The 115,343-nt window shown below is 66.6% G+C and carries 87 protein-coding genes, 4 pseudogenes and 1 other annotated feature (2 of these 92 only partly in view); of the genes and pseudogenes, 35 read left to right on the top strand and 56 right to left on the bottom strand.

Annotated elements, in window-relative coordinates; all coding sequences use genetic code 11:
- The 5 genes from ABNQ39_RS15640 to ABNQ39_RS15620 form a co-directional block, all read right to left on the bottom strand.
- Positions 1–748 carry the 5' portion of a cysteine desulfurase-like protein gene (locus ABNQ39_RS15640; RefSeq protein ID WP_376961425.1) on the bottom strand. Its footprint begins 503 nt before the window's first position, so only the first 748 of its 1,251 coding nucleotides appear in the window; the start codon lies at positions 746–748; the stop codon falls past the left edge of the window.
- A 17-nt stretch (positions 749–765) separates the two neighbouring features.
- Complete coding sequence (locus ABNQ39_RS15635; protein ID WP_376961423.1) at positions 766–1,293, bottom strand: ureidoglycolate lyase; 528 nt, start codon at positions 1,291–1,293, stop codon at positions 766–768.
- The gene (locus ABNQ39_RS15630; RefSeq protein WP_376961421.1) at positions 1,290–2,075 is read right to left on the bottom strand and encodes an amino acid ABC transporter ATP-binding protein; all 786 of its coding nucleotides are present in this window, start codon (positions 2,073–2,075) and stop codon (positions 1,290–1,292) included. The genes ABNQ39_RS15635 and ABNQ39_RS15630 overlap by 4 nt, the downstream gene beginning before the upstream one ends.
- A 1-nt stretch (position 2,076) precedes the next feature.
- Positions 2,077–2,748, bottom strand: coding sequence for an amino acid ABC transporter permease (locus tag ABNQ39_RS15625; protein WP_376961419.1), 672 nt, complete (start codon positions 2,746–2,748; stop codon positions 2,077–2,079).
- A gap of 104 nt (positions 2,749–2,852) precedes the next feature.
- The gene (locus ABNQ39_RS15620; RefSeq protein WP_376961417.1) at positions 2,853–3,653 is read right to left on the bottom strand and encodes a transporter substrate-binding domain-containing protein; all 801 of its coding nucleotides are present in this window, start codon (positions 3,651–3,653) and stop codon (positions 2,853–2,855) included.
- Positions 3,654–3,845: 192 nt separating this feature from the next.
- Here ABNQ39_RS15620 and ABNQ39_RS15615 point away from each other — a divergent pair, with 192 nt between their 5' ends.
- A complete protein-coding gene (locus tag ABNQ39_RS15615; protein WP_376961415.1) occupies positions 3,846–4,565 on the top strand; it encodes a FadR/GntR family transcriptional regulator in 720 nt (239 codons plus the stop codon).
- 9 nt (positions 4,566–4,574) lie between these two features.
- Here ABNQ39_RS15615 and ABNQ39_RS15610 read toward each other — a convergent pair whose 3' ends face one another.
- From ABNQ39_RS15610 to ABNQ39_RS15590, 5 genes are all read right to left on the bottom strand, one after another.
- Entirely contained in the window at positions 4,575–5,855 is a 1,281-nt protein-coding gene (locus ABNQ39_RS15610) for a TRAP transporter large permease subunit (protein ID WP_376961413.1), read from the bottom strand.
- A 35-nt stretch (positions 5,856–5,890) separates the two neighbouring features.
- Positions 5,891–6,436 (bottom strand): TRAP transporter small permease, encoded by a 546-nt coding sequence (locus tag ABNQ39_RS15605; protein WP_376961411.1) that lies wholly within the window; start codon positions 6,434–6,436, stop codon positions 5,891–5,893.
- Between the two features lie 43 nt (positions 6,437–6,479).
- Positions 6,480–7,418: a dihydrodipicolinate synthase family protein gene (locus tag ABNQ39_RS15600; protein ID WP_376961409.1), complete on the bottom strand. Its 939-nt coding sequence runs from the start codon at positions 7,416–7,418 to the stop codon at positions 6,480–6,482.
- Between the two features lie 70 nt (positions 7,419–7,488).
- Positions 7,489–8,385 (bottom strand): ribokinase, encoded by an 897-nt coding sequence (locus tag ABNQ39_RS15595; protein ID WP_376961407.1) that lies wholly within the window; start codon positions 8,383–8,385, stop codon positions 7,489–7,491.
- A gap of 28 nt (positions 8,386–8,413) precedes the next feature.
- Positions 8,414–9,436 carry a TRAP transporter substrate-binding protein gene (locus ABNQ39_RS15590; RefSeq protein ID WP_098738441.1) on the bottom strand — a complete coding sequence of 341 codons (1,023 nt, stop codon included), beginning with the start codon at positions 9,434–9,436 and terminating at the stop codon, positions 8,414–8,416.
- A gap of 289 nt (positions 9,437–9,725) precedes the next feature.
- Here ABNQ39_RS15590 and ABNQ39_RS15585 point away from each other — a divergent pair, with 289 nt between their 5' ends.
- Positions 9,726–10,718 carry a LacI family DNA-binding transcriptional regulator gene (locus ABNQ39_RS15585; RefSeq protein ID WP_376961405.1) on the top strand — a complete coding sequence of 331 codons (993 nt, stop codon included), beginning with the start codon at positions 9,726–9,728 and terminating at the stop codon, positions 10,716–10,718.
- Here the strand turns inward: ABNQ39_RS15585 and ABNQ39_RS15580 are convergent.
- Positions 10,715–11,608 carry a LysR substrate-binding domain-containing protein gene (locus tag ABNQ39_RS15580; RefSeq protein ID WP_376961403.1) on the bottom strand — a complete coding sequence of 298 codons (894 nt, stop codon included), beginning with the start codon at positions 11,606–11,608 and terminating at the stop codon, positions 10,715–10,717. The two genes, ABNQ39_RS15585 and ABNQ39_RS15580, sit on opposite strands and share 4 nt — an antisense overlap.
- Before the next feature lie 275 nt (positions 11,609–11,883).
- On the opposite strand from ABNQ39_RS15580, the gene ABNQ39_RS15575 reads away from it, so the two are divergent.
- The 11 genes from ABNQ39_RS15575 (at position 11,884) to ABNQ39_RS15525 (ending at position 26,956) form a co-directional block, all read left to right on the top strand.
- Positions 11,884–12,633 (top strand): SDR family NAD(P)-dependent oxidoreductase, encoded by a 750-nt coding sequence (locus ABNQ39_RS15575; RefSeq protein ID WP_098738439.1) that lies wholly within the window; start codon positions 11,884–11,886, stop codon positions 12,631–12,633.
- 25 nt (positions 12,634–12,658) lie between these two features.
- A complete protein-coding gene (locus tag ABNQ39_RS15570; RefSeq protein WP_376961400.1) occupies positions 12,659–13,516 on the top strand; it encodes a transketolase in 858 nt (285 codons plus the stop codon).
- A complete protein-coding gene (locus ABNQ39_RS15565; protein ID WP_376961398.1) occupies positions 13,513–14,529 on the top strand; it encodes a transketolase family protein in 1,017 nt (338 codons plus the stop codon). The genes ABNQ39_RS15570 and ABNQ39_RS15565 overlap by 4 nt, the downstream gene beginning before the upstream one ends.
- A 95-nt stretch (positions 14,530–14,624) precedes the next feature.
- The gene (locus tag ABNQ39_RS15560) at positions 14,625–15,665 is read left to right on the top strand and encodes a TRAP transporter substrate-binding protein (protein WP_376961396.1); all 1,041 of its coding nucleotides are present in this window, start codon (positions 14,625–14,627) and stop codon (positions 15,663–15,665) included.
- Between the two features lie 163 nt (positions 15,666–15,828).
- Positions 15,829–17,721, top strand: a complete 1,893-nt coding sequence (locus ABNQ39_RS15555) for a TRAP transporter large permease (RefSeq protein WP_376961394.1) — start codon at positions 15,829–15,831, stop codon at positions 17,719–17,721.
- 104 nt (positions 17,722–17,825) lie between these two features.
- A complete protein-coding gene (locus tag ABNQ39_RS15550) occupies positions 17,826–18,698 on the top strand; it encodes an NAD(P)-dependent oxidoreductase (protein ID WP_376961392.1) in 873 nt (290 codons plus the stop codon).
- 128 nt (positions 18,699–18,826) lie between these two features.
- A complete protein-coding gene (locus ABNQ39_RS15545) occupies positions 18,827–19,498 on the top strand; it encodes a winged helix-turn-helix domain-containing protein (protein ID WP_376961390.1) in 672 nt (223 codons plus the stop codon).
- A 151-nt stretch (positions 19,499–19,649) separates the two neighbouring features.
- On the top strand, positions 19,650–20,699 hold the full coding sequence (locus ABNQ39_RS15540; protein WP_247872870.1) for an ABC transporter substrate-binding protein: 1,050 nt from the start codon (positions 19,650–19,652) through the stop codon (positions 20,697–20,699).
- A gap of 150 nt (positions 20,700–20,849) precedes the next feature.
- Entirely contained in the window at positions 20,850–23,039 is a 2,190-nt protein-coding gene (locus ABNQ39_RS15535; protein WP_376961388.1) for an ABC transporter permease, read from the top strand.
- The gene (locus ABNQ39_RS15530) at positions 23,036–24,115 is read left to right on the top strand and encodes an ABC transporter ATP-binding protein (protein ID WP_376961386.1); all 1,080 of its coding nucleotides are present in this window, start codon (positions 23,036–23,038) and stop codon (positions 24,113–24,115) included. Before ABNQ39_RS15535 ends, ABNQ39_RS15530 begins: the two co-directional genes overlap by 4 nt.
- A gap of 105 nt (positions 24,116–24,220) precedes the next feature.
- The gene (locus ABNQ39_RS15525; RefSeq protein WP_376961384.1) at positions 24,221–26,956 is read left to right on the top strand and encodes a PAS-domain containing protein; all 2,736 of its coding nucleotides are present in this window, start codon (positions 24,221–24,223) and stop codon (positions 26,954–26,956) included.
- A gap of 81 nt (positions 26,957–27,037) precedes the next feature.
- Here the strand turns inward: ABNQ39_RS15525 and ABNQ39_RS15520 are convergent, their stop codons facing one another.
- Positions 27,038–28,075, bottom strand: a complete 1,038-nt coding sequence (locus tag ABNQ39_RS15520) for an ABC transporter substrate-binding protein (protein WP_376961382.1) — start codon at positions 28,073–28,075, stop codon at positions 27,038–27,040.
- Positions 28,076–28,378: 303 nt separating this feature from the next.
- Between ABNQ39_RS15520 and ABNQ39_RS15515 the strand changes: the two genes are divergently transcribed.
- A complete protein-coding gene (locus tag ABNQ39_RS15515; protein ID WP_376961380.1) occupies positions 28,379–29,008 on the top strand; it encodes a hypothetical protein in 630 nt (209 codons plus the stop codon).
- Positions 29,009–29,054: 46 nt separating this feature from the next.
- Here the strand turns inward: ABNQ39_RS15515 and ABNQ39_RS15510 are convergent, their stop codons facing one another.
- Together ABNQ39_RS15510 and ABNQ39_RS15505 are read right to left on the bottom strand one after the other, a co-directional pair.
- Positions 29,055–30,041: a hypothetical protein gene (locus ABNQ39_RS15510; RefSeq protein WP_376961378.1), complete on the bottom strand. Its 987-nt coding sequence runs from the start codon at positions 30,039–30,041 to the stop codon at positions 29,055–29,057.
- Between the two features lie 66 nt (positions 30,042–30,107).
- Complete coding sequence (locus tag ABNQ39_RS15505; protein ID WP_376961376.1) at positions 30,108–31,031, bottom strand: glycosyltransferase family 10 fucosyltransferase; 924 nt, start codon at positions 31,029–31,031, stop codon at positions 30,108–30,110.
- 344 nt (positions 31,032–31,375) lie between these two features.
- Here ABNQ39_RS15505 and ABNQ39_RS15500 point away from each other — a divergent pair, with 344 nt between their 5' ends.
- The 10 genes and pseudogenes from ABNQ39_RS15500 (at position 31,376) to ABNQ39_RS15455 (ending at position 54,645) form a co-directional block, all read left to right on the top strand.
- Complete coding sequence (locus ABNQ39_RS15500) at positions 31,376–33,778, top strand: glycosyltransferase (protein ID WP_376961374.1); 2,403 nt, start codon at positions 31,376–31,378, stop codon at positions 33,776–33,778.
- 100 nt (positions 33,779–33,878) lie between these two features.
- Positions 33,879–34,853 (top strand): glycosyltransferase family 2 protein, encoded by a 975-nt coding sequence (locus tag ABNQ39_RS15495; RefSeq protein WP_376961372.1) that lies wholly within the window; start codon positions 33,879–33,881, stop codon positions 34,851–34,853.
- 515 nt (positions 34,854–35,368) lie between these two features.
- Entirely contained in the window at positions 35,369–44,974 is a 9,606-nt protein-coding gene (locus ABNQ39_RS15490) for a calcium-binding protein (protein WP_376961370.1), read from the top strand.
- A gap of 393 nt (positions 44,975–45,367) precedes the next feature.
- Positions 45,368–46,984 (top strand): glycosyltransferase 61 family protein, encoded by a 1,617-nt coding sequence (locus ABNQ39_RS15485; protein WP_376961368.1) that lies wholly within the window; start codon positions 45,368–45,370, stop codon positions 46,982–46,984.
- A gap of 70 nt (positions 46,985–47,054) precedes the next feature.
- Positions 47,055–48,908, top strand: a complete 1,854-nt coding sequence (locus ABNQ39_RS15480) for a thiamine pyrophosphate-binding protein (protein ID WP_376961366.1) — start codon at positions 47,055–47,057, stop codon at positions 48,906–48,908.
- Positions 48,908–50,437: a glycosyltransferase family 2 protein gene (locus tag ABNQ39_RS15475; RefSeq protein WP_376961364.1), complete on the top strand. Its 1,530-nt coding sequence runs from the start codon at positions 48,908–48,910 to the stop codon at positions 50,435–50,437. Before ABNQ39_RS15480 ends, ABNQ39_RS15475 begins: the two co-directional genes overlap by 1 nt.
- Positions 50,437–51,132 (top strand): DapH/DapD/GlmU-related protein, encoded by a 696-nt coding sequence (locus ABNQ39_RS15470; protein WP_376961362.1) that lies wholly within the window; start codon positions 50,437–50,439, stop codon positions 51,130–51,132. Before ABNQ39_RS15475 ends, ABNQ39_RS15470 begins: the two co-directional genes overlap by 1 nt.
- 121 nt (positions 51,133–51,253) lie before the next feature.
- A complete protein-coding gene (locus tag ABNQ39_RS15465) occupies positions 51,254–52,276 on the top strand; it encodes a glycosyltransferase family 2 protein (protein WP_376961360.1) in 1,023 nt (340 codons plus the stop codon).
- Positions 52,277–52,279: 3 nt separating this feature from the next.
- Positions 52,280–53,239 carry an NAD-dependent epimerase/dehydratase family protein gene (locus ABNQ39_RS15460; protein ID WP_376961358.1) on the top strand — a complete coding sequence of 320 codons (960 nt, stop codon included), beginning with the start codon at positions 52,280–52,282 and terminating at the stop codon, positions 53,237–53,239.
- Positions 53,240–53,390: 151 nt separating this feature from the next.
- A pseudogene (locus tag ABNQ39_RS15455) lies at positions 53,391–54,645 on the top strand (IS3 family transposase).
- Positions 53,674–53,791 (top strand) — a sequence feature (AL1L pseudoknot). (Overlaps the previous pseudogene by 118 nt.)
- A gap of 102 nt (positions 54,646–54,747) precedes the next feature.
- Here ABNQ39_RS15455 and ABNQ39_RS15450 read toward each other — a convergent pair.
- From ABNQ39_RS15450 to urtA (ABNQ39_RS15410), 8 genes are all read right to left on the bottom strand, one after another.
- Positions 54,748–55,092: an FmdB family zinc ribbon protein gene (locus ABNQ39_RS15450; protein WP_376961356.1), complete on the bottom strand. Its 345-nt coding sequence runs from the start codon at positions 55,090–55,092 to the stop codon at positions 54,748–54,750.
- A gap of 22 nt (positions 55,093–55,114) precedes the next feature.
- Positions 55,115–56,347 (bottom strand): formamidase, encoded by a 1,233-nt coding sequence (gene fmdA, locus ABNQ39_RS15445; protein ID WP_376961354.1) that lies wholly within the window; start codon positions 56,345–56,347, stop codon positions 55,115–55,117.
- Between the two features lie 68 nt (positions 56,348–56,415).
- Positions 56,416–58,833, bottom strand: coding sequence for an urea ABC transporter substrate-binding protein (urtA, locus tag ABNQ39_RS37265; protein WP_428846410.1), 2,418 nt, complete (start codon positions 58,831–58,833; stop codon positions 56,416–56,418).
- Positions 58,834–58,903: 70 nt separating this feature from the next.
- Complete coding sequence (urtE, locus tag ABNQ39_RS15430; protein ID WP_376961352.1) at positions 58,904–59,593, bottom strand: urea ABC transporter ATP-binding subunit UrtE; 690 nt, start codon at positions 59,591–59,593, stop codon at positions 58,904–58,906.
- A 47-nt stretch (positions 59,594–59,640) separates the two neighbouring features.
- A complete protein-coding gene (gene urtD / locus ABNQ39_RS15425; protein WP_376961350.1) occupies positions 59,641–60,387 on the bottom strand; it encodes an urea ABC transporter ATP-binding protein UrtD in 747 nt (248 codons plus the stop codon).
- A gap of 15 nt (positions 60,388–60,402) precedes the next feature.
- Positions 60,403–61,566 (bottom strand): urea ABC transporter permease subunit UrtC, encoded by a 1,164-nt coding sequence (urtC, locus tag ABNQ39_RS15420; RefSeq protein ID WP_376961348.1) that lies wholly within the window; start codon positions 61,564–61,566, stop codon positions 60,403–60,405.
- A 12-nt stretch (positions 61,567–61,578) separates the two neighbouring features.
- Positions 61,579–62,505, bottom strand: a complete 927-nt coding sequence (urtB, locus tag ABNQ39_RS15415) for an urea ABC transporter permease subunit UrtB (protein WP_376961346.1) — start codon at positions 62,503–62,505, stop codon at positions 61,579–61,581.
- A 93-nt stretch (positions 62,506–62,598) separates the two neighbouring features.
- Positions 62,599–63,873, bottom strand: a complete 1,275-nt coding sequence (gene urtA, locus ABNQ39_RS15410) for an urea ABC transporter substrate-binding protein (protein ID WP_376961344.1) — start codon at positions 63,871–63,873, stop codon at positions 62,599–62,601.
- Positions 63,874–64,290: 417 nt separating this feature from the next.
- Here urtA (ABNQ39_RS15410) and ABNQ39_RS15405 point away from each other — a divergent pair, with 417 nt between their 5' ends.
- The 3 genes and pseudogenes from ABNQ39_RS15405 to ABNQ39_RS15395 form a co-directional block, all read left to right on the top strand.
- Positions 64,291–67,752, top strand: coding sequence for a hybrid sensor histidine kinase/response regulator (locus ABNQ39_RS15405; RefSeq protein ID WP_376961342.1), 3,462 nt, complete (start codon positions 64,291–64,293; stop codon positions 67,750–67,752).
- Complete coding sequence (locus ABNQ39_RS15400; protein ID WP_376961340.1) at positions 67,721–68,671, top strand: response regulator transcription factor; 951 nt, start codon at positions 67,721–67,723, stop codon at positions 68,669–68,671. The genes ABNQ39_RS15405 and ABNQ39_RS15400 overlap by 32 nt, the downstream gene beginning before the upstream one ends.
- Positions 68,672–68,817: 146 nt before the next feature.
- Positions 68,818–68,989, top strand: a pseudogene (locus tag ABNQ39_RS15395) (IS6 family transposase); the annotation flags it as partial.
- A 114-nt stretch (positions 68,990–69,103) separates the two neighbouring features.
- Here the strand turns inward: ABNQ39_RS15395 and ABNQ39_RS15390 are convergent.
- Entirely contained in the window at positions 69,104–69,910 is an 807-nt protein-coding gene (locus tag ABNQ39_RS15390; RefSeq protein ID WP_376961338.1) for an SDR family NAD(P)-dependent oxidoreductase, read from the bottom strand.
- 72 nt (positions 69,911–69,982) lie between these two features.
- Positions 69,983–70,543 (bottom strand): carboxymuconolactone decarboxylase family protein, encoded by a 561-nt coding sequence (locus ABNQ39_RS15385; RefSeq protein WP_376961336.1) that lies wholly within the window; start codon positions 70,541–70,543, stop codon positions 69,983–69,985.
- 165 nt (positions 70,544–70,708) lie between these two features.
- Here ABNQ39_RS15385 and ABNQ39_RS15380 point away from each other — a divergent pair, with 165 nt between their 5' ends.
- The 5 genes from ABNQ39_RS15380 to ABNQ39_RS15360 all read left to right on the top strand — a co-directional run bounded on the left by ABNQ39_RS15380 (position 70,709) and on the right by ABNQ39_RS15360 (position 77,117).
- Entirely contained in the window at positions 70,709–71,404 is a 696-nt protein-coding gene (locus tag ABNQ39_RS15380; RefSeq protein ID WP_376961334.1) for an enoyl-CoA hydratase/isomerase family protein, read from the top strand.
- Between the two features lie 104 nt (positions 71,405–71,508).
- Positions 71,509–72,816: an IS701 family transposase gene (locus ABNQ39_RS15375; protein ID WP_376961332.1), complete on the top strand. Its 1,308-nt coding sequence runs from the start codon at positions 71,509–71,511 to the stop codon at positions 72,814–72,816.
- 434 nt (positions 72,817–73,250) lie between these two features.
- Entirely contained in the window at positions 73,251–73,517 is a 267-nt protein-coding gene (locus tag ABNQ39_RS15370; protein ID WP_376961330.1) for a HigA family addiction module antitoxin, read from the top strand.
- Complete coding sequence (locus ABNQ39_RS15365; protein ID WP_376961328.1) at positions 73,501–75,000, top strand: ATPase domain-containing protein; 1,500 nt, start codon at positions 73,501–73,503, stop codon at positions 74,998–75,000. Before ABNQ39_RS15370 ends, ABNQ39_RS15365 begins: the two co-directional genes overlap by 17 nt.
- Positions 74,997–77,117, top strand: coding sequence for a hybrid sensor histidine kinase/response regulator (locus ABNQ39_RS15360; RefSeq protein ID WP_376961326.1), 2,121 nt, complete (start codon positions 74,997–74,999; stop codon positions 77,115–77,117). The genes ABNQ39_RS15365 and ABNQ39_RS15360 overlap by 4 nt, the downstream gene beginning before the upstream one ends.
- A gap of 70 nt (positions 77,118–77,187) precedes the next feature.
- On the opposite strand, the pseudogene ABNQ39_RS15355 reads toward ABNQ39_RS15360, so the two are convergent.
- Positions 77,188–78,084 (bottom strand): annotated as a pseudogene (locus ABNQ39_RS15355) (IS3 family transposase); the annotation flags it as partial.
- Here ABNQ39_RS15355 and ABNQ39_RS15350 point away from each other — a divergent pair.
- Positions 78,082–78,522: a hypothetical protein gene (locus tag ABNQ39_RS15350; RefSeq protein WP_376962667.1), complete on the top strand. Its 441-nt coding sequence runs from the start codon at positions 78,082–78,084 to the stop codon at positions 78,520–78,522. The pseudogene ABNQ39_RS15355 and the gene ABNQ39_RS15350 sit on opposite strands and share 3 nt — an antisense overlap.
- Positions 78,523–78,684: 162 nt before the next feature.
- Here the strand turns inward: ABNQ39_RS15350 and ABNQ39_RS15345 are convergent.
- Positions 78,685–78,950: pseudogene (locus tag ABNQ39_RS15345) on the bottom strand (hypothetical protein); the annotation flags it as partial.
- A 92-nt stretch (positions 78,951–79,042) separates the two neighbouring features.
- Here ABNQ39_RS15345 and ABNQ39_RS15340 point away from each other — a divergent pair.
- Positions 79,043–80,026 (top strand): transposase, encoded by a 984-nt coding sequence (locus ABNQ39_RS15340; protein WP_376961324.1) that lies wholly within the window; start codon positions 79,043–79,045, stop codon positions 80,024–80,026.
- 17 nt (positions 80,027–80,043) lie between these two features.
- On the opposite strand, the gene ABNQ39_RS15335 is transcribed toward ABNQ39_RS15340, so the two are convergent.
- The 15 genes from ABNQ39_RS15335 to ABNQ39_RS15265 form a co-directional block, all read right to left on the bottom strand.
- On the bottom strand, positions 80,044–83,493 hold the full coding sequence (locus tag ABNQ39_RS15335; protein ID WP_376961322.1) for a pyruvate carboxylase: 3,450 nt from the start codon (positions 83,491–83,493) through the stop codon (positions 80,044–80,046).
- Between the two features lie 64 nt (positions 83,494–83,557).
- A complete protein-coding gene (locus tag ABNQ39_RS15330; RefSeq protein WP_376961320.1) occupies positions 83,558–84,484 on the bottom strand; it encodes an electron transfer flavoprotein subunit alpha/FixB family protein in 927 nt (308 codons plus the stop codon).
- Between the two features lies 1 nt (position 84,485).
- Positions 84,486–85,223, bottom strand: a complete 738-nt coding sequence (locus ABNQ39_RS15325; RefSeq protein WP_376961318.1) for an electron transfer flavoprotein subunit beta/FixA family protein — start codon at positions 85,221–85,223, stop codon at positions 84,486–84,488.
- 130 nt (positions 85,224–85,353) lie between these two features.
- A complete protein-coding gene (ripC, locus tag ABNQ39_RS15320) occupies positions 85,354–86,184 on the bottom strand; it encodes an itaconate degradation C-C-lyase RipC (protein ID WP_376961316.1) in 831 nt (276 codons plus the stop codon).
- Positions 86,184–87,029, bottom strand: a complete 846-nt coding sequence (locus ABNQ39_RS15315; RefSeq protein WP_376961314.1) for an FAS1-like dehydratase domain-containing protein — start codon at positions 87,027–87,029, stop codon at positions 86,184–86,186. The genes ripC and ABNQ39_RS15315 overlap by 1 nt, the downstream gene beginning before the upstream one ends.
- A gap of 24 nt (positions 87,030–87,053) precedes the next feature.
- On the bottom strand, positions 87,054–88,208 hold the full coding sequence (locus ABNQ39_RS15310) for an acyl-CoA dehydrogenase family protein (protein ID WP_376961312.1): 1,155 nt from the start codon (positions 88,206–88,208) through the stop codon (positions 87,054–87,056).
- 200 nt (positions 88,209–88,408) lie between these two features.
- Complete coding sequence (locus tag ABNQ39_RS15305) at positions 88,409–90,049, bottom strand: electron transfer flavoprotein-ubiquinone oxidoreductase (RefSeq protein ID WP_376961310.1); 1,641 nt, start codon at positions 90,047–90,049, stop codon at positions 88,409–88,411.
- Between the two features lie 295 nt (positions 90,050–90,344).
- Entirely contained in the window at positions 90,345–91,490 is a 1,146-nt protein-coding gene (locus ABNQ39_RS15300) for an NADH:flavin oxidoreductase/NADH oxidase (protein ID WP_376961308.1), read from the bottom strand.
- 50 nt (positions 91,491–91,540) lie between these two features.
- Entirely contained in the window at positions 91,541–91,909 is a 369-nt protein-coding gene (locus ABNQ39_RS15295; protein ID WP_376961306.1) for a cupin domain-containing protein, read from the bottom strand.
- Between the two features lie 204 nt (positions 91,910–92,113).
- Positions 92,114–92,839 carry an ABC transporter ATP-binding protein gene (locus tag ABNQ39_RS15290; protein WP_376961304.1) on the bottom strand — a complete coding sequence of 242 codons (726 nt, stop codon included), beginning with the start codon at positions 92,837–92,839 and terminating at the stop codon, positions 92,114–92,116.
- A gap of 111 nt (positions 92,840–92,950) precedes the next feature.
- On the bottom strand, positions 92,951–93,700 hold the full coding sequence (locus ABNQ39_RS15285; protein ID WP_376961302.1) for an ABC transporter ATP-binding protein: 750 nt from the start codon (positions 93,698–93,700) through the stop codon (positions 92,951–92,953).
- The gene (locus tag ABNQ39_RS15280; protein WP_376961300.1) at positions 93,693–94,706 is read right to left on the bottom strand and encodes a branched-chain amino acid ABC transporter permease; all 1,014 of its coding nucleotides are present in this window, start codon (positions 94,704–94,706) and stop codon (positions 93,693–93,695) included. The genes ABNQ39_RS15285 and ABNQ39_RS15280 overlap by 8 nt, the downstream gene beginning before the upstream one ends.
- Positions 94,699–95,571: a branched-chain amino acid ABC transporter permease gene (locus ABNQ39_RS15275; protein ID WP_376961298.1), complete on the bottom strand. Its 873-nt coding sequence runs from the start codon at positions 95,569–95,571 to the stop codon at positions 94,699–94,701. Before ABNQ39_RS15275 ends, ABNQ39_RS15280 begins: the two co-directional genes overlap by 8 nt.
- A 419-nt stretch (positions 95,572–95,990) precedes the next feature.
- Positions 95,991–98,351: a methyl-accepting chemotaxis protein gene (locus tag ABNQ39_RS15270; RefSeq protein WP_376961296.1), complete on the bottom strand. Its 2,361-nt coding sequence runs from the start codon at positions 98,349–98,351 to the stop codon at positions 95,991–95,993.
- Positions 98,352–98,397: 46 nt separating this feature from the next.
- Complete coding sequence (locus ABNQ39_RS15265) at positions 98,398–99,594, bottom strand: ABC transporter substrate-binding protein (RefSeq protein ID WP_376961294.1); 1,197 nt, start codon at positions 99,592–99,594, stop codon at positions 98,398–98,400.
- 273 nt (positions 99,595–99,867) lie between these two features.
- Here ABNQ39_RS15265 and ABNQ39_RS15260 point away from each other — a divergent pair, with 273 nt between their 5' ends.
- Positions 99,868–100,236, top strand: a complete 369-nt coding sequence (locus tag ABNQ39_RS15260; protein ID WP_376961292.1) for a cupin domain-containing protein — start codon at positions 99,868–99,870, stop codon at positions 100,234–100,236.
- Positions 100,237–100,297: 61 nt separating this feature from the next.
- On the opposite strand, the gene ABNQ39_RS15255 is transcribed toward ABNQ39_RS15260, so the two are convergent.
- The 15 genes from ABNQ39_RS15255 to ABNQ39_RS15185 all read right to left on the bottom strand — a co-directional run.
- Positions 100,298–101,077 carry an SDR family oxidoreductase gene (locus ABNQ39_RS15255; protein WP_376961290.1) on the bottom strand — a complete coding sequence of 260 codons (780 nt, stop codon included), beginning with the start codon at positions 101,075–101,077 and terminating at the stop codon, positions 100,298–100,300.
- 25 nt (positions 101,078–101,102) lie between these two features.
- On the bottom strand, positions 101,103–102,365 hold the full coding sequence (locus tag ABNQ39_RS15250) for an acetyl-CoA hydrolase/transferase family protein (RefSeq protein WP_376961288.1): 1,263 nt from the start codon (positions 102,363–102,365) through the stop codon (positions 101,103–101,105).
- 4 nt (positions 102,366–102,369) lie between these two features.
- Complete coding sequence (locus tag ABNQ39_RS15245) at positions 102,370–103,569, bottom strand: acetyl-CoA C-acetyltransferase (protein WP_376961286.1); 1,200 nt, start codon at positions 103,567–103,569, stop codon at positions 102,370–102,372.
- A gap of 20 nt (positions 103,570–103,589) precedes the next feature.
- Positions 103,590–104,498 carry an SDR family NAD(P)-dependent oxidoreductase gene (locus tag ABNQ39_RS15240; RefSeq protein WP_376961284.1) on the bottom strand — a complete coding sequence of 303 codons (909 nt, stop codon included), beginning with the start codon at positions 104,496–104,498 and terminating at the stop codon, positions 103,590–103,592.
- 23 nt (positions 104,499–104,521) lie between these two features.
- Positions 104,522–105,685 carry an acyl-CoA dehydrogenase family protein gene (locus ABNQ39_RS15235; RefSeq protein ID WP_376961282.1) on the bottom strand — a complete coding sequence of 388 codons (1,164 nt, stop codon included), beginning with the start codon at positions 105,683–105,685 and terminating at the stop codon, positions 104,522–104,524.
- A gap of 35 nt (positions 105,686–105,720) precedes the next feature.
- Positions 105,721–106,755, bottom strand: a complete 1,035-nt coding sequence (locus ABNQ39_RS15230) for an acyl-CoA dehydrogenase family protein (protein ID WP_376961280.1) — start codon at positions 106,753–106,755, stop codon at positions 105,721–105,723.
- Positions 106,756–106,848: 93 nt separating this feature from the next.
- Complete coding sequence (locus tag ABNQ39_RS15225; protein WP_376961278.1) at positions 106,849–107,643, bottom strand: MaoC/PaaZ C-terminal domain-containing protein; 795 nt, start codon at positions 107,641–107,643, stop codon at positions 106,849–106,851.
- Between the two features lie 401 nt (positions 107,644–108,044).
- A complete protein-coding gene (locus tag ABNQ39_RS15220; protein WP_376961276.1) occupies positions 108,045–108,854 on the bottom strand; it encodes an enoyl-CoA hydratase/isomerase family protein in 810 nt (269 codons plus the stop codon).
- An 11-nt stretch (positions 108,855–108,865) separates the two neighbouring features.
- Positions 108,866–109,648 (bottom strand): SDR family oxidoreductase, encoded by a 783-nt coding sequence (locus ABNQ39_RS15215; RefSeq protein WP_376961274.1) that lies wholly within the window; start codon positions 109,646–109,648, stop codon positions 108,866–108,868.
- A gap of 23 nt (positions 109,649–109,671) precedes the next feature.
- Positions 109,672–111,621: an AMP-binding protein gene (locus ABNQ39_RS15210; protein ID WP_376961272.1), complete on the bottom strand. Its 1,950-nt coding sequence runs from the start codon at positions 111,619–111,621 to the stop codon at positions 109,672–109,674.
- A gap of 94 nt (positions 111,622–111,715) precedes the next feature.
- Complete coding sequence (locus ABNQ39_RS15205; RefSeq protein WP_376961270.1) at positions 111,716–112,438, bottom strand: ABC transporter ATP-binding protein; 723 nt, start codon at positions 112,436–112,438, stop codon at positions 111,716–111,718.
- Positions 112,425–113,171, bottom strand: coding sequence for an ABC transporter ATP-binding protein (locus tag ABNQ39_RS15200; protein ID WP_376961268.1), 747 nt, complete (start codon positions 113,169–113,171; stop codon positions 112,425–112,427). Before ABNQ39_RS15200 ends, ABNQ39_RS15205 begins: the two co-directional genes overlap by 14 nt.
- Positions 113,168–114,124, bottom strand: a complete 957-nt coding sequence (locus ABNQ39_RS15195; protein WP_376961266.1) for a branched-chain amino acid ABC transporter permease — start codon at positions 114,122–114,124, stop codon at positions 113,168–113,170. The genes ABNQ39_RS15200 and ABNQ39_RS15195 overlap by 4 nt, the downstream gene beginning before the upstream one ends.
- Entirely contained in the window at positions 114,117–114,992 is an 876-nt protein-coding gene (locus tag ABNQ39_RS15190) for a branched-chain amino acid ABC transporter permease (RefSeq protein ID WP_376961264.1), read from the bottom strand. The genes ABNQ39_RS15195 and ABNQ39_RS15190 overlap by 8 nt, the downstream gene beginning before the upstream one ends.
- Positions 114,993–115,066: 74 nt before the next feature.
- A protein-coding gene (locus ABNQ39_RS15185; RefSeq protein WP_376961262.1) for a CaiB/BaiF CoA transferase family protein crosses the window boundary here: on the bottom strand, positions 115,067–115,343 show its 3' portion. The gene runs 908 nt beyond the window's last position; only the last 277 of its 1,185 coding nucleotides appear in the window; the start codon falls outside the window, past its right edge; it ends in the stop codon at positions 115,067–115,069.

The following is a 115,343-nucleotide window of genomic DNA, read 5'->3' as shown; positions in this document are numbered from 1 at the left end:
AATGGTTGAGGCTGGGCAGCGCCGCCAGATGCTCGTGCTTGCCGTAGAGAACGGCGAAATGGGGACCGTAGACCTTGTAGAAGCTGAAGACATAATAATCGACATCCCAGCCGGCCACATCCACCGCGCGGTGCGGGGCATAGGCGACGGCATCGACCAGCAGCTTGGCGCCGTGCCGGTGCACCAGCCGGGCGATGTCGGCCACCGGATTGATGGTGCCGAGGATGTTCGAGGCATGGGTGACGCAGACGAGCCGCGTGCGACCGTTCAGCAGCGGTTCCAGATCGTCCAGCGCCAGTTCCAGGCTGTCGGGGCGGACCGCCCAGGTCCGGATCACGGCGCCCTTCTCTTCCAGCTTGCGCCAGGGACCGATGTTGGCCTCGTGGTCGCAGTTGGTGACGACGATCTCGTCGCCGGGCCGGATCTGGTCGGCCATCGCCGCCGACAGGGTGTAGAGCAGGGCCGTGGTGCTCCCGCCCATGACCACCTCGTCCGGCCGGGCGGCGCCGATCAGCTCGGCGATGTCGGCATGGGCGTCGGCGACCCGCGCGCCGGACTTGCGCGACACGGCATAGCTGGCCCCCAGCTGCACGTTGCTGGTCAGCAGATAATCCCGGATGCGGTCGGCGACGCGCGTCAGGGTCTGGGAACCCCCGGCATTGTCCATGAAAATCCAGTCGCCGGCGAGCGCCGGGAACTGCGCGCGGACAAAGGACAGATCGAGCGGGGAGGTCGTCACGTTCGACACGGGTTCGGTTCCTTCGGTCAGATCGCCGCGGCGTGGTCGGCGACCAGCAGCGGCACGGACAGGGAGACGATGCGGCAGTCGGCGTTGGGATCGGGGGCGCGCCACATCATCATGGCGAAGTCGGCGGTCTCGTCGAGAGCCACAAGCGGACAGTGCCAGACCCCTCCCGCATAGGTGATCGCCTGATCGGGACCGGCGACGAAGGCGCGGGCGGTCTCCGGATCCGGCTCGCCCCCATCGTCGGCGAGGGCGGCCACCACCAGGAAACGCCCGCCGGTCATGGGGACGAAGGTCTGGCTGCTAAGCGGATGCTGCTCCATCGCCGTCACGGCGAAGGGCATCTGCGAAGGCGTTATACGGTAGAGCGCCAGCACCGGCGGCAGCGGCTCACCGGCGAATCCAAGGCCATGCTCGGCGTCGTAGCGGATGCCGCGCCCGTCATTGACCAGGGACGACCTGCCCATGCCGGCGGAAAGCACCGTCCCGAACGGGGCGAAGGCGTCGCCGGTCAGCGGCATCGCCGGGATGATCCGGGCGGCGCTCAATGGTTCAGGACCGCTTGCAGGAAGGCGCGGGCGCGCTCCTCCCTGGGTGCGGAGAAGAAGGCTTCCGGCTTCGCCTCCTCGACGATCTGGCCGCGCTCCATGAAGATGACGCGGTCGGCCACGCGGCGGGCGAAGCCCATCTCGTGGGTGACCACCACCATGGTGACACCGGTACGGGCCAGCGACTGCATGACGTCCAGCACCTCGCCGACCATCTCCGGGTCGAGCGCCGAGGTCGGCTCGTCGAACAGCAGGATTTTCGGTTCCATCGCCAGCGCGCGTGCGATGGCGACGCGCTGCTGCTGGCCGCCCGACAGCTGGCCGGGGAACTTGCCGGCCTGTTCGGCGATGCCGACGCGGGTCAGCAGCTCCATCGCCCGCTCCTCGGCGGCATTCGGTGCCAGCTTGCGCACCCGGATCGGCGCCAGCGCGACGTTGCGCAGCACGGTCATGTGGGGGAACAGGTTGAAGCTCTGGAACACCATCCCGACCTCGCTGCGGACGGCCGCCAGATTGGGGCCGGGCCGGACGGCGACATTGTCCACCGTCACGGTTCCGGAATCGTAGGTCTCCAGCAGGTTGATGCAGCGGATCAGGGTCGATTTCCCCGACCCCGACGGGCCGAGCAGAACGACCACCTCGCCCTCCGCGACATCGAGATTGATGCCGGACAGGGCGCAGAAGCTGCCATACATCTTGCGCAGGTCGCGGATGGCGATGATCGGACGGGCGGCGGATGGCGCCCTGCCCGCTTCCCCCGCTTGGATATCGTTGATCTGCATGTCAGCGGCGCTCCCTGGCGAAGTGTCGTTCCAGCGTTCCCACGGCGCGCACCATCGGCAGGAGCAGCAGCACATACAGCGCGGCGGCGCCGATCAGCGGCGTCGGGTTCGCCGCCAGCGCCTGGGCCTGGGTCGCCTGCTTCAGCAGGTCCGGCATCGCGACGACGGAGGCAAGCGCGGTGTCCTTCATCACGTTGATGCAGTTGCTGGTCATCGGCGGAATGACGATGCGGACGGCCTGCGGCAGGACGATGTCACCCATCATGCTCCAGTAGGACAGGCCAAGCGCCTGGCTGGCCTCGAACTGGCCGCGGGGGATCGCCTGGATGCCGGCCCGCAGGATTTCCGCGCTGTAGGCGGCGCTGACCAGCGACAGGGCGGTGGTGGCGGATGCGAAGGGGGAAAGCCGAATGCCGACGAACGGCAGGGCGTAATAGACGATGACCAGAAGCACCAGGATGGGAATGGCGCGGAACAGGTCGATGTAGAACACCCACAGTCCGCTCAGGGCCGGCGGGCCGTAGAGACGCAGAAGAGCGAGGGCCAGGCCGCCGATCAGGCCGAGCACGATGCTGAGGATCCCCAGCGACAGCGTGGTGCCCAGCCCCATCAGCAGGAGCGGCAGCGCATCCCACAGCACCCTTCCGTTGAAGAAGGTGTCGATCAAGTCCATGAGGGAATGTCCAGGCATGGGCCGGGCACGCGCAACTCAGGCGCCGTGTGCCCGGCCATGGGATCCGATGACGGGGTGTCCAATGGCGGGGAGACGGTCCGCGCTCAGGACTTCTTCGGGATGTCGAGAACCTTGACGGTGCTGCCGTCGGCGTCGGGCTTCACGCCGAACCACTTCTCGTGCAGGGCGGCCAGGGTGCCGTCCTTCTTCATCGCGGTGATCTGGTCGTTGACGGCGGGCAGCAGCGGGCTGTCCTTGGCCAACATCACGGAATAGCGCTCGCCGGTCGGAATGCGCTGGACCACTTTGAACTGCGGCTTGTCCTTGGTGTAGTAGAGCAAGGCCGGGATGTCGCTGATGTAGCCGTCCAGGCGCCCGGCCCCGAGGTCGAGCATCGCCGGCTGGAGCCCCTCGTAGCGGCGGATATCGCCGAAACTGTATTTGGCCTGATTCTGGTTGGCCCACATGTCGCCGGTCGAGCCGGTATCGACGCCGAGCGACTTGCCCTTCAGGTCATCGACGCTCTTGAGCGGGGTGTTCGCCCGCACGGTCAGCGACTGGTCGCTGTCATAGTAGGGCTGGGCGAAGGAGACCGACTCCAGCCGCTTGTCGGTGATGGTGATCGACGAGATCGCCATGGCGATCCGGCCCGACTGGACGGCGGAGAACAGGCCGTTGAAGGGGATGTTGACGATCTCCACGGTCTTGTCCAGGCGCTTGGCCGCCTCGTTGACCACATCGATCTCGAAGCCGACGAACTTGCCGGTCGCGTCCTGGAACTCCCACGGGACGTTGCCGATGTTGGCGCCGACGGCGAGGTCGGCTGCATGGGCCGGTGCGAAGCCGCCCCAGACGGTGGCGGAGGCCGCGGCGAAGAGAGCGAATTTAAGAATCTGTCTGCGCATGGCTGTACCTGCGTCTCCCTGCATGGGTGGGTGAATGCCTGACGCGAATCCCTGAAAGCCGGTTTTGTCGTTTTCTTTGGTCTGAGAGGCCATACCGGTCTGACCAGTTGGATTGCACGCCCTTTCTGGGCTATTGTCAAGGCGTCGCGTGGGGCACCCCGGCAAGAGCAACGACAGACAGGGAACGGCAGGATGCGTGGACGGCTGTTGGTGCCACAGGCGGCGGTCGAGAAGATCCGTCGGATCATCGACGAACAGGGACTGCGTCCGGGCGATCAGCTTCCGCCCCAGCGCGAGCTTGCCGAGAGGCTGAGCATCAGCCGGGCATCGTTGCGCGAGGCGCTGTCGGCGCTGGAAACCCTCGGCCTGATCCGGATCGAGGTGGGGCGCGGCGTCTTCCTCACCGATGGAAAGCCGCCGGACCCGGTCGCCGCCTGGCGCTTCGCCGACCTCTATTCGCCCCGCGAGGTCTACGAGGCGCGTCTGGCGTTGGAGCCCCACGCCGCCCAGCTCGCCGCCATCGCCCTGCCCGGCACAGCACTCGACACGCTGGCCAGCACGCTGGTGCGGATGCGCACCGCCTTCGAGGCGCATGACTTCGCCCAGGCCGGGGTGGAGGACAGCAAATTCCATCACCTGATCGTCGAAGGCTGCGGCAACCGCATGGTCTTGGACCTGTTCCGCACGGTCGACGCGGTGGTCACGGAAATCCAGACGCTTCCCTTCGCCCAAGAGGATCGCATCTGGGAAACGCTGGAGGAGCACGAACGGATTTTAAGAGCGTTGCAGACGCGCGACGGCGCCCGCGCGGCGCAGGCGATGTCCGATCACATCACCGGTGCCGCGGGGCGCCTGGGCATTCTGCTGGGTGCAGGAAAAGCTGCCGAACCGGTGGCCGGTAGCTCCCTGTAGGGGATCGGCTCAGCCCGCGAACCAGCGGGCTGGGACCATCACCAGCGACGGGAACAGCACCAGCAGGGCCAGGACCAGCAGCTGCGCCAGCAGGAAGGGCCAGACCCCGCGCATCAGGGCGCCCATGTTCAGTTTCGCCACGCCGGCCACCACGTTCAGCACGGTGCCGACCGGCGGCGTGATCAGGCCGATGGCGTTGTTGATGATGAACAGCACGCCGAAATAGACGGGATCAATGCCGGCCTGCTTGATCACCGGCATCAGGACCGGGGTCAGGATCAGGATGGTCGGCGTCATGTCCATCGCCGTCCCGACGATCACCACCAGCACCATGATGGCGGCCATCAGCAGGGTCGGGCTGCCCATGAAGGGTTCCAGCATGTCGCCGACCTGGGCCGGCAGGTTGGCGATGGTGATCATCCAGGCCGACACCATGGCGGCGGCGACCAGGAACATCACCACCGCGGTGGTGGTGGCCGCCGAAGCGAACAGGTCGAACAGCTGCGACGGCTTCAGCTCGCGATAGACCACCACGGCGACGAACAGCGCGTAGACCGCCGCCACCACCGCCGCCTCGGTGGGCGTGAAGATGCCGAACTTCAGGCCGAAGATGATGATGCCCGGCAGCATCAGCGCCCAGAAGCCGTCCTTGACCGCCACGGCGACCTCGCCCTTCGTCGCGCGCGGCGGCGGGGCCAGATTCTCGTGACGGACCACCAGCCACCAGGCGGCGACCAGCCCCAGGCCCAGCATCAGGCCCGGAAAGATGCCGGCCAGGAACAGCTTGGTGATCGACACGTTGGCGGCGACGCCGAATAGGATGAAGCCGATGCTGGGCGGGATGATCGGCGCGATGATGCCACCGGCGGCGATCAGCCCGCAGGAGCGCGCCTTGTCATGGCCGGCCCGCACCATCATCGGAACCAGCAGGGCCGACAGGGCGGCGGCATCGGCCACCGCCGACCCGGACAGGCTGGCGAGGATGCAGGAGGCGAGAATGGCGACATAGCCGAGCCCGCCGCGGATATGGCCGACCAGCGCCATCGCCACGGCGACGATGCGTCGCGACAGGCCGCCGGCATTCATCACCTCGCCCGCCAGCATGAAGAAGGGCACGGCGACCAACGGGAAGCTGTCGGCGCCGTTGACGACGTTCTGGGCGACGATCTGGGCGTCGAACAGGTCCATATGGAACATCAGCGCCACGCCGCACAGCAGCAGCGCGAAGGCGATCGGCGTGCCGATGGCCATGGCCCCCAGCAGCGAGCCGAGGAAGACGGTGACGGTCATGGAAGGAACTCCTTGCCGCTCGGGCTATCTGGGAATCAAGCGTGCCGGCCGGTGGGCGCATGGGTGGCGTCGACCGTTTCCTCGGACTCCGTCACCGTGATCAGCTCGCCGTCCTTGAGGCGGCCGGTGAGCGCGCGGAGGAGGTTGAAGGCCAGGATCATCAGCGCCAGGACGCCGAACACAACGCCGGAGCCATAGAAGAACCCCATCGACAGGCCGGTGGCCGGCGCCGTCACCGACAGGTTGATCAAGGTCTGGTCCCAGCTGCCGCCGAGCAGCAGCCCGGTCGCGTAGATCATCAGCAGATGGCTGAGGCAGAAGCAGACCAGCCGCCCCGTCCTGGGCAGGAGGGCGACCATGGTGTCCATGCCGAGATGGCCATGCTTGTGCAACGCCACCACCGCGCCCATGAAGGTCATCCAGACGAAGAGAAGCCGCGACAGCTCCTCCGACACCGTGATGCCGCTGTTGAAGCCGTAGCGCAGCACCACGTTGCCGAACACCAGCACCAGCATGCCGGCCAGACAGGCCACGATCGCGACCTTCAGAACGAAGACATACCCGTCGATGAAGCGGCCCATCCGTTCCTCCCTTTAAACTCTTTTCGTTCAGGACCCCGTCAGGTCATTCGGCCGGCAGGGCCGCGATTTTGGCGCGGAAGGCGTCGGTGCCGACGACCACCTTATCGAGCACCGCGTCGAGCGCCCAGAAGCGTTCGCGCACGTCATACTGGATCACCCGGCAGCGGATCGACCCGAAGGTGCCGAGGCGCTGGTGGTACATCTTGGCGAAGGCCGGATAGCCCAGGCTTTCCGACACCGCGGCCACCACCAGGAAGGTCGCCAGCTCGACCGCCAGCTCGGGATGGCGGTCGCCATGCAGCCGCATCCAGCGGTAGAGGTCGGGGTGGATGTTGGTGAAAACGCCGGTGAAGCCCGGCGACCCGGCCCGCATGGCGTCGCGCGCGATGGCGGCGTTGGCGTTGATGATGGCGAGGCCGGAGCCCTCGGCGATCTTCAGCCGGCGCTCGACCGTCGGCAGATCGCAGCTGACGTCCTTCAGCAGGACGAAGCGGCCGCTGTCGATGCACAGCCGCAGTTCCTCGTCGCTCAGCAGCCGGCGGTAGGGCGCCGGGCACTCGTAGAGGCCCAGCGGAATGTCGCTCGGCAGCCGCTCCAGCAGATGGGACAGGTGACGGCGGAACGCCTCGGTTCCCTCGTTCTTCGGGTCGAGGTGGTTGGTCACCAGAACCAGCGCGTCGCCACCGGTGGCGGCCATCGCCGTCAGTTCCTCGACCTGGGCGTCGAGGTCGTCGCTGATATGGCCCGACACCACCACCGGCACCCGGCCGGCGACGGCGGCGACGACGAATTTCGCCAGATCCACCCGCTCGGCCAGAGACAGGAACTGCATCTCGCTGGACTGGCAGACGGCGAACAGGGCGTCGGCGCCGTTGGCCAGATACCACTCGATCAGGCGGGTCAGCCCCGGATAATCGATCTCGCCGGCATCGGTGAAGGGGGTCAGCATCACCGGGATGATGCCGTCAATGCGCTGCGCCATGGGAAGACTTCCAATCGGGAGGGAATGCGAAAGCAAGGGAATGGAGCACGAAACCGAAGCTCGTGGCCTGTCAGGCGACCGCCAGCCCGCCGAGTGCTCTGTCGGTTTCCGCCGCTGCCGGCAGGCTGGCCTGACCGCCGGCCCGCGTGCAGGACAGCGAGGCGGCACAGGCGGCGCGGCGGATGGCGGCGGCAAGCGGCCGGCCGAGGTCCAGTTCGGCCGCCAGCACGCCGACGAAGCAATCGCCGGCCCCGGTGGTGTCGCGCACCGCGACGGCGGGAGCCGGCTGCCGGCCGCTGCCGTCCACCGCCGACCATTCGACGCCGTCGCCGCCCAGAGTGCGGATCACCGTGCCGCCCAGCACGGCGCAGAGCGACGGCGCGTCGCCGGCACAGCCGAGATGGCTGCCGAGCCATTCCGCCTCATCCTCGTTCACCACCAGGATGTCGACGGACTTCAGCACGGGCCGTGGCAGCGGCGCCGCCGGAGCGAGATTCAGGATCACCCGTGCGCCGAGCCGGCGGGCGCGCAGGATCAGCGCCGCGGTCTCGCCGGGATCGGACTCCATCTGCACGATCAGAGTGGTGGCGGGCGAGAGAAGCGCGTCCTCCACCTGATCGGTACGCGCCTGGAGGTTGGCCCCGCCGGCGACGACGATCTGGTTGCGGCCCGCCGCGTCGGTGCAGACGGCGGCGGTGCCGGTCGCCCGGTCTGTCACCGCAACGCGGGACAGATCGACACCGGCGCCGCGCAGACCGCTCAACGCGGTTTCCTTCAGCCCGTCGCCGCCGACGGCCCCGACCATGGTCACCGCGGCGCCGTCGCGGGCGGCGGCGACGGCCTGGTTGGCCCCCTTGCCGCCGGGATGCAAATCCAGCGACCGCGCCAGCAGGGTCTGCCCGGCAAGGGGCAGATCCTCCATGGCGAAGATCATGTCGAGGTTGATGGATCCGAAGACGACGATCATGGCTCTGCTCCGCTGCCTTACCGCACCGTCACTGGGCGGCGCGCGCCTTGGCGATCTCGGCCTGGGCCTGCGCCATCAGGGCGGGATCGACCTTCTGCGAGAACTTCTCGACCACCGGGCGGATCTTGGCGCGGAACTTCTCGACTTCCGCCGGGGCCAGCTCGGTGACGGTCATGCCCTTGGCCTTCAGCTCGTCCACGGCCTTGCTCGCCTGCTCGCGCGAGACGCGGCGCTCGTAATCGCGGGCCTCCAGCGTGGCGTCCTGGATCAGCTTGCGCTCGTCCTCGTTCAGCTTGGCCCAGAACTTGGCGCCGACCAGCACAGCCTGCGGGTTGTACATGTGGTTGCTGAGCGTCAGGTACTTCTGCACCTCGTTCAGCTTGGCGGTCAGGATGCTGGGGGCCGGGTTCTCCTGGCCGTCGACCGTCTTGCTCTCAAGCGCGGTGTAGACCTCCGGGAAGGGCAGCGGCACGGCGTTGGCGCCCAGCGTGTTGAACAGGTCGATGTAGATCGGCGACTGCACGACGCGGATCTTCAGGCCGGCGATGTCCTCGACGGTGGCGATCGGACGGCGGCTGTTGGTCAGCTGGCGGAAGCCGAGCTCCCAATAGCCGAGACCGACCAGCCCCTTGGCCGACAGCTTGTCCAGCAGGGTCTTGCCGACCGGGCCGTCCATCACGGCGTCGGCAACCTTCGGCGAGTCGAACTGGAACGGCAGGTCGACCATGACGAAATTGTCGTCCAGGCTCGACAGCAGCCCGGCATTCAGCACCGTCATCTCGACGATGCCGCCCTGGAGCGCGGAGATCATCTGCACGTCGCCGCCCAGCACGCCGTTGGTGAAGAGCTGGACCTTGATCTTGCCGCCGCTCTTCTCCTTCACGATCTCGGCGAACTTCGCCATGCCCAGCGCCAGCGGCGACCCGTCGGCACCGGCGCTCGCCAGCTTCATGGTGTGCGCGCCGATCTCCGCCGCATTGCCCATGCCGCTGAACAGCAGCATGCCTGCCGTGACGGCGCTCGCCAGAACTGCCTGAAGACCGTTGCGCATACCATTCCTCCTGATGCGGCCCGTTCGTCGGCGGGCCTTCGCGGGTTGCCATGGAAAAACGGGCCGGGAGAGTGAGCGCGTCACAGGGCCGGCGCCATTGATGTAAGCGCTTACATAGATCGCGTCACGGACTGATGCAACAACAAACTTGACGTGGCCTGGGAGATATGTAACCGCTTTCAACGAAGCGGTTCCGCACAACCTTATGGAGATGCCGGCGATGTCAGAGCGCGATCCGAAGCCCGGACCTGCGCCCCGTGCGTCCGGTAAACCGCGTGCGCCCCGTGCCGTGGATGTCGCCGCAGCGGCGGAGGTGTCGATCGCCACCGTTTCGCGCGTCTTCAACAATCCGGAAAAGGTCGCCCCGGCGATCCGCGAACGCGTGCTGACAACCGCCAAGTCGATGGGCTGGATGCCGCATGCCGCCGGCAGCGCGCTGGCCCGCCGCCGCACCTCCATCGTCGGCGCGGTGATCCCCACCCTCGACAACGAGGTGTTCGCCGCCCAGGTCGGGGCGATGCAGGCCGCCTTCGCCGACCGCGGCATCACGCTGCTGCTGAGCTGCTTCAATTACGACCAGGATCAGGCGGCGCACGACGTCCAGGCGATGCTGGCCCGCGGGGTGGAGGCGCTGGCCATCGTCGGCGAGGCGCACCGGACCGACCTGTTCGCCAGCATCCAGGCCCGGCACATTCCCTATGTCGTCACCTACAGCCACCGGCCGGACAGCCCGCATCCCTGCATCGGCTTCGACAACCGGCAGGCCTTCCACAGCATCGCCCGCCATCTGCTCGACCTCGGCCACGAAACCATCGGGGTGATCATCCAGCCGACCGCCGGCAACGACCGTGTCGCCGCCCGCCTGGACGGGGTGCGCGAGGCGCTGGCCGAACGCGGCCTCGGCATCCGCCCGCAGCATCTGTGCGAAGGGGAATGGAGCATCGATTTCGGCCGGCAGAGCGTGCGCGCCATGCTGGCGACCGATCCGCCGCCGACCGCGGTGATCTGCGGCAACGACTACCTCGCCCTCGGCGCCCTGCTGGAGGCGCGGGCGATGGGGCTGTCGGTGCCGCATGACATCAGCATCACCGGCTTTGACGACATCGCCATCAGCCGCCAGCTCGACCCGCCGCTGACCACCATGCACGTCGACAATCACGAGATCGGCCGGCGCGCCGCCGACTATCTGCTCGCCTGCCTGGAGGGGAGCCGGCCTTCCGCTCTGCCGCCGCTGGTGCCGACCCTGATCCGCCGGGGAACGACGGCGGCCCCACGCCCTTAACGCGGCGCTGCCGCCCCTTGCAGGGACGCGAGGCAGCGCTCCTCCCACTGGCGGCAGGATTCCAACTCGTCGAACAGCCAGTCGCGGAAGAGCCGGACCTTCGGCAGGTCGAAGGACGACTTCAAGGTCACGAAGCCGTGCCCCTGCGCCTTGAGCGGCCGGGGCGGGAACGGAATCACCAGCCTGCCCGAGTCCAGTTCCCGCCGGGCGAGCAGCAGGCTGTCCAGGCAAACCCCCATCCCGTTCACCGCGGCGTTGATCGCCATGAAGGAGCGGTCGAAGCGCAGACCGCGCTCCATGTCCAGTTGTACGCCGCGATGCCGGCGGGCCCAGTCGCGCCAGCCGACGATGTTGATTTCCGAATGGATCAGGATATGGCGGCTCAGATCCTGCGGCCGGCGGATCGGGTTCAGGCCATTGGCCAGCTCCGGGGCACACATCGGCACGATGGTGTCCTCCGGGAACTGGGCCATCACGCAGCCGGACGGCGGCGGACCGGGTTTGTAGCGGATGTCGATGTCCACCGCCCCCGTCGTCAGGTCGATGGGTGAGACCGAGGCCTGGAGCCGGATGTCGATGGCCGGGTGAAGCTCCTTCACGCGGTTCAGCCGCGGCATCAGCCATTGCGTGGCGAAGCTCGGCATCGAACGGACGGTCAGGATGGTGGTGCCGGCCCCGGCGGTGGTGGCGTTGCGCGTGGCGGTGTCGATGCGGGCGAAGGCGGCGATGATTTCCGCGGCATAGGCCCGCCCCGCGTCGGTCAGCGTCACCGACCGGTGCACCCGGTGGAACAGCGGAAAGCCCAGCTGCTCCTCCAGAAGCTTCACCTGATGGCTGATCGCCGACGGCGTCAGCCCGAGATCCTGCGCTGCGGTTGCAAAGGATTGCAACCTCGCGGCCGCCTCGAACGCTTGCAACGCCTTGATTGAGACCCGCTTCCGCATCGCGTCATTTCAGTGAATTCAATTCATCTAACCGCGATCTTATTCGTTTGTCAGGCTCATCTCAAGAACATAGTATTTCCTCAACGGTCGGCCGAACGAACCATCAGCGGACCACACCGAACACCCCGATAGCCCGACAAAACTCCCAATAAATCCGATGCTCCGTCGCGGCACCCGCATGGCCGCCACGGCGGAGCCTGCTTCGAGAAGAGGAAGCGACCATGCTGCTGTCCAACAAGGTCTGCGTGATCACCGGGGCGGCGTCGCGCCGCGGCATCGGCCGGGCGACCGCCAAGCTCTTCGCGCTGCATGGCGGGCGCGCGATCATCCTGGATCTCGACGCCGCCCAGGCTGCCGAAGCCGCCGCCGAACTGGGCGAGGCGCACCGCGGCTTGGCCTGCGACGTGACCGACCGCGACGCCTGTTTCGCCGCCGCCAACCGCGTGGTGGAGGAATTCGGCCGCATCGACGTGCTGGTCAACAACGCCGGCATCACCCAGCCGCTGAAGTTCATGGACATCGGCCCGAAGAATTACGAGGCGGTGACCGACGTCAGCCTGCGCGGCACGCTCTACATGAGCCAGGCGGTCGTCCCCCACATGCGGGAGCGCAAGTCCGGCTCCATCGTCTGCATCTCGTCGGTGTCGGCGCAGCGCGGCGGCGGCATTTTCGGCGGCCCGCATTACAGCGCGGCCAAGGCCGGCGTGCTGGGTCTGGCCAAGGCGATGGCGCGCGAACTGGGGCCGGACAACGTCCGCGTCAACTCGGTCACGCCGGGCCTGATCCAGACCGACATCACCGGCGACAAGCTGACCCCGGAACTGCGGACGGAAATCCTCAAGGGCATTCCGCTGAACCGCCTGGGCGACGCCGACGATGTGGCCCGCTCCTGCCTGTTCCTGGCGTCCGAGCTGTCTTCCTACGTCACCGGCGCCACGCTCGACGTCAACGGCGGCATGCTGATCCACTGATCCCGAAATGCTGGAGACACCTTCCGTGGACACCGCAACCGACACCACCCCGCTGGGGCACAATGTGCCGCTGGCCGAACGCGCCTACCGCATCCGCCGCAACGCCCTGCTGATGGGCGAGGTGCAGGGCCAGGGCTATATCGGGCAGGCGCTGGACATCGCCGACGTGCTGGCGGTCTCCTACTTCCACGCCATGACCTACCGGCCCGAGGATCCGCATTGGGAGGGGCGCGACCGCTTCCTGCTGTCCAACGGCCATTACGCCATCGCGCTCTACGCCGCCCTGATCGAGGCCGGCATCGTCCCGGCCGAAGAGCTGGAAACCTACGGCAGCGACGACAGCCGCCTGCCGATGTCGGGCATGGCCGCCTACACGCCGGGCATGGAGATGTCGGGCGGGTCGCTCGGCCTCGGCCTCGGCATCGCGGTCGGCATCGGGCTCGGCCTGAAGCGTAAGAACTCGGCCAGCCGCGTGTACACCCTGTTCTCCGACGGCGAGCTGGACGAGGGCTCGGTGTGGGAGGCCATCATGTCGGCCGCCCATTACAAGCTCGACAATCTGATCGCCATGGTCGACGTCAACAACCAGCAGGCCGACGGCCCGTCGACCCAGGTGATGGCGTTCGAGCCGCTGGTGGAAAAGCTGGAGGCCTTCGGCTGGTTCGTCCAGCGGATCGACGGCAACGACATGGACGCGGTGGTCGCCGCCTTCGACGCCGCGAAGTCCCACCCGGAGCCCAAGCCGCGGATGATCGTCTGCGACACCAAGATGGGCAAGGGCGTGCCCTTCCTCGAAGCCCGCGAAAAGAACCACTTCATCCGCGTCGACGCGCACGAATGGCAGCTGGCGCTGGACGCGCTCGACGCCGGGAGGACCGCATGAGCACCGCCACCACCACCCCCGGCTCCAACGCCGCCAAGCCGCGCCTGAAGACCTCCGCCATGATCGCCTCCATCGCGGCGGAGGGACAGCGGACGAAACCGGCCCCCTTCGGCCATACGCTGGTCGAGTTGGCGAAGCAGCGGCCGGAGATCGTCGGCATGACCGCCGACCTCGCCAAATACACCGACCTGCACATCTTCGCCCAGGCCTTCCCGGACCGCTTCTATCAGATGGGGATGGCCGAACAGCTGCTGATGGGTGCCGCGTCGGGCATGGCGCATGAGGGCATGATGCCCTTCGTTACCACCTACGCCGTCTTCGCCTCGCGCCGCGCCTACGACTTCGTCCACCAGACGATTGCGGAGGAGAACCGCAACGTCAAGATCGCCTGCGCCCTGCCGGGCCTGACCTCCGGCTATGGCCCGAGCCATCAGGCGGCCGAGGATCTGGCGCTGTTCCGCGCCATGCCGAACATGGTGGTGATCGATCCCTGCGACGCACACGAGATCGAGCAGGTGGTACCCGCCATGGCCGCCCACAACGGCCCGGTCTACATGCGCCTGCTGCGCGGCAACGTCCCGCTGGTGCTGGACGAGTACGACTACAAATTCGAACTCGGCAAGGCCAAGCTGCTGCGCGACGGTGCCGACGTTCTGGTCATCTCGTCCGGCATCATGACGATGCGGGCGCTGGAGGTGGCGCAGCGGCTGGAGACCGACAGGATCGGCGTCGCCGTGCTGCACGTCCCCACCATCAAGCCGCTCGACACCGAGACCATCCTGCGCGAGGCGGCGCGCACCGGCCGCATGGTGGTGGTGGCGGAGAACCACACCGTCATCGGCGGGCTGGGCGAGGCGGTGGCCGGCACCCTGCTGCGTGCCGGCGTCGCCCCGGTCTTCCGCCAGATCGGCCTGCCCGACGAGTTCCTGAAGGCCGGCGCCCTGCCGACCCTGCACGACCTCTACGGCATCTCCACCGACGCGATGGCGGCCAGCATCAAGGGCTGGCTGTAAGTGCCCCCGGGACGCGGGGAGGGCGCCTCCCCGCTGTCGTCCCCTAAGAAGGCCGAACCCAAAAAAACCAACCATAGACCTCCGGAGAGGAAACCATGCTCAAGATGCCGCCCTTCCGCGCGACCTCCTTCCGCCCCAGCCGCCGCGCCGTTCTGGCCGCCGCCGGCGCCCTGCCCCTGGTCACCGTCCTGAAATACCCGGCGGACGCCGCCGAGTTCCAGTTCAAGTACGCCACCGGCCAGGACCCGACCCATCCCGTCAACATCCGCGCCCAGGAAGCGATCGACCGCATCCGCGAGGCGACCTCCGGCCGGTTGGACATCAAGCTGTTCCCGGCCAACCAGCTGGGCAGCGACACCGACCTGCTGGGTCAGGTGCGTAACGGCGGGGTCGAGATCTTCAATCTCAGCTCGCTGATCCTCGCCACCTTCGTCCCGGTGTCCGGCATCACCAGCATGGGCTTCGCCTTCAACGACTACAACGCCGTCTGGCAGGCGATGGACGGCGACCTCGGCAAGCACATCCGCGCCGAGATCGCCAAGACCCCGATCATGACGCTCGGCAAGATCTGGGACAACGGCTTCCGCCACGTCACCTCCTCCACGCGCGTCATCAAGACCGCCGACGACATCAAGGGCTTCAAGATGCGGGTGCCGCCGGCGCCGGCGCTGACCTCGCTGTTCAAGGCCATCGGCGCCGCTCCCGCCCCGATCAACTTCAACGAGCTGTATTCCGCGCTCCAGACCGTGGTGGTGGAAGGGCAGGAAAACCCGCTGGCGATCATCGCCACCGCCCGCCTGTACGAGGTGCAGAAGACCTGCAGCCTGACCGGCCATGTCTGGGACGGCTACTGGGTGCTGGGCAACAAACGCGCCTTCGCCAAGCTGCCGGCCGATGTCCAGGGGATCGTCGGCCGCGAACTGGACCGCTCGGCCGACGACCAGCGCGCCGACATCGCCGCCCTGAACGACAGCCTCCAGAAGGATCTGGCCGCCAAGGGGCTGACCTTCCACACCGTCGACCGCGAGCCGTTCCGCAAGGCGCTGTCCTCGACCAGCTTCTATCAGGAGTGGAAGGACAAGTACGGCGCGACCGCCTGGGAATTGCTGGAGAAGGTGTCCGGCAAGCTCGGCTGAGACCGTCCGGGCTGAGACTGCCGTCCATTGAGACTGCCGTCGATTGCGACCCGGCCGATCCGCACCCCTGCCTTGAACCCGGTCCGAATGGCACCGGCTTCAGGGGCGGCGGGTCCAGGTCGGCCGTCCCGTCCACCGATCGTCCTTCCGAAGGGCTGGCCTCATGAACACTCCCATCAATGCGGCGGCAACCGTCGCCCACGGTTCCGGACAACCGTCCGGTAGCCAAGCCCGCTGGCTCGGCCAGCTCGACCGGGGCATCGGGTTCCTCGTCGAACTTCCGGCGGCGTTGCTGGTGCTCGCCGAGGTCGGCGTGCTGCTGGTCGGCGTCATCTGGCGCTATCTCCTCCACAGCCCGATCATCTGGTCGGACGAGCTGGCCTCCATCCTGTTCCTCTGGCTCGCCATGTTCGGCTCGGTCGTCGCGTTGCGCCGGGGCGAGCATATGCGGATGACGGCGCTGGTCGGCATGCTGGGGCCGCGCGCCCAGGCCTTCCTCGACGTGCTGGCCATGACGGCGGCGCTGGCCTTCCTGCTGCTGATGGCCGAACCCGCCTATGAATTCGCCTCGGAAGAGGTGTGGGTCACCACCCCGGCGCTCGACATCGCCAACTCCTGGCGCGCCTCGGCGCTGCCGGTCGGCATCGTCCTGATGATCTCGGTCGCCCTGCTGCGGCTGGCCCGTGTCGGCCGCGCCGCCGACGTGCTGTGGGCGGCGCTGGCGGTGGTCGCGACCATCGGTGCGGCGGTGCTGGCCGGCCCGGTCTTCGCCGGGCTCGGCAACCTCAACCTGCTGCTCTTCTTCGTCGTCGGCGTCGGCGTGATGGTGTTCCTCGGCCTGCCCATCGCCTTCTCCTTCGGGCTCGCCACCTTCGGCTATCTGTCGCTCGCCACCTCGACCCCGGCCATCGTCATGGTCGGCCGCATGGACGAGGGGATGAGCCACCTGATCCTGCTGTCGGTGCCGCTGTTCGTATTCCTCGGCCAGCTGATCGAGATGACCGGCATGGCCCGCGCCATGGTCGGCTTCCTCGCCAGCCTGCTGGGTCATGTGCGCGGCGGCCTGTCCTATGTGCTGATCGGCGCCATGTATCTCGTGTCCGGCATCTCGGGCTCCAAGGCGGCCGACATGGCCGCGGTGGCGCCGGTGCTGTTCCCCGAGATGAAGGCGCGCGGCGCCAAGCCCGGCGATCTGGTCGCCCTGCTGTCCGCCACCGGCGCCCAGACCGAAACCATTCCGCCCTCCCTGGTCCTGATCACCATCGGCTCCGTCACCGGCGTGTCCATCGCCGCCCTGTTCACCGGCGGACTGCTGCCCGGCATCGTTCTCGGCGTGGCGCTCGCCGCCCTGGTCTGGTGGCGCTACCGCGACGAGGACCTGTCCCACGTCCGCCGCGCCAGTCGGAGCGAGATCGGCAAGGCGTTCCTGATCGCCCTGCCCGCCATCGCCCTGCCCTTCATCATCCGCGCCGCGGTGATCGAAGGCGTGGCGACGGCGACCGAAGTGTCGACCATCGGCATCGTCTATGCCGTGATCGCCGGGCTGCTGGTCTACCGCCAGTTCGACTGGCGCCGCATCTATCCGATGCTGGTCGATACCGCGGCCCTGTCCGGCGCCATCCTGCTGATCATCGGTGCGGCCACCGGCATGGCCTGGGCGCTCACCCAGTCGGGCTTCTCCAACACCCTGGCGACAGCCATGCGCGAGTTGCCCGGCGGCGTGCCGGTGTTCATCGCGGTGTCCATCGTCGCCTTCGTCATCCTGGGCAGCGTGCTGGAAGGCATCCCCGCCATCGTGCTGTTCGGTCCGCTGCTGTTCCCCATCGCCCGCCAGATCGGCGTGCATGAGGTCCATTATGCGATGATCGTCATCCTGGCGATGGGCATCGGCCTGTTCGCCCCGCCCTTCGGTGTCGGCTACTACGCCGCCTGCGCCATCAGCCGCATCAGCCCGGATGAAGGCATGAAGCCCATCCTGGGATATCTGGCGGCGCTGGCGGTCGGGCTGATCGTCGTCGCGGCGTTCCCCTGGGTGTCGATCGGCTTCCTCGGCTGACCCGCTCCGGCACCGGCCTCTCTCCCCTTCACAGTCTTCGCATCCAAGGACACCGGACAATGACGATTGTCGGATTCATCGGCCTCGGGTCCATGGGAATGCCCATGGCGAACAATTTGCTGGCCAAGGGCTTCGCCGTGCAGGGCTTCGATGTCCGCGGCGACAGCGTCGCCGCCCTGGCGTCGCGCGGCGCCCGGCCGGCGGCCAGCGCGGCTGCGGCGGCGGCCGGTGCCGATGCGCTGGTGCTGATGGTGGTGAATGCCGCCCAGGCCGAGCAGGCGCTGTTCGCCGACGGCGCGCTGGAGGCCTTGCCGGACGGATCAGCGGTGATCCTGATGGCGACCTGCCCGCCGGGAGCGGTGGCCGCCCTGGCGGCGCGGGTGGAGGCGGCGGGCCGTCGCTTCGTCGACGCCCCGGTGTCCGGCGGCGTGGTGGGTGCGGTCGCCGGCACCCTGTCGATCATGGCGGCGGCACCGGCCGCGGTGGTGGAGCGGCTGCGCCCGGTGCTGGCGGCGATGGGGGACAAGGTCTTCCATGTCGGCGAGCGGCCGGGCCAGGGCGCCACGGTGAAGACCGTCAACCAGCTGCTGTGCGGCGTCCACATCGCCGTGGTCGCCGAAGCCTTCGCGCTCGCCGCCAAGGTCGGCGTCGATCTCGACATCCTGCTCGAGATCATGAGCGGCTCCGCGGCGTCGAGCTGGATGCTGAAGGACCGCGGTCCGCGCATGCTTCAGGCCGATCCCGGCATCACCAGCGCCGTCGACATCTTCGTCAAGGATCTCGGCATCGTGCTGGAGGCCGGCCGCGACACCAAGGCGGCCTTGCCGCTGGCCGCCGTCGCCCACCAGATGTTCCTCGCCACATCCGGCCGCGGAGAGGGGGCGATGGACGACAGCCAGGTGATCCGCAGCTACCACGCGCTCAATGGAACAGGCCAGGCTGCGGAACCGATTGGAAATCCCGGCCAGACCGGTTGATCCCGGCGGAAAGGAATGCGATCCTGCGCCCTCATCAGCGGGCGGGCAGGATGTCTTCGAACACGTCACCGAATGGCGGCAGGCGTCTAACGATCGGAATCGTCGACGACGATGCGGCGGTCCTCCAGATGGTCGCCGACCTGCTTGCCGGCGAGGGGTACGAGACGGTTCGCTGTCCCGACGCGGCGACGCTGATGACGGTGCTCGGCGCCGGACGGCTCGACCTGATCGTGCTCGACCTGCGGTTGCCCGACCGCGACGGCATCTCCATCGCCGCCCAGGTGCGGGGCACGATGGATATCCCGATCATCATGCTGACCGGCCGCGGCGACGACATCGACCGCATCATGGGGCTGGAGGTCGGCGCCGACGATTACATCGTGAAGCCGTTCAACAACCGCGAGTTCATCGCGCGGGTGAAGGCTGTCCTGCGCCGCACCGCCCGCGAGAGCGTTCCCGTCCCGGCACCGTGCAAGCGCGGCTACCGCTTCGCCGGCTTCACCCTGGACGAGGACGGGCGGCGGCTGTTCGACCCGGCCGGCAAGCCGGTGCCGCTGACGGTGGCCGAGTTCGACCTGCTGGTGGCGCTGGTCCGCGCCCATGGCCGGGTGCTCAGCCGCAACCAGATCCTCGACCTGACCCATCATGACCGGGACGATGTCTTCGACCGGACCATCGACGTCCTGATCCTGCGCCTGCGCCGCAAGATCGAACGCAACCCGCAGCAGCCCTGGCTGATCCGCACCGAGCGCGGGCTGGGATATGTCTTCGACTGCGACATCGAGGCGTTCGGCTACTGACCGCCGGTTCCCAAGCGGGCTTCTGTTAACAAAGTTACAGCCACTCCCTTGAAGCGTGACATTCGCCGTTCACCCTGGCCGCTTACGCTGGGGAAGCGAACAAATATGCGATCGTCAAAAATCAACCCGAACTCCAAGGGAGGAGTGTTCCGTGACATCCGCTGGCAACTGGATCAAGTCGGTCGGCCTCGGCATCCTGGCGGCCGGCTCCGTGATCGCCCTGACGGCGACCCCGGCCAAGGCGCAAGGCCCCCTCACCGTTCTCTGCGGCGTGCAGGAGGAATGGTGCAAGGCGATTGCGGTCGCCTTCGAGAAGAAGACCGGCACCGCCGTCGCCATGAGCCGCAAGAGCGCCGGTGAGGCTCTGGCGCAGATCCGCGCCGAGTCCGCCAACCCGAAGACCGATGTCTGGTGGGGCGGCCCCGGCGACCCGCATCTGCAGGCGGCCGAGGAAGGGCTGACGCTGGCCTACGAAAGCCCGCAGTTCGCGGACCTCCAGCCCTGGGCGCAGAGCCAGTACAAGCAGTCGCAGGGGCGCAGCGTCGGCATCTACGCCGGTGCGCTCGGCTTCGTCTACAACACCGAGCTTCTGGCCAAGCGCAAGATCAGCGCGCCGAAATGCTGGGCCGACCTGCTGCGTCCGGAATTCAAGGAAGAGATCCAGATCGCGAACCCCAACGCGTCGGGCACCGCCTACACCGCGCTGGCCACCCTGGTCCAGGTTCTGGGCGAGGATGGGGCGTTCGATTACCTGAAGAAGCTGAACGACAACGTCAACCAGTACACCAAGTCGGGCAGCGCCCCGGCCGCCGCCGTCGCGCGCAGCGAAACGCTGGTCGGCATCATCTTCATGCATGACGGCATCAACCAGAAGGTGAACGGCTTCCCGGTCGATGTCGCCGCCCCTTGCGAGGGCACCGGCTACGAGATCGGCTCGGTCAGCATCATCAAGGGCACGAAGAACCTCGACACCGCCAAGGCCTTCTACGAGTTCGCCCTGTCGCCGGAAGGTCAGGCCACCGGCGCCGAGACCAAGCAGTTCCAGATGCCGTCCAACCGCAAGGCGGCGATCCCGCCGGAGGCGCCGAAGCTGGAGGCGATCCGCATGATCGACTACAACTTCCAGAAATTCGGCACCGCCGAAGAGCGCAAGCGCCTGCTGTCGCGCTGGGACGCCGAGATCAAGGCCGTCGCCAAGTAACGGTTGCTGAATAACGGTTGCCGAATGGCGGTTACAGCGTAACCGCGTCCGGCCTTTCCCACCGATCAGGACATCCGTCGCCCCCCTCCCCCGTTACGGGGGAGGGAAGGGGCGGTCATGCCCGGACCGCAAGAATTCGCAGGTGAAGTGATGCGTCCTCGTTCAGCAGTCTGGCTGGCGCTGGGGTGGGTGGGCTTCGCCCTGCTGCCCTGGTTCGCCGGCAGCGGCACCCAGCCCGCACTTGCACCACCCTCCGCAGGCCCGGCCGGCTCCGCCCTGATCGACGGGTTGACCAACGGGCGCTGGTGGCTCCTGCCCGCCGCCCTGCCGCTGATCCTGGCGCTCGTCGCCACCGTCCTGCCCCGGCTCCACGCCCGGCAACCGGCGATCCTGCTGGCGAGCGGAGCCTTCGGGCTGGCCTGGGTCGCCGCACAGGGCTTCGCCATCGGCCTCAATGGCTGGGCCTGGGGTTGGCTCGGCGCGCTGTTCGGTCCGCTGCCGCTGGGCCAGGGCGGCTTCGGCGCCGGAGCGGCGCTGACCGCGCTGTCCTTCCTGTTCCTGATGACCAACGGCTTCGCCGGGCTGGGCTTCATGAAGGGCGACCGCTTCACCGCGGGAGCCATCGGGCTGGTGCTGGCCGCCATCGCCGCCTTCGTCTTCCTGCCGGTCGGCTATGTGCTGAGCGGGGCCGGCGACACCGGAACAGGCGCCTTCTCGGCCGCGGCGCTGTGGTCACGGCTCGCCGCCCCCGACATCTGGCGCCTGTCCTGCCTGACCGAGGCGAAAGCCTGCGGGGTGGTGTGGAACAGCGTCTTCCTGGCGGTGATGACCGGCATCGCGACGACCCTGCTCGGGCTGGCCTTCGCCCTGGTGGCGGTGCGCACCGGCTTCCGCGCCAAGAAGCTGCTGCGCGTGCTGACCGTGCTGCCGATCATCACGCCGCCCTTCGTCATCAGCCTTGCCGTGATCCTGCTGTTCGGGCGCAACGGCACCGTCACGCTGGTGCTGGCCGACTGGTTCGGCATCCCGGTCTCGCGCTGGATTTACGGGCTTCCCGGCGTGCTGCTGACCCAGACGCTGGCCTTCACGCCGATTTCCTTCCTGGTGATGATCGGCGTCGTGCAGGGCATCGGTCCCTCGCTGGAGGAGGCGGCGCAGACCCTGCGGGCCAGCCGCTGGGTCACCTTCCGCACCGTCACCTGGCCGCTGATGCGTCCCGGCGTCGCCAACGCCTTTCTCATCAGCTTCATCGAGAGCCTGGCCGACTTCGGCAACCCGCTGATCCTCGGCGGCAATTTCGAAGTGCTGTCGACCAAGATCTATTTCGCGGTCGTCGGCGCCCAGAACGACCCCGGCCGCGCCGCAGCGCTGGGCATCATCCTGCTCTGCATGTGCCTAGGCGCCTTCTGGGTGCAGAGGCAATGGCTCGGCAAGAAATCCTACGCGACGGTCGGCGGCAAGGGCGACAACGGCATCCCGTCGCAGCTTCCGCGCGGCATCAAGATCGCCGCCTATGCCACCGCCCTGCCCTGGGCCGCTTTCACCTTCGTGCTCTACGGCCTGATCCTGTTCGGCGGCTTCACCGAGAACTGGGGCCGCAACAACAGCCTGACCCTGCGCCATTATCTGGCGGCCTTCGACCTCAGCTGGGGGCCGGGCGGGTTGATCTGGTCCGGCCGCGCCTGGGGCTCGCTGTTCACGACCATCGAGGTCGCCGCCCTGTCGGCGCCGCTGACCGCCGCGGTCGGGCTGCTGACCGCCTATCTGCTGGTGCGCCAGCGCTTCAAAGGCCAGGGCGCCTTCGAGTTCTTGACGATGCTGAGCTTCGCCATCCCCGGCACGGTGATCGGCATCAGCTACATCCTCGCCTTCAACCAGCCGCCGATCGAGCTGACCGGCACCGTCACCATCCTGATCGTCTGCTTCGTCTTCCGGAACATGCCGGTCAGCATCCGGGCCGGCGTCGCCGCCATGTCGCAGATCGACCGCAGCCTCGACGAATGCTCGCTGACGCTGGGGGCCGGCAGCGTGCAGACGATCCGCCGGGTCATCCTGCCGCTGCTGCGCCCGGCCATCGTCGCCTCGCTGGTCTACAGCTTCGTCCGGGCCATCACCTCGATCAGCGCGGTGATCTTCCTGGTCAGTCCGAAATACGAGTTGGCCACCGCCTACATCGTCGGCCGTGTCGAACAGGGCGATTTCGGCCTCGCCATCGCCTACAGCTCGGCCCTGATCGTCCTGATGTCGGTCGTCATCGCCCTCATCCAGCTGCTTGTCGGCGAGCGCCGCATCGGCCGCCGCACCGCTACCCCCGTCACGCTTCAGGAGAAGCCGGTATGAGCATCGCCAGCAAGCCCGCGGGCGTCGAGTTCCGCAACGTCAGCCGCCGCTACGGCGCCACGGCGGCGGTGGACAACGTCAGCTTCACCATCGATCAGGGCACCCTCGTCACCCTGCTGGGGCCGTCCGGCTGCGGCAAGACCACCACGCTGCGCATGATCGCCGGGCTGGAGATGGCGAGCAGCGGGACCATCCTGATCGGTGGCAAGGACGTCACCCGGCTGTCGGCGACCGACCGCAACGTCACCATGGTGTTCCAGTCCTACGCCCTGTTCCCGCACATGAGTGTGGCCGACAACGTCGCCTACGGGCTGGTGGTCAGCGGCGTGCGCAAGCGCGACGCCGCCGCCAAGGCGGCCGAGGGGCTGGAGCTGGTCGGACTCGGCGGCTACGGCCAGCGCCTGCCGAGCGAGCTGTCGGGCGGCCAGCAGCAGCGCGTCGCCGTCGCCCGCGCCCTGGTGCTGGAGCCGGAGGTGCTGCTGTTCGACGAGCCGCTGTCCAACCTCGACGCCAAGCTGCGCCGCAAGATGCGCGACGACATCCGCGAGCTTCAGCAGAAGCTTGGCCTGACCTCCGTCTACGTCACCCACGACCAGGAGGAGGCGCTGGCCGTCTCCGACCGGATCATCGTGATGAACAGATCGGTGATCGCCCAGACCGGCACGCCGGACGAGCTGTACCGCCGGCCGAAGAACCGCTTCGTCGCCGACTTCATCGGCGGTGCCAACCTGATCGACGGCGAACTGGTGGGCCGCAGCGGCGGCATGGCCACGGTGGCGCTCGGGCCGCTGACACTGTCGGTCCCCGATCCCGGACTGCCGGCCGGCGAGGTGCTGCTGGCCGTCCGCCCGAACGCGATCCGCCTGCGGACCGTGTCGGCCGGCGAGAGCAGCGGAGACGGCATCCCGGTGACGGTCCGCAAGGCGACCTATCTCGGCTCGCACATGGAATATGGGCTGGTCAGCGAGTTCGGCGACCTGTTCGTGGTCGATCCGAACGTCGCCAACCCGGTGCCGGCGGGGGCCAGCGCGCTCGCGACCTTCACCGGCGACGGCATCGCCGCCGTCGCGCGCTGAGGCCCTCCGCCCCGTCTCCTAACGCCCCGCTCGCGCCGGCCGCCGCTTTTACCGCTAGCGCCGGCGGGGCGGCCGGCGCTAGCCTCCAACCCGATGGTCAGACGCATGCTGTCCCCCGTTAGTGTTCGCGGCCGGCTGCTCGCCGCCTTCGGAGCCATGGTGGTCCTGACGACCGCGGTCGGCGGGGTCGGCTGGTTCGGGCTGGGGGAGACGGAACGCGCCCTGCTCTCCCTCCAGCGCGAGGGGTTGGGCAACATCGCGCTGGCGATGCGGATGGCGGAGCTGAGCACCGGCCTCGCCGCCCGCGCGCCCTTCATCGCCGCCATCGAGGCGACGCCCAGCCTGGACGAAGAGCGCAGCCAGCTCGAACTCAAGCTCGCCGACCTGACCGGGCTGGTCAACCGCCTGCCGGGGCTGGAGCGCGCCTCGCTGCATGTCCCGTCCGACGTGCCGTCGCTGGTCCGCCTCGCCGGCCGGCTCGACGGCACCTTGCGCAACCTGATGGACGTCACCGGCGAGGCCATCGCCGTGCGGGCGGAGGCGTCGGCGATCCGGCTCGGGCTGGAACACCAGCGCATCCTCGGCGAGACGCTGGCCGGGGCCGCGGCCAGGACCTTCGAGCATCCCGGCTTTCCCGGCCTCGAGGGAAGCGGGACGCCGCCCCTGCCCTTCTCCGTCCTGCGGCTGGCCGACCGCACGCGCGACGCCGTCTCCGCCGCCCTGACGACCACCAGCCCGGCCGACCTCGTCCGCTGGTACGGCGGCTTCGACGCCGACCGGCAGAGCCTGCGGGCAATCGACACCACCGCCCCGGCGCTGGCGATCATGGCCCCCTCGCTCGACCAGCTTCTGACCGTGCTCGACACCCAGTCGGCCGTCTTCGACATCCGCACCCGCCAGCTCGGCATCGAGCAGCGCAGCCGTTTCCTGGTCGCCGCCGCCAACACCCTGTCGATCCAGCTGAACCGCGAGGTCGAGAGCGTCACCAGCACGATGCAGACGGCGGCGCGCAGCCGGGGCGACGCGACCTTCTCCGCCCTGTCTTCGGGCAAGGCCAGCATCCTCGCCCTGGGCGCCCTGTGTGCGCTCGCCGCCATCGCGGCGGCGGTCTACGTCATGCGCGACGTTGCCGGCAATTTGCGCGCGGTGACGCGGGCGATGTCGGCGCTGGCCGGCGGCGACAGGCTGGTCAGCGTCCCCGCCACCGGCCGGCCCGACGAGATCGGCGACCTTGCCCGCGCCTTCAGCGTCTTCAAGGAGAATGTCGCGGAGCGCGACGCGCTGGCCCGCAAGCTCGGCGAGAACTCCCGCATGCTGGAAGCCGTGTTCGTCAACATGAATGACGGGCTGTCGGTGTTCGACGAAAATGGCCGGCTGGTCACCTGGAATCCTCGCTTCCTCGACCTCAACGGCTTCACCCCGGCCGAAGTCGCCGGCCGCGAGCTGGCGGAACTGCAACGCAGCCTGCTGCGGCGCGGGGTCGGCATCCGCATGCTCGACGGCAGCAGCGTCGATCTCGACGCGCTGACCCGGCTGCGGACGGAACAGGCGGTCCGTTGCGAGCATCACTTCCCCGATGGCCGGGTGGTTGAACTGCACAGCAGCCCGATGCCGTCGGGCGGCTTCATCACCACCTATTCCGACCTGACCGAGCGCAAGGACATCGAGAAGCAGCTCCGCCACGCCCTGAAGATGGAGGCGGTCGGCCAGTTGACCGGTGGCATCGCCCACGACTTCAACAACCTGCTCGCCGCGATCATGGGCAATCTGCAGATGATCCACGACGAATCGCCGGAGCAGGACCCGGTGCGCGGCAAGGCGCTCCGGGCGCTCGACGCCGCAGAGCGTGGCGCCACCACGATCCAGCGGCTGCTCGCCTTCTCGCGGCAGCAGGCGTTGCAGCCTCAGGCCGTCGACCTGAACGAGCTGGTGGAGGGCATGCTCGACCTGCTGGCCTATGGGCTGGGTGGCGGCATCGTCCTGAAGACGGCGCTGACTCCGGGGCTGCCCCCCGCCCTGGTCGATCCCGGCCAGCTGGAGAACGCGCTGCTCAATCTCGTCGTCAATGCCCGCGACGCCATGCCCGATGGCGGCACCATCGTCATCGCCACGGAAGCCGCCACGCAGGATTCCGGACAGGATGGGAGCGACGCCATCGTCCTGTCGGTCCGCGACGACGGCAGCGGCATGCCGCCCGCCGTGCTGTCGCGCGTCTTCGAGCCCTTCTTCACCACCAAGCGCTTCGGGCGGGGCAGCGGGCTCGGTCTGTCGATGGTCTACGGCTTCGTCCGCCAGTCGGGCGGCAAGGTCGACATCCAGAGCGAGGCCGGTGTCGGCACGCTGGTGGCGATGGCCTTCCCGCGCGCCCGGATGCTGCCGGAAACACTGGTCCTGCCGCGCGACCCCGGCCCGGTCGAAGGCGGTCCCGAGCGCATTCTGGTGGTGGAGGACGACCTCGCCGTCCGCACGACCACGGTCGACATGCTGACGGCGCTGGGCTACCGGGCGGTGCCGGCGGCCTCGGCGGAAGAGGCGCTGCTCCTGCTGGAGGGGACGGCGTTCGATCTCCTCTTCACCGACGTCATACTGACCGGCGGCATGAACGGCCCCGCCCTGGTCGCCGTCGCCAAGGTCCGGCAACCGACGCTCCAGATTCTCTTCTGCTCGGGCTATGCGCGTGACTTTCTGGTGGAAAGCGCCAGCTTGCCGCTCGACATCCATTTCATCCAAAAGCCCTACCAGAAGCCTCTGCTGGCCGCCCAGATCCGCAACGTCCTTGGTGGCGCCCCGCCCGCGGCCCGTGGCCGGGTGGAGATTTCGGCCCTGCCGGGACAGGCCTGACGCCAAACAGGCTCCCGAAGACGGAAAAGCCCGCCTCCCCCGGGATGGGGGAAGCGGGCTCTCCGAAGCCGGGCCGCCAGCTCAGTTGGCGGCGGACTTGATCTCGGCATCCCAACGGCCCAGCAGCCGCTTGCGCTCCTCGGCCATGCCGTATTTCTGGAAATTATAGTCGATCAGCCGGACATCCTCGAATTTCGGCGCGTCGGGCGGCAGCACCGACTGCTTGTTGGACGGCGTCATCTGGAAGTTGGTGGCACCGTAATCCTGCGCTTCCGGCGTCAGGGCGAAGTCGTAGAATTTCTTGGCCGCCTCAAGGTTCTTGGCGCCCTTCAGAATGCTCATCGAACCGATCTCGTAGCCGGTCCCCTCGCAGGGGGTCGTGATCTCGACCGGGAACTTGTTCACCTTCTGGATGACGCTGTCGTTGACCCAGGAGACGCCGACCAGCGTCTCGCCCCGCGCCACCGCCGCCGCGGGCGCGGCGCCGGACTTGGTGTACTGGTTGATGCTCTCGTTCAGCTTCTTCAGATAATCGAAGCCGGCATCCTCCCCGAAGATCTGCACCAGGGTCGCCACCGCGGTATAGGCCCCCCCCGACGAATTGGGATTGGGCATCTGGATCTCGCCCTTGAATTCCGGGCGCAGCAGGTCGGCCCAGCATTTCGGCGGCTGGATGCCCCGCTTGGCAAGCATCTCGGTGTTGTAGACGAAACCGAGCGCACCGGCATAGATGCCGACGCTGCGTCCCTGCGACTGCTTGTACTGGCTCTGCGCCCAGGATTGCAGATCCTTCATCTGCCCGCTCTCGTAAGGAACGCTCAGGCCTTCCTCGGCCGCCTGGAGATGCGGATCGCCCGAGCTGCCCCACCAGATGTCGATTTTCGGATTGGCCGCCTCGGCACGGATCTGGGCCAGAGCCTCGCCGGCGCTCTTGCGGGTCATGGCGACGCCGATGCCGGTCTTCTTCTCGAAGGCGACGACCATGGCCTTGCACCATTCCTCCTGCACACCGCACATGACGGTGACGCTTCCCTGCGCATAAGCCGGGATCGCGGCAAGCGCAACCAGCGCGCCGATGCCGACACCGACAGACTTCATCTTGGCAACCGCACCAACCATGAGACGAATCCTCCGAATGAACTTGTGTTCTTGTTTTCTCTGACGATACCGCGCCGCCCAAAAGCTTTGGCACATCAGGGAAAGGCTGGTATCAATGGCGAGGAGAGGCAAAGGCAACTTCCCGCGTTCCTTCGACCGCTCCGTATTTGTGCACGTCGCATTGTTTGCCGGCACCATTGTTTCCAATTGTTCATACAAGGGCCGAATGAATGGCGGATGTCACCGTTATGAGAAATCGGCGAAACACTGTTAACCGAAGGCGCCCGGCTCCGCCCGGACCGAGGCGCGCGGAGGCCGGCGACCTTGAATGACTCCCTTGTCGCCGCCGCCAACCGGGCGCGTGGATGCGCCGGTTTCCTGCCGGTCGAAGCGGTCGCAGCGCTCGCCGACGACGGTGTTCTGGTGCTCGATCCGTTTTCGACCCTGGTATCGCCGGGCGTTATCCTGGCGGCCGGCGTCACGCTCTGGCCCGGCACGATCGTTCAGGCGACGGACGGCGGCGAGGTGACGGTCGGCAGCGGCACCCGGCTCTTTCCCGGCACACGCATCGTCGCTGCCGGCGCGCGGGTAACAATCGGTGCCGACACCGAAATCGGCGAAGAGGGCGGCTTCACCATCAAGGCCGATCGTCCCGACGGCTTGATCGAGATCGGCAGCCACGTCCGGCTGCTCGGCGCCGGTTCGCTTGCACTCGACAACCACATCGGCGACGGAGCCCAGGTCCTCGGCGCGATCCGGATGCAGAATTGCAGGCTCCAGGCCGGCGGCAGCCACCGCGACCCGGACCCGGACAGGCGGGGTGGCGTCCTCAAGGGCAGCGGCGTCGCCCGCGGCCTCACCGTACCGACGGGAATGGTGATCCAGGCTTTCGGCCTGTTCAGCGAAGCCCCTCTGCGCCCTCAGTCCTTCTTCCATCCGAAACAGCGGACGTGACTCCACATGAACCGGCGCTGGTTTTCCAGAGGGCGAGTTGCCGGTTTCAGGGTCGGTCCGGCGAAACCGGGTCGCTCAATGCGGCACGCATGATTTCGATATATCGCTGTGGGTGAAGGTGACGCCATACCCGTTCCCCGGCCGTTGCGTCGCCGAATTGATCGAGCCATCGTTCCAGCTTTCCCTGCTCGCGCACCTCGTCCCAGCTGTCCACAACGACCACCGGCAAGGAGTCGAACAGAGGATTTATGGAGGACGACAGCGTGATGACGATCGATCCCAGGTAAAGGGCCTCCCAGGTTCTGTGGCAATCGATCCCGTTTCCCCTCGCGCTCAGCACGAACGGAAATCTTGTGTACTGCGTCCACAGTTCGAGTTGGGGCACCCGCGTCTTCAGGCCCAGAACATTCGGGCAATTCGACAGGCTGCGGTAAGCAGCCAGCCGTTCCGCCGTGTTCGGGTTGAAATCGCACAATACTTTGAGAGGCTGCGTCCTTGCCGGTGCGCGGCCGGCTCGCAGGGTGGCGATGTCGCGGACAAGACCGGCCGCGGATGTCGAAGGGCCGAGGGTATGGAGATCGAGCCCGATTGGAACCGGGCGTATCCGGGGGGAGTGGGTTCCGTCGTGGTTCTGCGTGTACCAGGCCTTCAACCAGGGACAGGACAGGAGGCTTCTGACCGTTTCCGGCTTGAGATCGGAGGGAACCGTCGCGTCGCCATCCGTCGTCACAAGAACGAATGGAGCGTCGATCCTGGAAAGAACCGAATCCGCAAAGTGATCGAGATCGCATGGCAGGCCGTCGCGTGCCTTTGTCCCAAGTCGAATCCAGACGATTCCTTGTGCATTCCCGTAATGGCAGCCGAAGAAATCCTCATTCTGGACGGATTCCGTTTCTGCTCTCCAATACCAATCCGGGCCGCTGACATCGCAGAACCGGCTTATCCCCTTCGACCAGAAAACGGGTAGCATCGCGGGATCTTCGCGTCCCGGAGACAACTCTTCGAGGATCGATTGCAGGTCTGGAGGCGACATCACTGGTGATCTCTGCGAAGCGGAGGAGCGGAACAGGATTGGCGTCGAAGTCCGGTCAGAGTGCCGTCATCCGGTCCCAACCCGTTGGAGGCGCTTGGCGATCAAATCCCCCAGTCGGCAGAACGCCTCCGTTTCACTGTCCTCAAGCAGCTTCAGGAAAGACGCCCGCAACGGCTTTGTCCTCCATTCGAAATAGCGGGAGTATTCAGCCTCATCTCTCGCCAGATCGGTGAGATAAGCCGCGAGTGCCTTTGGACCTGAGAATTTCCTTGCATCGATATAGCAATGCTCTCCAGGAGAGAACTCATCGATGTTGGGAGCCCCCATGTAAATAGGAACGGATCCACACAGGAGAGGCTGGAAAAATTTCTCAGTCACATAATCCTCTTCTATAGTATTCTCAAATGATATGCAGAATTTGTATCTGGATGTAACATCCATTTTTGTCGAAAATCCGCGATCCTCGACGGGAAGCTGTTTGTTTTTCAGGAAATTCCCAAATGAATCAACTCTCATGTGGGTCATCAGCTCCGCCGCATAGGCGTTGCGGCCACTCAGGTCACTCGGCGCGGACTGGAACATCACGGCCTCGGCGGTTCCGGTCTTGAGCGGTATCGGCTTCGACACTGCCGCCTCCCACTCTTCCCGCTTGGGCAGATAGGAGCACCAGACATCGGCGGAGCGCTCGAAGGTCATCTGAACATCGAAGAAGCGCATGATCGCGGGATCGTTCCGTACCGGCGTGTGCCCACGGCTTTCCATCGACCAAGCCACCCAGATCTGCCCCCGGCGCTTGGGGACCGTCCCGATCTCGTTCCATTGCGGCAGATGGAAGACGACAGCATCCGCGTCGCCCAGGAGTTCCCGGTTGTTGGTGAAATGATATTCCGAAGAGCAGGGGAAGCTGGCCCAGTCTGGATAGGAACCGAAAAAGCTGTTGTAGAACAATATTATAGCTTTTCGCCCCGTTGCTGCGCCACCCAGCGACATGTCATTCCGCTCCGTTCAAGCCGATGGAGAGCCAACACAAAACGCTTTCCCTAGAGACTCAATATAATATATGGCTATGACATCGTAGAAATACCTATAAGGTATCCTCAGGAATCGCAATAGGCAAAATCAAATGCCGAGAAAGAAAATCCAGAGTGGAATTGATGTCAATTCCTATTTTCTACGTTTCCCAGAGCGCAATACAGATCTCTATTTAAAATATCGATGCGGTATTTGACGTTGGATATAAAAAGGATATTTCCAGCATCTGGCTTGAGGCATTTTGCACAACGCCATCGATGTGATTTTTCCTTCTGCTCCGCCTTGACGATATCTAAAAGGACATGAGCGACTTGGACCTCGTCATCCCGACTGTGATCCATCAGACCTGGAAGAGCCAGGAGATTCCGAGCGAGTTCCAGGCCCTTCAGCGAAGCTGGATCGACCACAATCCAGGCTTCGCCTATCGGTTCTGGACCGACGATGACATTGAGCGTTTCATTGAGGCCGAGCACCCGGGACTGCTGCCGGTCTTCCGCGGCTACGCCGATCCAATCGCGCGGATCGATCTGGCGCGCTACCTGATCCTGCGCCGGTTCGGCGGGGTGTACGCCGATCTCGATTTCGAATGCCTCCGCCCGATCGACGGGCTGCTGGACGGTCGGAGCTTCGTTGTCGGGCTGGAACCGGAGGAGCATGGCGGCTTGGCGAAGGCGGCCGGGCGCGGGCTGTCCCGCATCCTCTGCCCGTCCTTCCTCGCATCCGTTCCCGGTCACCCGTTCTGGGATCACCTGCTGGACCGGCTGGTCGAGGCACGCCATTGCGCGGATGTGCTCGACGCGACCGGTCCTTTCCTGCTGACCCGCGCCCACTCGTCCTACGAGGCCGCCTATCCGGGTGGGACGGAGGCCGCCGCCACGGTGACTGTGCTGCCACCGAGCCAGCTCTATCCGGTCACCAAGGACGATTGCTGGAGCGGCCGGCTGTTCGATCTCGTCTTCTGGGAGCAAGCGACGCGAGACGCCTATGCCATCCACTATTGGGAAGGCACCTGGTTCCGCAGCGATGCCGAGCGCACTCCCAGATTGCCGGATCGGGTCACGGCGGTGGTGTCGAACGGTTCTGCCGCCCCGCCGGCCGGCTCCAAGGGAAACGCGGGCAATCATCCGCCGCTCATCTCCTGCCTCATGGTCACCAAGGGCGGGGATGGCGGCCGGGCGGACATGCTGGCCCTGGCGATCGGCAGCTTCGCGCGGCAGAGCTGGCCGAACAAGGAACTGGTCATCGTCTGCGACGCCGCCATCCGCGATGGAGAGGACCCGCTGGACGCCGTGATCCAGGCCGCAGGCAGGACGGATATCCGCCTTGCCCGGGTCGAGGGACCGGGCCGGACGCTCGGGGAATTGCGCAACATCGCGGTCGACAGCGCAAAGGGCCGCTATGTCTGTCAATGGGACGATGACGATCTCTACGACCCGATGCGGCTTGAGGTCCAGCACATGGTCCTCGCGCGGACCGGTGCCCATGCCTGCCTGCTGGGGCGGTGGATGATCTGGTGGCCGGGCCAGCAGAAGCTTGCGGTCTCCTGCGAAAGATACTGGGAAGGGTCGCTGCTGTGCGAGAAGGCGGTGATGCCCCGCTACCCGCATCTGCGGCGCGGCGAGGACACTCCGCTGGTGGACCAGCTGCGGCAAACGGTGCGGGTGGTCTGGCTGGATATGCCCCGGCTCTACACCTACATCGTCCATGGCGCCAACACCTTCGCCACCGACCATTTCGACGAGCATTGGCAAATCGCCACCCGCCGCTTCACCGGCGACCGTTATGAGTCGGTGCTGCGGGAAATGGCCAAGCGGCTTCCCATCGACGCAGTCCGACGGCAAGCCACGGAGATGTCCCGGCCGGGCCCTGCCTCCCAGCCCCTTCCCCAATCGGATCGGACGGGCCAAGCCCCCACGGCCCCCGCAATGTCCGCCGGGGCGTTCCGGACCGCCAAGGTCCTGGTGCTGACGCCGGTCAAGGATGCGCGCAGCCATCTGCCGCGCTACATGGAATTGCTCGACCGGCTCGACCACGCCCCCGGTTGCCTGTCGCTCGGCTTTCTGGAGAGCGACAGCAGGGATGGTACCCACGATTGGCTGGCCGAACGCCTGCCGGCCCTGCGCGACCGCTATCGCCGGGTGACCCTGCTGCGCCAGGATTACGGGTTCCGTCCGGAGGGACCGCGCTGGCTGCCGGCGGTTCAGCGTACCCGCCGCGAGATCCTTGCCCGTTCGCGAAACCGCCTCCTCCAGGCCACTCTTGCCGACGAGGAGTGGGTGCTGTGGCTTGACGCCGACCTGATCGATTATCCTCCCGATTTCCTGGGGCGTCTGCTGGCGGCGGGGCGGGACATCGTGACCCCGCATTGCGTCCTGCCGAACGGCACCACCTTCGACCTCAACAGCTTCGCTCTGGAGCCGGACGGCGAGCGGCCGGAGCACCTGATCGACGGCCTGTTCCAGCCGCCGAGAGGCATCGGGCGCCGCTACCTCGACTCCTTCCCGGACAAGGACGCCGTGCCGCTGGATGGTGTCGGCGGCACGGCACTGCTGGTGCGCGCCGACCTGCATCGGGAGGGGCTTTGCTTCCCGCCCTACAGCCATCGCGGCTACATCGAGACGGAAGGGTTGGCAGCGATGGCGAAAGATATGGGGATCACATGCTGGGGGCTCCCGGCGGTGAAGATCGTCCATGCCGACCATTGACGCGGCCGTCATTCAGGTCCGCTCGATCCGCCCGTCGGACCGCGACTGCTGTGGCCGGCGCTTCGGCTTTGACAACTGCTCTCTTTAAGGGATGAATCCGGTGTTCGAACCCGAACCGACCCAATCGGGCCAATCGCCGACCGCGGACGGCCCGGCACTGCCCGCCTTCGCAGCCAGCATCGTCATCTGCACCTACCGGCGCCCCGAGTTGCTGGATGCCTGTCTGGCCAGCCTGCTGAATCAGCAGCTCCCGGACGGTTTCCACGAAATTCTGGTGGTCGATAATTCAACCGGCTGCGAAGCCCGCCCGGTCGTGGAGCGCTGGCAACCCTTCTTCACCTTGCGGCGCACCCCCCTGCGGCATCTGCTGGAGGAGCGCAGCGGGGTCGCCTTTGCCCGGAACCGTGGCGTGGCGGAGGCCGTGTCGCCGCTGATCGTCTTCATCGACGATGACGAGACCGCCTGCGATGGCTGGCTCGACCAGATGACCGAACCGTTCCGCCGCTTCGGCGACGGGGTGGACATCGTCGCCGGCGAAGTCGAGCCGGATTTCGGTGACCAGCCTCGTCCCGACTGGCTGAGCGACGACCTGCTGCAGTTCTTCTCATGCCGTTGGGGTTGGGACACCCAGCCACGCTTTCTCCAACTGTCGGAATGGTTCGGTGAAGGGAACTGCGCCTTTCGCAAGGCTCTGATGACCGGCCGGCAATTCCCGACCGACATGGGGCGCAAGAGCGGCGGACTGATGTCCAACGAAGGCGTGATCTTCCATGACATGCGGCGGGAGGGAGCCAAGGCCTACTACCTGCCGAGCACCTTCGTTCTGCACCATATCCATTCCGACCGGCTGAACCGGAGCTGGCTTATGCGGCGCATGTTCTTCCAGGGCGTGTCCAACCGCAAGACAGTGGACCGCATGGGCGTGAGCGTTCCCCAGGCCGACTTCATGCTGAATCTGGCCAAGCTGGCCACGCTGAATGTCGACACGCTGGAAGGCGAAAGCATCCGAGCCGTCGCGGGGCTGTATCACCAGATCGGCTACGCGATGGGAAGCGTGCTGCATGGAGACGGCTGAGGACGGAGCGCTCCGCCGGCACCGTCCCATTTCCCCTGCGGTCCCGGCGGCCGCCTCGGAACGGCGAAAGAAATGGAAAGGGGCTGAGGTATAAAATATTTTACGGCTGGCCACTTTTCCGAGCGTTGTCACACCATTGCTCAAATTTCAGTCTTTGGAAATCTCGTTGTTTAAACCTGCTACAAATGGTTCGTTGATAATGACACTGATCTTTTGATATGGCGGAGTGCGAGGGTTCGGCGTGCCTGAAAGGCAGGTCTTTTTCGTGAATTAAACGTTACCAGGAAGTTAACTGGTTTTCGCTTCGTGCGAATTTAAAGGAGATCGGCGTGTCTGGCACACTTGACCTGAACAATCCAAACGATATGTACGGATCGACGCAGAGCGTCAATCAGTACTCCACGATCTTCGGCAGTGGCGCCATTGACGTCATTACTTTCGCTTCAGCTGGGAATACTGTATCGGTCTCCCTGCTCGAAACCTTGATCGGCAGCCTGGGGACCGATTTCGTTACGATGGCTGCTGGTGGCAACACCATGCAGGTGTCGGCAATCGAGACGCTGTTCGGCGGCGGCGGCAGCGACGTCATCACGCTGGCGGGGACGCTCGGCACGACGCTGCAGGTCGCGCTGCTGGAAACGCTTGTCGGCGGCACCGGCACCGACGCGGTCACCCTGGGCTCGGCCGGCTCGACCATGCTGGTCTCGCTGCTTGAGACGCTGACCGGCGGCACCGGCACCGACATCGTCACGCTGGGCTCGGCCGGTTCGACCATGCAGGTCGCGTTGCTGGAGACGTTGACCGGCGGCGCCGGCACCGACGTCATCACGCTGGCTGGGTCGCTGGGCGCAACGCTGCAGGTTGCGCTGCTGGAAACTCTGGTCGGCAGCAGCGGCACCGACGTGATCAGCCTCGGTTCGGGCGGCTCGACCCTGTGGATCAGAAGGATCGAGACGCTGACCGGCGGCGCTGGCACCGACGTCATCCAGCTGTACAATGGCGACAACACCGTACTGGTTTCCGGGATCGAGACGCTGACCGGTGCCAGTGATGTCGACACGATTTTCCTCGGTACGAACGGCAACACCCTGCTGGTCGACGTCGTCGAGACGGTGATCGGCAATGTCGGCACCGACGTCGTCACCCTGGGTTCGGCCGGCAACACCGTTCAGATGGCGGCGATCGAAACGGTGCTCGGCAGCGCTGCCACCGACGTCGTCACGCTGGGCTCGGCCGGCTCGACCATGCTGGTCTCGCTGCTTGAGACGCTGATCGGCGGGGTCGGCACCGACATCGTCACGGTTGGCTCGGCCGGCTCGACCATGCTGGTTGCGCTGCTGGATTCGCTGATCGGCGGGGTCGGCACCGACGTCATCACGGTGGGCTCTGCCGGTTCGACCATGCAGGTCTCGCTGGTCGAGACCCTGACCGGCGGCGCCGGCACCGACGTGATCAGCCTGGGCTCGGCCGGTACCACCCTGCTGGTGAGCGGCCTGGAAACGCTGATCGGCGGGGTCGGCACCGACATCGTCACGCTGGGCGGTTCGGGCAACACCATCCTGGTTTCGGCCATCGACAGCCTGACCGGCGGTGCGGGCACCGACGTGGTGAAGCTGGCCAACACCGGCGGCAACACGGTGACGGCGGCGGCCATCGAGACGCTGATCGGCGACATCGGCAACGACCTGCTGGTGCTGGGCACCAACGGCTCCACCGTGACGGTCTCGCTGTTCGAGACGGTCACCGGCGGTGAGGGCACCGACATCGTCGCGCTGGGCGGTGCGGGCAACACCCTGGTGGTGAACAGCCTTGAGACGCTGACCGGCGGGGCCGGCACCGACGTGGTGACCATCGGCTCGGCCGGCACCACCCTGCTGGTGAGCGGCATCGAGACGCTGATCGGCGGCGTCGGCACGGACGTCGTCACGCTGGGCGGCTCGGGCAACACCATTCTGGTTTCGGCCATCGACAGCCTGACCGGCGGTGCGGGCACCGACGTGGTGAAGCTGGCCAACACCGGCGGCAACACGGTGACGGCAGCGGCCATCGAGACGCTGATCGGCGACATCGGCAACGACCTGCTGGTGCTGGGCACCAACGGCAGCACCGTGACGGCCTTGCTGTTCGAGACGGTCACCGGCGGTGAGGGCACCGACATCGTCGCGCTGAGCGGTGCGGGCAACACGCTGGTGGTGAACAGCCTTGAGACGCTGACCGGCGGCGCCGGCACCGACGTGGTGACCATCGGCTCGGCCGGCTCGACCATGCAGGTCGCGCTGGTCGAGACGCTGATCGGCGGCGCCGGCAGCGACGTGATCACGCTGGCGGGCACGCTCGGCAGCACGTTGCAGGTTTCGCTGCTCGAGACACTGGTGGGCGGCAGCGGCAACGATGTGGTCAGCCTGGGCGCGTCCGGCTCGACCATGCAGATCGCGCTGGTCGAGACGTTGATCGGCGGCGCCGGCAGCGACGTGATCTTGCTGGCGGGCACGCTCGGCAGCACGTTGCAGGTTTCGCTGCTCGAGACACTGGTGGGCGGCAGCGGCAACGATGTGGTCAACCTGGGCGCATCCGGTTCGACCATGCTGGTCAGCGGCCTTGAGACGCTGACCGGTGGCGCCGGCACCGACGTGGTGACCATCGGCTCGGCCGGCACCACCCTGCTGGTGAGCGGCATCGAGACGCTGATCGGCGGCGTCGGCACGGACGTCGTCACGCTGAGCGGTTCGGGCAACACCATCCTGGTTTCGGCCATCGACAGCCTGATCGGCGGTGCGGGCACCGACGTGGTGACGCTGGCCAACACCGGCGGCAACACGGTGACGGCGGCGGCCATCGAGACGCTGATCGGCGACATCGGCAACGACCTACTGGTGCTGGGCACCAGCGGCTCCACCGTGACGGTCTCGCTGTTCGAGACGGTCACCGGCGGTGAGGGCACCGACATCGTCGCGCTGGGCGGTGCAGGCAACACGCTGGTGGTGAACAGCCTTGAGACGCTGACCGGCGGCGCCGGCACCGACGTGGTGACCATCGGCTCGGCCGGCAGCACCCTGCTGGTTTCCGCGGTCGAGACGCTGATCGGCGGTGCGGGCACCGACATCGTCACGCTGGGCGGTGCGGGCAACACGCTGGTGGTCAGCGGCGTCGAGACGCTGACCGGCGGGGCCGGCACCGACGTGGTGACCATCGGCTCGGCCGGCAGCACCCTGCTGGTGAGTGGCATCGAGACGCTGATCGGCGGCGTCGGCACCGAAGTGGTCACGCTGGGCGGTTCGGGCAACACCATCCTGGTTTCGGCCATCGACAGCCTGATCGGCGGTGCGGGCACCGACGTGGTGACGCTGGCCAACACCGGCGGCAACACGGTGACGGCAGCGGCCATCGAGACGCTGATCGGCGACATCGGCAACGACCTGCTGGTGCTGGGCGCCGGCGGCAGCACCGTGACGGCCTTGCTGTTCGAAACGCTGAGCGGCGGCGGCGGCACCGACGTGGTGACCATCGGCTCGGCCGGCGGCACGCTGCTCGTCTCCGCGCTCGAGACGCTGACCGGCGGTGCGGGCACCGATGTGGTGACCATCGGCTCGGCCGGCAGCACTCTGCTGGTTTCCGCGATCGAGACTCTGATCGGCGGCAGCGGCACCGACATCGTCACGCTGGGCGGTGCGGGCAACACGCTGGTGGTGAGCGGCGTCGAGACGCTGACCGGCGGGGCCGGCACCGACGTGGTGACCATCGGCTCGTCCGGCAGCACGCTGACGGCGACCGGGATCGAAACGCTGATCGGCGGCGTCGGCACCGACATGGTGTATCTGGCGACCACGGGCAGCACGGTGACGTTGACGAACATCGACATCGTCGTCGGTTCGGCCGCCAACGATGTGGTGATCCTCGCCAACACCATCGGCAACACGGTGCAGATGCTCGGCATCGAGACGCTGACCGGCAGCATCGGCAATGACGTGCTGACGCTGGGCACCGGCGGCGGTACGGTGACGGTCTCGCTGTTCGAAACAGTCAGCGGCGGCGCCGGCATCGACGTGGTCAACCTGGGCACGGGCGGCAACACCCTGTTCGTGTGCGGCCTGGAGACCCTGACCGGCGGCGCCGGCACCGACGTCATCAGCCTTTGCCCGAACGGCACCACCCTGCTGGTGAGTGCTGTGGAAACGCTGATCGGCGGTGTGGCCAACGATCTGGTCTTCCTCGGCACGGCCGGCAACACGCTCTCGGTCTCGGCCATCGACACGCTGGTCGGCGGCACGGGCACCGACGTCGTCACCTTCGGTTCGGCCGGCAACACGCTGCTGCTCCGCGGCATCGAGACGCTGATCGGCGGCGCCGGCACCGACGTGCTGACGCTGGGCGACACGGGCAACACCGCGTCGGTCTCGCTGTTCGAGACGGTCATCGGCGGCACCGCCACCGACGTCGTCACCATCGGCACCAACGGCAGCACGCTGTTCGTCGCCGCGGTCGAAACCCTGACGGGCGGTGCGGGCACCGACGTCGTCACGCTGGGTTCGGCCGGCAACACCATGCTGGTGTCCGGCATCGAGACGCTGACCGGCCAGGCCGGCACCGACGCCATCACGCTGGGCACGGCCGGCAACACCATGCTGGTCTCGCTGGTCGAGACGCTGACCGGCGGCAGCGGCACCGACGTCATTACCCTGGGCTCGTCCGGCGGCACGCTGCTGGCGACCGGGTTGGAGACGCTGACCGGCGGCGCCGGCAACGACATCGTGTTCATCGGCCTGACCGGAAGCACGCTGCTGGTGTCCAACGTCGAAGTGCTGGTCGCCGGGTCGAACATCGACACGGCCAACACGCAGGTCGACATCGTGACGCTTGGCACCGCCGGCAACACGATCATCGTCCGCGGCCTGGAGACCCTGACCGGCGGCGTCGGCACCGATCTGGTGACCATCGGCAACACCGGCACCACCATGCTGGTGTCGAATGTCGAGACGCTGACCGGCGGCACCGGTACCGACGTCATCACGCTGGGCACGGCGGGCAACACCCTGCTGCTGACCGGCCTGCTGGAGACGCTGACCGGCGGCACCGGCACCGACGTCGTCACGCTCGGCTCCGCCGGAACGACCCTGCTGGTGAGCGGTCTTGAGACGCTGGCCGGCGGCACCGGCAACGATCTCGTCTTCCTCGGCACGGCTGGCAACACGCTCTCGGTCTCGGCCATCGATACCCTGATCGGCGGCGCCGGCACCGACGTCGTCACGCTGGGCACGGCCGGCAACACGGTGCTGCTCCGCGGCATCGAGACGCTGATCGGCGGCGCCGGCACCGACGTGCTGACGCTGGGCGACACCAACAACACGGTGACCGTCTCGCTGTTCGAGACGATCGGCGGCGGCACCGGCATCGACATTGTCAGCCTGGGCACGGCCGGCAACACCGTGTTCGTGTGTGGCCTTGAGACGCTGACCGGCGGTGCCGGCACCGACGTCATCAGCCTTTGCCCGAACGGCGCCACCGTACTGGTCTCGGCTGTCGAAACGCTGATCGGCAACACGGCGATGGATGTGGTGTCCATCGGCACCGCCGGCTCGACCATGCTGGTCTCGCTGCTCGAAACCCTGAGCGGCGGCAGCGGCACCGACGTCATCACCCTGGGCTCGTCCGGCGGCACGCTGCTGGCGACCGGGTTGGAGACGCTGACCGGCGGCGCCGGCAACGACATCGTGTTCATCGGCCTGACCGGAAGCACGCTGCTGGTGTCCAACGTCGAAGTGCTGGTCGCCGGGTCGAACATCGACACGGCCAACACGCAGGTCGACATCGTGACGCTTGGCACCGCCGGCAACACGATCATCGTCCGCGGCCTGGAGACCCTGACCGGCGGCGTCGGCACCGATCTGGTGACCATCGGCAACACCGGCACCACCATGCTGGTGTCGAATGTCGAGACGCTGACCGGTGGCACCGGCACCGACGTCATCACCCTGGGCACGGCGGGCAACACCCTGCTGCTGACCGGCCTGCTGGAGACGCTGACCGGCGGCACCGGCACCGACGTCGTCACGCTGGGTTCCGCCGGAACGACCCTGCTGGTGAGCGGTCTTGAGACGCTGACCGGCGGCACCGGCACCGATCTCGTCTTCCTCGGCACGGCCGGCAACACGCTCTCGGTGTCGGGCATCGACATCCTGATCGGCGGCACGGGCACCGACGTCGTCACCTTCGGTTCGGCCGGCAACACGCTGCTGCTCCGCGGCATCGAGACGCTGATCGGCGGCGCCGGCACCGACGTGCTGACGCTGGGCGACACGGGCAATACCGCGTCGGTCTCGCTGTTCGAGACGGTCATCGGCGGCACCGCCACCGACGTCGTCACCATCGGCACCAACGGCAACACGCTGTTCGTCTCCGCGGTCGAAACCCTGACGGGCGGTGCGGGCACCGACGTCGTCACCATCGGCTCGGTCCTCGGCAACACCATGCTGGTGTCCGGCATCGAGACGCTGACCGGCCAGGTCGGCACCGACGTCGTCACGCTGGGAACGGTCGGCAACACCATGCTGGTGTCGCTGCTCGAAACCCTGAGCGGCGGCAGCGGCACCGACGTCATCACCCTGGGCTCGTCCGGCGGCACGCTGCTGGCGACCGGGTTGGAGACGCTGACCGGCGGCGCCGGCAACGACATCGTGTTCATCGGCCTGACCGGAAGCACGCTGCTGGTGTCCAACGTCGAAGTGCTGGTCGCCGGGTCGAACATCGACACGGCCAACACGCAGGTCGACATCGTGACGCTTGGCACCGCCGGCAACACGATCATCGTCCGCGGCCTGGAGACCCTGACCGGCGGCGTCGGCACCGATCTGGTGACCATCGGCAACACCGGCACCACCATGCTGGTGTCGAATGTCGAGACGCTGACCGGCGGCACCGGTACCGACGTCATCACGCTGGGCACGGCGGGCAACACCCTGCTGCTGACCGGCCTGCTGGAGACGCTGACCGGCGGCACCGGCACCGACGTCGTCACGCTCGGCTCCGCCGGAACGACCCTGCTGGTGAGCGGTCTTGAGACCCTGACCGGCGGCACCGGCACCGATGTCGTCTTCCTCGGCTCGTCCGGCAACACGGTTTCGGTCTCGGGCATCGACATCCTGGTCGGCGGTGCTGGCACCGACGCCGTCACGCTGGGCACGGCCGGCAACACGCTGCTGCTCCGTGGCTTCGAGACGCTGACCGGCGCTGCCGGCACGGACGTCATCACGCTGGGCGACACCGGCAACACGCTGGCGATCTCGCTGATCGACACGCTGGTTGGCGGCACGGGCTCCGACGTGGTCAGCCTCGGCACGACCGGCACCACCATGCTGGTTTCGGCGCTGGAGACCCTGACGGGCGGCACGGGCACCGATGTCGTCACCCTGGGTTCGACGGGCAACACCCTGGCGGTCTCGCTGATCGACACCCTGGTGGGTGGCGCTTCGGTCGATGTCGTCACCCTGGGCACGACCGGCACCACCCTGCTGGTTTCGGCTCTGGAGACGGTCACCGGCGGTGTCGGCACCGACGTCGTCACCCTGGGCACGGCCGGCAACACCCTGCTCGCCAACGCCCTGGAGACGATCACCGGCGGCACGGGTTCCGACCTCGTGTTCCTGGGTTCGTCGGGCAACACGGTCCTGGCCTCCGGGCTGGAGATCCTGATCGGCGGCACCACCACCGACGTGGTCACGCTGGGCACGGCCGGTAACACGGTCATCCTGCGCGGCCTGGAGACCCTGACAGGCGCTGCTGGCACCGACGTCATCACCATCGGCGACACCGGCACCACCATGCTGGTCTCGGCGCTGGAGACCCTGGTCGGCGGTTCGGGCACCGATGCCATCACCCTGGGCACGACCGGCAACACCCTGCTGGTTTCGGCTCTGGAGACGGTCACCGGCGGCGCGGGCACCGACGTCATCACCATCGGCACGACGGGCTCGACCCTGCTGGCCAATGCGCTGGAGACGATCACCGGCGGTTCGGGTTCGGAACTGGTCTTCCTGGGTTCGGGCGGCACGACGGCCCTGGTTTCGGCGATCGACATCCTGATCGGCGGCGCCGGCACCGACGTGATCACGCTCGGCACGGCCGGCAACACGGTGCTGCTGCGCGGCATCGAGACGCTGACCGGCGATGTCGGCACCGACGTCGTCACGCTGGGCAACACCGCGAACTCGCTGCTCGTCAGCGGGATCGAGACGCTGACCGGCGGTCTGGCTTCCGACATCGTCACCCTCGGCACGTTCGGCAACACCATGGTGGTGTCGGGCATCGAGACGCTGATCGGCGGCACGGGCACCGACGTGGTGACCATCGGCACGGCCGGCGGCACGCTGCTGGCTCTGGGCATCGAGACGCTGATCGGCGGCACGGGCCTGGAAGTCATCTTCACCGGTTCGGCGGGTGCGACCCTGACCGTCTCGGGTGCGGACTACGTGATCGGCAACTCCGGCACCGACGTCCTGACCCTGGGTTCGGCCGGCAACACCACCACCATCCGCGGCATCGAGACGCTGATCGGCGGTGCGGGCACCGACCTCGTGTTCCTGGGTGACACCGGCAACACGATGACGCTGGGCACCGGCATCGAGATCCTGGTCGGCGGCACGGCCACCGACGTGCTGACCATCAGCACTTCGGGCGCCACCCTGCTGACCCGCGGGATCGAGACGCTGATCGGTTCGACCGGCACCGACGTGATCACGCTCGGCGACACGCCGAACACGATCACCGTCACCGGCATCGACACCCTGACCGGCGGTGCTGGCACCGACGTCGTCTTCACCGGCTCGACCGGCGTGACGATGACGGTCTCGGGTGTCGAGTTCCTGGTCGGCGGTGCGGGTACCGACGTCGTCACCCTGGGCTCCTCGGGCAACACCGTCATCACCCGCGGCATCGATACGCTGTCGGGCGGTGCGGGCACCGACTGGGTGTTCCTGGGCGACACCGGCGTCACCATGGCGCTGGGTTCGGGCATCGAACTGCTGATCGGCGGCGCCGCTACGGATGTCGTCAGCCTCGCCACCTCGGGCAGCACGCTGCTGACCCGCGCGGTCGAGACGCTGATCGGCTCCTCGGGCAACGACGTGATCACGCTCGGCGACACGCCGAACACGGTCACGGTCTCTGGCATCGACACGCTGACCGGCGGCGCCAACACCGACATCGTCTTCACCGGCTCGGCCGGCGTGACGATGCTGGCTTCGGGCGTCGAGTTCCTGGTCGGCGGCACCGGTTCGGACGTCGTGACCCTGGGTGCGTCGGGTAACACCGTCATCACCCGCGGCATCGACACGATGATCGGTGGTGCCGGCAGCGACCTGGTGATCCTGGGCGACACCGGCGTCACCATGCGGGCGGAGACCGGCATCGAGATCATCGTCGGCGGTGCGGCCACGGATGTGGTCAGCCTCGGCGACGGCGGCTCGACCGTCCTGCTGCGTGGCATCGAGACGCTGATCGGCGGCACGGGCAACGATGTGATCACCACCGGCAACACCGGCGTGACCATGTCGGTGCAGAACGTGGAGACGCTGATCGGCGGTCTGGGCACCGATGCGATCACGGTGACCAGCGGGTCGATCCGCTTCCAGGGTGGTACTGGCGACAGCATCAGCCTGGCGTCGGGCAGCGGCACCGATACGGTGGTGTACTCGTCCTTCAGCGACATTGCGGCGCTGGGTGCGAACACCGGCTTCATCTCGGTGTCGAACTTCCAGTCGGGCACCGACAAGGTGCAGCTGACCGGTGCGGCCCGGACGACGGCGGACCGGAGCGGCGACGCGGCTCTGACCACGGCGACCGCGGCGACCAACGGGGTGAGCATGACCAACGAGCTGGTCAGCCTATCCTCCGCGGTCAGCGGCAGCCTGACGGATGCGAACCTGGCCAGCTTCCGCTCGGCCCTGGGGACGCTGACGAACTCGTCGGCCGGTGCGAGCACGCTGGTTCTGGCCAACAACGGCACCAGCTCCGGCCTGTACCAGGTGGTCGACACCAACGGCGACGGCCAGGTGGCTTCGTCCGAGGTTCGTCTGCTCGGCGTCTACAACAGCACGGTGCTCTCGCTCTCCGACATCAACCTCGGTTGATCCGGCGGCGAGGCTTCAGCATCGCGGTAAAAGGAGGGGCGCCCGAAAGGGCGCCCCTTTCTCTGTGGGTAAACCCCTTCAAACAAATCCTTCTCGGCAAATCCCCCTGGGCAAATGTCCGGCTGTCGCCCGGCATCCAACCCTTCATCTTCATCGGCATGACTGCGAAGTCTGTGAAATAGACCCGTCCCAATCTTCCAAACTTCATGTCGGCAGATTCCGGCGACACGCGCACGGCAAAGGGACCGTGGTAGAATCTGTCCGTTTGAGAGGGGTATCTTTATAAGATACTGATGCTGTGTTGATTTGGTTGAGGAAATTACATATCGTCGCAGACCGGTATTTTCCGTGCGCACTTGGTGGCAAGGCAGCCCTATGGATGTCAATCCAGGTATGAAGAATAAGCTCTCAATGGAATATGTCGCTGCCGCTCGCTCCGGCGACTTTGAACGTGCAAAAAGAATCCTGAAGATATTTGTCGCGCTGGAGCCTGACGCAGCGAAATACCATATTCATATCTCCGGGGTTTGCTCCGAAGAGGGCGAGTTCGCAGAAGCAATCGAGTCTTTGAACCGTGCGAAAATCCTGGATCCGGACGATGGTTCTCTGCATCTGGCACTCGCCTGTTGCTACGAGGCGGTGGGGCGAACCGGTCTGGCTGAGGAAATCATAAAAAAAGAACTCGCGAAAAATCCCGATTCGTTCATTTTCCGCCAATTGTCTTTGTTAATTTCAATGAAGAGCGATGACAATGAAAGAGCGGCTGATATTGTCAAGGAATTGCTTGAGCATCCCGAAATAGACGAACGCAAATTCGCTGAATCCGCAAACCTGCTCATATCTTTGATCGGGTCTTCCGTGGCGCGTCAAAGATTTCATGACCTTTCAGTGAAAAGCACCAAGGAAAACATCGATCGCATATCGGCATACTATAAGCACCTGTTGACGGAAGGAGTGAAATCTCCGGAGATCGTCAAGGTGTGCCGTATTGAGGATATGGAACAGGAGAACCTGTGCCATCGGCTGCCTTTGTCTCAATATCGAAAAATTCTGCATATGCATAATGCTTATGTCGGCATTTCAAGCCAGTCGGTGATGGCAAAAAACCGGATGTGCCGAGATCTTGGCTATCATATAGAAATCAATTCATCATCTGACATTGCAAATCTTCCTAACACGAGATTTGGAACGAAGAAAAATTTCGATGCCATTGAGGTTGATGAGGCAATATTCATTGGAGGCGGCAGAAATTACTATCATTGGATGGTAGACTATCTCCCGGGCCTTGGCCTTCTGGAAAAAAATGGAATTCTCAGGAATGTCCCTGTCATATTCAATTCAGATCTGACAAGTTTCCAGAAACAGTCTCTGGAGCATATTGGCTTCGATTTCTCGAGATATCTCGACCCGGGACAGGGTAACGTATTCCATTGCTCGCAGCTTTGGGCGACTGTCAGAGTACCGGGCAGAAGGACCATTATGGGCATGCCGGATTGGTGGCAGTCCGAGGTCGATATCGAAACATTGTCCTGGCTGCGAGAAACATTCCTCGAGACATCGGACGGCGCCGGAGCGAAAGGGGAGCGAAAGCTCTACCTATCTCGCGGAAACGCCTCGCTCAGACGCCTGTTGAACGATGGGGACGTCGTCGAGCTGATGATGGCGGCCGGCTATGAAATCGTTCATCCGGAACAACTTTCGGTAGCCGAGCAAGTCAGTTTGTTTGCCGAGGCCAGCCATGTCGTCGGGGTTCATGGCGCCGCTTTCACGAACATTGCGTTCATGTCGCCGGGATCGAAAATCTTCGAGATCGTGGGTGAATTCAAGCCCCCGGAGTTCTACAAGAAGATTGCCGGTATTCTAGGCCTGTCACATGACTTCATTGAGGCAAGAATTGGAAAGATACACAAGAGAAAATTTTCCGTTGATCCCCGATTTGGAGACATTTCCGTCGACATATCGCAGCTTAGGAAAAGGCTTTCGATATTCGATGGCAGCTTTCGTGGGTAGACGGGCCAAATTCTAAAGCCGGCCAGGACGATACAACCGGTCAGCCGTTCGGTGCGAGTGTCAAATGACGATGAGAGTTTCTGACTATGTCGCCTCCTTCATTGCCGATTTTCTCGGCTTGCGGGATATTTTTCTCGTCTCGGGCGCCGGCATCATGCACCTGACCGACAGCGTCGTCAGGCATCCGAATCTGCAGGCGGTTTGCCTTCATCACGAGCAGTCGGCCGCCATGGCGCTGGATGCCTATGCCCGCGTCAACGGACATTTCGCCGTCGGCTGCTTCACCACCGGGCCGGGAGCCACCAACGCCATCACCGGGCTCGTCGGAGCCTGGCAGGACAGTGTGCCCTGCCTGTTCCTGTCCGGCCAGGTCAAGCTGGCGGCGGCCTCCCACATTGCCGGCGTGCCGGGCCTGCGTCAGTTCGGCGTGCAGGAACTGGACATCGTCCCCATCGTCTCATCGATATCCAAACATGCGGTCATGCTGACCGATCCCTTCCGCATCCGCTATGAACTGGAAAAGGCAGTCCATCTGGCCCGCTCCGGACGCCCCGGTCCGGTGTGGATCGACATACCGATGGATGTCCAGGCGGCCTGGATCGAACCGGAGGATCTGGCCGCATACATCGCCGAAGAGGGCGGCGTTCCGTCTCCTGCCCCTGGTGACGTGGCGCTGGCATGGGAGCGGCTTCGCCTTGCCGAGCGGCCCGTCATCATCGCCGGACAGGGCGTTCGATTGGCGGGGGCGTGCGATGCTCTCCGGCGTCTCGCCGAACGCCACCAAATCCCGGTGGTCACCCCTTATCTCGGGCTCGACGTCATGAGCCACGATCTTCCCGTCTATATCGGCAGGCCGGGCGTCCGGGGCGACCGTGCGGCGAATTACGCCATGCAGAATGCCGACCTGATCCTGGCGATCGGCACCAGTCTGCCCGTTTCGGTCGTCGGCTATGACCATGCGCAATTTGCCCGCGCCGCCACCCGGATCGTCGTCGATATCGACCCCACCGCCCACCGCAAGCCGACGATCTCCATCGATCAGTTGGTGGTGGCCGATGCGAAGGACTTCATCGACCTCCTGCTTGAAGAGGCGGAGCATGACGCGCCCTCCGCCCCGCCATCCACCACAGCCACAGCCACAGCCGCTTGGCTGGCGCGCTGCGTGGATTGGAAGACCCGGTACCGGGCGGATCTTCCCGATCCCGCCGATACCGTCGGCGGTGTTCACAGCCACAGCCTGATTGCCGCCTTGTCCCGACGGTCGCAGGCTGACGACATCGTCATCTGCGATACCGGAACGGCCATGTACGCCACGGCGCAAGCGATCCGGCTGACCGGGCAGGGGCAACGGTTCATCACCTCGGGCGGCATGGCCTGCATGGGCTACACGCTGCCGGCCGCAATCGGGGCGGCTTTCGCCGGACGCGACCGGCGCGTGCTGGCCATCACCGGCGACGGCTCGCTTCAGATGAACGTTCAGGAGTTGCAGACCCTTTTCCACCACCAGCTTTCCGTCAAGCTGTTCGTGCTGAACAACGCTGGCTATCTGTCGATCCGATCGACCCAGCAGAAGTATTTTGCTGGCCGCCTGATCGGGGAAGGCGCTGAAACGGGAATCAGCATGCCGGACACGCTCAAGCTTTGTGCCGCCTATGGGCTGCCGGCGGAACGGGTGACATCTTTGGAAGAGTTGGACGACGCGCTGGAGCGGGCCCTGACCGCATCGGGCCCCTATGTCCTCGATGTCGTCATGCCGCCCGACCAGCCGGTGATTCCGGCGCTCTCCTCCAGAATAGAGGCCGATGGCAGCATGTCCTCCCGCCCGCTGGAGGACATGTATCCGTTTCTTCCGCGCGCAGAGCATCATGCCAACATGCTGATCGACCAGGCATCCCTGCGAAAAGACGAACTTGGTGACGCCTGATGCAGCAGATGCGATCCAGCCAAATCGAAACCCTTGACGCGGTTAATCGGGAAATCGTTCAGGCCCAGACCTTTCTGCGAAAAGCCCTTTCGGACGGGGTTCCTGTTCCGCCGAAACCGGTGAACCCGACGATCAGCATCGGGATTCCCATCTACAACCGGCATGCAGAAACTCAGGATCTCATCGCCGTCCTGTGCTGGCAGATTTGCCAGCTCGACCAGCACATATCGGTCGATATTCACGACAACGGCAAAAACGAACGCAACATCCAGTTCATAGCAAGAATCCGCGAAATATTTCCATTCGTCAGGTACCGACGCTGCTTCTGCAATGTCGGGGCGGACCTGAATCTTTCATCGCTCTATATGTTCAGCGAAACCCCGTTCCGCTGGCTTCTGGGCGACGACGATATGCCGGCCCCAGGCGCCTTGGGACAGGTCGCGGAGATCGTTGCCCGCCATGACGACAAAACCGTGACCTTGTTCCACCTCGGCAACCTGATCGTCGACGCGGAGTTGCGCGACATAACCCACGATGAGGATATGCCAAGCTCTCAATATGAGCCTGGTATTCATTTTCTCGACATGGATCAGTCCGTTCTCGGCATTGGCCGGGAATTTCTTAGAATGAGCGCCAACATCGTCAAGGTTCTTCCGTTCCATGACGTCGTGGAACGTCATTTGGTCGGGCTTGGCCTTTCACCCATCTGCTTCAATCTGAACGCGCTGACACACGGCAAATGCTGTTTCATCAATCATCCCTTTCTCATCTATCGTGAAGGCGACAAATCGCACTGGATTTCCAGGTGGCCTCATATCGCCCATTATAATTTCCCACGATTTCTTGGCGCGATGGCGCTGAACGGACTGATTTCCACCGCAACGGTGGACAGCTTTTTCAATGCACGGCCGGATTTCGTCTTCGGGGAAAATGCGAAACATGCATCGGCCTTCAACCACCTGAACTGGCATCGGATGCTCGCGGCGACCGACCTTGAAGGGGCCGAGGTCAATCTGGCCGGCAAAGATTTGATAAGCAGGCTTTTGAAGGACTGGGCGAACGGACGCCCCGTGGATATCGATTGCCTGTCCCATGGCCGGACTTTCCAGTCCGAGTGTTTCGGCGACATCGCGGCCGGCTTCTTCGAAATCGACGAGCGGCTGATGTATGTCATGATCCCGGCCGATGGCAGCGGCAGAAGCGCCGGCTTCCGCCTCTTCGGCATTCCTGCCTTCGGACAGGCGGTGTGCGACCTTCAGATCTGGGTGCGCGATGATGGCCAGCCTCCGGTGGTGAGCAGTCTGGGCATCAGGCCGGCCGGAGAAAACGGTCCCTTCCGGCAGATTGCGGCCATCTCTCCCACACCGGGCCGGCCGATTCTGTGCAAGGTTCCGCTGGGACAGGTCGAAAGCCCGGTCGATCTGGAAATCCGCTTCACGCTCGACAGCAGTCAGCAGGCAGGAACAACCGCACTGTGTGTCGTGAAGCGGCTGATCATCTCTCTGTCGACAATCGAAGGATGCGTTTGATGGTGCCGCTTGAAGGACAGCCGACCGGATCGGGAGCAGAGCGCGTCGTGATCCTTGGCTCAGGTGGAATGGGCCTCATCGCTGCCGAGCTTTGCCAGACCACCGGCCGGGAGCCTGTGGGCTTCCTCGACAATCTCAAGGAGCCGGGGACACATGTTCACGGCACTCCGATCCTCGGCCCCTTCGATCTGTTGGAAAGGGATGCCGCGTTGCGGGCGGCCTGCCACTTCATTGTGGCGGTCAGCGATGCCGGATTGCGCCGTGAATGGCTCGGCCGGATCGCCGCGGCGGGAGCACGGCTGGTCACCATGATCCATCCCTCGGTTTCCTGTTCGCCTTTGGCCCGCCTGGGCGAGGGCGTCATGATCTTTCCCTTCACCACGATCTATCCGGCAGCACAGATCGGAAATGGGTGCCTGATCCAAGGCCATTGCGCCCTGGGACCGGAGGTTTCCATCATGCCGGTCTGCGTTCTTGGGGAGGGCTCTATGTATGGCTATCGGAGCCGCATCGGCGCTGACAGCTTCATCGGCGCCGGAGCATTCGTACGTCCGGGCATCGTCGTCGGAGAGGGCTGCGTGATCGGGGCCAACAGCACTGTCATCCGGGACATTCCGCCCTTCAAGCTCGCCGTCGGATCTCCGGCACGCATCGTGCGCGACAATGCCGAGATGGACCCGGCTCTTGCGGAATAGAGCCTGAGAGACCGAAGGCGGCGACCGTCGGACCGGACGGCTCCCTCACTGGAAGCGCCATGACCATTCCCCGATCATGTCTTGGCTGAAGCACAATTCACCTCTCGGAGACGAGATCGTCATGCCTCCTTTCCTGTCGATCGTTATTCCCAGTCACAACCGGGAAATTTTTATCGGGCCATTGCTGACGGAGCTCGCGAGACAGTCGGCCTTCCTGCCTGCCGGGACAGTGGAGGTGATTGTCTTGGACAATGCCAGTTCCGACCGGACCACCGACGTCTGCCGCGATATCGGCGCTAGGTTCCCCGGCTTCCGCTATGTCCGCAATGCGGTGAATATTGGCGCCGACGAAAATGTCCTGAGTTGTCTGTCGGCCGGAACCGGTGAATGGCTCTGGATATTCGGCGACGACGACATTCTGCATGACGGGGCGTTGGCAAAGACCATCGCGCTGTTGAAGGAAACACCGGCGGACATGGTGCTTCTGAACTACCGTCAGGTCCATCGGGACGGCGTGACCGTGCTGGCGGAACATGTCTGCTCGCTCGACGCCGACATGACCTTCCCGACATTGGGCGGATGGCTGGAGCAGCCGGCTTCGATGTGCCTGCTGGCCTTCATAACCTCCGCCATCGCCCGCCGCGCGCCGATGGCGGCAATCGATCCATCGCCATACCGCGTCCGGAGCCTTTTCACCTTCCTCGGCATTCGCTTCGAAGCGTTCGCCGACCGTCCGGTGCATGTCATTGCCGATCCCTGGATCACCCAGCGTCAGTATAATTTTACGCCGGGCGACGAAGTCACCGCCAACCCCTTGACCGGAATCGCCATCTACCGGCTTCTCCTGCAAATAAACAAGCGGAGCCGCCTGCGTCCCAAGCAATTGTGGTCGGCTTCGGTCATCGACGGCATCGGCCAGGGACTTCCGGTCATGAATTTCCTGGACTGGGTGATCAAATACACGATCATCGAGCCGCTTTCCGCCAAGTTCCATGTGATGTCGCCGGACCAATGGAAGGCTTTCATGGACTTCTACCGCAACGAGTCCGGCGAACTGCCCGACCAAATCAGGGCACGCCTGCTGACAGCGATCAATGCCGCGATCGAAGCCCACAATGCGCTGGTCCGTCTGAAAGGAGCCTGAGCCGTGACCGGACGCCGGATGTTCCGGACGGCGATCCTCGGCGCAGGCGGCTTTCTTGGGGCCTATCTGACCCGGGAACTGCTTGCTTCGGACCACGAGGTTCTGGCCGTCACCCGGCCGGGCGGCAGTGAATGGCGCCTTGCCGGACTGGCTTGCGCCACGGCTGCCGCGGATCTGGCGGACATCGACGCCCTGCGTTCGCTTCTGCGCGAATTCCGGCCCCAGTCGATTGTCAATTTGGCTTGGTCCGGTGTCGCCAACACCCATCACGACGACCCGGCCCAAACCGGCAACGTCGCCATGACGGTGCAGCTCGTCGCTCTGGCCGCAGAGTTGGGCTTGATCTGCTTCGTCGGCGTCGGATCGCAAGCCGAGTATGGGCCGCAGAACCGAATCCTGCGGGAGAGCGATGAACTCAGGCCGACCACGCACTATGGCAGGGCGAAGGCGGATGCCGGTCGGGAGGCTGCAAGACTTTGTGCCGATAGCGGGATGCGTTTCGCTTGGCTGCGCGTCTTCTCGACCTATGGAGCGATGGACAACGGGAAATGGCTGATCCCGATGGCGATCAGTCGTCTTCTGCACGGCGAGCCCGTTCCCCTGACGGGTTGTGAGCAAGGATGGAGCTTTCTGCATGCCCGCGACACCGCCACCGCCATCCGCACGGTGGTGGAGCATGACGAGGCGGAGGGAGTGTTCAACCTTGGCCACCCCGAAGCCCCGCCCTTGAAGGAAACGCTGATCCGGCTTCGCGATCTCGTCGATCCGCACGGCATCCTCGACTTCGGCCGCCTGCCTTACGGTCCGAACCAGGTGATGCTGCTGCAACCGGATATCCACCGTCTGCACCGTCTCGGCTGGCAACCGAAAGTCGATCTGGATGCCGGATTGCGGGAGACCGTCCGCTGGTTCACAGATCGGCCCGCCCCTCACGGCCTTCCGCTCGGCCTCCAACAGACATGATCGCAGTCCTCAGGGGCACATCACCATTGAGATAGCGCTCAGCAACACAGCTGTCGGGGTTACCCCAGCCATCGGAAGAGGCTGAGGTTTATCCAATCTGAACCGCGCCGGGTTTGTCGGAGGCTCCGTTTCTTGAGAGAATGGGGTCATGATGACGAAAGCGACATCACGCACATACGCTCCTGAAGTCCGCGAACGTGCGGTGCGGATGGTGTTCGAGCACGCGGGGGATTACGCCTCGCAGTGGGTAGCGATCGGCTCGATCGCGGCGAAGATCGGCTGCACGGCGGAGACGCTGCGGGGCTGGGTCCGGCAGGCCGAGCGTGACCAGGGCAAGGGGCCTGCCCGACGACGGACGAGCAGGAGCGGATCAAGGCACTGGAGCGCGAGGTGCGGGAATTGCGTCAGGCGAACGAGATTCTGCGCAAGGCGTCGGCGTATTTCGCCCAGGCGGAGCTCGACCGCCCGTTTCGGAAATGATTGCCTTCATCGACGCGCACCGTGCCGTCCACGGGGTCGAGCCGATCTGCAAGGTGCTTGCCGATCGCCCCATCCACTTACCGCACCCATGCCGCCCGGCGGGCCGATCCGTCCAGGGCGCCGGTCCGCTCGCGAAGCGACGCGGCGCTGAGTTTGGCTATCCGACGGGTCTGGGATGCGAACTTCCAGGTCTACGGGGTACGGAAAGTCTGGCGGCAGTTGCGGCGGGACGGCATCGATGCAGCGCGCTGCACGGTGGCCCGGCTGATGAAGCACATGGGGTTGAAGGGGGCAACACGCGGCAAGGCGGTGCGCACCACGATCAGCGACCACGCCATACCATGCCCCGCTGACCGGGTGAACCGCCAGTTCCAGGCCCCACGTCCGAATGCCTTGTGGGTGGCGGATTTCACCTATGTCGCCACGTGGCAGGGCTTCGTCTATGTGGCCTTCGTCATCGACACCTTCGCCCGCAAAATCGTAGCTTCGCTGGCCCTTCGGGCTCGGCTGGCGGGTGTCGCGCACCGCCCACGCCGGCTTTGTCCTGGATGCCTTGGAACAGGCGCTTCACGATCGCCGGCCAGCCAAGGGCGGCGGTCTCATCCACCACTCGGACCGCGGATCGCAATACGTCGCTATTCGCTACACCGAGCGTCTCACCGATGCCGGCGTCGAGCCATCCGTGTGCAGCGTCGGCGATTCCTATGACAACGCCTTGGCCGAGACCATCAACGGCCTCTACAAGACCGAGGTGATCCGGCGCCGTGGGCCGTGGCGCAACCCTGGAGGCCGTCGAGTTCGCCACCCTGGAATGGCTCGACTGGTTCAACAATCACCGCCTCCTCGAACCCATCGGCAACATCCCTCCCGCCGAGGCCGAAGCGCGTTACTATGCTCAAACCGAGGGCGTCGCCATGGCGGCGTGACTCAAACCAAATGGCCTCCAGCAAACCAAGCGCGGTTCACCCCATCGGAGGCCCCGGCAACCGGTCGGCCGACAAGTTGACGGAGCCTCCGTTCCTGATGGGTCAGTGGCTGATCATCCACGGCCTTGCCGTCGGAAACCCCTTCGCCCCGTCGGGGGTGCGCAGCACCGACCGCCCCTTTCCGCCGCTTCCGCAGCCGCAGCCGGGACCGTGCTTATGCTTCGGCCCGACCTCCGACAGCAGGCTCGGCCGGTCGGCGCTGCGTTCGTTGGTGGCGTGCGCCGTCCGTGTCGCGGCGGAGACGGTGGAGAAGGCCGGCGTCCTGCGGATCACCCGCGGCGACGGCACCCCGCAGTGGGGACAGGGCTGCGGCAGGCTGCATTCCGCCATCGGCCGCATCTCGGTGAAGTCGCCGCAGGTCCGGCACTCGTAGTCGTACATCGGCATGGCGCGTCCTCCCCCTTGCCGGTTACACGCGGTCCTGCGCGACCGGCATGTCGACGTCGCCACTGATGAACTTGGTCGGGCCGTCGGCGTTGGGCGTGATGTCGAAGTCGAAGATCTGCGTCGGCAGGAACAGGGTGGCGCAGGCGTTGGGGACATCGACCACGCCGCTGATATGGCCCTGGACCGGCGCGGTGCCGAGGATCGAATAGGCCTGGGCGCCGGAATAGCCGAACTTCTTCAGATATTCGATGGCGTTCAGGCAGGCCTGGCGGTAGGCGACATGGACGTCCAGGTAATGCTGCTCGCCCGCCTCGTCGACCGAGATGCCCTCGAAGATCAGATAGTCGTTGTAGGTCGGGACGATCGGGCTCGGCTTGAAGATCGGGTTTTTGATGCCGTACTTCGCCATGCCGTCCTTGATCAGGTTCACCTTCAGATGCGCCCAGCCCGCCATCTCGATGGCGCCGCAGAAGGTGATCTCGCCGTCGCCCTGGCTGAAATGCAGGTCGCCCATCGACAGGCCGGCTCCCTTCACATAGACCGGGAAATAGATGCGCGAGCCGCGCGACAGATCCTTGATGTCGCAGTTGCCGCCATGCTCGCGCGGCGGCACGGTGCGGGCGCCCTCAGCCGCCGCCTTGTCGCGCGCATCGCCCTTCAGCCGGCCCATATGAGCGGTCGGCGCGTAGGGCGGGTTGGCGAGGCCGGGGACGCGGGTCGGGTTGGTGTCGATCAGCGCCTGCTCACGCTTGTTCCACTTGGCCAGCAGGTCGTGCGAGGGCAGGCAGCCGATCAGGCCGGGATGGATCAGCCCGGCGAAGCGCACGCCCGGGATGTGGCGCGACTTGGTGAACATGCCCTCGAAGTCCCAGATCGACTTCTGGGCCAGCGGGAAATGCTCGGTCAGGAAGCCGCCGCCGTTCTGCTTGGAGAAGAAGCCGTTGAAGCCCCACTGCTGCTGCGGGAAGGCGCCGATGTCCAGCAGGTCGACCACCAGCAGGTCGCCCGGCTCCGCCCCTTCGACCCCGACCGGGCCGGACAGGAAATGGACCTGGCTGAGATCGACGTCGCGCACGTCGGCGGCATCGTCGTCGTTTTTGATCTGGCCGCCGGTCCAGTCGTAGCATTCCAGGATGAAGTCGTCGCCCGGCTTCACCGTCACCGCCATCGGGATGTCCGGATGCCAGCGGTTGTGGATCATGTCGTTCTCGTAGGGAGATTGCGACAGGTCGGCCTTGATCAGGGTGTCAGCCATGGTTTGCTCTTCCTTATCGATGGACTGATGGGTGACGGGGAAAGGCAGGAGGACGCGGAGTGCGGAACTCAGGCCGCCAGCTCCCGGAAGCCGTCCGGGAAGGGGTTCGGCTCGATGAGATCCCGGGTCTCGAAGACCACGTCGAACTGGCCGTCGCGTCGGGCGCGGCCGATGCGGGTCCGGGTCCACAGGTGATGGTTCTCGTGGATGCGCAGGGCACCGGCCGGCGCTCCGGCGAACTCGATGCCGGGCGAGGCGGCGACGACGCGCGCCACGTCGAAGCTGCCGGCCTTCTCAACCGCCAGCTTCCACAGCCAGGGGCCGAGCCAGGCGTTGTGGGTGACGTCGCCGATGACGCTGTCCGCCCCCCACATCGCCTTGAAGGCGGCGACGAAGGCGCGGTTGGCCGGTAGCTCCAGGCTCTGGAAATATTTGGCGCAGGTGAAGGCCCCGGCGATGTTGTCGCCGCCGATGCCCATCATCTCGTCCTCGGTGACGCTGTTGGTCATCAGGATCTGGCGGTCCAGCTCGATCCCGGCCGCCTTCAGCTGCTTGTAGAAGGCGACGTTGGAGCCGCCGACGACAATGGCGTAGATCACGTCGGGCCGGGCCGCCCGGATGCGCGCGACGATGGTCTCGAAGCGGGTGTCGCCGAGTTCGGCATACTCCTCGCCGACGACGCGGCAGCCCTTGGCCTCGATGTGGCGCCGCGCGATGGCGTTGGAGGCGCGCGGCCAGATATAGTCCGAGCCGACCAGGAAGAAGCTCTTCGCCCCCTTCTCGCGCATCACCCAGTCCAGCCCGGCCAGGATCTGCTGCGTCGCCTCCTGCCCGGTGTAGATGACGTGGTCGGACTGCTCCAGACCCTCGTAGAAGGTCGGGTAGTAGAGCAGGCCGTCGCGCTTCTCCAACACCGGCAGCACCTCCTTGCGCGAGGCCGAGGTCCAGCAGCCGAAGATCGCCGCCACCTTGTCGGTCCCGAGCAACTTGTCGGCGCGGGCGGCGAAGATCGGCCAGTCGCTGGCTCCGTCCTCCTGGACGATCTCTATCCGCCGGCCCAGCACGCCGCCGGCCTCGTTGATCTGCTGGATCGCCAGCATCTCCGCCTGGATCGACCCGCCCTCGCTCAGCGCCATGGTGCCGGTGACGGAATGCAGGATGCCGACCTTCACCGTCTCGTCGGTGACGGCGATGCCGCTCTTGTTCACCGCGGCGGTGGCCGGCGCGCCGGGCGCCAGCCCCTGCGTGCGCCGCACCGTGGCGGCCACCATCCGCCCGGCGACCGAGGCGCGGCGGCGCAGCGCCGCCTGCAGGCTGACCTCCGCCAGGAAATTGTTGACCTCACGGCTCAGCTCGTCGGCATGGCCGGCGACCTGTGAGGCAACGCCCAGCACCTGCCCCGCCGCCGTGCCGGTGTCGGAGGCCGCGTCCGAGACGCCGGCGATGTTGGACGCCACGCTCTCAGTGCCGCGCGCCGCCTCCTGCACATTGCGGGCGATCTCGCCGGTGGCCGCCCCCTGCTGTTCGACCGCGGCGGCGATGGCGGCGGCGATCTCGTTGATCTCGGCGATGGTGCCGGCGATGGAACGGATCGCCGCCACCGCCTCGGCCGTCGCCGACTGGATGGCCCCGACCTGGGTGGCGATGTCCTCGGTCGCCCTGGCGGTCTGGTTGGCCAGAGTCTTGACCTCGCTGGCGACGACGGCGAAACCCTTGCCGGCCTCCCCTGCCCGCGCCGCCTCGATGGTGGCGTTCAGCGCCAGCAGGTTGGTCTGGCCGGCGATGCCCTGGATCAGCCCGATCACCTGCCCGATCCGCCCGGCGCTGTCGGCCAGGCTCTGCACCACCGTGTCGGTGCGGCGGGTGTCGGCGACCGCCTTGCCGGCGATGGCGGCGGAGGACGCGACCTGCCGGCCGATCTCCTGGATCGAGGCCGACAGCTCCTCCGTCGCCGTCGCCACGGTCTGGACGTTCATCGAGGCCTGGGCCGAGGATTGCGACATCGCCGCCGACAGCCGGTTGCTGCGCCCGGCGGTCTCGCTCATCGCCGTGGCGGTGCCGGTCATTTCGGCGGCGGCCGACGAAACGGTCTGCACCAGCCGACCGACCTTGCTCTCGAAGGCGCGGGTCAGCGCCTCCAGCCGGGCGGCGCGCTCCTCGGTCGCCTTGCGTTCGGCCTCGCGCTCCGCCTCCCGCGCGTCGCGCAGCTCCGCGGCGGCGGCGATGCGGTCGAGTGCGTCGGCAAGCTCCCGCACCGGGTCGCCGCCCGCGCCACCGCCCGAACCGGACAGCGCCGCGGCGCGGGTGCCGAGCGGGCCGAGCGCCGCGTCCCGCCGGTGGGCGAAGGCGGCGGCGGCGGCGGCCAGCGCCGCGGAAACGACGAGACCGGCGGTCGCCACGCCGGTCGAACCGGTCAGCGGCACCGCCATGGCGGACAGCAGGGCGACCACGGCACAGGCGGTGGATGCGGACTTCGCGGGAGTCATGGCGCTTCCCTCTGCGGTGGAGAGGCGGGATGCGGGAAAGAGGCGAAGGCGTCGGTATCCTGTCGGGCGTTCAGACCGACAGCAGCCGCGCGACCTTCGCCTCGTCGATGCGGTCGCGGCTGTCCTCGTGGACGATCTCGCCGTTCTCGATCACCAGCACCCGGTCGGCGATGTCGAGCGCGAAGCTCAGCACCTGTTCCGACACGACGATGCTCAACCCCTTCTCGTCGCGGATGCGGCGCAGGGTGCGGGCCATCTCGCGGATGATCGAGGGCTGGATGCCCTCCGTCGGCTCGTCCAGCAGCAGGACCTTCGGCTTGGTCGCCAGGGCGCGGGCAATGGCAAGCTGCTGCTGCTGGCCGCCCGACAGGTTGCCGCCGCGGCGGCCCTTCATCTCCAGCAGCACCGGGAACAGTTCGTAGAGATCGCCCGGCACGCTGCGTCCGCCATGGACGGTCAGGCCGGTCTCGATGTTCTCCTGCACGGTCATGGCCGGGAAGATCATGCGGCCCTGCGGAACATAGGCGACGCCCTTCGCCACCCGCTCGTAGCTCTTGAGGCCAGTGATCTCGGTCCCGCCGATGCGGACGGCGCCGGACCGCGCCGGCACGATCCCCATCAGCGACTTCATCAGCGTCGTCTTGCCCATGCCGTTGCGGCCCATGATGGCGACGATCTCGCCCGGTGCCACCGTGAAGTCCAGGCCGTGCAGGACCTCGCTCTCGCCGTAGGACACGCGGAGTTGGTTGACGGAAAGCATCTGTTGATCCCCCGCTCAGTGGCCCAAATGACTCTGGCCCAGATAAATCAATGGCCGAGATAGACTTCGACGACCTTGGGGTCGTTCTTCACCCGCTCCATGCTGCCTTCCGACAGGATCTTCCCCTGGTGCAGCACGGTGACGCGGTGGGCGATGTCCTCGACGAACTTCATGTCGTGCTCGATCACCAGCACCGACCGGTTCTGGATGATGCGGTTCAGCAGCTCGGCGGTCTTCTTGCGCTCGTTGACGCTCATGCCGGCGACCGGCTCGTCCAGCATCAGCAGCTCGGGGTCCTGGATCAGCAGCATGCCGATCTCCAGCCACTGCTTCTGGCCGTGGCTGAGATATTCGGCGCGCTGGTCGAGATGGTCGGCCAGGAAGATCATCTCGGCGATCTCCGCCACCCGCTCGCGCACCGCGGCGTCGCGCTTGAAGGCCAGCGCGCCGAACACGCTGCGGCCGCGGGGGTAGGAGATCTCCAGATTCTCGAACACCGTCAGGTCGTCGTAGATCGACGGGTTCTGGAACTTGCGCCCGACCCCGGCCTTGACGATCTGGTGCTCCTTCATCGCCGTCAATTCCCGGTTGCGGAACTTGATGGAGCCGCCGGACGCCTTGGTCCGTCCGCAGATCAGGTCGAGCACCGTGGTCTTGCCGGCGCCGTTCGGGCCGATGATGACGTGGATCTCGTTGCTGTCGACGTAGAAGGACAGGTCGTTGACCGCCTTGAAGCCGTCGAAGGAAACAGTCAGCCCTTCGACCGCCAGCAGGTAATCGGTGGGGTTCGCCATGGGATCCGTCCCTCCTCAGTCGGCGGCGGTGTGCGGCGGGATGATCTGCGCGCCGGCATCGGCACTGGCGGGGGCATCAGCCCGTCCGGCCGCCGGCCGGCGCAGCCGCGGAGCAATGAACTGCTGGTAGAGCCCGGCCAGCCCGTTGGGGAACACCATCACCACCCCGATGAACAGGGCGCCCATGGCAAACAGCCACAGCTCCGGGAAGCTCTCCGACAGCATCGTCTTGGCCCAGTTGACCAGCAGCGTGCCGTAGACCGCACCCAGCAGCGACAGCCGGCCGCCGACCGCGCAGTAGATGACCATCTCGATTGACGGCACGATGCCGACGAAGGACGGCGACATGAAGCCGACCTGGAGCGTGAACATCGCGCCACCCACCGCCGACAGCGCCGCCGCGAAGCAGAAGACGAAGATCTTGAAGTTGGCGACGTCGTAGCCGGAAAAGCGGACCCGGTCCTCCTTGTCGCGCAGCGCTACCAGGATGCGGCCCAGCTTGGAGCGGCGGACATAGAGGCACAGCAGGATGCAGCCGATCAGCAGCGCCGAGTTGACGAAATACAGCACCAGCTTCGCCTCGTCGGTGCGAATGTCCCAGCCCTTCAGCGTGCGAAGATCCGTGATGCCGTTGATGCCGCCGGTGTAGCCCTGCTGGCCGACGATCAGGATCGTCAGGATGGCGGCGAACGCCTGGGTGATGATGGCGAAATAGACGCCGCCGACCCGCCGCTTGAACATCGCCAGCCCGACGATGAAGGCCAGCAGCGCCGGAACCGCCACCACCGCGACCGTCGCGAAGGTCAGGCTGTGGAATGGCTCCCAGAACCAGGGCAGTTCCTTCAGCTGGTTCCAGTCCATGAAGTCGGGGATGCCGGGGGTGGACTGGATCTTGGTCGCCTCCGGGCTGGAGGCTTCCAGCTTCAGGAACATCGCCATGCAATAGCCGCCGATGCCGAAGAAGATGCCCTGCCCCAGCGAGAGGATGCCGGCGCTGCCCCAGCACAGCACGAGGCCGAGCGCCACGAAGGCGTAGGTCAGGTATTTGCCGACCATGTTCAGCCGGAAGATGTCGAGCCCCAGCGGCAGGACGACGATCAGCAGGGCGGCCAGCAGCAGGATGCCCGCGATGTCGCCGTCCAGGCGGCCGAAGAAGCGACTGTTTGGGGTGCGCGTCATGGGATTGGCTCCTCAGCGGCGGACTTTGAGGACGAACAGGCCCTGCGGGCGCAGCATCAGGATCACGACGACGGTCAGCAGGGTCAGGACCTTGGCGGTCGAGCCGCTGAGGAAGAACTCCATCGTCGACTGCGCCTGGCTGATGGTGAAGGCCGACGCGATGGTGCCGATCAGGCTCTGGGCGCCGCCGAACACCACCACCAGGAAGGTGTCGACGATGTAGAGCTGGCCCGAGGTCGGGCCGGTGGAGCCCACCATGGTGAAGGCGCTGCCCGCCACCCCGGCGATGCCGCAGCCGAGCCCGAAGGTGTAGCGGTCGACCTTCTCGGTGTTGATGCCGACGGCGCCGGCCATCACCCGGTTCTGCATCACCGCCCGCACGCCCTGGCCCCAGCGCGAGCGGAACATCACGGCGTAGATCACGATTGTGATGGCGATGGTCAGGCCCATGACGAACAGGCCGTTGATCGGCACCTCGATGGTGTCGGTGACGGCGACCGAGCCCATCAGCCAGTCGGGCAGCACCACGCCGACCTCGCGCGCGCCGAAGACGGAGCGGAAGATCTGCTGGAGGATCAGGCTCAGCCCCCAGGTCGCCAGCAGCGTGTCGAGCGGGCGGCGGTAGAGGAAGCGGATCATCGCCCACTCCACCAGCATCCCCAGCGCCCCGCTGGCGAGGAAGGCCAGCGCCATGGCGATGAAGAAATAGGCCGGGAACAGCGCCGGCGCGGTGCTGGAGATGAAGGTGGAGCAGAGATAGGTCACATAGGCGCCGAGGATCATGAACTCCCCGTGCGCCATGTTGATGACGCCCATTTGCCCGAAGATGATGGCGAGGCCCAGCGCCATCAGCACGAAAACGGAAAACAGGATGAGCCCCGCGAATCCCTGCATGGCAAAGATCGACCCGAGCTCGGCCAGGCTGTAGCCCTCGAACATGATGGGAACTCCCGTCAGAGAGGCCCCCGCTCCGTCCCTTCGCCGTTCAACGGCGGAGAACCGGAGCGGGGGCAGGTCCAGCCCCGCCGCCGCTTACTGGTAGCCCTTGGGGAAGGGGTTCGGCTCGATCAGGTCGGCGGTCTCGAAGACGACGTCGAACTGGCCGTCGGTGCGGGCGCGGCCGACGCGCGTCTTGCTCCACAGATGATGGTTCTCGTGGACGCGGACATAGCCTTCCGGCGCGCCGGTGAACTCGATGCCGGCCGACGCGGCGGCGATCTTGTCGATGTCGAAGCTCTTGGCCTTCTCCGCCGTCAGCTTCCACAGCCAGGGGCCGAGATAGCCCGCCTGGGTCACGTCGCCGATCACGCTCTCCCCGCCCCACATCTTCTTGAAGGCGGCGACGAACTTCTCGTTGTTGGGGTTCTTCAGCGACTGGAAATACTTCATGCAGGCATAGGCGCCGGCGATGTTCTCGCCGCCGATGCCCAGCATCTCGTCCTCGGTGACGGAGATGGTCATCAGCGTCTGCTTGTTCAGGTCGATGCCGGCCGCCTTCAGCTGCTTGTAGAAGGCGACGTTCGACCCGCCGACGACCGAGGCGTAGATCACGTCCGGCTTGGTCAGCTTGATCTTGTTGATGACCGAATTGAACTGGGTGTGGCCGAGCGGGAAATACTCCTCGCCGACCACCTTCTGCCCGTGCATCTCGATGTGCTTGCGGGCAATCTTGTTGGAGGTGCGCGGCCAGATGTAGTCTGAGCCGATCAGGAAGAAGCTCTTCGCTCCCTTCTCCTTCGTCACCCAGTCCAACCCGGCCAGGATCTGCTGGGTGGCTTCCTGCCCGGTGTAGATGACGTTCTTCGACTGCTCCAGCCCTTCGTAGAAGGTCGGGTAGTAGAGCATGCCGTTATACTGCTCGAACACCGGCAGCACCGCCTTGCGCGAGGCGGAGGTCCAGCAGCCGAACACCGCCGCCACCTTGTCCTCGACCAGCAGCTTGCGCGCCTTTTCGGCGAAGGTCGGCCAGTCGCTGGCGCCGTCCTCCTGGATCACCTCGATCTTGCGGCCCAGCACGCCGCCCATCTCGTTGATCTGGGCGATGGCCAGCTTCTCGGCCTGCACCGACCCTGTCTCCGAGATCGCCATGGTGCCGGTGGTGGAATGCAGGATGCCGACCTTCACCGTGCTGTCGGTGACGGCCAGCTTCGTCGTGTTGACGGCGTCGGTCGGCAGCCCCTGGGCCAGCGCGCCGCGCGGCAGCAGGCCGATGGCCGGCAGCGCCGCCATGCCAAGGAGGAGCTTGCGGCGGAGCGGCGAGTGCGCGCCGCCGGTGAGCTTGTCCGCATTGATCTTGTCCGAGGACATGAAACCTCCTGATGTTGGCCGTTGTCGCCCTGCAAAGACCGTCCGCAACCGGGGGACGGCTGTTTTGAAAGGCATTTTTTTCGGGGGAGTTGGCGGAACCATCCGCGACAGGACGCCCCGATGGTTGGCCGAACGGTGCGGTGCAGCAATACGTGGATTTGCGTATAGGGGTGGCGGGCGGCAAATCGTTATAAAATCGCGGCAGTCCGAATTCGATCCGGCGCTCGCAACCACCCAAAAGCGAGTGACGCCTCCGTGTCCTCTCTCAGATTATACCGGTCCTCGGGCCTTGTTGTTCGGTGTCTTTATTTCTGACAGACTGGCGGAACAGCCGATTTTACTATGAGACCGGCGAACAAGGGGAAATCTTAAACAATCTGCACCGCGAACTGATTTCAGGGAGGGCGAATGGGGCCGATGGCGGGGCGCCAGAGGGTGATCGCGGTCCGGCGGACCTACAACAGGTGGGTCGCCAACCAGACGCTGGAGGATTACGCGCTGCGCTTCACCGCGCGGAAGGCGCGGCGCTGGTCTCCGCTGCGCGTCGCCAACACCGCGCTCGGCTCGATCTCCTTCCTGGCGCTGGAGGCCATCGGCGGGGCGGTCACGCTGAATTACGGCTTCACCAACGCGCTCCTCGCCATCCTGACCGCCGCCGCCCTGATCTTCGCCAGCGCGCTGCCCATCAGCTATTACGCCAGCCGCTATGGCGTGGACATGGATCTGCTGACCCGCGGCGCCGGCTTCGGCTATATCGGCTCCACCATCACGTCGCTGATCTACGCCTCCTTCACCTTCATCTTCTTCGCCATCGAGGCGGCGATCATGGCGACGGCGCTGGAGATGGCGTTCGGCCTGCCGCTGGCCGTCGGTTACGTCGTCAGCTCGCTGCTGGTGATCCCGCTGGTCGCCTACGGCTTCACCGTCATCAGCCGCCTCCAGCTCTGGACCCAGCCGCTATGGCTGGCGCTGCACGCCCTGCCCTTCCTGTTCATCGCCATCCAGGACGGCGAGGCCTTCGCCGCCTGGACCCGCTTTCCCGGCCGGGCGCCGGATGCGGGCGGCGGCTTCGACCCGATGCTGTTCGGCGCCGCGGCGTCGGTGGTGTTCTCGCTGCTGGCGCAGATCGGCGAGCAGGTCGACTTCATCCGCTTCCTGCCCTACGACCCCGACGCGAAAGGCCGCAAGAAACTGTATTGGTGGACAGCGCTGGTGGCGGCCGGGCCGGGCTGGATCGTCATCGGCACGATCAAGCTTCTGCTGGGCTCCTTCCTGGTGGTGCTGGCGTTGCAGAACGCCGTGCCGCTGGAGCTGGCGGCGGAGCCGACGCGGATGTACCTCGTCGCCTTCCAGTATGTGACGCCGTCGCCGCAGCTGGCGCTGGGCCTCACCGGCCTGTTCGTCGTGCTGTCGCAGCTGAAGATCAACGTCACCAACACCTATGCCGGCTCCATCGCCTGGTCGAACTTCTTCTCGCGCCTGACCCACAGCCACCCCGGCCGGGTGGTGTGGGTGGTGTTCAACGTCGTCATCGGCCTGATGCTGATGGAGCTGGGCATCTACAAAACGCTGGAGCCGGTGCTCGGGCTCTATTCCAGCGTCGCCGCCTCCTGGATCGGCGCGCTGGTCGCCGATCTGGTGGTGAACAAGCCGCTCGGCCTCAGCCCGCGCCATGTCGAGTTCAAGCGCGCCCATCTCTACGACATCAACCCGGTCGGCGTCGGCGCCATGCTGCTGGCGACGGTGCTGTCGATGCTGGCCTTCCTGGGCGGGCTGGGGACGACGCTGAAGGTCTGCGCCCCCTTCCTCGCCTTCGCCGCCGCCTTCCTCGCCGCCCCTGCCATCGCCTGGGCGACCCGCGGCCGCTACTACATCGCCCGCCGCCCTTTCGAGGACTGGAACGGCGAGGAGGCGATCCGCTGCCGCATCTGCCAGCACGCCTTCGAGCCCGACGACATGGCCTTCTGCCCGGTCTATGCCGGGGCGATCTGCTCGCTCTGCTGTTCGCTGGACGCCCGCTGCGGCGACGGCTGCAAGAAGGACGCGCGGCTGGGCGTGCAGCTGCGCCACGCGCTCGACGCCATCCTGCCGCCACGGGCCGCGACCGCGCTGAAGGCCCGGCTCGGCCATTATCTCGGCGTCCTGCTGATGCTGGCGCTCGCCATCGGCGCCGTGCTGTCGCTGGTCTATGTCGAGGTCGCGTCGGTCAACGCCGAGGCGCAGGCGCTGATCCGCAGCACGCTGTGGAAGGTCTTCTTCATCCTGATGATCGTCGCCGGCGTCGCCACCTGGCTGTTCGTGCTGGCGCGGGAAAGCCGCAAGGTGGCGCAGGAGGAGACGCACAGGCAGACCGACCTGCTGATGCGGGAGATCGAGGCGCATGAGCGCACCGACGCCCAGCTTCAGAAGGCGAAGGAGGCGGCGGAAGCGGCGAACCTGGCCAAGAGCCGCTATCTGGTCGGCATCGGCCACGAGTTCCGCACGCCGCTCAGCGCCATCTTCGGCTATTCGCAGATGCTGGAGCGCGATCCGGCCATGCCACCGCACCGGGTGGATGCGGTGCGAGTCATCCGCCGCAGCGCCGAGCATCTGTCCGGACTGCTCGACGGGCTGCTGGATGTGTCGAAGATCGAGAGCGGCCGGTTGCAGCTGAACCGGGCGGAGGTGCGCTTCGGCGACCTGCTCGACCAGCTCGTCGGCATGTTCCAGTTCCAGGCGGAGGCCAAGGGCATCGCCTTCCGCTTCGAGGCGCCGGAGGATCTGCCGCCGGTGGTCTTCACCGACGAGGGCCGCATCCGCCAGATCCTGATCAACCTGCTGTCCAACGCCATCAAGTTCACCGACAGCGGCGCCGTCTGCCTGCGCGTGCGCCACCGCAGCCAGATCGCCGAGTTCGAGGTCGAGGACACCGGTCCCGGCATCGCCGCGGCCGATCTGGAGCGCATCTTCCAGCCCTTCGAGCGCGGCTCGGCCGCCAACCCGATGGTGCCCGGCATGGGGCTCGGCCTGACCATCACCAAGCTGCTGACCCAGGTGATGGGCGGCGAGATCACCGTGACCAGCACGCCCGGCGCCGGCAGCCTGTTCCGGGTGCGGCTGATGATGTCGGCGGCGATGCTGTCGACCGCCTCGTCCCAGCCCGATCTTCCGATCCGCGGCTATCGCGGGCCGCGCGTGACCGTGCTGGTCACCGACGACGACCTCGCCCACCGCAACCTGCTGGCCGATCTGCTGGCCGAGCTTGGCTTCACCGTCTTCAAGGCGACCGATGGCCCGACCTGCCTCGCCATGGCGGAGCTGCACCGGCCGGACATCGTGTTGCTCGACATCTCGATGCCCGGCATGAACGGGCTGGAGGTGGCGAGGCGCCTGCGTGCCTCCGGCCATGGCGACACCACCATCGTCCTGGTGTCGGCCGACACGCGGGAGGACCGCCCCGCCACAGGCGAGGGGGCCGGGACCGGCGCCGACGCCCGCGCAGACGGGGGCCAGCCGCATGACGGCTTCGTCGCCAAGCCGGTCTCCATTCCCAAGCTGCTCGCCTGCATCGGCCGGCTGCGCGGCATCGACTGGGAGTATGACGCGCCGGCCGGCGCGGACGACGGCCCCGCGGATTTCGCCGCGTCCGAACTGCCGCCGCAGCACCACATCGCCGAACTGATCCATCTGGGCCGCATCGGCTATGTCCGCGGCATGCAGGCCAAGCTGGCCGAGATCGCCGCCGCCCATCCGGAGCTGGAGCGCTTCGTCGGCCGCATGCGGACGCTCGTCAGCAATTACGACCTGAACCAGTATATGGCCGCGCTGGAGGCGGTGTACCGCGATGACAGCCATGACGATGCCAGCCATGACGATGAAATCCGTAACCAGACCGCGTGACGTCGTCCTCGTCGTCGACGATTCGCCCGAAGCCCTCAGCTTCCTGACCGACGCGCTGGAGGAGGCCGGGGTGACCGTGCTGGTGGCGCTGGACGGCCGCAAGGCGCTGGCCCTGCTGGAGCAGGTGACCCCCGACGTGATCCTGATGGACGCGATCATGCCGGGGCTGGACGGTTTCGAGACCTGCCGCCAGCTGAAGCGCAGCAGCCAGGTCGCCCATGTCCCCGTCATCTTCATGACCGGACTCACCGAGACGGAGCATATCCTGAAGGGCTTCGCCGCCGGCGGGGTCGATTACGTCACCAAGCCGATCGTCGCCGAAACGCTGATCGCCCGCATGTACGCCCATCTCGCCAACGCCCGTGTCGCCCAGAGCACGCGGGCGGCGCTGGACGTCACCGGCCGCACCCTGCTGGCCGCCAACCACCGGGGCGAGCTGTTGTGGTGCACGCCGCAGACCACCCGCATGCTGGAGGCCGCCTTCGGCACCTCCTCCGCCGACGGCCACGCCACCGGCGTCTCGCTGCCGGAGGAGGCGCGCCGCTGGCTGGCCGACCGTCAGGCCGGCGGCGCCGGGCGCAAGCCCGACAGCGTGGTGATCGCCACCCTTGCCGACGGCCGCCGCCTGCGCCTCAGCCCGGTCGGCCAGACCGGCCCCGACGAGATCCTGCTGCAGCTGGCCGAGGAATCCGGTGCCGGCGAAGACAGGCTGCTGAAGGACAAGCTGTCCCTGACCCCGCGCGAGGCGGAGGTGCTGATGTGGGTCGCCAACGGCAAGCCGAACCGCGACATCGCCGAAATCCTCGGTCTCAGTCCACGCACGGTCGACAAGCATCTGGAGCAGATCTACGCGAAGCTCGGCGTCGAGAACCGGGCCGCCGCCGCCGCGATGGCGGTGCGGGCGCTGAATGGCCGGTAAATGGACAGCCGGTAAATGGGTGGTGGCCTTCGGGGATCTCACCCGGTCAGCTTGGCATACATGGCCGGCAGCAGATCCGGCAACGGCACCGTCAAGTTGGTGTTGGACGGGTTACCAGAACGGTCGAAGGGGGGATATGGAGCGGCATGACGACACCCGCCGCCTGCTGCAATGCTGGTTGCCGCTACCCCGCCGAGGTCATCGCGACGGCGGTCTGACTGTACTTCCGCTTTCCGCTCAGCCTGCGGATGGTCGAGGAGATGCTAGCAGCGCGGCATCCTCGTCAGCCATGAGACAATGCGGCAGTGGGGCCTGAAGTGAAAGGCCTCAGTGCGCCACCGTAAAGCCAACGCCCATAGACGTGGCGGAGAGGCTCTCACGAAGGATTAGCCGGAAGCGGATTGATCGCCACCTCCCGCTGCCGATCCTTGCTTACAAGGCGGCATGCTCCTTGACCGCCACCTCAAGGCGAGCCTTGAGATCGTGGAACCGTGCATCAATGGCCAGCGGATCGTCCCGGTTGAGCGCGATCATCGCCGCACGTGTTTCGCCACCACGGATCACCTCCAGCGCCTCCGCTTCGATCCCCGCCACGATGGCCGCGGCCACGGCCTCGGCGCTCTCGCGAGTGAAGCCCAACTCCGGACCAGCAGTGTTCGACGCCATCATCGGTGTGTCCGTGGCCCCGGGATAGACGGTCAGCACATGGACACCCTCCCCTTTCAGTTCACGGCGCAAGGCTTCGCCGAACCGTGCCAGGCCGGCCTTGGCGCCGGCGTAAGTGGCGTAGAATGGCGCGCCGACGAGCCCCAGGCCCGACGAAATATTCACCACCATCCCCTCGCCGCTGATGCGTAGCGCTGGAAGAGCGGCCCGTGTCAGCAGGATGGGGGCAGTCAGGTCGACGGTGATCATCGCGAGGATATCCTCCTCCGTGACCTGCTCCAGCCGTCCGGCGCGGACGCCGCCGGCGTTGTTGACCAAGATGTCGAGCCCGCCCAGTGCGCCGAGCGCGTGGTCGAGCGTCTGCTGACGGCCGCCTGCGGTAGCGACATCGGCCACAATGCCGGTCACCGATACTTCGGCCTTCTGCAAGGTCTCGACCGCAGCAGCCAGCGGGTCAGGGCGCCGACCGGTGATGGCAAGGGCCACCCCCTTCTCCCCGAGCGCCCGGGCAGAGGCAAAGCCGATGCCGCTGGAGCCGCCGGTGATCAGCGCGCGTTTTCCAGAGAGAATCATGTCAGCTCCGTGTGGATCGGTTCAGTGACTGGACCTGTCGGATGGGTGGCAAGAACAGCGCTTCGCCTTGCGTCAGGCGACGGCGGACTTACTCCACTCATTGCCCTTCATGAAGGCGTCGAGCAGCGTGTGGGTGATGTGGTTGGTGTAGTTACTCATCACCTTGGTGGCGACGCCGAGCACCACCTCCAGGACGTTGCGGCGGGTGAAGCCGGCCGCCAGGAAGGCATCGACCTCCGCGTCGTCGACCCAGCCGCGATTGCGCACCACCAGCGTGGCGAAGCGGTGCAGCGCCTCCAGCCGGGCATCGGGCAGTTCGCTGCCGGCGCGCAGCGCGGCGATCACCTCCTCACCCATCTTCTGCATCCGGGCGAGCGTGGTATGACCGGCCATGCAGTAGTGGCACTCGTTCTCGAAATTGGCGGTCAGATAGACGACCTGCTGCTCATGCGCGGTGAGCGTGGTCTTGGAGAACAGGTCCCACAGCGCCGCGTAGCCGGCCAGCAGTTCCGACGATTCCGCCATATAGGACTGCAGGTTGGGCACGAAGCCGAAAGCGGTCTTCACGCCCTTGAAAATCGGCTTTGCGGCATCCGGGGCGGTGTCAAGGGTGTAGCTGGTGAACTGGGGCATGGTGGCGGTTCCTTGTTCTGTCGGCTACGTTCGACGGGACGGACCCTGACCCATTCCAGAAGCGGCGCATAGGCGGGCCGCACGACTAATGCCTATGCCTGCTGGGAATGATCCTGGCGGGAATGACGTCCCCGCAAGTCCGCTTCGGACAGCGGCGTTCTCGAGGTGAAGCTGCACACGGACGGCGGCAAGCTCGTCTTCAACGGCCACACCCATGAGCAGTTCGTCGACCTGTTTCATCAGATCGGATCGGATCCGGACAACCGCGTGGTGATCCTCACCGGATCGGGCGACGCTTTCATGGACGCCATTAGCCCCGAGGGCTTCGATTTCTTCAGTCCGCGCGGTTACGACAAGATCTTCCGCGAAGGCAAGAAAGTGCTGATGAACATCCTCGACATCGAGGTGCCGGTGATCGCCGCCCTCAACGGGCCGGTTCTGCTCCATTCCGAATACGCGCTGCTCGCGGACATCGTGCTGGCGACGCCGGAAACGGTCTTCCAGGACAAGCCGCATTTCGACTTCGGCATCGTCCCCGGCGACGACGTCAACCTGCTCTGGCTGGAGGTGATCGGCAGCATCCGCGGCCGGCATTTCATCCTGACCCGGCAAGTTCTCGACGCCCAAACCGCCAAGGATTGGGGTGCCGTCAACGAGATCGTACCCTCCGGCCAACTGCTCGCCCGGGCGCATGAGATCGCCGAAGGGCTGGCCGCCCTGCCGCCGCTCACCAGCCGCTACACGCGCATCGCATTGACGCAGAAGCTGCGCCGGATCGTTGACGAGGGCGCCGGCTACGGCCTGGCGCTGGAAGGTATCAGCGCGGCCGAGGTCGCCCGCTCCGCCGCCGCGAACAGCTGATCCGCATTTTCCCTCCATTCCCTAATTCTACTGTGTCATAAAATCTGGAATGGGCCAGAGGTTCGTTGTAATAAGGGGACCCATGCTTCGTTCAGAGAGGCGGTATGGCTCCCCTTGGCACGGCAGACGGCATCGAATCACGGTTCGCGGCGTATGTCGAGCGCCTGGCGCCGGCTTTGGGTCACGCTGATCGCGCGGCGCCGTTTCGTGCCTATTGCACCGGATTGATCCTTCCAGGCGACCGCAAGAGCGTCGAGCCGATGGCGGCGCGGGTGGAGCCGGGACGTGTCGGCGCCGCCCATCAGTCCTTGCACCATTTTGTTGCCAAGGCGGCCTGGGAGGATGCGGCTGTGCTGGCCGGGGTGCGCGATCTGGTTTTGCCGGCGCTGTTGGAACGTGGCCCAATCCGCGTCTGGATCATCGACGACACTGGCATGCCGAAGAAGGGGCGCCATTCCGTTGGCGTGACGCGCCAGTACTGCGGCCAGATCGGCAAGCAGGACAATTGCCAGGTCGCCGTGTCGCTGTCGCTGGCAACCGACCACGCCAGCCTTCCCGTCGCCTTCCGGCTTTACCTGCCGGAGACATGGGCCGGCGATGCGGAGCGCCGGGCGCGGGCCGGCGTCCCGGACGAGGTCCTCTTCCAGATCAAGCCCGCCATCGCGCTGGACCAGATCCGCACGGCCATGACGGCAGGTCTGCCGCCGGGCGTGGTCCTGATGGACGCAGGCTACGGCAACGACACCGCCCTGCGCGAAGGCGTGACCGCGCTGGGGCTGACTTACGTCGCCGGCGTCCAGTCCTCGCTGACCGTCTGGCCGCCCGGTGTGGAACCACTGCCGCCCAAGCCGTGGAGCGGCAAGGGGCGGCCGCCGAAGCTCCTGCGCCGCGCCCCTGGACATGAACCGATCTCCGTAAAGGCTCTGGCCGAAGGGTTGGCGCCGGAGGCTTGGCGCTCCGTAACGTGGCGGGAAGGCACGAACGCGCCGCTGGCCTCCCGTTTCGCCGCCGTTCGCGTTCACGCCGCGCACCGCGACGAGGAGCGGGCGGAGCGTCGCCCGGAGGAGTGGCTGCTGATCGAATGGCCCGAGGACGAAGAGAAGCCGACCAAATACTGGTTGTCGACGCTGCCGGAGACAATGCCGCTCGACGCCTTGGTGGAAACCGCCAAGTTACGGTGGCGCATCGAACGCGATTACCTCGAACTCAAGCAGGAACTCGGTCTCGGCCATTACGAGGGCCGAGGATGGCGCGGATTCCACCATCACGCGACGCTGTGCATTGCCGCCTACGGATTCCTGATCAGGGAACGGGCGGCGATTCCCCCCTCAGGACCACCCCTCGCCGGGCGCCTCCAAGCGCCTGACGTTTCCGAAGGCTTCCGACCCCGCGGGGCCGCCGCCGCACCCTGAATGCCACGTCCCGACCTCCATCGCCACCCTGCGCATCGCAATCGCCAGAAGGCTCGCCAGAACCCTCCAGCGATGCCTATGCTGCCATCAATTGCAAACTTTATGACACAGTAAAATTAAAGGGGTATTGTTACGTTAACTTGGATTGGACGTACGAGGAGGTCGAATGGCCGTCAAACAGCGGTTTCACGGACGGTCAAAACAAAAGAATGGGCGCCAGCTGGAACAAAGATCGGCAGTGCGTCTTTGTAGACTCTATGCCAAAGGGTCAATGACGATAGGAAAGCTGCGCCCTGTCACGCGATGCGTTACATTTGGGCGACCGTGTAATCCGGTCAGGATCGATGTCTGTAGAATTATCTTTCTCCACTGATCCTCCACCTCATCCCGGTGCCGTTCTGCGCAACCACGTGTTGCCCGAGCTTCGGCTGACGGTGACCCAGGCCGCCTGCGAACTGGCGATTGCGCGGCAGACGCTCCATCGCGTGCTTTCGGGCACCGCCGCCGTCACGCCGGAGATGGCTGCCCGGTTGGCCCGGCTCTGCGGCATATCCGGCCATTTCTGGCTCGACCTTCAACAGGCGCATGACCTTTGGCATGCGCAGCGTGCTCTTGCCGACACCTTGGACCGCATTCCGGCGCATTCACTGCCCGACACCCTCAAGACGGATATCCTTGCCCGCCATGCCCGCTCCCGCTGAACTGCCGCCCAAGGCGCGCACCGGTGTTACCGGTCTTGACGACATCCTCGCAGGCGGTCTTGCCCGCGACCGTGTCTTCCTGCTCGAGGGCAGCCCCGGCACCGGCAAGACCACCATTGCCCTGCAGTTCCTATTGGACGGCGCGGCGGCCGGTGAAACCGGCCTTTACATCACCCTGTCGGAAACCGAGGGTGAACTTCGCGACGCTGCAGCCGCTCACAATTGGACACTCGGCGAGGCGATCACGGTGTTCGAACTGGTTCCACCGGAGAGCCTGCTCGACGAGGCGCACCAGCAAAGTCTGCTCTACTCCTCCGATCTCGAACTCGGCGAGACGACCAGGCTGATGTTCGAGGCGATCGGGCGCAGCAAGCCGATGCGGATCGTCCTCGACAGCCTGTCGGAGATCCGGCTGCTGGCGCAAAGCTCGTTGCGATACCGGCGCCAGATCCTCGCCCTCAAGCATTACTTCGCCCGGCATGGCGCCACCGTGCTGCTGCTCGACGACCTGACCACCGACACGATGGACAAGACGGTCCACAGCATCGCACACGGCGTGATCCGTCTGGAGATGCTGACCCCGTCCTACGGCGCGGAGCGGCGGCGTCTGCGGGTGCTGAAATACCGTGGGCAGGCCTATCGCGGCGGCTACCACGACTGCACGATCACCACCGGCGGCTTCAAGGTGTTTCCCCGGCTGATCGCCGCCGAACATCGAACCGGCTTCGCCGGAGAGCGTCTGGGCAGCGGTATCGCCGAACTCGACACACTGATGGGCGGCGGCATGGAGCGCGGATCGAGCGCCCTGATCATCGGCCCGGCCGGGACCGGAAAGTCGCTGCTGGCACTTCAGTTCACGGTGGCCGCCATCGGACGGGGTGAGCGGGCGGCGTTGTTCGTGTTCGACGAGGAGCTTGGCCTGCTGTTCGCCCGGACCAGGGCGATGGGCTTCGATCTCGAAGCCATGCGGGATAGCGGTAGTCTGATCATCGAGCAGGTGGATGCGGCGGAACTGGCACCCGGCGAGTTCACCCACCGGGTCCGCGCCTGCGTCGACGACCACCAGATCCGCACCGTGGTGATCGACAGCCTGAACGGCTATCAGGCGGCTATGCCGGAAGAGCAGCTTCTGGTCCTGCATCTTCATGAATTGCTCCTGTACCTGAACCGCCAGGGCGTGACGACCTTGCTCACCATCGCGCAGCATGGCCTGATCGGTGACATGCAGGCCCCGGTCGACGTCACCTATCTGGCCGATACCGTCGTACTGCTGCGCTATTTCGAGGCGCTGGGCCGTGTCCGGCGGGCGATCTCGGTGATCAAGAAGCGCGCCGGCCCGCACGAGGACACGATCCGCGAGTACCGGGTCAACGACAGCGGCATCTCCGTCGGGCCGCCGCTGGATGCGTTCCAGGGGGTGCTGCGCGGCGTGCCGGTCTACATCGGCCAAGGCGGACCTCTGATGCAGGACGATCCGGCTTGAGCGAATCCGCCATCACGGAGCGCGCGCTGATCCTGGCGCCGCATGGACGGGATTCCGCCGTTGCTTCGGCCTTGCTGGGCGAGGTCGGGATCGCCGCGCACGCCTGTCCCGACCTGCCGGCACTTTGCACGGCGCTGGGAGATGGAGCCGGTCTGCTCATCCTGGCGGAGGAGGCGGTGCGCACCGCCGATCTCCAGGGTCTCGTCGCCTGGATCGGTGCGCAGCCGCCATGGTCGGACCTTCCCGTCATCCTGCTCACGCTGCGGGGCGACCGTGCCGAGCGCACGCCGGAGGCCGCGCGCCTGACCGAACTGCTCGGCAACGTCACCTTCGTGGAACGCCCCTTCCACCCGACGACCCTGATCAGCGTCGTGCGGACCTGTCTGCGCGGCCGGCGCCGGCAATACGAGGCGAGGGCGAGGCTGGTGGAGCGCGAGCGTCTGCTGGCGGATCTCGCCGACGAACGGGCACGCTTCGAAACACTGGTCGAGCACCTGCCGGTGGGGGTGAACCTGATGGACCGGAACGGCCGGTCCTTAGTGTCCAACCCGGCCTTCCGGAGCTTTCTTCCGAACGATGCCATTCCCTCCCGGCAGCCGGGAGGTGAGGAGAGTTGGATCGCCTACGACGCGAATGGCCACCGTCTGTCAGGCGATCGCTATCCCGGAGCGTGTGCACTGCGCGGCGAGACCGTCACCGGCATCGAGTTCATCCATCGTCCCGCCGGCGGTCAGCCGGTCTGGACCCGTGTCAGTGGCCTGCCTGTGCGGGATTCTACCGGCAAGGCAGCCGGAGCGCTCGCCGTCATCGTCGACATCACCGACCAGAAGGCGGCGCAGGAGGCGCTTCGGCGACTTACGGAGACGCTGGAATCCAAGGTGCAGGAACGCACCCGGGAATTGGAAGCGACGCTGGACCAGCTTCGCGACGAGATCCGCGACCGCGAACGCGCCGAAGAGCAACTGCGCCAGACGCAGAAGCTGGAGACGCTCGGCCAGCTCACCGGCGGGGTGGCACACGACTTCAACAATCTGCTGATGGCGGTGCTCGGCAATCTGGAATTGCTGCGCAAACGCCTGCCCGCCGATCCGACGACGGAGCGCCTGTTCGATGGCGCCATGCAGGGGGCCCAACGCGGAGCGATACTGACCCAAAGGCTTCTGGCTTTCGCCCGTCGCCAGGATCTGCAGCCGCAGGCTGTGGACCTTGCCGGGCTGCTGGACGGCATGAAAACGCTGTTGGAGCGTTCGGTCGGCCCGCGCGTCGTCATCCGCATCGACGCACCCCCTGCGACGGCGCCGGCGCTGATCGATCCCAACCAGCTCGAACTGGCGATCCTGAATCTCGCCGTGAATGCCCGCGATGCCATGCCCGACGGCGGCACGCTCACCGTGACCGTGGACGAGGCGCCAACCCCCGCCACTTCGGGACTGCCGCCGGGCTTCTATCCGCACCTGAGCGTGCGGGACACCGGCACGGGGATGGATGGGGAAACGCTGGCGCGGGCGATCGAGCCGTTCTTCTCGACCAAGGGCATCGGCAAAGGCACCGGACTGGGGTTGTCGATGGTCCATGGTCTGGCGGTGCAGTCCGGTGGCGCGTTCCGGCTGTCGAGCGTTCCAGGCCAGGGGGCGCTGGTGGAGCTGTGGCTGCCGAAGGCGACAACACCGGCCCAGGTAGCCGAATTGCCAACGACCACGGTGGCCGACGTATCCCCCGCCGTGGTCCTCGTGGTCGACGATGACGCGCTGATCGCCATGAGCACCGTCGATATGCTGGCCGACCTTGGCCACACGGTCATCGAAGCGAGTTCGGGGAGCGAAGCCCTGGAACTTCTGCGCAGCGTCCAGGCGGTCGATTTGCTGCTGACGGACTATGCGATGCCGGGGATGACTGGCGTTGAGCTTGCGGAGGCGGCCCGTATCATGGTCCCGGACCTGCCGGTGTTGCTGGCGACGGGGTACGCCGACCTGCCGGAGGGCGTCATCGCCGACCTGCCGCGGCTTGCCAAGCCGTATACGCAGAATCAGCTCGCCGTCGCGACAGCCAAGCTGCTGGCCACCAGGGCAGGAATTTCGGCATCTGCCAAGCAGAGTGATGGTCTTCACTCTGGTTAGCGCGCTCGATTTCACCGCCGAGATAGCCGACTGAACCGCGCCGGGTTTCCCGGAGGCCATTTGTGTTGAGTCATGCTGCCCTGGCGACGTCCTCGACTTTAGCATAGTAGCGCGCTTCGGCTTCGGCAGGAGGAATGTTGCCGATGGGTTCGAGCAAGCGCCGGTGGTTGAACCAGTCGCCCCATTCGAGAGTGGCGAACTCGACGGCCTCCAGGGTGCGCCATGGTCCCCGGCGGCGGATTACCTCGGTCTTGTAGAGGCCGTTGACGGTCTCGGCCAAAGCGTTGTCGTAGCTGTCGCCGACGCTGCCCACGGAGGGCTCGACGCCGGCCCCGGTGAGGCGATCGGTGTAGAGAATGGCAAGGTATTGCGACCCACGGTAGCTGCGCTGGCCCTTCGGGCTCGGAGTGGTGGATGAGGCTGCTGGCCTTGGCGGGCCGACGGTCGTGGAGCGCCTGTTCCAGGGCGTCGAGGACGAAGCTGGCGTGTGCTGTGCGCGACACCCGCCAGCCGACGATGCGACGGGCAAAGGGGTATCGATGACGAAGGCCACGTAGACGAAGCTCTGCCACGTGGCCACATACGTGAAATCCGCCACCCACAAGGCATTCGGGCGGGGCGCCTGGAATTTGCGGTTCACCCGGTTCTGCGGACAGGGCGCCGCCTTGTCACTGCTTGTGGTGCGCACCGCCTTGCCGCGCATCGCTCCCTTCAGGCCCATCTGGCACATCAGCCGGGCCACCGTGCAGCGGGCCACGTCGAGGCCTTCCCGCCCCAACTGCCGCCACACTTTCCTCACCCCATAGACCTGGAAGTTTTCATTCCAGACCCGTCGGATAGCCAAACTCAGCTCCGCGTCGCTTCGCGAGCGGACCGGCGCCCTGGACGGATCGGCCCGCCGGGCGGCATGGGTGCGGTAAGTGGATGGGGCGATCGGCAGCACCTTGCAGATCGGCTCGACCCCGTGACCAGCCTGGAAGCGGACAAAGCCCAGCTGCTCGCTGCGCCCCAGGAGCCCGATGCGGTCCTGCCGTCGGTCCTGCTGCACCCCCAGCTGTCGGACCTCTACCGCCGCAAGGTGGAAGCACTGGAGGCGGCCCTCGCTGGCGGCGAGGACAGCGCCGAGGCGATGGAGATGGTGCGGATTATGATCGACCGCGTCGTCCTAACGCCCTCCCCTGCCGGGGCCGGGCTGAACGCCGGCCTGCATGGCGAACTGGCCGGCATCCTGGCGGTCTGCGAGGGCGCCGCTCAGATGGGCATGGCCCAAACGCACGAACGCCCCGGCTCTTTCAAACCAGGGCGTCAAGTGTCGGTGGTTGCGGGGGCAGGATTTGGCCTTTACCGAACACACTATCGACATGGACGTGAAGAACAAGTCGCCCAAGAAAATTCTGGCCAATGAGAATCGCCACCATGTCACTTGGTGGAAACTTCTTATGGTTGACATGCCAGCGCGTCGGCTGCAAATGCAGGAATGGTGCGCAGAGTGGAGATTACAGCAGCGATGTGCGGCTAACCGAAAATCGAGGTCGGGCCGCTTTCGAGCTCTAGGACATGTCGTCATGTTAAGCCATATGACAACCGATGCGAGATGAACGGCGGCCAGAAAAGTGCTGGCAAGCTTATCGCATTAAGTAGCAATGGCGCGACAACCTTCAACTTGTTGGAGAATCGCTCGACGAGATTGCGTTCCTGGTACAAGACGAAGTCGGTGTAGCGGTACGGCACGGCGTCGACGAACAGGCGGTTGTCCTTCGCCGTCCTGCCGACATGGCCGGGAGGTCCAGGCGGAAGATCCTGGATCCGCTCCCACTGGGCGTCGCGCAAAGCATAGAGTCGCATCGGTCAACCCTTCTGTTAGCCGTCCTTGCTCTGTCGAAAGCCTCGCGGTCTGACGAAGTGATGTTCATCTGCCGGGTATCATGAAAAATCATCTGCTGTGCTTTGCGCGGCTGGCCCATGCTGTGGCGCGCCGCGCACTCCCCGTATTTCTGAGTAAGTACGCCCGCCCTGTCTATCGGCCTTCCAGCCTGTTTGCCGCTCTGCTGGTGAAAGAGCATCTCCGCCTGAACTATCGCGGCTTGGAGGACCTGCTGCGGATCTCAGGTCAACTTCGCCGCCTGTTCGGCTTCCTGAGCGTCCCCGACCACTCCACCTTCTGGTGGTTCGCCCGCCGTTGGCTCAGTGCCGAACTGGTGGCGTCGGCTTTGGCGGAGACCGTGCGCCGGGTCAAACGCGATGGACAGCGGTGCCAGGTTGCCCTGGATAGCACGGGGCTCTGGCTCAGCCATACCTCACGGTATTTCGAATGGCGGGCGAAACGCGAGCGTGGCCAGCGTGGATGGCTGAAGTGGGCGTTGGCGATGTGGGTGGGCCCGCAGATGCTCTTGGCGCAACGGGTTCGTCCAGGACCAGCGGGCGATTTCCCCGATCTGGTCCCGCTGGCGACTGACGCCTCTGCGGTGATGGCCTTCGACGAGGTGATCGCGGATGCCGGATACGACAGCGAGGCCAATCATCGCTTCTGCCGCGAGACATTGGGCGTCCACTCCCTCATCCCAGCGAAGAAGCGGCGCTCGACCAAGGTCATCGCAACCACCCCATACCGGCAGGAGATGCACCGACTGCTCAATGATCCAGGGGATGCTGCCAGCAAGCGCGCTTACCGACAGCGCTGGAAGGTCGAAACCGTCATGTTTGTTGCGAAGCGGAGGTGGGGCGAGGCCCTATCCGCCCGCACCGACCTCACGCAACAGTCTCAAGCATTGCTCCGAGGCGTCGTCTACAACGTCAACCACCTTGTTCTGCTTGGGATTTCCGCATGCGGCTTTCGACAGAGCAAGCCGTCCTTCCATAAATCACGCATTTCTCCCGATGGGAATCCCTCAACTGACGACACGTCCTAGTGCGGTTCAGTTCCCCTTCAATCGGATACCACAACGAGCAGATCCTTGGTCTCGACACTCCATCCCTGCTCGATCACGATGCGCTCGACCGCACCGGAGCGATCGGCGCGCACGATGGTCTCCATCTTCATCGCTTCCAGCGACATCAGCGCGTCGCCGGCTTCGACCCGCTGGCCCGGCCGGATCAGGATCCCGGTGATCAGCCCAGGCATCGGCGCCCCGATATGGGCGGGGTTGCCGTTCTCTGCCTTGGGCCGTCCAGCCCGCGCCGGCGTTACCGAGCGATCCTGGACCTCGATCATGCGCGGCTGCCCGTTCAGTTCGAAGAACACGGCGCGCTGCCCGGCTTCATCGGCCTCCCCGATCGCCAAGTAACGCACCACCAGCGTCTTGCCCGGTTCCAGAGACAGTGACACCTCCTCGCCCCGCACCAGCCCATGGAAGAAAACCGGGGTGGGGAGCACACCGACGTCCCCATAAGCCGCGCGGTGCCCGGCGTAGTCGGTGAACACAGTCGGGTACATGAGGTATGAGGCGAGTTGGCGGTCGTCGACCGGATGGCCTGCCGCACGCTCCGCCGCGCCGCGCTCCGCCTCCAGGTCGGCCGGCGGGATCAGCGCACCGGGCCGGCCAGGCAGCGGCGTCCCGCCCTTCAACACCTTGCGCTGCAAAGCGTCCGGGAAGCCGCCCGGCGGCTGGCCGATCTCGCCGCGCATCAGCTGCACCACCGAATCGGGAAAGGCGATCTCCTTTGCCGGATCGAGCACATCCGCCTCGCCCAGCCCGCCGGTGACCATCACCAGCGCCATGTCGCCGACCACCTTCGACGTCGGCGTCACCTTGACGATGTCGCCGAACAGCCGATTCACCGCGGCGTAGGCCTCCACCACCTGATCCCAGCGCTCCTCCAGACCGAGCGCGCGCGCCTGTTGACGCAGGTTCGTGTACTGGCCGCCGGGCATTTCGTGCCGGTAGACCTCCGACGTACCGGCACGCACGTTACTCTCGAACGGCGCATAGCATCGCCGCACCTGCTCCCAATAATGGGACAGAGCCGTAATCGCCCGCCGGTCAAGGCCGGTATCGCGCGCCGTATGCTCAAGCGCCGCGGCGATGGAACCAAGGGGTGGCTGCGAGGTCAACCCCGACAGGCTGTCCATGGCGGCGTCCACCACGTCCACCCCGGCCTCCACCGCAGCCAGCACGCTGGCCGCGCCGGCGCCGGAGGTATCGTGGGTGTGGAAGTGGATGGGCAGCCCGACCTCCTCGCGCAGCGTGCGCACCAGCAGAGCGGCCGCCGCCGGCTTGCACAGGCCGGCCATGTCCTTGATGCCGAGGATGTGGGCGCCCGCCGCCTCCAGTTCCCTGGCGAGGGCCACGTAGTATTTCAGATCGTACTTCGGCCGGCACGGATCGAGCAGATCGCCAGTGTAGCAGAGGGCCGCCTCGCAGATCGCTCCGGTCCCGCGAACCGCGTCGATGGCGACGCGCATGTTCTCGACCCCGTTCAGGCTGTCGAAGACGCGGAACACGTCAACGCCGCCCGCCGCCGCCTGTTGGACGAAGTGGCGCACCACATTGTCCGGGTAGTTGGCGTAGCCAACCGCATTCGACGCGCGCAGCAGCATCTGTAGCAGCAGGTTCGGCATTGCCGCCCGCATGCCGGCGAGGCGCTCCCACGGGTCCTCCTTGAGGAAGCGCATGGCGACGTCGAAGGTGGCGCCGCCCCAGCACTCGACCGAGAACAGCTGCGGCAGCAGCCGGGCGTAGGCCGGCGCAGCGGCGAGCAGATCTTGGCTTCGGACCCGGGTGGCCAACAGCGACTGGTGGGCGTCGCGCATGGTGGTGTCGGTGATCAGCACCTTGCGCTGCTCGCGCACCCAGCGGGCCAGGACGTCGGCCCCGTCCGACTCCAGACGCTGCTTGAGGCCCGGCGGCGGCGCGTCCGCGGACACGGCGGGTGGCTTCGGCTGTGCCGGACGGGGAGCGGCTTTGCTCTTCAGCTCGGGATGGCCGTTGACCATCACCTCAGCGATGTAGGTCAGCAGCCGGGTGGCGCGATCGCGATGCGGCGGGCTGCGGAAAAGCTCGGGCGTGGAGTCTATGAAACGCGTGGTGCAGGTGGCGGCGCGGAACTCCGGATGCGCGATCAGCGCCTGAAGGAAGGTGAGGTTGGTCGTCACGCCGCGGATACGGAACTCGCGCAGGGCCCGGTCCATGCGGGCGATCGCCTCGTCCGGTGTCGGCGCCCAGGCGACCACCTTTTCCAGCAGGCTGTCATAGTGCCGCGTGACCAGTGCCCCGGAATAGGCCGTGCCGCCATCCAGACGAATGCCGAAGCCGTTGGCGCCACGGTACAGGCTGATGCGGCCGTGGTCGGGGACGAAGGTGTTGTCCGGATCCTCGGTGGTGATGCGGCACTGGATGGCATGGCCCGACAGGGTGATGTCGCTCTGGGCCGGAACCCCGCTCCCTGCATCGCCGATGCGGGCGCCGGCGGCGATGCGGATCTGCGCCTTCACGAGGTCGATGCCGGTGACCGCTTCGGTGATGGTGTGCTCGACCTGGATGCGTGGGTTCACCTCGATGAAGTAGAAGGCGCCGGTGTCGGCGTCCATCAGGAACTCGACGGTGCCGGCGTTGCGGTAGCCGGCAGCGCGGGCAAGCGTGAGTGCGGCGTCGCACAGCGCGGCGCGCTCGACCGCCGTCAGGTAGGCGGCCGGGGCGCGCTCGACGACCTTCTGGTTGCGGCGCTGGACGGAGCAGTCGCGCTCGAACAGGTGGACGAGCGTGCCGTGCGCATCGCCCATAACCTGCACCTCGACGTGACGGGCGCGGCGGACGAGCTTCTCAAGGTAAAGCTCGCCGTTGCCGAAAGCAGCCTGGGCCTCGCGCCGGGCGGCGGCGACCAGATCCGGAAGATCCTCGGCCGTCTCGACGACGCGCATGCCACGGCCACCGCCGCCCCAACTTGCCTTCAGCATCAGGGGATAGCCGATCTCCGCGGCAAGGCGCGCCGCCCCGGCGACGTCGTCGGGCAGTGCGCCCGTTGCGGGCATGACGGGAACGCCGGCCGAGACGGCAAGGGTGCGCGCCGCCACCTTGTTGCCGAGCAGGCGCATTGTGTCGGCCGACGGACCGATGAAGGTGATGCCCGCCGCGGCGCAGGCGTCGGCGAAGTCCGGGTTCTCGGAAAGGAAGCCATAGCCGGGGTGGATGGCGTCGGCGCCGGTGCGGACGGCGGTGGCGATGATGGCGTCGATGTCGAGATACGCCTCGATGGGTCCCCTGCCCTCGCCGATCCGATAGCTCTCGTCCGCCTTGAAGCGGTGCAGTGAAAAACGGTCCTCGTATGCAAAGACGGCGACGGTCGGGATCCCGAGTTCGGTAGCCGCACGCAGCGCACGAATGGCGATCTCGCCCCGGTTGGCGACCAGAATTTTGCGAAAGGGGGAGGCATGCATCATGATATCCCGACCAGAAGAGAACATCCGGAAGCCGTCCGGACCTGACGGAGGGTTGGCGTCACCCCTACAGGGCGGCGTCCAGGGCCGGCATCGCCGTGAACAGGTCGGCGACGAGGCCGTAGTCGGCGACCTGGAAGATCGGCGCCTCCTCGTCCTTGTTGATCGCGACGATGACCTTGCTGTCCTTCATACCGGCCAGATGCTGGATGGCGCCCGAGATGCCGACGGCGATATAGAGGTCCGGAGCCACGATCTTGCCGGTCTGCCCGACCTGATAGTCGTTCGGCACGTACCCCGCATCCACTGCGGCGCGCGACGCACCGACGGCGGCGCCCAGCTTGTCGGCGATGGTCTCCAGCAGGTGGAAGTTGTCGCCCGACTGCATGCCGCGCCCGCCGGAAATCACGATGCGGGCGGAGGTCAGCTCCGGACGCTCCGACTTGGACAGCTCGGCCGAGACGAAGCGCGACAGGGCGGGGTCGGCCGCCGCGGCGACGCTCTCGATCGGCGCGCCGTTGCCCGCGGCGGCCGCCTCGAAGGCGGTGGTGCGGACGGTGATGACCTTCACCGGGTCGGCCGACTGGACGGTGGCGATGGCGTTGCCGGCGTAGATCGGCCGTTCGAACGTATCCGGTGACACCACCGCGGTGATTTCCGAAATCTGCGACACGTCCAGAAGCGCTGCCACGCGCGGCAGCACGTTCTTGCCCGTGGAGGTCGCCGCCGCCAGCACATGGCCGTACCCCGGCGCCAGGCTTGCCAGCAGTGCGGCCAGCGGCTCGGCCAGCGCATGCGCGTAGATTGCGTCCTCGGCCAGCAGCACCTTGGCGACGCCCTCGGCCCGGGCGGCGGCCTCGGCCGCGACGCGGGCGCCTTGCCCGGCGACCAGGACGTGGACTTCGCCGCCGATCTTCCGGGCGGCGGCGATGACGGACAGCGTGGCGGTCTTGAGCGACGCGTTGTCGTGTTCGGCCAGGATCAGGATCGTCATGTCAGATCACCCGCGCTTCCGTCTTGAGCTTGTCCACGAGGTCGGCCACATCGGCCACCTTGATGCCGCCCTTGCGCCTGGGCGGCTCGGTCACTTTGAGTGTCGTCAGACGCGGCGCGACATCGACGCCGAGCGCGTCGGGCGTGAGCGTGTCGAGCGGCTTCTTCTTCGCCTTCATAATGTTCGGCAGCGAGGCATAGCGCGGCTCGTTCAGGCGCAGGTCGGTGGTGACGACCGCCGGCAGCGTCAGTTCGATGGTCTCCAGACCGCCGTCGATCTCGCGGGTGACGGCGAGCTTGCTGTCGCTGGCGACGACCTTGGAGGCGAACGTGCCCTGCGGCCAACCCAGGAGGGCTGCCAGCATCTGGCCGGTCTGGTTGCAGTCGTCGTCGATCGCCTGCTTGCCGAGCAGCACCAGCTGTGGAGCCTCCCTGTCGACCAACACCCTGAGCAGTTTGGCGACGGCGAGCGGCTGCAGCTCGGCATCCGTCTGCACCAGGATGGCGCGGTCGGCGCCCATCGCCAGCGCGGTGCGCAGCGTCTCCTGGGCACCGGCAGGGCCGATCGAGACGGCGACCACCTCGGTAGCCTTGCCGGCTTCCTTCAGGCGGACAGCCTCTTCGACGGCGATCTCGTCGAAGGGATTCATCGACATCTTGACGTTGGCCGTCTCCACGCCCGAGCCGTCCGCTTTCACACGGACCTTCACATTGTAGTCGACCACCCGTTTGACGGGCACCAGCACCCTGCTCAACTCGGCATCCCTCCCTAATTCCGTATGGGTACGACCGTGACATCGCGCATCGCCCTGCACGGCGACCGCCACGGTCCGTTGTCTCGTTACCGGCTCCGGCTGGAGTTCCGGGCCTCTACTCCACAGCCGGCTCTCCGGCCGCAGCGAGAACGAGCCGCGCCTTGCGTGCCACCGCTTCGTCGACCATGCGGCCGGAGACCACGCCGACGCCCTTGAGGCTTTCCTGCAGGATGTGGCGGGCCTCCGCCACGGCCTCCGCACCCGGCGTCAGCGCTTCGTTGATGACGGCCACCTGCCTCGGATGGATGGCCGCCTTGCCCGCAAAGCCGAGGCGGACGGATGCATGCGTTTCGGCGCGCAATCCGGGATCGTCACCCAGCATGAAGTACGGTGAATCGATGGCGGCAAGCCCGCCGAGCGCCGCCGCCTGGACCACCCGGCTGCGCGCCAGAAGCAACGGTTCCCACGCGCAGCCCGCACCGAGATCGGCGGCGAAGTCGGCGGCCCCGAAGAACAGCGCATCGAGGCGCGGAGTGGCCCGCGCCATGGCCTCGGCCTTCTCCACGCCTCCCGCGCTCTCGATCAAAGCGATCAGGCGGGCGGCCTTTCCCGCCTGGGTCAGCAGCCCGTCCAGCAAGCGCAGGATGTCGGGCGAGTCGGCCTTGGGCACGATGAGCGCGTCGGGCTGCGCTCCGGAGTGCAGGAAGGCCAGCACGTCTTCAAGCCCGAAGGCCGTGCCTGGAGCGTTGATGCGCAATGCACGCCCTATATGGCCATCCGGCGTCTGGGATAGCCAGTCCATCGCCGCGGCCCGTGCCGCAGCCTTGTCGCCGGGCGCGACGGCATCCTCCAGGTCGATGATGACGACGTCGGCACCGGCCTCGGCCGCCCGATTGAAGCGCTCCGGTCTGGTGCCGGGCGTAAACAGCCAGCTGCGGCGGCGCATCACCCGGCCTCCAGCTCGGCCTGCATGGCGATCCGTCCGGCGGGATCGAGTGCCCACAGCGACGCCCCGCCCGCGGTCGGCGTGCCAAGTAGCGTAAAGGGCTGCACGTCGAACAAAGGCCGTTGCGCACGGAACTGGAAGGCAGAGATCCGGGCGCCGGGATTGTGACGCAGGAACAGGTCCATCAGCAGCGTGGCGATCAGCGGACCATGAACCACGAGCCCGGGGTATCCTTCGACCGCCTCGGCGTAATGTCGGTCATAGTGGATTCGATGGCCGTTGAAGGTCAGCGCCGAGAAACGGAACAGCAGCATGGGGTCGGGTTCGACGGTCCGCTCCCACACGGCCGACGGTGCCGCGTCGGCCGCGTCGGTGGACGGCGCGGCACCGGGAGCCGCCGCCTCGCGATAGACGATGTTCTGCACCTCGCGCAGCGCGGGACCGTCCTGAACGAAGACGTCGTGCGCAACCGTCACGAACAGCATGGGGCCCGAGCGGCCCGTCTTGGGTTCCACGGAAAGGATGGTCGAGCGCCGGCGCAGGGCCTCGCCCTGGCGGATTGGCGCGAGAAACTCCAGGCGTCCGCCGGCGAACATGCGGCGTGGCAACGGCACTGGAGGCAGGAAACCGCCGCGGCGGGGATGGCCGTCGCGGTCGAGCATCCCCTGCATGGCTTTCGGCAGAAAATACAGCCAATGCCCGAGCGGCGGCACCTCGCCGGATCGCCAGGGCGGAGCCACGTAATCCAGCGTGGCGGCCAGCGCCAGAAGCGGCGGCACCGCGGCGACGTCGAGGTTATCCTCCTCGCGCCCGATCCAGTCCTTCAGGTTTTCCAGGTTCATCATACCCATCCCTCGCGGGCGTCCCTGTCAGAACGACTTCGGCATCTGGAGCACGTGCGTGCCGACGTGGGACAGAATCAGGTTGGTGGAGATCGGCGCGATCTGATAGAGGCGCGTTTCACGGAACTTGCGCTCGATGTCGTATTCTTCCGCGAAGCCAAATCCGCCATGGGTCTGCAGGCACGTATCGGCGGCATGCCAGGAGGCCTCCGACGCCAGCAGCTTCGCCATGTTGGCTTCGGTGCCGCACGGGATGCCGGCGTCGAACATGGACGAGGCCCTGTCGACCATCAACGCCGCGGCCTGCGTCTCCACGTAATTGCGTGCGATGGGAAACTGAACGCCCTGGTTGGCGCCGATGGGGCGGCCGAACACCTCCCTCTCGCGGGCATAGGTCGAAGCCCGATCGATGAAGAAGCGGGCATCGCCGATGCATTCCGACGCGATCAGGATGCGTTCCGCGTTCATGCCGTCGAGGATGTAGCGGAAGCCCTTGCCCTCCTGGCCGATCAGGTTCTCCGCAGGGACCTCCAAATTGTCGAAGAACAGTTCGGTGGTGGCGTGATTGATCATGGTGCGGATCGGCCGGATGGTTAGCCCGTTGCCGACCGCCTGGCGCATATCGACCAGCAGAACACTCATGCCCTCCGCGGGCTTGGCCGCCTGATCGCGAGGCGTGGTGCGCACCAGCAACAGCATCAGGTCGGAATGTTCGGCGCGCGAGATCCAGACCTTCTGGCCGTTGACGATGTATTTGTCGCCCTCCCGCTGGGCGAAGGTGCGGATGCGGGTGGTGTCGGTGCCGCTCGTCGGTTCGGTCACTCCGAACGCCTGGAGGCGGAGCGACCCATCGGCGATTCCGGGGAGATAGGCCTGCTTCTGGGTCGGCGTGCCGTGCCGCAGGAGGGTGCCCATCGTGTACATCTGGGCGTGGCAGGCGCCGCCGTTGCAGCCGCTGCGGTGGATTTCCTCAAGGATCGCGGTCGCCGCACCGAGGCCGAGGCCGGAGCCGCCGTATTCCTCGGGGATCAGCACCGAGAGGAAGCCCGCCTGCGTCAATGCCTGGACGAATTCGGTCGGGTAAGTGCGGTTCGCATCGAGCTTGCGCCAGTATTCGCCAGGGAAACCCGCACACAAACGGCGGACAGACTCTCTGATTTCGGGAAAGGAATCCGCGTCCATTTCAGTTCCATTAGTGTTTCGGGTCGATGTTCGGAGAATTAAACGGCGCTTGGACGATATCCGTCAAATGGGATGTCATCTATGCGGGCCATAGGGTCCCACTATGGCGGCGTGGCGGAAACGCAGTGCCGCCGGTCGCCCCTGCCGGCGGGGAGGACCGTCGTTTCAAGTCGTGCCTCCGCGTCACTCCGCGGATAGCCCTACAGTCCCGGGTAGTTCGGTCCGCCGCCGCCCTCGGGGGTCACCCAGTCGATGTTCTGGGTGAGATCCTTGATGTCGCAGGTCTTGCAGTGGACGCAGTTCTGCGCGTTGATCCGCAGGCGCGGATCGCCGCCGTCCCCGCTGCGGACGATCTCGTACACCCCGGCCGGGCAGTAGCGGGTCTCCGGCGCGTCGTAGAGGGCCAGATTGACGCGGATCGGCGTCTCCGCGTCCTTCAGCGTCAGGTGCGGCGGCTGGTCTTCCTCGTGGTTGGTGTTCGACAGGTACACCGAGGACAGCCGGTCGAAGCTCACCTTGCCATCCGGCTTGGGATAGGCGATCGGCGGCGCGTCGCCGGCCTTCTTCAGCGTCGCATGGTCCGGGTGCTTGTGGTGCAGCGTCCACGGCGACCTGCCGCCGACGGCCGTCTCGTAGGCCGCGTTGGCGAGGCCGGCCCACAGGCCCTTCCGAAAGCCGGGCCGGATGTTGCGCACCCGGTACAGCTCGTCCCACACCCAGGATCGCCTGAGCCGCGCCTGGTATTCCGTCACCTCACGCCCGTCGTCGCCGCCGCCGGTCAGGTGCTCGAACACCGCCTCCGCCGCGACGATGCCCGACTTCATGGCGGTGTGGTTGCCCTTGATCTTCGGCACGTTCAGGAAGCCGGCGCCGTCGCCGACGATCAGGCCGCCCGGAAAGGCCAGCTTCGGGATCGACTGGAAGCCGCCCTCGCTCAGCGCACGGGCGCCGTAGGCCAGACGCCGGCCGCCCTCGAAGGTCGGACGGATCGTCGGGTGCGTCTTGTAGCGCTGGAACTCTTCGAACGGGCTCAGATGCGGGTTGGAATAGTCGAGCCCCACCACGAAACCGACCGACACCAGATTGCCCGACAGGTGGTACAGGAACGAACCGCCGTAGGTGTCGGGGGTCAACGGCCAGCCGATGCTGTGTTCGATCAGGCCCGGATTCGATTTGGCTGGGTCGATCTCCCACAGCTCCTTGATGCCGAGGCCGTAGGTCTGCGGATCGACGCCGTCGCGCAGGTTGAAACGCGCCATCAGCGTCTTGGTCAGGCTGCCGCGGCAGCCTTCGGCGAAGACGGTCTGTTTGGCGTGCAGCTCGACACCGGGGGTGTGGTTGCCGGTGGGTTCGCCGTTCTTGCCGATGCCCATGTCGCCGGTGGCGACCCCCTTCACCGCACCCCATGGATCATAGAGCACTTCCGCGCCGGCAAAGCCGGCATAGATCTCGACGCCCAGATGCTCCGCCTGCTGGCCGAGCCAGCGGCCGAGGTTGCCGAGCGAGATGATGAAGTTGCCGGCGTTGTGCATCTGCGGAGGGGTCGGCAGGCGGAACGCCTTGGCCTCGGTGAGGAAGAGAAAGCGGTCTTCCTTGGCCGGGGTGTCGAGCGGGGCGCCCTTGTCGCGCCAGTCCGGGATCAACTCGTCGAGCGCATGCGGCTCGAACACCGCGCCGGAGAGCAGATGCGCCCCCACCTCCGAGCCCTTTTCGATGACGCAGACCGACAGCTCCTTTCCGCTGTCCTGCGCCAGTTGCTTCAGACGGATGGCCGCGGACAGGCCGGACGGACCCGCGCCCACGACAAGCACGTCGAATTCCAAGCTTTCGCGTCCACTCATGTGCATTTCCATCGAGGAGGCGCAATGGGCCTCGAAAAAGAGGGGAGAGTGTTCGCATCACCCCGCCCGAACGCCGCGCTTCGCGGGGAGCGCGCAGTGCGGCGGGAGGTTCTGACTGCATTTCGCCGCGCGTCGAAGACGCCGCATCCCGCAAAATGCGATGGTTTGGAAAGGGAGCCGGGCGATGCACGCCCGGCTCAAGTCCCGCGCTCCGCCAGGAGGAAGAATGCGCAGAGCACGGGAAACTGAGGACGATGTCGAAGAGGCATGCCGGCGAGGGGCGCGATCCCAACCTTCATCTTTTCGATGAAATCCGGGGAACGGACAGCGGCTCCAGCGCGAAGGTGCCCAGCCGCATCCAGGCCGTGTTGTATTGGACCGGTACGCGGGCCTCCCCGGTCCGGTCGAGCGCCACCGCCGCACGCAGCGGCCAGTAGGGATCCCGAAGCATTTCGCGGCCGAGATAGACCAGATCGGCCTGTTCTTCCCGGATGATGCCGTCGGCCTGGGATGGCTCCAGGATCATCCCGACCGCCGCCACCGGAATTCCGGCGCCGCTACGGACCGCCTCGGCACCCGGAACCTGATAACCGGGGCCGAAAGGGATGGCGGGACGCGGCACGTTCCCCCCGGACGACACGTCGATCAGATCGACCCCGTCCTCCTTGAGCCAGCGGGCAAGCTGCACCGTGTCGCCGGTGCTCCATCCGCCATCGGTCCAGTCGGTGTGGGACAGCCGGAAGGACAGCACCTTGCCGGCCGGCCAGACCGAGCGGACCGCCTGCGCCACCTCGCGGGTGATGCGGCACCGGTTTTCCAGAGTGCCGCCATACTCGTCCTCGCGCCGGTTGGACAGCGGTGAATTGAACGAGTGAAGCAGATAGCCGTGGGCCGCATGAACCTCCAGCCAGTCGTAGCCGGCCGCGTCGGCCCTCCGGGCCGCGGCGGCGAACGCCTCCACGACCCGCCGGATCTCTTCGCCGGTCATGGCGCGCGGGGCGGCATAGCCGTCGTCGAACGCCAGCGGGCTGGCGCCCTCCAGCGGCCATGCCCCCTCCTCCTCCGTAAGGGGGCGGCCTTGCTGCTCGCGCGGGTCGAGCTCCCAGGGCGGGAGCCGGGCGGCCTTGCGTCCGGCATGGGCGATCTGGATCCCGGTGGCGGCGCCCTGGCTTTTCAGGAAGCGGACGACGCGGGCATGTCCCTCGACATGCCCGTCGCGCCAGAGCCCCAGGTCGGATGGGGTGATGCGCCCCTCCGGCAGCACAGCGGTTCCCTCCGTCAGCACCAGTCCGGCGCCGCCGGCCGCGCGGGAGCCGAGATGGACGAGGTGCCAGTCGTTCACCTCCCCGTCGACGGAGCTGTACTGGCACATCGGCGAAACGCCGATCCGGTTGCGCAACGTGACGCCGCGAAGGGTGATCGGGTCGAAAAGGCTGGGCATTTGAAGTCCTCGAAGTGCTCAGGCCGGGCTCTGCATGTCCCGCCGCCCTGCTATTTCCGATAATATTGCCATTCGAGCATCAGGCATCCCCGACGGGATGCGTAAGGGCCGTGCGGCGTACCCGGCGGCCGGCAGGAATAGGCGGGCGCCTGGATGCCGCACTCGCCGGCCTCGCCGTCGAACTGCATGTCTCCCTCCAGCAGATAGACCTCCTCCCAGTAGTCGTGCACCAGGGTGGCGGACGTGGCGAACCCGGGCGCGAAGCGGACGATCCGCGTGCGCGCACCGATCTTCGTCGTCTCGTCCAGGTCGTCGGAGAGGAGTTTCACCTGCAAGTCGGCCGGGTAGCCCTTCAGCGGTTCCCAGCCCTCGGACAGGTCGAGCGCGGTCAGGTCTATGGGACGGCGCGGAGTGTTCATGCTGCTGGTCTCCGGAAAGCGATGTGCGCCGCTGCGCAAGGCCGGTTGCGTATGGCCTGCCGGGCAAGGGTCGCGGAGGGCAGCATTCCATCTTCGCCGTACCGAAGGAAGAGCCGGAGCCCGGCCGCTCCGGCCCCATAGGAAGCGGCTATCCCGGACATAGCCGATAGCCACACGGGGCCGCCCGGCCGCTCCGGCGATGCCTCAGGCCGTGGCTTCGCCGACGCTCAGGTAGCGGTTGCGCAGGGCCTCGTCCTCCAGCAGGGCCGATCCCCTGCCCTCCCACGCCACGGCCCCTTTTTCGATGATGTACTGCCGGTCGACCACTTTGCAGACCGCCTCGATCTCCTTGTCGACGACGATCATCGACATGCCGTCGGAGCGGAGCATGGCGAGGTTGGCCCATATTTCCTCGCGGATCAGCGGGGCCAGCCCCTCCGTCGCCTCGTCGAGGATCAGCAGCGACGGGTTGGTGACCAGCGCCCGTCCGATCGCCAGCATCTGCTGCTCGCCGCCGGACAACAGGTTGCCCGGATTCCCCAGCCGCTCGCGCAGGCGGGGGAAGGCCTCCAGCACCCGATCGTAGGACCAGTTGCGCCCGGTATTCCGCATGGGCGCCGGACGGGCCGCCATCAGCAGGTTCTCTCGCACGGTCAGGTTGGGAAAGATCCGGCGCCCCTCGGGAACCAGACCGACGCCGCGCCGGGCGATCCGGTGGACCGGCATCGCGTCGATCCGCGCCCCGTCGAAGGCGATGGTTCCGCCACGCGGCGGACAAATGCCCATGATCGTGTTGATCGTGGTCGTCTTTCCCATCCCGTTGCGGCCGACGAGCGCAATCGCCTCCCCCTTCGCCAGCCGGAGCGAGAGTCCGTGCAGGATCCGGACGGCGCCGTAGCCGGCCTGGACGTTCGACAATTCGAGAAGCATGCCGCCCCCTTGGAGTCCACCGGAGGCTCACCGAAGCATCCGGTGGACTCTGGTCGTTTGATTTTCCGTGCAATTCACGCTTCAGACGAGTCCGTCCGAACCGATCGCACTCTAATGCTGATGACCGAGATAGGCGGCCTGGACCGCCGGGTCGGCGCCGATCTCGGCCGGCGTGCCGGTGGCGATGACGCTGCCGCGCACCAGAACGCTCACCCGGTCGGCCAGCGAGAACACCGCATCCATGTCGTGTTCCACCATGACGATGGTGTAGCGGCCCTTGAGCGATTTCAGCAGTTGCACCAGCCGCTGGCTCTCGTCGCGTCCCATGCCGGCCATCGGCTCGTCGAGCAGGAGCAGCTTCGGCTCCATCGCCAGCGCGATGGCGATCTCCAGCTGGCGGCGGTCGCCGTGCGACAGGTGGGCCGCCTTGGTATTGGCCCGGCCGCCCAGATTGACCAGCCGCAGGCACTCCATCGCCGGTTCCTGCAGCGTGCGGTCGTCGTCGGCCCGCTTCCAGAAGCGGAAGCTGTGCCCCTGCCGCGCCTGGACTGCCAGCGCCACGTTCTGCAGCGCGGTGAAGCCGGCGACGATCGAGGTGATCTGGAACGACCGTGCGACCCCCAGCAGGGCCCGGCGGTGCACCGGCTCCCGCGTGATCTCCACCCCGTCGAACCGGATGGCGCCGGCGTCGGGCAGGATGCCGCCGTGCAGCTGGTTGATGAAGGTCGTCTTGCCGGCCCCGTTCGGGCCGATCAGGGCATGCGTTTCATGCCGGCGGATGTCGAGCGACAGGTCGCGGGTCACTTGCAGCCCGCCGAACCGCTTGCCCAGCCCGACGACCTGCAGAATGGGCTCAGTCATGGCCGCGCCCTCCATCGCCGCTGCGCAGGGCGCCGATCAGGTTGGCGAGGCCGTCGCGCAGGAACAGGACCAGCAGGATGATGATGATGCCGAAGGGCAGCTGCCAATGGATGGTTAGCGCCGACAGGAGCAGTTCCAGCAGGAGGAACACCACGGCCCCCAGGGCCGGGCCCCAGACCGTCGCCATGCCGCCCAGCACGACCATGACGATCAGGTCGCCGGATCGCACCCAGGACATCTCGGCCGGGCTGATGAACGTCTGCGACACGACCAGCAGGGCTCCCGCCAGTCCGGCAATCGCCCCGGCGATGATGAAGACCGCCAGACGATAGCTCAGCGGCGCGATGCCGACCGAGGATACGCGCCGGTCGTTGCCGGCGGCGGCACGGATCACCATGCCGAAGCGGCTGTCGACGAGCCGCGTCCCCGCCACCAGCACGGCGAGCAGCACCGCCAGGCACAGGTAGAAGATCGTGGTCCGCCCGCCGAGCGCCATGCCGGCGACGTCGAGCGGCGCGAAGACCTGCAGCCCCTCCTCGCCGCCGTACCGTTCCAGCGCGACGAAGAAGTAGAAGAACATCTGGTTGAAGGCGAGCGTGATCATGATGAAGTACGCGCCGGCCGTCCGCAGGGCGATCAGCCCGAAGACCGCGGCGGCCAGCCCGCTTCCCAGGACCGCCGCCGGCACCAGGACCAGCAGCTCGGTCGTGCCGTGCTCCGCCAGGATCGCCACGGTGTAGCCGCCGAGCCCGAACAGGGCGGCATGCATCAGGCTGACCAGCCCGGCCACGCCCAGGACGATGTTCAGCGAAACGGCGGCGATGGCGAACACCACCATACGGGTGAACACGCGGATCAGGAACGGCTGGTCCAGCCCCTCCGCCAGCACCGGCACGAGGGCCAGAAGCCCGACCAGGACGATGACCGGCGCCAGGGGGCGCAGGGATTGCAGGCCGGACCAGGACGCCGACGGGCGGAATGTCGTCTGTTGAGGTTTGTCAAGCATGGCTCGGAAACAGGCCTCCCGGTCGCAGGGCGAGCAGGGTCGCCATGATGACGTAGATCGCCATGGCCCCCAGGGCGGGGTGCAGCAGCACCCGGCCGAAGGTGTCGCCCAGGCCGATGAGCAAGGCCGCGACGAAGGCGCCGCGGATCGATCCCAGGCCGCCGACCACGACGACCACCAGCGCCAGGATCAGGATCGGCTCCCCCATGCCGACCTGGACCGCAAGGATCGGTCCGGCCATGACGCCGGCCAGACCGGCCAGGGCCGCGCCGGCGACGAACACCACGGAGAAAACGCGCGAGACATCGATGCCGAGCGCCGCCGCCATGGTCCGGTCGCTGGCTCCGGCGCGGACCCACATCCCGCCGCGGGTGTGGGTCACCAGCACATAGAGGACTCCGGCCATGACCAGCCCGACCGCCAGGACTACCAGCCGGAACACCGGATATTGCAGGTCGGGGAGCAGCGGCACCGATCCCGCCAGCAGGCCGGGCAACGGCATGGCCAGGGGCGTCGCCCCCCAGATCATGCGGACCAGCTCGTTCGCCGCCAGGATCAGCCCGAAGGTCGCCAGCGTCTGGTCCAGATGGCTGCGGCGATAGAAGTGCCTCAGCAGGACGCGGTCGACCGCGTAGCCGACCGCCGCGGCGGCCGGCACCGCGACCAGCACGGCCAGCAGGAAGCTTCCCGTCGCAGCCAGCACGCTCGCCGCCACGTAGGCGCCGAACATGTAGAGCGAGCCGTGGGCCAGATTGATCAGGTTCATGATGCCGAACACCAGCGTGAGCCCCGCCGACATCATGAAGAGCATCACGCCGAGCTGACAGCCGTTCAGAACCTGCTCGATGATCAGGTTGAGGGTCATGTCGCCGACCCCGACTTGATGGCCGGGAGATGGGCGACCATTCCTGTATTTTGCATGTCTCCACCCTGTCTCATGGATTATTGCCGGAAGCCGACGGTCGGGTCCGATGGAAGCGGCCCGCGCGGATGCGGATCGCGCCGTCGAAGGACGACGCGGCGGCTGATCTTTCCGTGGGCATGGCGTCTTGAGGGGGCTTCCGGGAGATCGCACGATCCCGCAGCGAAGCGCCGACCTTCCGTTTTACCAACGAATTTTCTGGGGTGCAGAGGTCCGTAAGACCCGACTGGTTTGGAAGACTAACACCCGGCGGACGGGCGACCTAGACCCCAGTCGGGCCGTCGGCCCATCCATAGGACGGGCCTATGCCGGATAAGGGTTGCAGATGGGGAAGCCGCCACCGGCAGCCGGGCGCGGTGCCGTCAGGCCGACGCCACCTGCTTGAGAAAGCCGTCCACCTGCACCCGCAGGGAATCCGCTTCGCCGGCCAGCGCCGTCGCGGCGGCAAGGACGCGTCCGGCGATCCCGTCGGTACTCGCCATCGCGGCCGAGACCCCGCCGATGCTTTTGGAGGCGTCGCCCGTCCTCCCGGCCACCCGCTGCATTCCGGTCGCGATCTCGCGGATCGCGATGCCCTGCTTTTCCACGGCGTCCGACACCCCTTCGGTGATCGCGTCGATCCGGCCGATGATGTCGGTGATGGCCTGGATGGCCTGTGCCGAGTCCTGCGACGCCCTCTGCACCGACAGGATCCGGCCCGTGATGCTCTCCGTCGCCTGCGAGGTCTGGCTGGCGAGCTGCTTGACCTCTCCCGCGACCACGGCGAAACCGCGCCCCGCCTCCCCGGCCCGGGCCGCTTCGATGGTGGCGTTCAGCGCCAGCAGGTTCGTCTGCTCGGCGATGCCTTGGATCATCTGCACGATGGCTTCGATCTCCGACGCGGCCTGCGACAGCGCGGCCATTTTCCGGGTCGACTCCCTGGCTGCAGCGGTGGCTTCCGCCGTGATCCGGACCGAGCTGTCCATCTGCTGGCCGATCTCGCCGATCGAGGCCGACAGCTCCTCGGTCGCCGAGGCGACGGTCTGGACGTCGATGGTAACGCCGGAGGCCGCATCCGCGGCGCTCGACGCTTCCCCGGACGCCTGCCCGGTCGTCTCGGACAGGCGCGACGCCGTGTCCTGCAAGCTCCGGGCGGAGGAGCCCACCGCCTCCACCACCCGATGGACGTTCCGGTCGAACGATGCGGCGAGCGTTTCCATCGCCGCGCGCCGCGCCATCCCCGCCTGTTCCCGGATATCGTCCTGCTCCCGCTTCAGACGATCCATCTCCAGGATGTTGGCCCGGAAGATTTCGAGCGCCTCCGCCACGGTGCGCAGTTCGTCCCGCCTGTCATGGCCGGGCACGCTGTCGATCATCTCGCCCCGCGCCAGACAGCGCATGGCGGTGACGATCCCGGCCAGCGGGCCGGTGATCCCCCGCCCGATCCCCCAGGCGAGACCGCTCCCGATCACCAGGGCGAACGACACCCCCGCCGCGATCAGCCAGCCGGCTTCCCGCCGCCCCTGCTCCATCCGGTCGAGCCCGAGGCGGCGCAACCGCTCGGCCTGCGCGGCGACCTCTCCGGCACTGGCATACAGGCTGGCGGTCAGGCGCCGCTGCTCCGATTTGGCGACGACGATCTTCCCGGCGCCGGCGCGAAGCTGCCCGATGTCGTTGCGAAGCCTACCCAAATTCCGGCGGATGTCCGGGTCGGCGACACGGAAATAGATCTCCTCGGTAATCCCCAGCAGCAGCCCGGTCGATTGGTCGAGATCGGCGCTGTCGGTTCCGGTGGCGACCAGCGCCAGACCCTCGGCCTGCGCACGATTGCCGAGCCCGATCGTGGTGAGCGCGGCATCGCGGAGATCGGTGGCCTTGGTCAGCCGATCCTGCGCCTCCTCCATCTGGTCGCTCACGGTGTTGCGCTCCTCCAGAACCGCAGTCCTCAGCAGGCCCATGCGGTCCTGCACGAGCGCCAGCGCTCCGTCGAGCCCCCGCCCGTCGGCCGTGCGGAGCGCGGCATCGAGCACCTCTGTGTAGGCATCCAGCGCGGCGGCCAGCGCCACCACCGCGGCTCCCTCGCCCAGCCTTGCCCGCAGGGCCGTCACCGCGCCCCTGGTCCCGTCCTGAACCCAGCGCAACCGCTCCGCATCGGCCGGATCGGCCGATCTCGCCCAGACGGCCTGCGCGCCTTGAAGTTCGGCAAGATTCTGGCCGAGCGCGCTCATCAGTTGATCGGCGACCGCGACCTTCGCCTGACGCTGCTTCACCTGGGCGAAGGCGGTCCGCGCCGCCGACACTTCCTTGGCCTGGGCATCGGCGACGGCGGTCGCCACCGCTTGCAATCCCCCGGTCACCTCGTTCAGGGAGCGGCTGATCTCCCGGATGGCGCCCTGCTGCGCGGCCTGCTCCTCGACGGCGGCCCTGAAGACCCCGACCGGTGCCTCGAGCACCGCCTGCTCGTCGGTGGCGATCTCCGACAGCCGGACGACCAGGGCGATGTCCGCGAGCACCTGCCGGATCAGCCGCTCCACGTCTTTGCCGTCGTCCGGCGCCGCACCCCGCCCCGCCCTGTCGCCGGCGGCGACCATGACGGCGGCATCCATCGCCAGCTGCTGTGCCGCCTGGGCGCCGGCGACATGCCGCGCGAAGGCCTCCAGACCCTGCCAGCCGGCGGCTGCGACGGCGGCCGTCAACAGCAGCAGGCCGAGGAAGCCGCCCATGATCCTGGTTCTGATGGACATTGGAAATCCCCGTTTGGCGCGCGGCGGCATCGTCCGCCGCCGGCCGTCACTGTCCGATGCGGGCCTTCAGCTCGTCGGGCAGGATCCGTTGCCGCTCCACCAACTTTCCGCCCTGGATCTGGCTGACGATCACGGGGATGAGCATCTGCTGCGCCGACCCGTAATCCGCTTTTCCGCCATAGGCGGCCGGCCCGTAGAAGGAGTCGAACACCACCTCGGGCAGGGCCGCCGCGACCTTGCGCGGATCGACGCTCTGCGCCTTTTCCATGCCGGCCTTGAGCGCCATCACGGCATTGTAGGCGCCGATCTCGATGGCGTTCAGGTTCTCGCCGAACGCCGCGCGGGCCTCCTCGTTGATCGCCTTCTGCCTGTCTGTCGCGAACGGCCCGTCGAAGGGGATGGCGGCACCGACATAGACGCCGTTGGCCGCCTCGCCGCCGGTCTGGACGATGCCGTCGGTGCCCGATCCGGTGCCTTCGACCTTCACGCCGTCCCAGCCCAGCACCTTCAGCTCCCGGAGGATCGAACCGCTTTCGCCGGGCGGCGAGGTTCCGAGATCGACCGCATCCGGCTTCATGCCGGCGATCTTGGCGGCGATCGGCTGGAACTCGGTGGTTCCGCGCTCGTACCAGTCGCTCGACACCACCTTGACGCCCAGCGATTCCCAGACCTTGCGGTTGACCGGTTCGGAATCCTGCCCGGTCGCGTCGTTGGGATTGAGCAGCGCCACCGTCCTGATCCCGGGATTCTCGTTCTTCACATAGCCCAGCAGCGGCCCGAACAGTTCGTACGGCGTGTTCATCTGGGTGAAGGTCAGTGGGAAGTTCGGACCCTTGATGCTGGCGCCCCAGGCAACCGTGAACAGCAGGGCGCCGTTCCGTTCCGACAGCGACTGCAACGCCCGCACCGGCGCGGTTCCGATGCTCAGCGCGATGAAGCGCACCCCGTCGCGGTTCAGCAGCGTCTGCGCCACCTTCGCGCCGTCGGCGGCGTTGTACTTGTTGTCGTAGGAAATGCATTCGAAGGCATAGGTCTTGCCGGCGACCTTGACTCCTCCCGCCGCGGCGACGTCCTGCGCCGCCCGCTTGCAGAGCCAGTCCGCCGCCTTGCCCCAGACGGCCGCGGTACCGGACAACGGCACCGAGAGGCCGAGCCTGACCACCTCGTCCGCCGCCCGGCCGGTCCCGGCCGCCAAGGTGATCATGCCGCCGACGGCCAGAGCCAGCCTGACGCTTCCCTTCATGGTCCCTCTCCCTGATTTGAATTGTGGTGCCGGCAAAGCGCACCGTGTCGGGCCGGCAGGCCGCGTGCCTACCGGTCGCTGATCATGGGGCGCCTGCAAATATCCTAGAAACTGTGCATTCCCCAGCCATGTATTTCCAGCGGGACAGCGCCAGTTTTTAACTCTTCCTTCCATAGACATTGGCTATGTCCCGAATTTCCTTCATTGCGATCACGCCGCTCATCCGGAGAATGCTTTCTCACCAAACAAACAATTTGTCGGAATCGAAGGAAAATGGCTGAACAGGCGACACACTACATTTGGTGCGACCTGCCGTCGGAACATCTGCGCGGATCGATCACCCGGCGCTTCGTTACGAGCGGGACCGTGATGGTCGGCGAGGTGAAGTTCCGCAAGGGCGACACGGTGCCCCGCCATTCCCACCCGAACGAGCAATTCACCCACGTCGTCTCGGGCGCTTTGAAATTCACGTTCGGCGAAGCGGGGGAGCAGGAGATCCTCGTCGGTGCCGGCGGGATCGTGATGATCCCCTCCGACCTGCCTCACAGCGTCGAGGCCTTGGAGGACACGCTCGAATACGACATCTTCAACCCGCCCCGGCAGGACTGGATCGATCCGGCCAGCGGCTTCCTGCGCGGCTGAACTGGCTTGTTCCGGTTCGGGCCACAGGCCCGTCCCGGAGCAAGCCGGGAAGTCCGCCGCCTCAGCGGATCCCCTTCAGCATGCCGCCATCGACCTGCAGCGTTGTGCCGGTGACGTAGGAACTGCGCGGCGAGGCCAGGAACGCCACCACGTCGGCGATCTCTTCCGGTTGGCCGACACGGCCGAGCGGAATGTCCCGGCCCAGATCCTCCCACAGATCCTCCAGGCGGCTTCCGATTTTCGCGGACGCCTTTTCCAGGCGCCCGGTATGCACCGGTACCGGACAGACCGTATTGATGCGGATGTTGTCGGCGCCGAGTTCGATCGACGCGGTTTTGGCGTAGCCGATCACCCCCGCCCAGGTCGCGACGGACAGCCCATAGGTGGCGATCGGCTGGATGGCCGATATGGCGGTGATGTTGACCACACTGCCGCCGCCGCGCCGCCGCATCGACGGGACGAAGCCGCGGGTCATGCGGACGACGCTCATCAAATTCTGCTCGACCGCCACCGCCCATCGGGCATCGTCGAAGCCGAGCAGGCCGCCGACCGGTGGCGCGCCGTCATTGTTGACCAGCACGTCCGCTCCACCGTAATGGGCGAGGGATTGCGCGACGATGCGCTCGCAATCCTCTGCGCTGCGGATATCGGCGGCGATGGGAAGGACCTCGGCGCCGGTCTGGCTGCGGATGCGGTCCGCCGCCTCCGCCAGCGCCGCCTCCTTGCGGGCGCTGATCGCCAGTTTCATCCCTTCACCGGCCAGCATGCGCGCGATGGCATAGCCGATGCCCTGGCTGGCGCCGTTCACGACGGCAACCTTCCCAGCCAACCGCAAGTCCATGATGCCTCCTGCCCGAAATGAAGCTTCAGCGCGCCAGCCCGAGGTCACGGGCTTCGCGGTCCAGCCCCTCGCGGAACGGTGGGGCCGCGACGTCGATCATCCGCTTCACCCGCTGCGACAGGGTGAGGCCGCGCAGATCGGCCACGCCATGCTCCGTCACGATGATGCCGGCATCGGAGCGGGCCGTGCTGACCGGGCCGGACAGGTGGCCGACGATGCGGCTGACCGTCCGGTCCGCCTTGCCGGCGGTCGCCGGCAAGGCGACGATGGGCAGTCCACCGCGCGAGCGGTGGGCGCCGCGCAGGAAATCGACCGCACCGCCGACGGCACCGACATGGACCCCCTTGACCATTTCGGCATTGATCTGGCCGGTCAGATCGACCTCGATTGCGGAATTGATCGCGACGAAGCGGTCGATGCTCTCCAGAACGCCGGTATCGTGCGTGTAGGCTGTGGCCCGCAGCGACAGCGCCGGATTGCGGTCGGCGAACTGGTATAGCCGCCGGCTGCCCATCAGCATTCCGGCCACCGACACGCCGCGATCGACCGTCTTGCGGGCGTTCGTCACGACGCCCCGCTCGATCAGGTCGACCACCTCGTCGCCGATCACGCCCGAGTGGATCCCCAGGTCGCGCCGGTCGGCGAGATCGCCCAGGATCGCCTTCGGCACGCCACCCAGCCCCATCTGCAAGGTCGCACCATCTTCGATCAGGGCGGCGACCCGCCGCGCGATCAACTGGTCCACGGGACCGGCATCGGCCGCCGGCAACTCCACCACCGGCCGCGAGGTCCGCACCATCACGTCGATGGCGTCGGCCGGCAGGACCCCGTCCCCACCGGTCCAGGGAGCCCGCCCATTCACTTCGGCGATGACCAGACGGGCCGTGGCGACCAGCGGCACCAGATACTCGTGCGCAAGGCTGAGGCTGAACCCATGCGGCCCTTCCGCCACCTGCACCAGCAGCACATCGACCGCCCCGGGGAGCCTGGCCGCCATGTCCGAGTAATGGCAGGGCAGCGGGTCGAGCAACCCGGCGGCGGCCAGCCGCCGGTTCTCCCCGCTGCCGCAATAGCTGGAGAAGGTGACGGCGTCGGCATGCGCCGGATCGGCCGTCCCGGTCAGCGTGATCCCCAGGAAAGCGCGGAAGCCGCCGATGCGATGGCGCTGGGCCATCAGGGCGGTGGTCAGCGGCAGCGGCTCCGCCGCCGCCTGCCCCCAGGCGACCAGATCGCCGGGACGCACGAACTCGGTGAAGTCCAGCGCGTCGAGGGTGATTTCGCGCGGCACCGCGTCAAGCCGCCTCGAACAGGGCGGCGAGACCCTGCCCGCCGCCGATGCACATGGTTTCCAGCCCGTAACGCCCCTTGCGGCGGCGCAGCTCGTGCAGCAGCGTGGTCATCATCCGCACCCCGGTCGCCCCGATCGGATGGCCGAGCGAGATGCCCGAGCCGTTCACGTTGAGGCGGGAGCGGTCGTCCCAGTCCCACCCCTTGAGCACCGCCAGAACCTGCGCGGCAAAGGCTTCGTTCAGTTCCACCAGATCGATGTCGGCGAAGGACAGCCCGGTCTTGCCGAACAGCCGTTTCAACGCCGGGACCGGGCCGAAGCCCATGGTCGCCGGATCGCACCCCGCCGCAGCCCAGCCGGAGAGGAAGCCCATCGGCGACAGTCCCAGCGCCTCCAGCCTGTCCTCGGCGACCACGAGGCAGGCTGCGGCGGCGTCGTTCTGCTGGCTGGCGTTGCCGGCGGTCACGGTGCCTCCCTTGATCAAGGGGCTCAGGCGGGCCAGGCTTTCCGGGGTCGTGGCGGGACGAATGCCCTCGTCACGACCGACGACCACCGGCTCCTGCCTGCGGCGGGGAACCGTGACGGGGACGACCTCCTCGTCGAATCGCCCGGCCTCCCAGGCGGCGGCGGCCCGGCGATGGCTTTCGGCGGCGAAGGCGTCGGCCTCTTCCCGCGTGATCCCATGGATGCGGGCAAGGGTCTCGGCCGTCTCGATCATGCCGGAGATGCGGCCGAAGCGGTGCTCGGGCTGCGACCGCTCCCGCCCGCGGTCGAGCCGGTCGTAGAGAGCGGCGTTTCCGGACCGGGCACCCCAGCGCATGCCGGTCGTATAGTATTCGATGTTGCTCATGCTCTCGACGCCGCCGGCCAGCACGACGTCGCAGGCCCCGGTCTCCACCATCATGGCGGCAGTGATCAGCGCCTGGAGACCGCCGCCGCAGCGGCGGTCCAGCTGCATCCCCGGAACCTCGACCGGCAGCCCGGCATGCAGGGCGATCCAGCGGCCGACGCAGGGCGTCTCGCTGTTGGCATAGGACTGGGCGAAGACCACGTCCTCGACCAGCGCCGGGTCGATGCCGGTGCGCTCCAGCACGGCCCTGACCGCCACCGCGCCGAGCTCCTCGACCGGCACCGGCTGAAGGCTGCCGCCGAACGTGCCGACCGGCGTCCGGACCGGGCTGACAAAGGCTGCTCGTCTCATCATCGATCACTCCGGTGGCGGGATCAGACGGGATCCCAGCTGAACACGTCGGCGCTGCAGTCGAGCGGCACGAAGGACGGCTTCAGCGCCGCCATGCCATGCTCGACGATGGTGTCGGGCGTCCAGCCCTCGCCGCGGTGGATGGTGCGCAGCGGCCGGCTCTGGCTCATCAGGACGATTTCGTTGTTGCGCGCCGCGAAGATCTGCCCGGTGACGCCCTGGGCGGCGTCGGACGCCAGGTAGACGGCGAGCGGGGCGTTCTTGGCCGGCGTCATCCGCATCAGCTTTTCCACGCGGGCCTTCTGCTCGGGTGTCTCGGCGGGGATGCCGCTGGTCATCCGGCTCCAGGCGAAGGGGGCGATGCAGTTGGAGCGCACGTTGTAGCGTTTCATGTCCAGCGCGATCGACTTGGACAGGGCGGCGACGCCGAGCTTGGCCGCGGAGTAGTTCGACTGCCCCAGATTGCCGATCAGCCCGGACGTGCTGGTCATGTGGACGTAGGCGCCCTTTTCCTGCGCACGGAAATGGTCGGCGGCGGCCCGGCTGACGAAGAAGCTGCCGTTCAGGTGGACGGCGATGACGGAAAGCCAGTCCTCCGGCGACAGCTTGTGAAACATGGCGTCACGCAGGATGCCGGCATTGTTGACCACCGCGTCGATGCGGCCGAAATGGTCCAGCGCCGCCTGCACGATCTTCTGCGCACTGGCCCATTCGCTGACGCTGTCGGTGCTGATGCAGGCGCGGCCGCCGGCCCGCTCGATGATGGCCCTGGTTTTCTCGGCCGGCGTCGCCGACTGGCCGGCACCGCCGAGCGATGCCCCCACGTCGTTGATCACCACCGCAGCCCCGGCGGCGGCCATCGCGATGGCGATGTCGCGGCCGATGCCGCCACCGGCACCGGTGACGATCACGGCCTTTCCTTCAAGTAGCATTCGTAGAATCCTCGGGTTTGAATTCAGGAGGGCAAGCCCAGCACACTCTTCGCCAGGATGTTCCGCTGCACCTCCGACGAGCCGCCGTAGATGGTCGCCGCGCGGGCGGTGAGGAACAGGCCGGCCGGATCCAGGTCGCGGTCGCCGCCGATCGGGTCGAGCATGCCGGCATGCTCCGCCGCGATCTCCATCATCGTGTCGGTGATGCGCTGGAACAGTTCGCTCTGGTGGATCTTCAGGAGCGACACGTCGGGCCCCAGGCTTTCGCCGCGGCGCAGCCGGTCGGCGAAGGTCTCGAACAGCGCGTTGTGATCGGCCAGATCGAGCGCCAGCTGCGTGTAGCGGTCGCGGAAGACCGGATCGTCCCAGACGCCGAGATGCCGCGCCAGATGCTTCAGCCGCGCCAGCGCATGGGCCGATTGGCGTGGCGAGCCGAGGAAGATGCGCTCGAACCCCAGCAGTGCCTTCGCCATCGACCAGCCGCGGTTGATCTCCCCGACCAGATTGCCCTTCGGTACCCGGACATTGTCGAAGAAGACTTCGCAGAACTCGTCATGGCGGTGGATGTTCAGGATCGGGCGCACCGTGATGCCGGGGCTGTCCATCGGCGCCAGCAGGAAGCTGATCCCCTCCTGCTTCTTGCCCCCCTTGGCCGTACGGACCAGCAGGAAGATCCAGTTGGCGTCCTGGGCCAGCGTCGTCCAGGTCTTCTGGCCGTTGATCACCCATTCCTCACCGTCGAGCACCGCCTCGGTCCGTAGCGAGGCGAGGTCGGAACCGGCGTTGGGTTCGCTGTAGCCCTGGCACCAGATATGCTCGCCCGCGAGGATCTTCGGCAGGAAATGGGATTTCTGTTCCTCGCTGCCGTGACGGATCAGCAGGGGGCCGAGCAGGATGATCCCGTGATCGGGCAGCCGGGCCGCCCCGAACCGCTCGAACTCATCGACATAGATCAGCTGCTTGGAGGCCGAAAGGCCCATGCCGCCATACCGCCGGGGCCAGCTGGGCGCCAGCCAGCCATGGCCGGCGAGGGTCAGGTACCAGTCCCGGGCCTCGCCCCAGTGCAGTCGCTTTGCCGGGTTGCGCAGATGGCGGGGATGATGATCGGCCAGGAAGGTCTGGACGGCGGCGCGGAATTCCTCGTCGCCCAGCGCATCGAAATCCGGCGGTTGCGTCGGGGTCGTCATGATCTGTGTTCGCCTCTCGTCTGGGATCGCCGGCTTCACGGTCCGTCCACCACGTCGTCTATTGGGGACTGGAGCGCAGCGTAGCGGCGCCGGTGCAGGGCAGCCCCGCCATAGGCGGCCGCCAGCACCATCGCCTTGCGCAGGTAAAGGCCGACATCGCATTCGTCGGTGTAGCCGATCCCGCCATGCAGCTGGATCGTCTGCCGGGTCACCAGCATCGCCGCGTCCGAGGCGCGGGCCTTCGCCCGCGACACCGCCGCCTGCGCCTCCGCGCCGACGGCGCCGCCGTCGAGGCAGGCTGCGGCACTCTCGACGCTGGCACGGGTCAGCGCCGCCTGGAGCGCCAGGTCGACCGCGCGATGCTGCAGAGCCTGGAAGCTGCCGATCGGCACGTCGAACTGGCGGCGCGTCTTCAGATAGTCGACGGTCAGCGCCAGCGCCCCCTCGATCACCCCCAGCAGGTAGGCCGCGGTGGCGAGCGCAGCCTCGTCGAGCACCCGGCCGGCGTCGCCCGGCAGGAGCTCCCCCTGCACGCCGTCGAAATGCAGGGTCGCCAGATGCCCGCCATCCTGCGCCGGGGACCGTTCGATGGTCAGGCCGGCGGCGTCGCGCGGCACCAGGACCAGACCGCTTTCCGTCGTCACCAGGAACTCGTCCGCCCCATCGGCGGCCGGCACGAAGCGCTTGCAGCCGGAAAGCCGCCCGCCGGCGACGCTCGCTCCACCGGCGGGGTCGAGGCTGCCGGCGCGCTCCTGCCACGCGAGCAGCACGATACGGTCGCCCGACAGCCGGTCGCTGCCCGCGTTACGGCCGAGCAGGCGGACGGCGGCGGCGGCGGCGATCAGCGGCTCCGGCGTCAGGGTGGCGCCCAGTTCCTCGACCAGCGCGCAGAATTCCAGCATGCCGAGGCCGGAGCCGCCATCCGCCTCGTCGACCCGCAATCCGATCCAGCCGAGATCGCCCATCGCGCGCCAGACCGCGCGGTCGAAGCCGGGCGACCGGTCGCGCCAGTCGCGGGCGCGCCGCAAGTCGCCGCGCTTGGCGATCGCCTGCGCGCTGTCACGGATCATGCGAATGTTTTCCAACCGGTCCGCATCGATACTCATAGCCCCGCACCCTTCAATTCCGATCATCCGCGCCGACGGCGAACCACCGTCCCGCCACTACGTGAATTCGACGAACCCGTTGTTCAGCACCACCGCGTCGCGTTCGACCACCCGCGCCCGGAACGACCCGTCGCGCCAAATCTCGGTACGGATCGTTTCGCCGGGAAAGACCGGTGCGGAGAACCGGAGGGACATCCGCCGCAACCGGTCCGGCCGGTAGTCGGCCAGCGCCCGGAGCAGGGCATGGCAGGCCACGCCGAAGCTGCACAGCCCGTGCAGGATCGGCCGCGGGAAGCCGGCATGCAGTGCCACCGCGGGATCGGCATGCAGGCTGTTGTCGTCGCCGTTCAGCCGGTAGAGCAAGGCCTGCTCGGGCCGGGTGGCGAGGTCGACGATCATGTCGGGCGCCCGCTCGGGAACGGCATGCACCGGCGGAAGCGGTCCGGGCGCGCCCCCGAAGCCGCCGCCGCCGCGCAGGAACGTTGTGCTGCGCGTCACCGCGAGAAGGTCGTCGGTGGCGGCATCGACGATCCGCTTTTCGGTCAGCAGAAGTGCGGCTCCCCCGGCCCCCTTGTCGATCAGGCCGGTGATGCGCGTCCGTCCGATCACCTGCCCGTCCACAGGCAGCGGGCGCAGCAGCTCGATCTGCTGTTCCCCATGAAGGACCGATTTGGGATCGACCCCGCTGTCGTCGCGGCCGAGCCAGAATCCGGGATGGCCCAGCACCACCGCCATGGAGGGGACCGCCGCCAGATCGCGGTGGTGATCAACGAAATCGAGCTGCCGCTCGTCCAGCGGATCCTGCCCGAGCCCGACCGAAAGCGCGTAGAGGATCGCGTCCCGCTTGCTCACGCTCTGGCGGATTTCCGGAATTTCTGTCTTCAGTAGTTTTTCGGCGTCGATCATTGGCGATCCGCTGTTCCCGCAGACGGCGGAACCGCGCCGGGATTTTCCCTTCACACGGGAATTCCCTGCGTGCCGCCGCATGTGTTGTCGGTGCGTGTGGTCGGGCCCGGTTCCAGCGACGGCGTCCCGGTTCATGGGAGCAACGCCGGCCAGCCGGTCGGCCAAGCTGTCGGAACGAGTATCTCACCGGGATTATTGGAATAGAAGGCTTCGATTTTTACGGCCGTGGCAGATATAGGCCGCTTCTATATTTTAAAATCGACCCTTCCATTACCGGTGCACCGATCCGCATGTCGGGCAGCCCGGACACCGCAGAACTGGAAGCGACGTCCGGGCGGTGCGGCCGATCAGACGGAGCAGGATTTCCCGAAGGACGGGGGACGCTTCTCGCGCAGGGACGCCACGCCCTCCCGCACGTCGGGTCCGCTGAACCCCAGGATTTCCAGGGCGGTCGAGGTGTCGAACATCGGTCCGGCCATGCGGAGCCAGTTGTTCAGGGCGTATTTGGTCCAGCGGATGGCGCTCGGCGCCCCCTCGGCCAGGCGGACCGCGGTCCTCAGCGCGGTTTCCTGAAGCTCCGCTTCCTCGACGCAGAGCGCGACCAGCCCGATCTCCTCGGCCTTCTGTCCCGTCATCGGTTCGCACAGCATCAGGTAATACTTGGCCTTCGCCATGCCGCACAGAAGCGGCCACAGGATCACGGCATGGTCGCCGGCGGCGACACCCAGGCGGGTGTGCCCGTCGACGATCTTGGCGTCCTTGGCCGCGATCGGGATGTCCGACAGCAGGGCCGCCACCAGCCCCGCACCGACGGCCGGCCCCTGAATGGCGGAGACGATCGGCTTGGAGCAGTTGATGATGTTGTAGACGAGGTCCTTGGCTTCCTTCCAGACCCGACAGCGCGCGTCGAAGTCACCGATCATCTCGTCGATCATCTCGAAATCGCCCCCGGCGGAGAAGGCCCGCCCCTCGCCGCACAGGATGACGGCGCTGACGCTGGGGTCGCGGTCGATGTCGCGCCAGACGTCGGTCAGCTCGCGATGACCGATGGCGTCCAGCGCATTCATCCGCTCCGGCCGGTTCAGCGTCAAGCGCAGGACGCCGTCCGCCGGACGGTCGAACCGGATCCGCTGGTAGCTGGCATAGAGGTCGCTCATGTCACTGTCTTTCACGTTATGGAACGACGGGAGGCGATGCCGCCATCGACGGTGAAGATCGCGCCCGACGTGTAGCCCGAACGCGGCGAAGCCAGGAAGACGAAGAGGCTGGCGACCTCCGCCACATGGGCCGGACGGCCCAGCGGATAGGCCCGCGACAATTGCCGATAGTCCCCCTCGTCGCCGTAGAGCGTCTTGGCGCGCTTCTTCAGAAGGCCCTCGATGCGGGCGGTCGCCACCGGCCCCGGATTGACACCCACCACCCGGATGTTGTCGTCCAGGCTGCGCCCGCCGAGCGCGCGGGTGAAAGCCATCAGGCTGGCATTGCCCGTGCTTCCGGCGATGTAGTTGAAATCAAAGACTTCGCCGCCGTTCCCGATGTTGTTCAGGATCACGCCGCCGCCGTTCGCCTTCATCAGCCGGTACATCGTCCGCGTCAGATCGATGTAGCCGAAGACCTTCAGCTCCCATCCGGCGCGCCAACGCTCCGCGTCGATCTCCCACAGGTCGCCGCCCGGAATGGCGCCGGCATTGTTGACCAGCACGTCCACCACGCCGCAGACCCCGACGAGGCGGTCGATGGCCCCAGGTTCTGTCAGGTCGAGCGCCTGCACGGCGACGGCGACTCCGTATTCGGCGCGGATCGCCTGAGCCAGCGCGTCGAGCTTGTCGGCGGATCGCGCCACCAGATGCAGCGAGCAGCCTTCGGCGGCGAAGGCGTGGGCCAGCCCCTCCCCGATGCCCTGCGATGCGCCGGTGATCAGCACCGTCCTGCCCTTCAACTCCAGATCCATTTTCCCCTCCTTGCTGCCGCCACCTATTGGCCGATCGCCGCCCTGATCTCGTCGAGCGCGTCGGGGTTGCTCAGGGCGGTCAGGTCGCCCGGCGGGCGGTTCTGGTAGATGTTGCGGATGACGCGCCGCATGCTCTTGCTGGTGCGCGTCTTGGGGATCTGGGTCACCACATGGACCTTCTCCGGCCGGAAGGGCTTGCCGAGCCGCAGTTCGATGTGCTTCCCGACCGCCGCCGACAGCGCCGCGTCGTCGCGCGCGCCGTCGGTTGCGGGAACCACGAAGACCACCAGTTTCTGCCCCTTGACCGCGTCGTCCACCCCGATGGCCGCAGCCTCCGCAACGTCCGGCAGTTCCAGCAGCACGTCCTCCACCTCTGCCGGCCCCAGCCGCTTGCCGGCGACCTTCAAGGTGTCGTCCGAGCGTCCGCGCAGGAAATGATTGCCGTCGCCGTCCCGGATCGCCAGATCGCCGTGGATCCACATGCCGGGAATGGTCCGCCAGTAGCTGTCGAGATAGCGCTCGCGGTCCTGCCAGAAGGCCTTGGTCATGCCGATGAAGGGGCCGAGGACCGCCAGTTCGCCGACTTGGCCGGTCAGGCTGCGCCCGGTCTCGTCGACCACGTCCACCACGATTCCCGGCGTTGCCGTGTTGAAGCCCGACGGAACGATCGGCTTGACCACGACGCTGGACAGCAGGGCCCCCGATACCTCGGTGCCGCCGGTATAGTTGATGACCGGTGCCGTCCCATGGCCGAAATTCTGCTGGTACCACTGGAAGTGTTCGGGGTCGATGCCCTCGCCGGCGGTGATCAGCAGCCGCACGCTCGACAGGTCGCCCCGCATCGACACCGCAGCATTGGCGGCCAGTCCGCGGATCAGGGTCGGCGCGGATCCGTAATGGGTGATGCGGTGCCGTTCGATCAGCCGCGACATGCGCGACCAGTCCGGAAAGTCGGGGGCGCCGTCATAGCAGACCAGCGTCGCTTCCCGCATCAGCGCCATGGTGGCGACCAGCGAGCCGGCGATCCAGCCCATGTCCGCCGGCCAGCAGAACACGTCCCCCCGCCCGACATTGAAGTGGACGGCGGCGTCGTGGGCGATCCTGACCGGGAAGCCGCCGTGGGTGTGGACGGCTCCCTTGGGCTTTCCCGTGGTGCCGGAGGTGTAGATGATCATGAAGGGATCGTCGGGCGACATGCGCGCCGACGCTTTCGCGGCGTGCGCCGTTCCGGATGCCGACACGGCGTTCCAGTCGTGCCACCCGGCGGGCAGTTCCTCGTCCGCCGACCGCTGCTTGACGATGATGCTGTTGAGGTCCGGGAGGCTCGCCGCCGCCTCGCGCAGGTGCGCCAGGACGCCGACCCAGCGGCCGCGCCGGTGGAAGCCCGTGGTGCCGAGCAGCGCCGTCGCCGAGCAGGAGGCAAGCCGTGCCACGATTGCGTCGACGCCAAAGCCGCTGAACAGCGGCACGGCGATGGCGCCGATATGGGAGAGCGCCAGCAGGGAGACGATGCTTTCGATGCCGGTTTCCATCAGCAGGCCGACACGGTCGCCGCGTCCGATGCCCAGGGCCGCAAGCCCGCCGGCGAAGCGGCCGACCGCATCCGGCAATTCCCCGTAGGGAATGCTGCCGACGGTGCCGTCCTCGTGTTCGGCAACGACGGCCGGACGGTCGCGCAGGTCCGGATCGGCGGCGCGGGCCAGAATCGAGTCGACCCAGTTCAGTTCGCCGCCGACGAACCAGCGCGGGAATTCCACACCGTCGCTGAGATCGACCAGCCGGTCGTAGGGACGTTGCCAGACGATGCCGCAATAGTCGGTCACCGTCCTCCAATACCGCTCGGGATCGTCGATCGACAGGCGGTAGAGCGCGTCGTAATCCGATACGCCGAGCAGCCTGCCCAGTTCGGTGACCTTCGCGGATTCGATGTCGTTCGCGCTGGGCGTCCAGACACCGGATTGCTCTTTCGTCACGGACGCCCTCCACACTGGCTGTTCACTTCAGTCATCGAACAGTTTGTCCTTCAAACGAATAATATGCCATGTCCCGCTCCCCCGACGGAGCGGCTCAGATGCCGAGATAGGCCCGCTGGACCGTCTCGCTGCGCGCCAGCACGGCGGACTCGTCCTCGGCCACGATGCTGCCGTTTTCCAGGATGTAGCCGTAGTCGGCGATCGACAGCGCGACCTCGGCATTCTGCTCCACCAGGAGGACGTCGACGCCGGATCGCCCGATGGTCTTGACGATCCCGGCGATGTCGTCGACCACCGCCGGCGCCAGCCCGATGGTGGGCTCGTCGAGCAGCAGGATCCTGGGCGCGCTCATCAGCGCCCGGCCGACGGCGACCATCTGCTGCTGACCGCCGCTGAGGCTGCCGACCGGGGTGGACAGCCGGTCGCGCAGCGCCGGGAAATAGTCGAGCACGCGCGCGAAATCTTCGCCGACCCGTTGCCTGTCCCTGCGCCGGTAGGCGCCAAGCTCGAGATTCTCGCGGATGGTCATGCTGCCGAACAGCCGGCGGCCTTCCGGGACCAGCGACAGGCCGCGCACGACGATCTCGTCGGCGGGCAGGCCGGTGATCGGCTTGCCGAACAGGCTGACGCTGCCGCCGCGAGGCTTCACCAGGCCGCAGACCGCCTTCATGATCGTCGATTTGCCGGCCCCGTTGGCGCCGATGATCGTGGCGATCCGCCCCCTGCGCAGCGCCAGCGAGACACCGCGCAGAGCGGGAACCACGCCGAAATCGACGCTGAGATCCGTGATCTCCAGGGAAAGTTCAGTGGGAGTCATGGCGCTTTCCCAGATAGGCGGAGATGACGGCTTCGTCGCGGCCGATCTCCGCGGGCGTGCCGCTGGCAAGCTTCTGGCCGTGATGAAGGACGACGATCCGGTCGCAGACCTGCATGACCGCCTTCATGTTGTGCTCGACCAGCAGGATCGAACTGCCGTCCTCGTCCCGGATCGAGCGGAAGAGGTCCAGGATGCCGGCGACCTCCGACTGGTTCAGCCCGGTCAGGGGTTCGTCCAGGCAAAGCAGCCGTGGCCCGGTGGCCACGGCGATCCCGATGCTGACCAGCCGCTGGAGGCCGTGCGGCAGGTTGCCCGCCCTTTCGTCGAGATAGGGGACGAGGCGCAGGCGCTTCGCCGTCTCCGCCACACGGGCGCGGCGCGGTTCGCCACGCGCCTGCGGCAGCGCCCCCACCGCGCCGACCAGCAGATTGTCGCGCACCGTCATGCCGCGCATCAGGCTGCCGTGCTGGAAGGTCCGCACCAGGCCCAGCCGGCTGATCTGTTCGGGCGACCGGCCGGTGACGTCGCGCCCGCCGATGAACAGGCGTCCGGCCGTCGGTTTGTGAAAGCCGCTGATCAGGTTGAACGTCGTGCTCTTGCCGGCGCCGTTCGGGCCGATCAGGCCGAGGATCTCGTTGGGACGGATGTCCATGTCGAGATTGGAAACCGCCAGCAGGCCGCCGAAACGGCGGGTCAATGCTTCGGTTCGCAGAAGTGCGGTGGTGTCGGTCATTGTCCACGAGCCTCCCGGACGGCCGGGGCGGAAGCGGCCGGCCTGCCCGGCCGGCGCAGGAGTCCGTCGATCGTGCCGACGATCCCCTTGGGCATGATCAGCACCGACAGCACGATCGCGGCGCCGTAGAAGACATGTTCGCCCGCCCCGAAGCTCAGCGCGACGCTGCCGAGAAGGATCAGGAGCGCGGCGCCGGCGACCGGTCCGAAGATCGACTCCTCGCCGCCGACCTTCAGGTAGGCGAGCGCCATGATCGAGAGCAGCACGCCGAAATCGCCGGGGCTGATGACGGTGTTGGCGAAGGCCTGGAGCGACCCTGCGATCCCGGCGGCGAAGCAGGCGATGGCAAAACAGGTCACCTTCGCCCGGTGCACGTCGATGCCCACCGTCCGCACCACCGCGTCATTGTCGCGGATGGCGGTCAGGACCTTGCCGAAATCGGACCGCTCCACGGCATAAAGCCCGGCCAGCATCAGAACGACCATGGTCATGACGAAGGTGCCGTACCAAGCGTCCAGGCCGGCCGGCGGAAAGATGCCGACCATTCCGGAATTCCCGCCGAGCCAGTCGATCTGCGTGCAGCAGAGCCGCACGACTTCGGCGAAGGCGAAGCCGATCAGCTTGAAATAGGGTCCCTTGATCCGCAGCGTGACATAGCCGAACAGGATGCTGACCAGGGCGGCCATGACGCCGGCTGCCAGGATCGCCGCCAGGAAGGGCAGCTCGAAGCGGGTCGTCAGCAGGCCGGCGGTATAGGCGCCGATGCTGACGAAGGCCGCGGTGCCGAAGTTGAGTTCGCCGAACAGCAGGACCATTCTGAGGCTGGCGGCGATCAGCGCGGCGATGGCGATCCAGTTCAGCAGGTTCGACGCATAGGACGCCGGAAGGAACGCCGCGAGCGCGATGGCGAGGATGGCCGGGGCGCCGGCTTTCAGAATTGCGTGATTATCCATGTCCCATCAACCCCTGGGGCCTGACCAGCAGGACCACCATTACCAGCGCGAAGATGGCGATGCTTGCCCGCGACGGATCGAAGAAGTAGCCGCCGACGCTCTCGACGAGCGCGATGAACAGGCTGCCGACGATGGCGCCCGGAATGCTGCCCAGCCCGCCGACGATCACGGCGATGAACCCCTTGATCAGGTAGTCGGAGCCCAGCGTCGTGGTGACCACCGAGACCGGCGCGATCAGGGCGCCGGCGACCGCCGCCAGCAGCGTCGCGATCATGAAGCCGTGCCGCGCGATGCGCTGGTAGGGGATGCCCTGGAGCATCGCCGCCTCGTGGTCGATCGACGCCGCGCGCAGGGCCTTGCCCACCGGCGTCATCGCCAGCGCCGCGTAGAGCAGGCCGGTCAGGACCACGGCGACGAAGCAGAGCAGGAGGCGCTGGGAGGTCAGCGACGCGCCGAAGACCGACACCGTACCGTCGATGATCGGCGGGACCGATCGCACCGCGCCGCCGAAGACGTCGAGGTAAAGCCCTTCAAGCAGCAGGATCAGGCCGAGCGACAGGATGAAGGATCCGACGAAGTCGCGCTGGAGGCGCTTGAACCCCCATTCATAGGTGACGAGGCCCAGCAGCAGCGAGGCGGCAATGCCGGCCGCGGCGGAGCCGGCGAAGGCCGCCGGCAGCGGCAGTCCGGCGGACGCCAAGTACGGCATCACCACCGCAACGACCAGAGCCGAGAGGGTGAAGAACTGGCCATGCGCGAAATTGACGATGCGCATGATTCCGAAGGTCAGGGTGAGGCCAAGGGAGAACAGCACATAGATGGCGCCGATCTGAAGCCCCGTGGCAATGATTTGCAATGCGGTCTGCATGCCGCATACTCCTTGTCTGCGGGCGGGAATGGACCGGCCGGCGACGGTTGCAGGGGGGTCTGCAGGCGGCCGCGTCAGACGACACCGCTATTCCGGAAATCGGCGATCTCAAGATCGCCGTACCCCAAGCTCTTCATGATGTCGTCGGTATCCGCTCCCAGCGCCGGCGCCGGTCGCCGCTCCGGCCGCGCCCCCGCCGTCAGCCTGGCCGTCGGCGCCACGAGCGGAATCGCAGCGGAAAGCCCGGGCGGCTGCACCCAGTCGAAATGTCCGCCTTCGGCATGCTGGGGTTCGACCAACGCCTCGGCAGGCGACAGCAGCCGGCAGCCCGGGACACGGGCTTCCGCCAAT

The sequence above is a fragment of the Azospirillum sp. A26 genome, from assembly GCF_042604635.1.
GTDB classification, from domain to species: domain Bacteria; phylum Pseudomonadota; class Alphaproteobacteria; order Azospirillales; family Azospirillaceae; genus Azospirillum; species Azospirillum palustre.
Note: the sequence above shows the minus strand (reverse complement) of the source record. Positions and strands in the feature narration are given on the sequence as shown.

What these genes read in the sequence shown, in the direction of transcription:
- ABNQ39_RS15565 (WP_376961398.1), top strand. Translation starts at nt 13,513, where the DNA reads ATGAGCACCGCCACCACCACCCCCGGCTCCAACGCCGCCAAGCCGCGC.
- ripC (WP_376961316.1), bottom strand. Translation starts at nt 86,184, where the DNA reads ATGCGCCGCCGCAGCTGGCTGTTTACGCCCGGCACCAGACCGGAGCGC.
- urtA (WP_428846410.1), bottom strand. Translation starts at nt 58,833, where the DNA reads ATGACTCCCGCGAAGTCCGCATCCACCGCCTGTGCCGTGGTCGCCCTG.
- ABNQ39_RS15230 (WP_376961280.1), bottom strand. Translation starts at nt 106,755, where the DNA reads ATGATCCGTGACAGCGCGCAGGCGATCGCCAAGCGCGGCGACTTGCGG.
- ABNQ39_RS15280 (WP_376961300.1), bottom strand. Translation starts at nt 94,706, where the DNA reads ATGCTTGACAAACCTCAACAGACGACATTCCGCCCGTCGGCGTCCTGG.
- ABNQ39_RS15560 (WP_376961396.1), top strand. Translation starts at nt 14,625, where the DNA reads ATGCTCAAGATGCCGCCCTTCCGCGCGACCTCCTTCCGCCCCAGCCGC.
- ABNQ39_RS15525 (WP_376961384.1), top strand. Translation starts at nt 24,221, where the DNA reads ATGCTGTCCCCCGTTAGTGTTCGCGGCCGGCTGCTCGCCGCCTTCGGA.
- ABNQ39_RS15330 (WP_376961320.1), bottom strand. Translation starts at nt 84,484, where the DNA reads ATGACGATCCTGATCCTGGCCGAACACGACAACGCGTCGCTCAAGACC.
- ABNQ39_RS15200 (WP_376961268.1), bottom strand. Translation starts at nt 113,171, where the DNA reads ATGACCGACACCACCGCACTTCTGCGAACCGAAGCATTGACCCGCCGT.
- ABNQ39_RS15555 (WP_376961394.1), top strand. Translation starts at nt 15,829, where the DNA reads ATGAACACTCCCATCAATGCGGCGGCAACCGTCGCCCACGGTTCCGGA.
- urtB (WP_376961346.1), bottom strand. Translation starts at nt 62,505, where the DNA reads ATGTTCGAGGGCTACAGCCTGGCCGAGCTCGGGTCGATCTTTGCCATG.
- ABNQ39_RS15620 (WP_376961417.1), bottom strand. Translation starts at nt 3,653, where the DNA reads ATGCGCAGACAGATTCTTAAATTCGCTCTCTTCGCCGCGGCCTCCGCC.
- urtD (WP_376961350.1), bottom strand. Translation starts at nt 60,387, where the DNA reads ATGGCGAACCCCACCGATTACCTGCTGGCGGTCGAAGGGCTGACTGTT.
- ABNQ39_RS15335 (WP_376961322.1), bottom strand. Translation starts at nt 83,493, where the DNA reads ATGATGCATGCCTCCCCCTTTCGCAAAATTCTGGTCGCCAACCGGGGC.
- ABNQ39_RS15315 (WP_376961314.1), bottom strand. Translation starts at nt 87,029, where the DNA reads ATGATGAACCTGGAAAACCTGAAGGACTGGATCGGGCGCGAGGAGGAT.
- ABNQ39_RS15190 (WP_376961264.1), bottom strand. Translation starts at nt 114,992, where the DNA reads ATGCAGACCGCATTGCAAATCATTGCCACGGGGCTTCAGATCGGCGCC.
- ABNQ39_RS15195 (WP_376961266.1), bottom strand. Translation starts at nt 114,124, where the DNA reads ATGGATAATCACGCAATTCTGAAAGCCGGCGCCCCGGCCATCCTCGCC.
- ABNQ39_RS15610 (WP_376961413.1), bottom strand. Translation starts at nt 5,855, where the DNA reads ATGACCGTCACCGTCTTCCTCGGCTCGCTGCTGGGGGCCATGGCCATC.
- ABNQ39_RS15605 (WP_376961411.1), bottom strand. Translation starts at nt 6,436, where the DNA reads ATGGGCCGCTTCATCGACGGGTATGTCTTCGTTCTGAAGGTCGCGATC.
- urtA (WP_376961344.1), bottom strand. Translation starts at nt 63,873, where the DNA reads ATGTCCTCGGACAAGATCAATGCGGACAAGCTCACCGGCGGCGCGCAC.
- ABNQ39_RS15300 (WP_376961308.1), bottom strand. Translation starts at nt 91,490, where the DNA reads ATGCCCAGCCTTTTCGACCCGATCACCCTTCGCGGCGTCACGTTGCGC.
- ABNQ39_RS15270 (WP_376961296.1), bottom strand. Translation starts at nt 98,351, where the DNA reads ATGTCCATCAGAACCAGGATCATGGGCGGCTTCCTCGGCCTGCTGCTG.
- ABNQ39_RS15290 (WP_376961304.1), bottom strand. Translation starts at nt 92,839, where the DNA reads ATGCTTCTCGAATTGTCGAACGTCCAGGCCGGCTACGGCGCCGTCCGG.
- ABNQ39_RS15310 (WP_376961312.1), bottom strand. Translation starts at nt 88,208, where the DNA reads ATGGACGCGGATTCCTTTCCCGAAATCAGAGAGTCTGTCCGCCGTTTG.
- ABNQ39_RS15220 (WP_376961276.1), bottom strand. Translation starts at nt 108,854, where the DNA reads ATGAGCGACCTCTATGCCAGCTACCAGCGGATCCGGTTCGACCGTCCG.
- ABNQ39_RS15480 (WP_376961366.1), top strand. Translation starts at nt 47,055, where the DNA reads ATGAGAGTTTCTGACTATGTCGCCTCCTTCATTGCCGATTTTCTCGGC.
- ABNQ39_RS15520 (WP_376961382.1), bottom strand. Translation starts at nt 28,075, where the DNA reads ATGGTTGGTGCGGTTGCCAAGATGAAGTCTGTCGGTGTCGGCATCGGC.
- urtE (WP_376961352.1), bottom strand. Translation starts at nt 59,593, where the DNA reads ATGCTTTCCGTCAACCAACTCCGCGTGTCCTACGGCGAGAGCGAGGTC.
- ABNQ39_RS15365 (WP_376961328.1), top strand. Translation starts at nt 73,501, where the DNA reads ATGCCCGCTCCCGCTGAACTGCCGCCCAAGGCGCGCACCGGTGTTACC.
- ABNQ39_RS15505 (WP_376961376.1), bottom strand. Translation starts at nt 31,031, where the DNA reads ATGTCGCTGGGTGGCGCAGCAACGGGGCGAAAAGCTATAATATTGTTC.
- ABNQ39_RS15340 (WP_376961324.1), top strand. Translation starts at nt 79,043, where the DNA reads ATGAAAAATCATCTGCTGTGCTTTGCGCGGCTGGCCCATGCTGTGGCG.
- ABNQ39_RS15470 (WP_376961362.1), top strand. Translation starts at nt 50,437, where the DNA reads ATGGTGCCGCTTGAAGGACAGCCGACCGGATCGGGAGCAGAGCGCGTC.
- ABNQ39_RS15625 (WP_376961419.1), bottom strand. Translation starts at nt 2,748, where the DNA reads ATGGACTTGATCGACACCTTCTTCAACGGAAGGGTGCTGTGGGATGCG.
- ABNQ39_RS15630 (WP_376961421.1), bottom strand. Translation starts at nt 2,075, where the DNA reads ATGCAGATCAACGATATCCAAGCGGGGGAAGCGGGCAGGGCGCCATCC.
- ABNQ39_RS15305 (WP_376961310.1), bottom strand. Translation starts at nt 90,049, where the DNA reads ATGAGTGGACGCGAAAGCTTGGAATTCGACGTGCTTGTCGTGGGCGCG.
- ABNQ39_RS15400 (WP_376961340.1), top strand. Translation starts at nt 67,721, where the DNA reads ATGACGATGAAATCCGTAACCAGACCGCGTGACGTCGTCCTCGTCGTC.
- urtC (WP_376961348.1), bottom strand. Translation starts at nt 61,566, where the DNA reads ATGACGCGCACCCCAAACAGTCGCTTCTTCGGCCGCCTGGACGGCGAC.
- ABNQ39_RS15265 (WP_376961294.1), bottom strand. Translation starts at nt 99,594, where the DNA reads ATGAAGGGAAGCGTCAGGCTGGCTCTGGCCGTCGGCGGCATGATCACC.
- ABNQ39_RS15450 (WP_376961356.1), bottom strand. Translation starts at nt 55,092, where the DNA reads ATGCCGATGTACGACTACGAGTGCCGGACCTGCGGCGACTTCACCGAG.
- ABNQ39_RS15530 (WP_376961386.1), top strand. Translation starts at nt 23,036, where the DNA reads ATGAGCATCGCCAGCAAGCCCGCGGGCGTCGAGTTCCGCAACGTCAGC.
- ABNQ39_RS15245 (WP_376961286.1), bottom strand. Translation starts at nt 103,569, where the DNA reads ATGATGAGACGAGCAGCCTTTGTCAGCCCGGTCCGGACGCCGGTCGGC.
- ABNQ39_RS15390 (WP_376961338.1), bottom strand. Translation starts at nt 69,910, where the DNA reads ATGATTCTCTCTGGAAAACGCGCGCTGATCACCGGCGGCTCCAGCGGC.
- ABNQ39_RS15205 (WP_376961270.1), bottom strand. Translation starts at nt 112,438, where the DNA reads ATGACTCCCACTGAACTTTCCCTGGAGATCACGGATCTCAGCGTCGAT.
- ABNQ39_RS15255 (WP_376961290.1), bottom strand. Translation starts at nt 101,077, where the DNA reads ATGGACTTGCGGTTGGCTGGGAAGGTTGCCGTCGTGAACGGCGCCAGC.
- ABNQ39_RS15375 (WP_376961332.1), top strand. Translation starts at nt 71,509, where the DNA reads ATGGCTCCCCTTGGCACGGCAGACGGCATCGAATCACGGTTCGCGGCG.
- ABNQ39_RS15385 (WP_376961336.1), bottom strand. Translation starts at nt 70,543, where the DNA reads ATGCCCCAGTTCACCAGCTACACCCTTGACACCGCCCCGGATGCCGCA.
- ABNQ39_RS15535 (WP_376961388.1), top strand. Translation starts at nt 20,850, where the DNA reads ATGCGTCCTCGTTCAGCAGTCTGGCTGGCGCTGGGGTGGGTGGGCTTC.
- ABNQ39_RS15240 (WP_376961284.1), bottom strand. Translation starts at nt 104,498, where the DNA reads ATGCTACTTGAAGGAAAGGCCGTGATCGTCACCGGTGCCGGTGGCGGC.
- ABNQ39_RS15590 (WP_098738441.1), bottom strand. Translation starts at nt 9,436, where the DNA reads ATGCGCAACGGTCTTCAGGCAGTTCTGGCGAGCGCCGTCACGGCAGGC.
- ABNQ39_RS15485 (WP_376961368.1), top strand. Translation starts at nt 45,368, where the DNA reads ATGAAGAATAAGCTCTCAATGGAATATGTCGCTGCCGCTCGCTCCGGC.
- ABNQ39_RS15510 (WP_376961378.1), bottom strand. Translation starts at nt 30,041, where the DNA reads ATGTCGCCTCCAGACCTGCAATCGATCCTCGAAGAGTTGTCTCCGGGA.
- ABNQ39_RS15215 (WP_376961274.1), bottom strand. Translation starts at nt 109,648, where the DNA reads ATGGATCTGGAGTTGAAGGGCAGGACGGTGCTGATCACCGGCGCATCG.
- ABNQ39_RS15475 (WP_376961364.1), top strand. Translation starts at nt 48,908, where the DNA reads ATGCAGCAGATGCGATCCAGCCAAATCGAAACCCTTGACGCGGTTAAT.
- ABNQ39_RS15595 (WP_376961407.1), bottom strand. Translation starts at nt 8,385, where the DNA reads ATGATCGTCGTCTTCGGATCCATCAACCTCGACATGATCTTCGCCATG.
- ABNQ39_RS15295 (WP_376961306.1), bottom strand. Translation starts at nt 91,909, where the DNA reads ATGAACACTCCGCGCCGTCCCATAGACCTGACCGCGCTCGACCTGTCC.
- ABNQ39_RS15405 (WP_376961342.1), top strand. Translation starts at nt 64,291, where the DNA reads ATGGCGGGGCGCCAGAGGGTGATCGCGGTCCGGCGGACCTACAACAGG.
- ABNQ39_RS15600 (WP_376961409.1), bottom strand. Translation starts at nt 7,418, where the DNA reads ATGGCGCAGCGCATTGACGGCATCATCCCGGTGATGCTGACCCCCTTC.
- ABNQ39_RS15465 (WP_376961360.1), top strand. Translation starts at nt 51,254, where the DNA reads ATGCCTCCTTTCCTGTCGATCGTTATTCCCAGTCACAACCGGGAAATT.
- ABNQ39_RS15260 (WP_376961292.1), top strand. Translation starts at nt 99,868, where the DNA reads ATGGCTGAACAGGCGACACACTACATTTGGTGCGACCTGCCGTCGGAA.
- ABNQ39_RS15235 (WP_376961282.1), bottom strand. Translation starts at nt 105,685, where the DNA reads ATGACGACCCCGACGCAACCGCCGGATTTCGATGCGCTGGGCGACGAG.
- ABNQ39_RS15285 (WP_376961302.1), bottom strand. Translation starts at nt 93,700, where the DNA reads ATGACTGAGCCCATTCTGCAGGTCGTCGGGCTGGGCAAGCGGTTCGGC.
- ABNQ39_RS15550 (WP_376961392.1), top strand. Translation starts at nt 17,826, where the DNA reads ATGGCGAACAATTTGCTGGCCAAGGGCTTCGCCGTGCAGGGCTTCGAT.
- ABNQ39_RS15275 (WP_376961298.1), bottom strand. Translation starts at nt 95,571, where the DNA reads ATGACCCTCAACCTGATCATCGAGCAGGTTCTGAACGGCTGTCAGCTC.
- fmdA (WP_376961354.1), bottom strand. Translation starts at nt 56,347, where the DNA reads ATGGCTGACACCCTGATCAAGGCCGACCTGTCGCAATCTCCCTACGAG.
- ABNQ39_RS15545 (WP_376961390.1), top strand. Translation starts at nt 18,827, where the DNA reads ATGGTCGCCGACCTGCTTGCCGGCGAGGGGTACGAGACGGTTCGCTGT.
- ABNQ39_RS15575 (WP_098738439.1), top strand. Translation starts at nt 11,884, where the DNA reads ATGCTGCTGTCCAACAAGGTCTGCGTGATCACCGGGGCGGCGTCGCGC.
- ABNQ39_RS15500 (WP_376961374.1), top strand. Translation starts at nt 31,376, where the DNA reads ATGAGCGACTTGGACCTCGTCATCCCGACTGTGATCCATCAGACCTGG.
- ABNQ39_RS15615 (WP_376961415.1), top strand. Translation starts at nt 3,846, where the DNA reads ATGCGTGGACGGCTGTTGGTGCCACAGGCGGCGGTCGAGAAGATCCGT.
- ABNQ39_RS15490 (WP_376961370.1), top strand. Translation starts at nt 35,369, where the DNA reads ATGGCTGCTGGTGGCAACACCATGCAGGTGTCGGCAATCGAGACGCTG.